This window comes from Leifsonia sp. NPDC077715 (assembly GCF_040686855.1).
Lineage (GTDB): Bacteria > Actinomycetota > Actinomycetes > Actinomycetales > Microbacteriaceae > Leifsonia.
Map to the genome: position 1 here is coordinate 703,397 of NZ_JBFBOG010000002.1, position 109,186 is coordinate 812,582.

General features: G+C 71.3%; 111 protein-coding genes and 1 pseudogene. 52 read left to right on the top strand and 60 right to left on the bottom strand.

Annotation, left to right across the window (positions count from 1 at the left end):
• Positions 1-154: 154 nt before the first annotated feature.
• From AB0P25_RS10415 to AB0P25_RS10445, 7 genes are all read left to right on the top strand, one after another.
• Entirely contained in the window at positions 155-1,663 is a 1,509-nt protein-coding gene (locus AB0P25_RS10415; RefSeq protein ID WP_363807126.1) for a sugar ABC transporter ATP-binding protein, read from the top strand.
• Between the two features lie 52 nt (positions 1,664-1,715).
• Positions 1,716-2,783 (top strand): ABC transporter permease, encoded by a 1,068-nt coding sequence (locus AB0P25_RS10420; protein WP_363807128.1) that lies wholly within the window; start codon positions 1,716-1,718, stop codon positions 2,781-2,783.
• 55 nt (positions 2,784-2,838) lie between these two features.
• A complete protein-coding gene (locus AB0P25_RS10425) occupies positions 2,839-3,828 on the top strand; it encodes a LacI family DNA-binding transcriptional regulator (RefSeq protein ID WP_363807129.1) in 990 nt (329 codons plus the stop codon).
• Positions 3,829-3,860: 32 nt separating this feature from the next.
• Positions 3,861-4,802 (top strand): aldo/keto reductase, encoded by a 942-nt coding sequence (locus tag AB0P25_RS10430; protein WP_363807130.1) that lies wholly within the window; start codon positions 3,861-3,863, stop codon positions 4,800-4,802.
• 42 nt (positions 4,803-4,844) lie between these two features.
• On the top strand, positions 4,845-6,494 hold the full coding sequence (locus AB0P25_RS10435; RefSeq protein ID WP_363807132.1) for a GMC family oxidoreductase: 1,650 nt from the start codon (positions 4,845-4,847) through the stop codon (positions 6,492-6,494).
• A 35-nt stretch (positions 6,495-6,529) separates the two neighbouring features.
• On the top strand, positions 6,530-7,246 hold the full coding sequence (locus AB0P25_RS10440; RefSeq protein ID WP_363807133.1) for a gluconate 2-dehydrogenase subunit 3 family protein: 717 nt from the start codon (positions 6,530-6,532) through the stop codon (positions 7,244-7,246).
• Positions 7,247-7,315: 69 nt separating this feature from the next.
• Complete coding sequence (locus AB0P25_RS10445) at positions 7,316-8,341, top strand: LacI family DNA-binding transcriptional regulator (protein ID WP_363807134.1); 1,026 nt, start codon at positions 7,316-7,318, stop codon at positions 8,339-8,341.
• 3 nt (positions 8,342-8,344) lie between these two features.
• On the opposite strand, the gene AB0P25_RS10450 is transcribed toward AB0P25_RS10445, so the two are convergent.
• The 3 genes from AB0P25_RS10450 to AB0P25_RS10460 all read right to left on the bottom strand — a co-directional run bounded on the left by AB0P25_RS10450 (position 8,345) and on the right by AB0P25_RS10460 (position 10,554).
• Positions 8,345-9,514, bottom strand: coding sequence for a zinc-dependent alcohol dehydrogenase (locus tag AB0P25_RS10450; RefSeq protein ID WP_363807137.1), 1,170 nt, complete (start codon positions 9,512-9,514; stop codon positions 8,345-8,347).
• Entirely contained in the window at positions 9,511-9,981 is a 471-nt protein-coding gene (locus tag AB0P25_RS10455; RefSeq protein ID WP_363807138.1) for a hypothetical protein, read from the bottom strand. Before AB0P25_RS10455 ends, AB0P25_RS10450 begins: the two co-directional genes overlap by 4 nt.
• Positions 9,982-10,104: 123 nt before the next feature.
• Complete coding sequence (locus tag AB0P25_RS10460; protein ID WP_363807140.1) at positions 10,105-10,554, bottom strand: SRPBCC domain-containing protein; 450 nt, start codon at positions 10,552-10,554, stop codon at positions 10,105-10,107.
• Between the two features lie 59 nt (positions 10,555-10,613).
• On the opposite strand from AB0P25_RS10460, the gene AB0P25_RS10465 reads away from it, so the two are divergent.
• Together AB0P25_RS10465 and AB0P25_RS10470 are read left to right on the top strand one after the other, a co-directional pair.
• Positions 10,614-11,207 (top strand): TetR/AcrR family transcriptional regulator, encoded by a 594-nt coding sequence (locus tag AB0P25_RS10465; RefSeq protein ID WP_363807141.1) that lies wholly within the window; start codon positions 10,614-10,616, stop codon positions 11,205-11,207.
• A gap of 10 nt (positions 11,208-11,217) precedes the next feature.
• Positions 11,218-11,754 carry a GNAT family protein gene (locus AB0P25_RS10470; protein ID WP_363807144.1) on the top strand — a complete coding sequence of 179 codons (537 nt, stop codon included), beginning with the start codon at positions 11,218-11,220 and terminating at the stop codon, positions 11,752-11,754.
• On the opposite strand, the gene AB0P25_RS10475 is transcribed toward AB0P25_RS10470, so the two are convergent.
• The 4 genes from AB0P25_RS10475 to AB0P25_RS10490 form a co-directional block, all read right to left on the bottom strand.
• Positions 11,751-12,107, bottom strand: coding sequence for an ATP-dependent DNA ligase (locus AB0P25_RS10475; protein ID WP_363807145.1), 357 nt, complete (start codon positions 12,105-12,107; stop codon positions 11,751-11,753). The genes AB0P25_RS10470 and AB0P25_RS10475 overlap by 4 nt on opposite strands.
• Positions 12,108-12,200: 93 nt before the next feature.
• Entirely contained in the window at positions 12,201-12,347 is a 147-nt protein-coding gene (locus AB0P25_RS10480; RefSeq protein WP_363807147.1) for a hypothetical protein, read from the bottom strand.
• Between the two features lie 68 nt (positions 12,348-12,415).
• Positions 12,416-13,510: an acyl-CoA desaturase gene (locus AB0P25_RS10485; RefSeq protein WP_363807148.1), complete on the bottom strand. Its 1,095-nt coding sequence runs from the start codon at positions 13,508-13,510 to the stop codon at positions 12,416-12,418.
• A 114-nt stretch (positions 13,511-13,624) separates the two neighbouring features.
• Positions 13,625-13,891 carry a LapA family protein gene (locus tag AB0P25_RS10490; protein WP_363807149.1) on the bottom strand — a complete coding sequence of 89 codons (267 nt, stop codon included), beginning with the start codon at positions 13,889-13,891 and terminating at the stop codon, positions 13,625-13,627.
• Between AB0P25_RS10490 and AB0P25_RS10495 the strand changes: the two genes are divergently transcribed.
• From AB0P25_RS10495 to AB0P25_RS10510, 4 genes are all read left to right on the top strand, one after another.
• On the top strand, positions 13,890-15,179 hold the full coding sequence (locus AB0P25_RS10495) for a DUF445 domain-containing protein (protein WP_363807150.1): 1,290 nt from the start codon (positions 13,890-13,892) through the stop codon (positions 15,177-15,179). The two genes, AB0P25_RS10490 and AB0P25_RS10495, sit on opposite strands and share 2 nt — an antisense overlap.
• Positions 15,180-15,252: 73 nt before the next feature.
• Positions 15,253-16,254, top strand: coding sequence for a tellurite resistance/C4-dicarboxylate transporter family protein (locus tag AB0P25_RS10500; protein ID WP_363807152.1), 1,002 nt, complete (start codon positions 15,253-15,255; stop codon positions 16,252-16,254).
• A gap of 37 nt (positions 16,255-16,291) precedes the next feature.
• Positions 16,292-16,858, top strand: coding sequence for a GNAT family N-acetyltransferase (locus AB0P25_RS10505; protein WP_363807153.1), 567 nt, complete (start codon positions 16,292-16,294; stop codon positions 16,856-16,858).
• A gap of 7 nt (positions 16,859-16,865) precedes the next feature.
• A complete protein-coding gene (locus AB0P25_RS10510; RefSeq protein WP_363807155.1) occupies positions 16,866-17,630 on the top strand; it encodes a hypothetical protein in 765 nt (254 codons plus the stop codon).
• On the opposite strand, the gene AB0P25_RS10515 is transcribed toward AB0P25_RS10510, so the two are convergent.
• The 10 genes from AB0P25_RS10515 to AB0P25_RS10560 form a co-directional block, all read right to left on the bottom strand.
• A complete protein-coding gene (locus AB0P25_RS10515; protein ID WP_363807157.1) occupies positions 17,627-18,196 on the bottom strand; it encodes a hypothetical protein in 570 nt (189 codons plus the stop codon). The two genes, AB0P25_RS10510 and AB0P25_RS10515, sit on opposite strands and share 4 nt — an antisense overlap.
• 7 nt (positions 18,197-18,203) lie before the next feature.
• The gene (locus AB0P25_RS10520) at positions 18,204-19,055 is read right to left on the bottom strand and encodes an alpha/beta hydrolase (protein WP_363807159.1); all 852 of its coding nucleotides are present in this window, start codon (positions 19,053-19,055) and stop codon (positions 18,204-18,206) included.
• A 102-nt stretch (positions 19,056-19,157) separates the two neighbouring features.
• Positions 19,158-20,429 carry an AAA family ATPase gene (locus AB0P25_RS10525; protein ID WP_363807160.1) on the bottom strand — a complete coding sequence of 424 codons (1,272 nt, stop codon included), beginning with the start codon at positions 20,427-20,429 and terminating at the stop codon, positions 19,158-19,160.
• An 85-nt stretch (positions 20,430-20,514) separates the two neighbouring features.
• On the bottom strand, positions 20,515-21,516 hold the full coding sequence (locus AB0P25_RS10530; RefSeq protein ID WP_363807162.1) for an NAD-dependent epimerase/dehydratase family protein: 1,002 nt from the start codon (positions 21,514-21,516) through the stop codon (positions 20,515-20,517).
• Positions 21,513-21,953 carry a MerR family transcriptional regulator gene (locus AB0P25_RS10535; protein WP_363807163.1) on the bottom strand — a complete coding sequence of 147 codons (441 nt, stop codon included), beginning with the start codon at positions 21,951-21,953 and terminating at the stop codon, positions 21,513-21,515. The genes AB0P25_RS10530 and AB0P25_RS10535 overlap by 4 nt, the downstream gene beginning before the upstream one ends.
• A 54-nt stretch (positions 21,954-22,007) precedes the next feature.
• Entirely contained in the window at positions 22,008-24,170 is a 2,163-nt protein-coding gene (locus tag AB0P25_RS10540) for an alpha-galactosidase (RefSeq protein WP_363807164.1), read from the bottom strand.
• Between the two features lie 76 nt (positions 24,171-24,246).
• Positions 24,247-25,578, bottom strand: a complete 1,332-nt coding sequence (locus AB0P25_RS10545; RefSeq protein WP_363807165.1) for an extracellular solute-binding protein — start codon at positions 25,576-25,578, stop codon at positions 24,247-24,249.
• A gap of 67 nt (positions 25,579-25,645) precedes the next feature.
• On the bottom strand, positions 25,646-26,578 hold the full coding sequence (locus AB0P25_RS10550; RefSeq protein WP_363807166.1) for a carbohydrate ABC transporter permease: 933 nt from the start codon (positions 26,576-26,578) through the stop codon (positions 25,646-25,648).
• Positions 26,575-27,504, bottom strand: coding sequence for a sugar ABC transporter permease (locus tag AB0P25_RS10555; protein ID WP_363807167.1), 930 nt, complete (start codon positions 27,502-27,504; stop codon positions 26,575-26,577). Before AB0P25_RS10555 ends, AB0P25_RS10550 begins: the two co-directional genes overlap by 4 nt.
• Positions 27,501-29,546: a beta-galactosidase gene (locus tag AB0P25_RS10560; protein ID WP_363807168.1), complete on the bottom strand. Its 2,046-nt coding sequence runs from the start codon at positions 29,544-29,546 to the stop codon at positions 27,501-27,503. The genes AB0P25_RS10555 and AB0P25_RS10560 overlap by 4 nt, the downstream gene beginning before the upstream one ends.
• A gap of 180 nt (positions 29,547-29,726) precedes the next feature.
• Between AB0P25_RS10560 and AB0P25_RS10565 the strand changes: the two genes are divergently transcribed.
• The 3 genes from AB0P25_RS10565 to AB0P25_RS10575 are packed head-to-tail and all read left to right on the top strand — an operon-like array spanning position 29,727 to position 32,045.
• Positions 29,727-30,737 (top strand): LacI family DNA-binding transcriptional regulator, encoded by a 1,011-nt coding sequence (locus AB0P25_RS10565; RefSeq protein WP_363807170.1) that lies wholly within the window; start codon positions 29,727-29,729, stop codon positions 30,735-30,737.
• A gap of 17 nt (positions 30,738-30,754) precedes the next feature.
• Positions 30,755-31,297: a sigma-70 family RNA polymerase sigma factor gene (locus AB0P25_RS10570; RefSeq protein WP_363807172.1), complete on the top strand. Its 543-nt coding sequence runs from the start codon at positions 30,755-30,757 to the stop codon at positions 31,295-31,297.
• Positions 31,287-32,045, top strand: coding sequence for an anti-sigma factor (locus AB0P25_RS10575; RefSeq protein ID WP_363807173.1), 759 nt, complete (start codon positions 31,287-31,289; stop codon positions 32,043-32,045). The genes AB0P25_RS10570 and AB0P25_RS10575 overlap by 11 nt, the downstream gene beginning before the upstream one ends.
• A 13-nt stretch (positions 32,046-32,058) precedes the next feature.
• Here AB0P25_RS10575 and AB0P25_RS10580 read toward each other — a convergent pair whose 3' ends face one another.
• From AB0P25_RS10580 to AB0P25_RS10590, 3 genes are all read right to left on the bottom strand, one after another.
• Positions 32,059-32,241 (bottom strand): hypothetical protein, encoded by a 183-nt coding sequence (locus AB0P25_RS10580; RefSeq protein ID WP_363807175.1) that lies wholly within the window; start codon positions 32,239-32,241, stop codon positions 32,059-32,061.
• Positions 32,222-32,662: a hypothetical protein gene (locus AB0P25_RS10585; protein WP_363807177.1), complete on the bottom strand. Its 441-nt coding sequence runs from the start codon at positions 32,660-32,662 to the stop codon at positions 32,222-32,224. Before AB0P25_RS10585 ends, AB0P25_RS10580 begins: the two co-directional genes overlap by 20 nt.
• Positions 32,663-32,727: 65 nt before the next feature.
• Positions 32,728-33,462 (bottom strand): DUF4397 domain-containing protein, encoded by a 735-nt coding sequence (locus AB0P25_RS10590; RefSeq protein ID WP_363807178.1) that lies wholly within the window; start codon positions 33,460-33,462, stop codon positions 32,728-32,730.
• Between the two features lie 161 nt (positions 33,463-33,623).
• On the opposite strand from AB0P25_RS10590, the gene AB0P25_RS10595 reads away from it, so the two are divergent.
• From AB0P25_RS10595 to AB0P25_RS10605, 3 genes are all read left to right on the top strand, one after another.
• The gene (locus AB0P25_RS10595; RefSeq protein WP_363807179.1) at positions 33,624-34,355 is read left to right on the top strand and encodes an alpha/beta hydrolase; all 732 of its coding nucleotides are present in this window, start codon (positions 33,624-33,626) and stop codon (positions 34,353-34,355) included.
• Positions 34,352-34,708, top strand: coding sequence for a cupin domain-containing protein (locus AB0P25_RS10600; protein WP_363807180.1), 357 nt, complete (start codon positions 34,352-34,354; stop codon positions 34,706-34,708). Before AB0P25_RS10595 ends, AB0P25_RS10600 begins: the two co-directional genes overlap by 4 nt.
• 204 nt (positions 34,709-34,912) lie before the next feature.
• Positions 34,913-35,209 carry a DUF2277 domain-containing protein gene (locus tag AB0P25_RS10605; RefSeq protein WP_363807182.1) on the top strand — a complete coding sequence of 99 codons (297 nt, stop codon included), beginning with the start codon at positions 34,913-34,915 and terminating at the stop codon, positions 35,207-35,209.
• A 6-nt stretch (positions 35,210-35,215) separates the two neighbouring features.
• Here the strand turns inward: AB0P25_RS10605 and AB0P25_RS10610 are convergent, their stop codons facing one another.
• Complete coding sequence (locus AB0P25_RS10610) at positions 35,216-35,659, bottom strand: MarR family transcriptional regulator (protein ID WP_363807184.1); 444 nt, start codon at positions 35,657-35,659, stop codon at positions 35,216-35,218.
• 61 nt (positions 35,660-35,720) lie between these two features.
• Here AB0P25_RS10610 and AB0P25_RS10615 point away from each other — a divergent pair, with 61 nt between their 5' ends.
• The 3 genes from AB0P25_RS10615 to AB0P25_RS10625 all read left to right on the top strand — a co-directional run bounded on the left by AB0P25_RS10615 (position 35,721) and on the right by AB0P25_RS10625 (position 37,896).
• Positions 35,721-36,089, top strand: coding sequence for a VOC family protein (locus AB0P25_RS10615; protein WP_363807185.1), 369 nt, complete (start codon positions 35,721-35,723; stop codon positions 36,087-36,089).
• A gap of 130 nt (positions 36,090-36,219) precedes the next feature.
• Positions 36,220-37,323, top strand: coding sequence for a hypothetical protein (locus AB0P25_RS10620; RefSeq protein ID WP_363807186.1), 1,104 nt, complete (start codon positions 36,220-36,222; stop codon positions 37,321-37,323).
• A gap of 81 nt (positions 37,324-37,404) precedes the next feature.
• Positions 37,405-37,896, top strand: a complete 492-nt coding sequence (locus AB0P25_RS10625) for a hypothetical protein (protein ID WP_363807187.1) — start codon at positions 37,405-37,407, stop codon at positions 37,894-37,896.
• Here AB0P25_RS10625 and AB0P25_RS10630 read toward each other — a convergent pair.
• Positions 37,884-38,327, bottom strand: a complete 444-nt coding sequence (locus tag AB0P25_RS10630; RefSeq protein WP_363807188.1) for a CGNR zinc finger domain-containing protein — start codon at positions 38,325-38,327, stop codon at positions 37,884-37,886. The two genes, AB0P25_RS10625 and AB0P25_RS10630, sit on opposite strands and share 13 nt — an antisense overlap.
• A 74-nt stretch (positions 38,328-38,401) precedes the next feature.
• On the opposite strand from AB0P25_RS10630, the gene AB0P25_RS10635 reads away from it, so the two are divergent.
• Positions 38,402-38,944 carry an NAD(P)H-dependent oxidoreductase gene (locus tag AB0P25_RS10635; protein WP_363807189.1) on the top strand — a complete coding sequence of 181 codons (543 nt, stop codon included), beginning with the start codon at positions 38,402-38,404 and terminating at the stop codon, positions 38,942-38,944.
• Complete coding sequence (locus AB0P25_RS10640; RefSeq protein WP_363807190.1) at positions 38,944-39,951, top strand: transporter; 1,008 nt, start codon at positions 38,944-38,946, stop codon at positions 39,949-39,951. Before AB0P25_RS10635 ends, AB0P25_RS10640 begins: the two co-directional genes overlap by 1 nt.
• 60 nt (positions 39,952-40,011) lie before the next feature.
• Here AB0P25_RS10640 and AB0P25_RS10645 read toward each other — a convergent pair whose 3' ends face one another.
• Genes AB0P25_RS10645 through AB0P25_RS10670 form a run of 6 tightly spaced genes read right to left on the bottom strand, consistent with a single transcriptional unit; the run spans position 40,012 to position 42,345 of the window.
• Entirely contained in the window at positions 40,012-40,185 is a 174-nt protein-coding gene (locus tag AB0P25_RS10645; protein ID WP_363807191.1) for a CsbD family protein, read from the bottom strand.
• A 40-nt stretch (positions 40,186-40,225) separates the two neighbouring features.
• Positions 40,226-40,855, bottom strand: a complete 630-nt coding sequence (locus tag AB0P25_RS10650) for a hypothetical protein (RefSeq protein WP_363807193.1) — start codon at positions 40,853-40,855, stop codon at positions 40,226-40,228.
• Entirely contained in the window at positions 40,852-41,424 is a 573-nt protein-coding gene (locus tag AB0P25_RS10655) for a DUF6286 domain-containing protein (RefSeq protein WP_363807194.1), read from the bottom strand. The genes AB0P25_RS10650 and AB0P25_RS10655 overlap by 4 nt, the downstream gene beginning before the upstream one ends.
• Positions 41,421-41,744 (bottom strand): hypothetical protein, encoded by a 324-nt coding sequence (locus AB0P25_RS10660; RefSeq protein ID WP_363807195.1) that lies wholly within the window; start codon positions 41,742-41,744, stop codon positions 41,421-41,423. Before AB0P25_RS10660 ends, AB0P25_RS10655 begins: the two co-directional genes overlap by 4 nt.
• On the bottom strand, positions 41,741-41,932 hold the full coding sequence (locus tag AB0P25_RS10665; RefSeq protein ID WP_363807198.1) for a hypothetical protein: 192 nt from the start codon (positions 41,930-41,932) through the stop codon (positions 41,741-41,743). Before AB0P25_RS10665 ends, AB0P25_RS10660 begins: the two co-directional genes overlap by 4 nt.
• Positions 41,929-42,345 (bottom strand): Asp23/Gls24 family envelope stress response protein, encoded by a 417-nt coding sequence (locus AB0P25_RS10670; protein WP_363807199.1) that lies wholly within the window; start codon positions 42,343-42,345, stop codon positions 41,929-41,931. Before AB0P25_RS10670 ends, AB0P25_RS10665 begins: the two co-directional genes overlap by 4 nt.
• Positions 42,346-42,489: 144 nt before the next feature.
• Here AB0P25_RS10670 and AB0P25_RS10675 point away from each other — a divergent pair, with 144 nt between their 5' ends.
• The 3 genes from AB0P25_RS10675 to AB0P25_RS10685 are packed head-to-tail and all read left to right on the top strand — an operon-like array spanning position 42,490 to position 43,927.
• Complete coding sequence (locus AB0P25_RS10675) at positions 42,490-43,053, top strand: RNA polymerase sigma factor (RefSeq protein ID WP_363807200.1); 564 nt, start codon at positions 42,490-42,492, stop codon at positions 43,051-43,053.
• Entirely contained in the window at positions 43,050-43,643 is a 594-nt protein-coding gene (locus AB0P25_RS10680) for an Asp23/Gls24 family envelope stress response protein (RefSeq protein WP_363807202.1), read from the top strand. The genes AB0P25_RS10675 and AB0P25_RS10680 overlap by 4 nt, the downstream gene beginning before the upstream one ends.
• A complete protein-coding gene (locus tag AB0P25_RS10685; RefSeq protein ID WP_363807203.1) occupies positions 43,640-43,927 on the top strand; it encodes a hypothetical protein in 288 nt (95 codons plus the stop codon). Before AB0P25_RS10680 ends, AB0P25_RS10685 begins: the two co-directional genes overlap by 4 nt.
• A 2-nt stretch (positions 43,928-43,929) precedes the next feature.
• Here AB0P25_RS10685 and AB0P25_RS10690 read toward each other — a convergent pair whose 3' ends face one another.
• Both AB0P25_RS10690 and AB0P25_RS10695 read right to left on the bottom strand, forming a co-directional pair.
• On the bottom strand, positions 43,930-44,376 hold the full coding sequence (locus AB0P25_RS10690) for a hypothetical protein (RefSeq protein WP_363807206.1): 447 nt from the start codon (positions 44,374-44,376) through the stop codon (positions 43,930-43,932).
• Between the two features lie 237 nt (positions 44,377-44,613).
• Positions 44,614-45,795, bottom strand: a complete 1,182-nt coding sequence (locus tag AB0P25_RS10695) for a TetR/AcrR family transcriptional regulator (RefSeq protein WP_363807207.1) — start codon at positions 45,793-45,795, stop codon at positions 44,614-44,616.
• Positions 45,796-45,919: 124 nt separating this feature from the next.
• Here AB0P25_RS10695 and AB0P25_RS10700 point away from each other — a divergent pair, with 124 nt between their 5' ends.
• Entirely contained in the window at positions 45,920-47,224 is a 1,305-nt protein-coding gene (locus AB0P25_RS10700) for an MFS transporter (protein ID WP_363807209.1), read from the top strand.
• Positions 47,221-48,993: a glycoside hydrolase family 3 N-terminal domain-containing protein gene (locus AB0P25_RS10705; RefSeq protein ID WP_363807210.1), complete on the top strand. Its 1,773-nt coding sequence runs from the start codon at positions 47,221-47,223 to the stop codon at positions 48,991-48,993. Before AB0P25_RS10700 ends, AB0P25_RS10705 begins: the two co-directional genes overlap by 4 nt.
• A gap of 16 nt (positions 48,994-49,009) precedes the next feature.
• On the opposite strand, the gene ppk2 is transcribed toward AB0P25_RS10705, so the two are convergent.
• Positions 49,010-49,918, bottom strand: coding sequence for a polyphosphate kinase 2 (gene ppk2, locus AB0P25_RS10710; protein ID WP_363807213.1), 909 nt, complete (start codon positions 49,916-49,918; stop codon positions 49,010-49,012).
• A 122-nt stretch (positions 49,919-50,040) separates the two neighbouring features.
• Between ppk2 and AB0P25_RS10715 the strand changes: the two are divergent.
• A pseudogene (locus AB0P25_RS10715) lies at positions 50,041-50,337 on the top strand (MSMEG_6728 family protein); the annotation flags it as partial.
• Positions 50,338-50,479: 142 nt separating this feature from the next.
• Positions 50,480-51,253, top strand: coding sequence for an SDR family oxidoreductase (locus tag AB0P25_RS10720; protein ID WP_363807215.1), 774 nt, complete (start codon positions 50,480-50,482; stop codon positions 51,251-51,253).
• A 3-nt stretch (positions 51,254-51,256) separates the two neighbouring features.
• Here AB0P25_RS10720 and AB0P25_RS10725 read toward each other — a convergent pair whose 3' ends face one another.
• Together AB0P25_RS10725 and AB0P25_RS10730 are read right to left on the bottom strand one after the other, a co-directional pair.
• Positions 51,257-51,769, bottom strand: coding sequence for a GNAT family N-acetyltransferase (locus tag AB0P25_RS10725; protein WP_363807217.1), 513 nt, complete (start codon positions 51,767-51,769; stop codon positions 51,257-51,259).
• A gap of 67 nt (positions 51,770-51,836) precedes the next feature.
• Positions 51,837-54,482: a lamin tail domain-containing protein gene (locus AB0P25_RS10730; protein WP_363807220.1), complete on the bottom strand. Its 2,646-nt coding sequence runs from the start codon at positions 54,480-54,482 to the stop codon at positions 51,837-51,839.
• Positions 54,483-54,671: 189 nt separating this feature from the next.
• Between AB0P25_RS10730 and AB0P25_RS10735 the strand changes: the two genes are divergently transcribed.
• Positions 54,672-55,859, top strand: coding sequence for a metallophosphoesterase (locus AB0P25_RS10735; RefSeq protein WP_363807222.1), 1,188 nt, complete (start codon positions 54,672-54,674; stop codon positions 55,857-55,859).
• A gap of 19 nt (positions 55,860-55,878) precedes the next feature.
• Positions 55,879-56,592 carry a YoaK family protein gene (locus tag AB0P25_RS10740; protein ID WP_363807223.1) on the top strand — a complete coding sequence of 238 codons (714 nt, stop codon included), beginning with the start codon at positions 55,879-55,881 and terminating at the stop codon, positions 56,590-56,592.
• Between the two features lie 3 nt (positions 56,593-56,595).
• On the opposite strand, the gene AB0P25_RS10745 is transcribed toward AB0P25_RS10740, so the two are convergent.
• Positions 56,596-57,993 (bottom strand): APC family permease, encoded by a 1,398-nt coding sequence (locus AB0P25_RS10745; protein WP_363807224.1) that lies wholly within the window; start codon positions 57,991-57,993, stop codon positions 56,596-56,598.
• 159 nt (positions 57,994-58,152) lie between these two features.
• Here AB0P25_RS10745 and AB0P25_RS10750 point away from each other — a divergent pair, with 159 nt between their 5' ends.
• Positions 58,153-59,514 carry an NAD(P)/FAD-dependent oxidoreductase gene (locus AB0P25_RS10750; protein WP_363807225.1) on the top strand — a complete coding sequence of 454 codons (1,362 nt, stop codon included), beginning with the start codon at positions 58,153-58,155 and terminating at the stop codon, positions 59,512-59,514.
• Positions 59,515-59,528: 14 nt separating this feature from the next.
• The gene (locus tag AB0P25_RS10755) at positions 59,529-59,852 is read left to right on the top strand and encodes a hypothetical protein (protein WP_363807227.1); all 324 of its coding nucleotides are present in this window, start codon (positions 59,529-59,531) and stop codon (positions 59,850-59,852) included.
• A gap of 3 nt (positions 59,853-59,855) precedes the next feature.
• Here the strand turns inward: AB0P25_RS10755 and AB0P25_RS10760 are convergent, their stop codons facing one another.
• From AB0P25_RS10760 to AB0P25_RS10785, 6 genes are all read right to left on the bottom strand, one after another.
• A complete protein-coding gene (locus AB0P25_RS10760; RefSeq protein WP_363807229.1) occupies positions 59,856-60,689 on the bottom strand; it encodes a CPBP family intramembrane glutamic endopeptidase in 834 nt (277 codons plus the stop codon).
• A 20-nt stretch (positions 60,690-60,709) separates the two neighbouring features.
• Positions 60,710-62,671, bottom strand: a complete 1,962-nt coding sequence (locus AB0P25_RS10765) for a potassium transporter Kup (protein WP_363807231.1) — start codon at positions 62,669-62,671, stop codon at positions 60,710-60,712.
• Positions 62,672-62,709: 38 nt separating this feature from the next.
• Positions 62,710-62,913 (bottom strand): cold-shock protein, encoded by a 204-nt coding sequence (locus AB0P25_RS10770; protein WP_363807233.1) that lies wholly within the window; start codon positions 62,911-62,913, stop codon positions 62,710-62,712.
• A 55-nt stretch (positions 62,914-62,968) separates the two neighbouring features.
• On the bottom strand, positions 62,969-63,856 hold the full coding sequence (locus AB0P25_RS10775; RefSeq protein ID WP_363807235.1) for an alpha/beta hydrolase: 888 nt from the start codon (positions 63,854-63,856) through the stop codon (positions 62,969-62,971).
• Positions 63,853-64,536, bottom strand: coding sequence for a TetR/AcrR family transcriptional regulator (locus tag AB0P25_RS10780; RefSeq protein ID WP_363807237.1), 684 nt, complete (start codon positions 64,534-64,536; stop codon positions 63,853-63,855). Before AB0P25_RS10780 ends, AB0P25_RS10775 begins: the two co-directional genes overlap by 4 nt.
• Positions 64,537-64,626: 90 nt before the next feature.
• Positions 64,627-65,250 (bottom strand): TetR family transcriptional regulator, encoded by a 624-nt coding sequence (locus AB0P25_RS10785; RefSeq protein WP_363807239.1) that lies wholly within the window; start codon positions 65,248-65,250, stop codon positions 64,627-64,629.
• An 85-nt stretch (positions 65,251-65,335) separates the two neighbouring features.
• Between AB0P25_RS10785 and AB0P25_RS10790 the strand changes: the two genes are divergently transcribed.
• Together AB0P25_RS10790 and AB0P25_RS10795 are read left to right on the top strand one after the other, a co-directional pair.
• On the top strand, positions 65,336-66,766 hold the full coding sequence (locus AB0P25_RS10790) for a cytosine permease (RefSeq protein ID WP_363807241.1): 1,431 nt from the start codon (positions 65,336-65,338) through the stop codon (positions 66,764-66,766).
• Positions 66,763-68,385, top strand: a complete 1,623-nt coding sequence (locus AB0P25_RS10795) for an amidohydrolase (protein ID WP_363807243.1) — start codon at positions 66,763-66,765, stop codon at positions 68,383-68,385. The genes AB0P25_RS10790 and AB0P25_RS10795 overlap by 4 nt, the downstream gene beginning before the upstream one ends.
• A gap of 6 nt (positions 68,386-68,391) precedes the next feature.
• On the opposite strand, the gene AB0P25_RS10800 is transcribed toward AB0P25_RS10795, so the two are convergent.
• From AB0P25_RS10800 to AB0P25_RS10810, 3 genes are all read right to left on the bottom strand, one after another.
• Positions 68,392-68,637, bottom strand: coding sequence for a hypothetical protein (locus tag AB0P25_RS10800; RefSeq protein WP_363807245.1), 246 nt, complete (start codon positions 68,635-68,637; stop codon positions 68,392-68,394).
• A 93-nt stretch (positions 68,638-68,730) separates the two neighbouring features.
• Entirely contained in the window at positions 68,731-69,066 is a 336-nt protein-coding gene (locus tag AB0P25_RS10805; protein WP_363807247.1) for a hypothetical protein, read from the bottom strand.
• Between the two features lie 131 nt (positions 69,067-69,197).
• Positions 69,198-70,229, bottom strand: coding sequence for a LacI family DNA-binding transcriptional regulator (locus AB0P25_RS10810; RefSeq protein ID WP_363807248.1), 1,032 nt, complete (start codon positions 70,227-70,229; stop codon positions 69,198-69,200).
• A 314-nt stretch (positions 70,230-70,543) separates the two neighbouring features.
• Between AB0P25_RS10810 and chvE the strand changes: the two genes are divergently transcribed.
• The 5 genes from chvE (at position 70,544) to AB0P25_RS10835 (ending at position 77,061) form a co-directional block, all read left to right on the top strand.
• Complete coding sequence (chvE, locus tag AB0P25_RS10815) at positions 70,544-71,665, top strand: multiple monosaccharide ABC transporter substrate-binding protein (protein ID WP_363807250.1); 1,122 nt, start codon at positions 70,544-70,546, stop codon at positions 71,663-71,665.
• Positions 71,666-71,738: 73 nt separating this feature from the next.
• A complete protein-coding gene (gene mmsA / locus AB0P25_RS10820; protein WP_363807252.1) occupies positions 71,739-73,280 on the top strand; it encodes a multiple monosaccharide ABC transporter ATP-binding protein in 1,542 nt (513 codons plus the stop codon).
• On the top strand, positions 73,277-74,452 hold the full coding sequence (gene mmsB / locus AB0P25_RS10825; protein WP_363807254.1) for a multiple monosaccharide ABC transporter permease: 1,176 nt from the start codon (positions 73,277-73,279) through the stop codon (positions 74,450-74,452). The genes mmsA and mmsB overlap by 4 nt, the downstream gene beginning before the upstream one ends.
• A 60-nt stretch (positions 74,453-74,512) precedes the next feature.
• On the top strand, positions 74,513-75,289 hold the full coding sequence (locus AB0P25_RS10830) for an isocitrate lyase/phosphoenolpyruvate mutase family protein (protein WP_363807256.1): 777 nt from the start codon (positions 74,513-74,515) through the stop codon (positions 75,287-75,289).
• Positions 75,290-75,408: 119 nt separating this feature from the next.
• Positions 75,409-77,061, top strand: coding sequence for a thiamine pyrophosphate-binding protein (locus tag AB0P25_RS10835; RefSeq protein ID WP_363807258.1), 1,653 nt, complete (start codon positions 75,409-75,411; stop codon positions 77,059-77,061).
• A 160-nt stretch (positions 77,062-77,221) separates the two neighbouring features.
• Here the strand turns inward: AB0P25_RS10835 and araA are convergent, their stop codons facing one another.
• The 5 genes from araA to AB0P25_RS10860 form a co-directional block, all read right to left on the bottom strand.
• The gene (gene araA, locus AB0P25_RS10840) at positions 77,222-78,739 is read right to left on the bottom strand and encodes an L-arabinose isomerase (protein ID WP_363807260.1); all 1,518 of its coding nucleotides are present in this window, start codon (positions 78,737-78,739) and stop codon (positions 77,222-77,224) included.
• The gene (locus AB0P25_RS10845; RefSeq protein WP_363807263.1) at positions 78,739-79,437 is read right to left on the bottom strand and encodes an L-ribulose-5-phosphate 4-epimerase; all 699 of its coding nucleotides are present in this window, start codon (positions 79,435-79,437) and stop codon (positions 78,739-78,741) included. The genes araA and AB0P25_RS10845 overlap by 1 nt, the downstream gene beginning before the upstream one ends.
• Positions 79,434-81,050 (bottom strand): FGGY-family carbohydrate kinase, encoded by a 1,617-nt coding sequence (locus AB0P25_RS10850; RefSeq protein WP_363807265.1) that lies wholly within the window; start codon positions 81,048-81,050, stop codon positions 79,434-79,436. The genes AB0P25_RS10845 and AB0P25_RS10850 overlap by 4 nt, the downstream gene beginning before the upstream one ends.
• 73 nt (positions 81,051-81,123) lie before the next feature.
• Positions 81,124-82,122, bottom strand: coding sequence for a LacI family DNA-binding transcriptional regulator (locus AB0P25_RS10855; RefSeq protein WP_363807267.1), 999 nt, complete (start codon positions 82,120-82,122; stop codon positions 81,124-81,126).
• Between the two features lie 46 nt (positions 82,123-82,168).
• Positions 82,169-82,867 (bottom strand): hemerythrin domain-containing protein, encoded by a 699-nt coding sequence (locus AB0P25_RS10860; protein WP_363807269.1) that lies wholly within the window; start codon positions 82,865-82,867, stop codon positions 82,169-82,171.
• Between the two features lie 85 nt (positions 82,868-82,952).
• Between AB0P25_RS10860 and AB0P25_RS10865 the strand changes: the two genes are divergently transcribed.
• On the top strand, positions 82,953-84,545 hold the full coding sequence (locus AB0P25_RS10865; RefSeq protein ID WP_363807271.1) for an alpha-amylase family glycosyl hydrolase: 1,593 nt from the start codon (positions 82,953-82,955) through the stop codon (positions 84,543-84,545).
• A 140-nt stretch (positions 84,546-84,685) separates the two neighbouring features.
• On the opposite strand, the gene AB0P25_RS10870 is transcribed toward AB0P25_RS10865, so the two are convergent.
• On the bottom strand, positions 84,686-85,609 hold the full coding sequence (locus AB0P25_RS10870) for an aldose 1-epimerase family protein (protein WP_363807273.1): 924 nt from the start codon (positions 85,607-85,609) through the stop codon (positions 84,686-84,688).
• A gap of 114 nt (positions 85,610-85,723) precedes the next feature.
• Positions 85,724-87,181, bottom strand: a complete 1,458-nt coding sequence (locus AB0P25_RS10875; RefSeq protein ID WP_363807275.1) for a PucR family transcriptional regulator — start codon at positions 87,179-87,181, stop codon at positions 85,724-85,726.
• 90 nt (positions 87,182-87,271) lie between these two features.
• Here AB0P25_RS10875 and gabT point away from each other — a divergent pair, with 90 nt between their 5' ends.
• Positions 87,272-88,633, top strand: coding sequence for a 4-aminobutyrate--2-oxoglutarate transaminase (gene gabT / locus AB0P25_RS10880; protein WP_363807277.1), 1,362 nt, complete (start codon positions 87,272-87,274; stop codon positions 88,631-88,633).
• Positions 88,630-90,114, top strand: a complete 1,485-nt coding sequence (locus AB0P25_RS10885) for an NAD-dependent succinate-semialdehyde dehydrogenase (protein WP_363807279.1) — start codon at positions 88,630-88,632, stop codon at positions 90,112-90,114. The genes gabT and AB0P25_RS10885 overlap by 4 nt, the downstream gene beginning before the upstream one ends.
• Before the next feature lie 30 nt (positions 90,115-90,144).
• On the opposite strand, the gene AB0P25_RS10890 is transcribed toward AB0P25_RS10885, so the two are convergent.
• On the bottom strand, positions 90,145-90,366 hold the full coding sequence (locus AB0P25_RS10890; RefSeq protein WP_363807281.1) for a three-helix bundle dimerization domain-containing protein: 222 nt from the start codon (positions 90,364-90,366) through the stop codon (positions 90,145-90,147).
• Between the two features lie 58 nt (positions 90,367-90,424).
• On the opposite strand from AB0P25_RS10890, the gene AB0P25_RS10895 reads away from it, so the two are divergent.
• Entirely contained in the window at positions 90,425-91,123 is a 699-nt protein-coding gene (locus AB0P25_RS10895; protein WP_363807283.1) for a PhzF family phenazine biosynthesis protein, read from the top strand.
• A 71-nt stretch (positions 91,124-91,194) separates the two neighbouring features.
• On the opposite strand, the gene AB0P25_RS10900 is transcribed toward AB0P25_RS10895, so the two are convergent.
• The 5 genes from AB0P25_RS10900 to AB0P25_RS10920 form a co-directional block, all read right to left on the bottom strand.
• On the bottom strand, positions 91,195-92,688 hold the full coding sequence (locus tag AB0P25_RS10900) for a catalase (RefSeq protein ID WP_363807285.1): 1,494 nt from the start codon (positions 92,686-92,688) through the stop codon (positions 91,195-91,197).
• 40 nt (positions 92,689-92,728) lie between these two features.
• Positions 92,729-93,172, bottom strand: a complete 444-nt coding sequence (locus AB0P25_RS10905; protein ID WP_363807287.1) for a Fur family transcriptional regulator — start codon at positions 93,170-93,172, stop codon at positions 92,729-92,731.
• Between the two features lie 30 nt (positions 93,173-93,202).
• Positions 93,203-93,400 carry a hypothetical protein gene (locus AB0P25_RS10910; protein ID WP_363807289.1) on the bottom strand — a complete coding sequence of 66 codons (198 nt, stop codon included), beginning with the start codon at positions 93,398-93,400 and terminating at the stop codon, positions 93,203-93,205.
• A gap of 86 nt (positions 93,401-93,486) precedes the next feature.
• On the bottom strand, positions 93,487-95,214 hold the full coding sequence (locus AB0P25_RS10915) for a sodium:proton antiporter (RefSeq protein WP_363807291.1): 1,728 nt from the start codon (positions 95,212-95,214) through the stop codon (positions 93,487-93,489).
• Positions 95,215-95,253: 39 nt separating this feature from the next.
• A complete protein-coding gene (locus tag AB0P25_RS10920) occupies positions 95,254-95,814 on the bottom strand; it encodes a helix-turn-helix domain-containing protein (RefSeq protein WP_363807293.1) in 561 nt (186 codons plus the stop codon).
• Positions 95,815-95,970: 156 nt separating this feature from the next.
• Between AB0P25_RS10920 and AB0P25_RS10925 the strand changes: the two genes are divergently transcribed.
• Entirely contained in the window at positions 95,971-97,530 is a 1,560-nt protein-coding gene (locus AB0P25_RS10925) for an MFS transporter (protein ID WP_363807295.1), read from the top strand.
• Between the two features lie 62 nt (positions 97,531-97,592).
• Here the strand turns inward: AB0P25_RS10925 and AB0P25_RS10930 are convergent, their stop codons facing one another.
• Together AB0P25_RS10930 and AB0P25_RS10935 are read right to left on the bottom strand one after the other, a co-directional pair.
• Positions 97,593-98,135, bottom strand: coding sequence for a GIY-YIG nuclease family protein (locus tag AB0P25_RS10930; RefSeq protein WP_363807297.1), 543 nt, complete (start codon positions 98,133-98,135; stop codon positions 97,593-97,595).
• 35 nt (positions 98,136-98,170) lie between these two features.
• Positions 98,171-99,163: a class I mannose-6-phosphate isomerase gene (locus AB0P25_RS10935; protein WP_363807299.1), complete on the bottom strand. Its 993-nt coding sequence runs from the start codon at positions 99,161-99,163 to the stop codon at positions 98,171-98,173.
• A gap of 79 nt (positions 99,164-99,242) precedes the next feature.
• On the opposite strand from AB0P25_RS10935, the gene AB0P25_RS10940 reads away from it, so the two are divergent.
• The 5 genes from AB0P25_RS10940 to AB0P25_RS10960 are packed head-to-tail and all read left to right on the top strand — an operon-like array spanning position 99,243 to position 106,818.
• Complete coding sequence (locus AB0P25_RS10940; RefSeq protein ID WP_363807302.1) at positions 99,243-102,287, top strand: FtsX-like permease family protein; 3,045 nt, start codon at positions 99,243-99,245, stop codon at positions 102,285-102,287.
• Positions 102,284-104,977 carry an FtsX-like permease family protein gene (locus AB0P25_RS10945; RefSeq protein ID WP_363807304.1) on the top strand — a complete coding sequence of 898 codons (2,694 nt, stop codon included), beginning with the start codon at positions 102,284-102,286 and terminating at the stop codon, positions 104,975-104,977. Before AB0P25_RS10940 ends, AB0P25_RS10945 begins: the two co-directional genes overlap by 4 nt.
• Complete coding sequence (locus AB0P25_RS10950) at positions 104,974-105,906, top strand: ABC transporter ATP-binding protein (protein WP_363807306.1); 933 nt, start codon at positions 104,974-104,976, stop codon at positions 105,904-105,906. Before AB0P25_RS10945 ends, AB0P25_RS10950 begins: the two co-directional genes overlap by 4 nt.
• Positions 105,893-106,645: an ABC transporter ATP-binding protein gene (locus tag AB0P25_RS10955; RefSeq protein ID WP_363807308.1), complete on the top strand. Its 753-nt coding sequence runs from the start codon at positions 105,893-105,895 to the stop codon at positions 106,643-106,645. Before AB0P25_RS10950 ends, AB0P25_RS10955 begins: the two co-directional genes overlap by 14 nt.
• Before the next feature lie 35 nt (positions 106,646-106,680).
• Positions 106,681-106,818: a hypothetical protein gene (locus AB0P25_RS10960; protein WP_363807310.1), complete on the top strand. Its 138-nt coding sequence runs from the start codon at positions 106,681-106,683 to the stop codon at positions 106,816-106,818.
• Between the two features lie 109 nt (positions 106,819-106,927).
• Here AB0P25_RS10960 and AB0P25_RS10965 read toward each other — a convergent pair whose 3' ends face one another.
• Both AB0P25_RS10965 and AB0P25_RS10970 read right to left on the bottom strand, forming a co-directional pair.
• Positions 106,928-108,220, bottom strand: coding sequence for an enolase C-terminal domain-like protein (locus AB0P25_RS10965; protein WP_363807311.1), 1,293 nt, complete (start codon positions 108,218-108,220; stop codon positions 106,928-106,930).
• An 88-nt stretch (positions 108,221-108,308) separates the two neighbouring features.
• Positions 108,309-109,142 (bottom strand): oxidoreductase, encoded by an 834-nt coding sequence (locus AB0P25_RS10970; RefSeq protein WP_363807313.1) that lies wholly within the window; start codon positions 109,140-109,142, stop codon positions 108,309-108,311.
• Positions 109,143-109,186: the final 44 nt, after the last annotated feature.

Sequence of the window (109,186 nt, forward strand, 5' to 3'; positions counted from 1 at the left end):
CTCCCCCCCGCTCGCTGCCTGGGGTCGCCCCCTGGTCTTCCACCCTTACATTTCCCCCGCCCCGCCCCCCCGCGGGGGGGGCCCGGCCCGCCGGGGGCCCCCCCCCCCCCCCCCCCGGCTCCACCACACACGTACGAGGAAGTGCAGAGGAAACATGGACGAGCTTCAGCTCGAGGGCATCACCAAGGGCTACCTGGGGGTCCAGGCGCTCAAGGGGGTCAGCTTCTCGGTCAAGCGCGGGAGCATCCACGCTCTCGCCGGACAGAACGGCGCCGGCAAGTCGACGCTCGTCAAGATCCTCTCCGGCGCCGAGACCCCGGACGGCGGCACCATCCGCCTGGGCGGCGAGATCATGCGGTTCAAGGAGCCGACCGACGCGCAGGCCGCCGGCATCCACACCATCTACCAGGAGCTGAGCCTCGTGCCCTCCCTGTCGGTGGCTGAGAACATCTTCCTCGGCACGCTCCCGAAGAAGCGCGGGGCCGTCGACTGGAGCGCCATGCAGGCGCAGGCGAGGGAAGCCCTCGCGCGGGTCGGCTTCGATCTCGACGTGCGTCTGCCGGTCTCCTCCTTCTCGGTGGCCGAACAGCAGGCCGTCGAGCTCGCCAAGGCGCTCCACAAGGATGCGCGCATCCTGCTGCTCGACGAGCCCACCTCCACCCTGCCCCTCCCGGATGTCGAGCGGCTGTTCACGGTGCTGCGCCGCCTCGCGGCCGAGGGCGTCACGCTCCTCTACATCTCCCACCGCATGGACGAGCTCTACAGCCTCTGCGACGCGGTCACCGTCCTGCGCGACGGCGTCACCGCGGCCAATCTGCAGACCGTCGACTCGAAACCGGCCGACGTGGTCACGGCCATGGTCGGCAAGAGCCTCGAGGGCTCGATCGCGGATGCGGCCCTGCGCGGTGAGCGCAGCCCCCGGCTCGGCGCGGGGCGGACCGAGAAGGTCCTCCTCTCGGCGCGCGGCCTCGGCGAGGACGAACGTGTCGCCGACATCGACTTCGACCTGTACCAGGGCGAGGTGCTGGGCATCGCCGGCCTCATCGGCTCCGGCCAGTCGGAGCTCGCCAGCCTGCTCGCCGGCGCCCGCAAGAAGACCGAGGGCGCCCTGCTGATGGACGACAAGCCGGTCGACTTCGCGTCGCCGCGCGACGCCATCCGCCGGGGGATCGGCCTGCTGCCGCAGGACCGCAAGGCCCAGGGATTCATCCCGGACATGGGCGTCGCGGGCAACATCACGCTCGCGAGCATGCCCATGTTCAGCCGGCTCTCCGTGATCGACGGCAAGCGCGAGAAGCGCGCGGCGCAGGACATGGTGACGAAGCTCGGGATGAAGGTCTCCAGCGTCAACCAGCCGATGAAGACCCTGAGCGGCGGGACGCAGCAGAAGGGCATCCTCGCCCGCTGGCTGGTCCGCTCCTCGCGCCTCCTCATCTGCGACGAGCCGACCCGCGGGGTCGACGTCGGCGCCAAGGAGGACATGTACGAGCTGATCCGCGACTTCGCCCGGTCGGGCGGGACCGTGGTCATCGCGAGCTCCGAGATCTCCGAGGCGATGATGTGCGACCGCGTGCTGGTCATGGCGCGCGGCCGCGTGGTCGCCGAGTTCGATCACGACGAGATCGACCCGCAGGGGCAGCGGATCCTCCAGCTTCTGGCCTGAGCCGCCTCCCTGCAGAACACCCACTGACGAAGACCCAACGACGGGAAAGACAATGTCGAACAAGACCCTCCCAGAGCCGGCGACGTCCACCGGAACGTCCCCGGCCGCCCAGCCCCGATCGACGTGGGGCGGTGTCGCCAAGCGACTCCTCCCGAAGAGCTACCTGCTGCTCGTCCTCGTCGTGATCATCGTGATCGGCTACTACGTCTCGGCCGACTTCCTGACGCTTCGGAACGCGGAGAACGTGATCGCGGCGGCCTCCATCGTGGCGGTGCTGGCGGTCGGGCAGTTCTTCGTGATCCTCACCGGCGGCATCGACCTGTCGGTCGGCTCCATCCTGGCGATGTCGACCGTGATCGTCGCCCTCACCCTCCAGGCGGGCATGCCGACGGGGATCTCGGTGGCCTTCACGCTGTTCTGCTGCGGCATCGCCGGGCTGATCAACGGCCTCCTCGTCGTGTGGCTGCGCATCCCGCCGTTCATCGCGACCCTGGCGATGATGAGCGCGGTGAAGGGCTTCAGCTACATCATCCAGTCGACCAGCCTCATCCAGATCACGGACCAGACGTTCATCGACCTGTTCGCCCGCGGGACCAGCCTCGGGCTGCAGAACCCCGTGATGATCTTCCTCGTCGTGATGATCCTCGCCGCCCTCGTGGCCAAGTTCACCACCTTCGGCCGGTCGCTGTACGCGATCGGCGGCAACCCGGAGGCCGCGCGGCTCTCCGGCCTCCCCGTCGCCCGCAACCTCATCATCACGTACACGATGTCCGGCCTCCTCGCGGGCCTGGCCGGCCTGATCGCGGCCGCCCAGCTGCGCCAGGGCAGCTCGCTCATCGGCGTCGGCTACGAGCTGGATGCGATCGCAGCGGTCGTGGTCGGCGGCGCGTCCCTCATGGGCGGCAAGGGCGACCCGATCAGCGCGGTCATCGGCGTGTTCGTGCTCGCCACGATCATCAACGTCATGAACCTCGTCGGCATCTCCTCGGAGCCGCAGCTGGTCATCAAGGGCGCCGTGATCGTCATCGCCGTCTTCCTCTCCTCCGCGGGAGGCGTCCAGAGGATCTCCGGATTCTTCCGGTCGCACTTCGGTCGCCGGACCGCGCGGGCTGCGAGCTGATCCGGTGTCGGCACCTTCGAGCAACGAGAAGCAGTCGACGACTCGCGGTGCCAGGATGATCGATGTCGCACGGCTCGCCGGGGTCTCCCAGCAGACCGTCTCCCGGGTCGTGAACGGGAGCCCCAACGTGGCACCGGACGTCCGGGACCGCGTCGAGACGGCCATCCAGCAGCTGCGCTACCGGCGCAACCCGGCCGCACGGGCCCTGGCCAACGGCCGGACCATGAACATCGGGATCGTGAGCTTCGGCCTCGCCCAGTACGGTCCGTCCGTCGCCCTCAGCGGGATCGCCGACGAGGCGAGGAAGGCCGGCTACGCCACCAACCTCGTCACCCTCGGCGACGTGGACCGGGCGGGGATGAAGGCCGCCCTCGAACATCTGGTCGAGGACTCGGTCGACGGGATCGTCGTCCTGGCTCCGGTGCAGGCGGCTCTCGAAGCCATCACCGGACTCGACGCCGGCGTGCCGCTGGTCGTGTTCGAGCCCGGAGCCGCAGAGGGCACGCGGAGCGTCGCGACCGACGAGGTCGCCGGGGCCGAGCTGGCCACCCGGCACCTGCTGGACCTCGGCCACGAGACGGTCTGGCAGGTCGCCGGCCCCAGCGGCTGGCTGGGCAGCGACGCCCGGCTCCGCGGCTGGGCGAAGACCCTGGCGGCGGCGGGCCGCGTGACCAACCGCGCTTTCACCGGCGACTGGTCGACGCGTTCGGGCTACGCCGCCGGATGCGAGATCGCCGGAAACCCGAGGATCACGGCCGTGTTCGTCGCCAACGACCAGATGGCGCTCGGCGTGGTCAAGGCGCTCGCCGACGCCGGCCTCCGGGTGCCGGAGGACGTCAGCGTCGTCGGCTTCGACGACGTCCCCGAATCCCAGTACTACCGGCCGGCCCTCACCACGGTCCGCCTCGACTTCGAAGAGGTCGGGCGCCTGGCGGTCGACCGCATCCTGCACCTGATGCGCGGCGGCGAGGCCGACCCCCTCCCGCGGGTGAGTCCGACGCTCATCGTGCGGCAGAGCACCGCGCCACCCTCACGCACCACGTGAACCACCGAACCCCCGACAGAAAGCGAAGCGCAATGACCACCAAACAACTCGGACGCACCGGGCTCACCGTCTCCGACGTCTGCGTCGGCACCAGCGCCCTCGGCAGCTTCCCGGCGCAGTACGGCTACGAAGTGGACACCGAGACGGCCGTCGCGACCATCCGTCGCGTCTTCGACGGGCCGTTCACCTTCATCGACACCTCCAATGAGTACGGAGGCGGCGACAGCGAGAAGCGCATCGGCCAGGCCATCCGCGAGAACGGCGGAGTGCCGGAGGGCTACCTGGTGGCGACCAAGGTGGACCCGATCCCGGGCACCACCGACTTCTCCGGAGACCGCGTGCGCCGCTCGGTCGAGGAGAGCCTCGAGCGCCTGGGCCTCGACCACCTCCCCCTCGTCTACCTCCACGACCCCGAGAAGATCAGCTTCGAGGAGGGTGTCGCCCCCGGCGGTCCGCTCGAGGCGCTGATCGACCTCCGGGACCAGGGCGTCATCGGGCACCTCGGCGTCGCCGGCGGCCCGATCGACCTCGAGCTGCAGTACCTGGCGACCGAGGCGTTCGACGCCGTGATCAGCCACAACCGCTTCACGCTGGTCGACCAGTCGGCCGAGCCGCTGCTCGACGACGCGCAGGCGCGCGGCGTGGCCTTCGTGAACGCCGCGCCGTTCGGCGGCGGGATGCTCGTGAAGGGCCCGGACGCCGTCCCCACCTACTGCTACGCCCCCGTCGCCGACGAGGTGCTGGACCGCGTGCGCCGGATGGAGGCGCTGTGCGCCGAGCACGGCGTCCCCCTCGCCGCAGCGGCCCTCCAGTTCTCGCTGCGCGATCCGCGCGTCACCTCCACGATCGTCGGCATGTCCGAACCGAAGAGGGTCGCCCAGACGGTGGAGCTCGCCGAGTTCGACATCCCCGAGGCGCTGTGGGACGAACTGCTCCCGATCGCGCGCCTGGGCCGTGCCGGGGTGCTCGCCTAGGCGACGCATCCCCCAACAGAACGTCACAAGGAAGGACAGACAATGACCACCCTCAAGAACCCCGAGCCGGTCGACGTCGTGATCGTCGGCGCCGGCGCCGGCGGGGCGACCGCGGCCAAGGTGCTCACCGAGGCGGGCCTCCGCGTCGTCGGCCTCGAGCGGGGCCCGTGGCTGAAGCCCGAGCATGCCTCGGGTGACGAGCTCAAGTTCCTGAACCGCAACTTCATCTGGCAGGACCCGAAGCTCAAGCCGCGCACGTACCGCCAGAACGACGGCGAGGAAGCCGTCATCACCAACTTCTCCGCGACCCCCCAGGTCGTCGGCGGCGGCACCACGCACTGGGGCGGCATGGTGCCCCGGATGACGGAGAACGACTTCCGCCTCCGCTCGCTGCACGGCGACGTCGAGGGCGCGAGCCTGGTCGACTGGCCGATCAGCTACGACGACCTCGAGCCGTACTACACGCGGGTCGAGTGGGAGTTCGGCACCTCCGGCCTCGGCGGCGCGAACCGCTGGGAGGGCCGTCGCAGCCGCGACTACCCGACCAAGCCGGCGCCGCTCAGCCAGATCGGCCGCAAGTTCGCGACCGCGATGAACAAGATGGGCCACAGCACGTTCCCGATGCCGCAGGGCATGGTGACCGAGCCCTACCGCGGCCGCAAGCCGTTCAGCGAGAACGGGTTCTGGCAGCAGTACCCGGACCCGGGCAACGGCAAGTCGTCGACGCTGATCAGCTTCATCCCGGACGCCATCAACACCGGTCTGTACGACCTGCGGTCGGACTGCTACGTCAGCGAGATCCTGGTGGACAAGACCGGCAAGGCGACCGGCGTGCGGTACCAGGACGAGAACGGCAACGAGTTCGTGCAGAACGCCAAGGCCGTCATCGTCTGCGGCGGCGGCATCGAGACCCCGCGCCTGCTCCTCATGTCCAAGTCCGCCCTGTTCCCGGACGGGCTCGGCAACGGCAGCGGCCAGGTCGGCAAGAACGCCACCTTCCACCAGTACTCGTTCTCGGTGGGGCTCTTCGACAAGGAGCTGCACGACCCGCTCTACGGCTGGTCGGGCCACTACATGAACCTGTGCTCGTTCGACTTCTACGAGACGGACGAGTCGCGAGGACACATCCTCGGCTCGCTCATCTTCCCGTCGATGCTGGGTCACCCCGTCAACTGGAGCTTCCCGGGTCGTCCGACGTGGGGACAGGCCGCCAAGGACGCCGACCGCGACCTCTTCAACTACAGCATGAAGATCGGGATCCTGCTCCACGACCTCCCCGTCGAGTCCAACCGCGTGGACCTGGACCCGACCGTGAAGGACGCCTGGGGCCTGCCCGTCGCCCGCATCACCCACACCCCGCACGCGAACGACTTCGCGCAGGAGAAGTGGCAGGTCAAGAAGAACGGCGAGATCCTGGAGGCCGCAGGCGCGTCGAAGGTCGTCCCGGTCAACATGGAGCGCATCACCGGCAACACCTCGCACGAGCTCGGCACGGCCCGCATGGGCAACGACCCGGCGACCTCGGTCGTCGACAAGTGGTGCCGTTCGCACGAGGTGCCGAACCTCTACGTGTTCGACGCCAGCTTCTTCCCGACCGCGACGGGCATCAACCCGGCGCTCACCATCATGGCGAACGCCTGGCGTTGCGCCGACCGGATCATCGCCGTGGACCGCCACGGCTGGACCGACTGACATCCACGGGACCTGCAGAGGAGACGACGAAGACAATGGGACAGGCAGAATGGGTCACCGCACCGATCTCGACGAGAGACACGGATGGGCCGCTGTTCTTCACGGAGCACGAGTGGGCGACTGTCGAGGCCGCCACTGCGCGCATCATTCCGACGGACCACCATCCGGGAGCCCGGGAGGCGGGAGTGGTCCGGTTCATCGACCGGATGCTGGCGGGGACGCAGTTCGTCTTCCCCGCGGCTGACGGCAAGGGCTTCCTCCGCATGGAGGGGCTTGAGGAGAAGGCCTGGCAGGAGCGCATCGAGAGCCGCCAGACGTTCTACCGCGAGGGGATCGTCGAGCTCGACGGGATCGCCGCCGAGAAGTTCGGCGCCGACTTCGTCGACCTGGACGACGACCAGCAGGACACGGTGCTCGAGATCATCTCGAAGAAGGAGAAGCCGGCGAAGTTCGTGTTCGCCGAGTCGGACGGCCAGGGCAGCGGAGGAGCGCCGGCGGGCAACCAGCCGGTCAACGAGGACTTCCTCGAGTTCTTCCCGCTCCTCGTGCTGAACACCCGGCAGGGCTTCTACGGCGACCCCGTCTACGGCGGGAACGACAACCGCGTCGGCTGGCGTGTGATCGGCTTCCCCGGGCCGCCATCGCTGGCCGCGACCATGGACGGCAGCTACACGACGCTCGAGTACATGATCCCGGAGGCCGAGTGGCCGTACGAGCAGCACCCCGCGGTGCTGCGCTACGGCAACCGCTGAGCCGCCGGCTCATCACGGGACCGGCCGGGCGCTGACGGGCGCCCGGCCGGTCCCGGCCATAATTGGGGGATGACGGAGACGAGAGCCGGTGCGCCGCGTGCGGCGCGCATGGTCGATGTGGCCCGGCTCGCGGGAGTGTCGCAGCAGACGGTCTCGCGTGTGGTCAACGGCCACAGCAACGTCTCTCCCGAGATCCGCGACCGGGTCGAGGCGGCCATGTCGCAGCTGCGCTACCGCCGCAACTCGGCGGCGCGGGCGCTCGCGACCAGCCGCTCGATGAACCTGGGCGTGCTGAGCTACGCGCTCTCGGTCCATGGTCCCGCGCTCGCGCTGTTCGGCATCGCCGAGGAGGCGCGCCGGAACGGCTACTCCACGAGCCTCGTCAGCGTCGCGGAGGTCGACCAGGACAGCATCCGGGCGGGGCTCGACGCGCTCGTGGACGGCGGCGTGGACGCCATCGTCGTGCTGGCGCCCATGACGGCGGCGACGGAGGTGCTGCAGCGGCTGGACGCCGACGTGCCGGTGGTGCGTTTCGAGCAGGGCTCGCCCGCCGGGCCTGCCACGATCTCCATCGACGAGACCCTGGGCGCTCAGCTCGCGACCCGGCACCTGCTCGACCTCGGGCACCGGACCGTGCACTTCGTCGGGGGCCCTGCGGGATGGATGGCCTCCGAGGCACGTCAGCGCGGGTGGCAGACGGAGCTGGCTCTCGCCGGCCGTCCCGTCCCGGCGGTGTTCGAGTCGGACGACTGGTCGCCGGAATCGGGCTACCGCGCCGGTCTCGCGATCGCCGAGGACCGATCCATCACGGCCGTGCTGGCCATCAACGACGTGATGGCGCTCGGCGTCATCAAGGCCCTGCACGACCGCGGCATCAGCGTCCCCGGCGACGTCAGCGTGGTCGGCTTCGACGACCGCGACGAGTCGGCCTACTTCCAGCCCGCGCTGACGACCGTCCGGCTCGACTTCACTGAGGTCGGGCGTCGGGCGGTGGAGAGCGTGCTCGGCGCCCTGCGCGGCGAGACGCCCGCGACCATCCCGCTCATCCAGCCGGAGCTGAAGGTGCGGGACAGCACGGGCGCCCCTGCGCGCTGATCCCTAGGGCTGGAACACCGCCCGGACGCAGCCGTCCTTCTTCTCCTTGAACATCCCGTAGCCCTCCGGGCCCTGGTCGAGCGGGAGGATGTGGGTGGCCAGGTGCTCGGTGACCAGCTCGTCGCGCGCCATCCGCTCGAGCAGCATCGGGATGTAGCGGTGTCCGTGCTGCTGCGCGGACCGCAGCGTCAGGCCCTTGTTCATGATGGGACCCAGCGGGAACTTGTCGACGAACCCGCCGAAGACGCCGAGCACGAAGACGCTCCCGCCCTTCCGTGCCGCGAAGATCGCCTCCCGGACGGCCGTGGGCCGGTCGGTCTGCAGCCGCAGCTGCTGCTTCAGCTGGTCGTAGGCGAAGTCGGGGCCGTCGTGGTGGGCCTCCATCCCGACCGCCTCGATGCAGACGTCGGGGCCGCGACCGCCGGTCAGCTCGCGCAGTTCGGGCAGCACCTCGCTCGTCTCGTAGTTCATCGTCTCGGCGCCGATCACCTGCTCGACCTGGGCCAGTCGCTCCTGGAAGCGGTCGATCACGATCACCCGCTCGGCTCCCAGGAGCAGGGAGGCGCGTGCGCCCATCTGCCCGACCCCGCCCGCGCCCCACACCGCGACCGTGTCACCGGGCTTCACGCCGCCGAGGTCGGCCCCCATCCACCCGGTGGGGGCGGCGTCGGAGGCGAACAGCGCACGCTGGTCGCTGACCCCCTCGGGGACGGAGAAGGCCCCCTGGTCGGCGTACGGCACGCGGATGTACTCGGCATGACTTCCCGCCCAGCCGCCGAGCGCGTGCGAGTAGCCGTAGCATCCGCCCGGCGCCTGCCCCCACAACATCTCGGGGATCCCCGCGTTGGGATTGCCGTTGTCGCACAGCGAGTACAGCTCGTGCCGGCAGTACCAGCACTTTCCGCAGCTGATGAACGAGCACACGACGACGCGGTCGCCGACCTTGTGCTTCGTGACGGCGGAGCCGGTCTCGACGACCTCGCCCAGGAACTCGTGGCCCAGCACATCCCCGGCCCGCATGGTCGGCACGTAGCCGCCGAGCAGGTGCAGGTCGGACCCGCAGGTCGTGGACAGCCGGACGCGCACGATGATGTCCTGCGCGTTCAGGATGGAGGGGTCGTCGACCTTCTCGACCGCGAGCTCGTTCACTCCGGTCCAGCACAGAGCCTTCACAGCACACCCTCGCCCTTCGCCTCGTCCTCGGCCTTGTCGACGGCGGCTCCGAACAGCGTCGCCTTCCGCTTGCCGTGCGGCCGCGGTGTCGCGCGCAGGATCTCGCCGGTCTCGTACAGCTGCTTCGCGTCGCGCAGCGCCGCCCGCAATGCCTGCTCCGGGTCGTCGTCGCCGATCACCGGCTTCGGGTCGGCGTCCGCCCGCAGCCGGGCGTGCACCTCGAACCCCTTGTCGCCCGGCGCCGTCGCGAGCCGCACCTCCAGCACCTCCCGCAGCCGCTCGAGCGGCGCGGGGTAGCCGCCCTGCGCGAAATCCGCCTGATCACCGAGGATGGTCACCGCCTTCCACCCCTCGGGATGGCGTCCGTCGCCGTCGTTCTCCTGCTTCTTCTTGACGAGCTCCCTCGCCACGAGCCCCGCCGCGGCCACTCCGACCACACCGGCGGCGACCGCCGTCTTCGCACCCATTTCCGCTCCTCCGATCGTGAGGACGGTCGACCCGCCCTCTCCTCCCGATCTCTGCACGGTAGAAGCGGGCGGGAAACGCTCCCAGGGGTTCACATGCGGGATCCCGAGCGGATAATGCGAGCTCTAGTGCAACGCCCGGTGGTACGACTCGAGGACGGGAGGCACGCCCTCGGTCAGCATCTTCTTGCGTACGTTGCCGAGCAGCTTCGACATCGCGTAGCCCCCGACGCCGGTGAATCCGGTGTGGTGCCAGGTGAAGCGGGTCCCCTCCGGTGTCTCTTCGAGGAGGTACGTGACGTCGGTGAGGTCGTCGGTGTCTTCGTCGCCCTTCCACGTGTAGTGCAGCGAGCGGGGCGCATCCACCGCGATCACCTCGCAGTAGACGACGCCGGCCCAGCCCATGGTCGGCTTGCCCACGAAGCGGAAGCGGGTGCCGGGCACGGCGGCGAAGCCCTCGGGCCTGCCTCCCTGGCCCGTGGTGGTCCATCGGGCGACCTGTTCGGGGTCGGTCAGCACCGCCCAGACCTCTTCGATCGGGTAGGGGTACTCGCGGACGATGGTGTATTCGGTCATGGCGGTAATCTACCTAACGGTAGGTAGTTTATCTACCCCGCGGTAGGTAGACTTGCGACATGGAGACTCGACGCCGCGGCGGACGCACCCGGGAGCTGGCGCAGCAGGTGGCTCTGCGCTTGTTCACCGAGCAGGGTTACGAAGCCACGTCGCTGCGGCAGATCGCCGACGAGCTCGGGATCAACAAGGCGTCGCTGTACTACTACTTCGACGGCAAGGAGGCGATCGTCCAATCCCTCCTCGATCAGCGCGGAGACGAGGCGGAGGAGCTGCTGGCGTGGGTCCGCGATCAGCCGGCGTCGTCCGATCTCGTCCCCGCCGCGGTCTCCCGCTGGGTGGACTCGTTCACCGCGGAGAAGTTGCAGGGCATCCGGTTCCTGGCGGCGAACCCGCTCCTGCTGGCCGGCCTGACGCGCGACGGCGAGGCGCCCCGCGTCGCCTCGGGACTGGCCCGGCTCGCGGACGAGCTGGGCGCTCTGCTGCCGTCCGGGGAGCCGGAGGACCGGGTCGTGCTCCGCATGGCCCTGCTGTCGATCAACGCCGCCGTGCAGGCTGCGGCCGCGACGACCGCGGACGACGCCGCGATCATTTCCGCGGCCCGCCGCGCCGCGCGCATCCTGACCGACGACCTGGTCGCCGCCCGGCCTCGATAGGGTTCGGTGTATGCCAGGTCCGATCGACGTCACCCTCCGGCCGCGCACCGAGGCGGACCTCGACGCGCTCTACGCGATCGCCGCCGACCTCAGCACCTGGGACGAGCGGACCCCGTCCATGCCCGCGCCGCTGACGCGCGCGGCCTACGAGGCGCGCCTCCAGCAGCTCGACGGCGGCCCCGACAAGGGCGTGAGCTTCGTGGTCGAGGTCGACGGCGAAGCGGTCGGAAGCGTCTCCCTGTTCTCGTTCGACGACCTCGCGCGTCACGCCGAGGTCGGGATCGCCCTCCTGCCCGAAGCCCGGGGGAGGGGGATCGGCACGGCCGCGATCGAGCGCATCGTCGAGTTCGCCTTCGTGCGCTGCAACCTCCGCCGCGTCCACCTGCAGGCGATCGCCTCCAATCTGGCGGCGATCCGTGCCTACGAGAAGGCCGGTTTCATCGTGGAGGGGCGCCAGCGCGAACACGCGTGGGTCCGCGGGCGGTATGAGGACATCGTGGTGATGGGTCTGCTGCGCTCGGAGTGGCGCGCGCGCAGCGCCGGCTAGGACGCCGGCTGCAAGGCGGCGATGGCGTCCTCTTCGCGGGCGACGACCAGGCCACGTGAGCTGTCCGCCGACTCGGAGAGCTGCGTCAGCCACGCGCGGTTCAGCGCCGGCGTGCGTGAGCCGTCGAAGTGGAAGACGAGGTTGCTCGTCGGGCTGATCCACACGCTGGTGCGGCCTCCGCCGACCGACGGGGTGTCCTTCCAGGACAGGGCGAAGCTCTGACCGTGGCGGAGCTTGTTGATGATGACGACGTGCAGGTGCGCGAGCGTGCGGTCGTCGATGGGGAATTCGTGGTTCTCGTAGCTGAGGAAGCCCATGATGTTGCCCTCCTGGATCGGTCCGGAAGGGGGCAAAGATCGTGCCAATCGAAGCTTCACGTCTACCGGAGGGTGTCCTTCGAGTCTGCCCGCACCCGGGTGGCTTTGTCCATTCGATGGAGGGGACTGTCAGGCGTGGAGGAGGGAGGTGTCGATCACGGTGAAGTCGGAGGCCGCCTCGGCCACCGCCTCGGCCTCGGCCAGCTCGAAGAACACGCCGACCACGACGGGCGTGATCTCGTGCGGGATCACGACGACGTAGACCGGGACATTCATCCCCTCACAGTCCTCTTCGATCGTCGGACCGCATCCGCTTGACACGCATGGAAGCCGGTGGGGGCGTCTCACGCACGGCGGAAGCGGTGCGCGGCGGGGCAGTCGAACGGGTCGCGTGCGGCGAGTCCGACCCGGTTCAGGTAGCGGATGACGATCCGGTACGAGTTCACCAGCCCGGTCTCGGTGTACGGGATGTCGTGCGCCGCGCAGTGCTCCCGCACCAGTTCTCGCGCCCGGCGGAGGGCGGGCCGGGGCATGCTCGGGAACAGGTGGTGCTCGATCTGGTGGTTCAGGCCGCCCATCAGGAGGCTCATCCCGCGTCCGCCGCGGATGTTGCGGGAGGTCAGCACCTGCTTGTTGAGGAAGTCGACGCGCGACCCGGCCGGCAGCAGCGGCATCCCCTTGTGGTTGGGCGCGAACGAGGCGCCCATGTAGACGCCGAACACGGCGAGCTGCACCCCGAGGAACGCGAACGCCATGCCGACGGGGAGCATCAGGAACACCACGGCGACGTAGACGGAGAGCCGCAGGCCGATCGCGACCAGCTCGGCGCTGCGGCGCTCGACGGTTCCCCGCGTCAGCAGCGAGCGGACGGACGTGACGTGGAGGTTGACGCCCTCGAGCAGGAGCAGCGGGAAGAAGAGGTAGCCCTGCCTCCGCGTGATGACGGCGAGGAGACCCCGCTGGCGGGCGGCGTCCTGCTCGGTGAACGAGATGGTGTCGAACGCGATGTCGGGGTCTTTGCCCTCGGTGTTGGGGTTGGCGTGGTGCCGCGTGTGCTTCGTCATCCACCACTGGTAGCTCATGCCGACCAGCCAGGTCGCGATGAGCCGCCCGGCACGGTCGTTGACGGGGCCGGAGGCGAAGACCTGCCGGTGCGACGCCTCGTGGCCGAGGAACGCGAACTGGGTGAAGATGAGGCCCAGCGCGGCGGCGATCAGCAGCTGGAACCAGGAGTCGCCCAGCAGGACGAAACCGGCGACCGCGCCGCCGAGACCTGCCGTGAGGGCGGCGAACACGCCGATGTAGAAGCCGCGACGCCGTTCGAGGAGTCCTTCGCCGCGGACGCGTCCGAGCAGTTCGTTGTACGTGCTGGTCACCGCCGGTCGATCGCCGGTGCGAGGCCTGGTCCGCAGGACGGGGCCGAGGGTGGATGCGGTCATGCCGTCCTCCGCTGGTGCGACGACTTCCCAGCCGAGGATGTGGGCGGATGCCCGAGATGACGCCAGCGTAGACGCGCTAGCTGGGTGTTCGTCGGTCCGTCCGGGTTCGCCGGATCAGCGCCGGGCCTTCCGCGCCGCGCGGTTGCGGGCCAGCACCCAGCCGGTGATCACGCCGATGGCGAAGACGATCAGGACCAGCAGCCAGGTGGGCATCTGCACCTGCGTCCACAGCACGAAGATGGTCGCCCGGTCGCCGCCGACCCCGTTCTGGATCGCCACGACGACCAGCAGCACGACCAGCACGATGGCGAGCCACTTGCGTTTCAGGAACGCGACGAACCGGTTCTCGCCGGCGGTGTCCCGGGTGCGCGTGCCGCTCATGCGGTCAGTATGGCGTACCGTGCCCACCGTGACCATCCTCCCGACCGACGCCGAACGGAAGCTCGCCCTGCGGCGGATGAAGACGCTCGCGACGAGCCTGCTGGTGGTGGCCGCCGTCGTCTTCGCCGTGTCGTTCGCGTTGCAGGACCGCTATCCCTGGTTGGGGTTCGTGCGAGCGGCGGCCGAGGGCGCCATGGTGGGCGCGCTCGCCGACTGGTTCGCCGTGACCGCGCTGTTCCGGTATCCGCTGGGGCTGCGCATCCCGCACACGGCGATCATCCCGAACCGCAAGGACGAGATCGGCGCGACGCTGGGCGCGTTCGTCGAGACGAATTTCCTCTCGGACGAGGTCGTCGCCGGCAAGCTGGGCACCATCGACCTGGCCGGCGCCGCCGCCGACTGGCTCGCCGAGCCGGGGAACGCCCGGCGGGTGGTGGCCGAGTCGTTCCACGGGGTGACCGGGCTCGCCGGCCTGGTGGACGACGAACGGATGCGCGAGGCGATGGAGGCGGTCGTCCGCAGGCACGTGGTCGCCCCGCTCTGGGGAACGCCCCTCGGCCGGCTCGGCGAGCGGGTGCTGAGTTCGGGCGGCCATCGGGAGGCGGTCGACCTCCTCCTGGACCGGCTGGACGAATGGCTCGCGGCGAATCCCGAAGCGTTCGGAGCGGTCGTGTCCCGCCGGCTGCCGTCGTGGCTGCCGTCGTTCGTGGACCGCGCGATCGACGATCGGCTCCACGCGGAGGCGCGGCGGCTGGTCCGGAGCGTGCGGGACGACCCCGATCACCGCCTCCGCCGCTCGCTCGACGAATACCTCGCCCAGCTCGCCGACCGGCTGCAGCACGACCCTGCGACCATCGAACGGCTCGAGGCGGCGAAGGGACGTGCCTTCGACGACCCGCGCATCCGCGAGCTGGCCGCCTCCACCTGGCAGGCGGCGCGCGCCGCGGCGCTCGACGCGCTCGCCGACGAGGACGGCGAGCTGCGGCGCCGCGCGGAGGCGTTCGTCGTGGACGTGGCACGCCGTATCCGGGCGGACGACGAGCTGCGGGCGTCGCTCAACGCCCGGCTGACCGGCGCAGCACTGCACCTGGTGACCAGCTACCGGAGCGACATCGCGCACGTCATCACCGAGACCGTGCAGTCGTGGGACCCGTCCGAGACGACCGAGAAGATCGAGACGCAGGTCGGCCGCGACCTGCAGTTCATCCGGATCAACGGCACGGTCGTCGGCGCGCTCGCCGGGCTCGCGATCTACAGCATGGCGACGGGCGTGTCCGCGCTGTTCTGAGCGCGCACATCGCACCAAGATGCCCGCGGTTCAAGGGATCGAGCCCGCTTCGGCACGCGGTTACACCGGGAGCATGAGCACCGTCCCGTCCCGCATCGGCAACCCCGTCCGCACGCTGCCGCCGAACGCCTTCGCCTTCGTGATGGCGACCGGGATCGTCGGCACCGCCTTCACGACGGCCGGCCTTCGAGCGGTCGGCGTGGTGATGGCGGCGGTCGGGACGGTCGGCTTCCTGATACTGGCCGTCCTGCTCATCGTGCGCGCGATCACCGCACCCGACCGGGTCGCGGCGGATCTGCGTGCACCCGCGCGCGGGTTCGGCTTCTTCACCGTCGTCGCCGCCCTCGGTGTGCTCGCGGCGCTGTTCGCGATCCTCGGCATCCCGTGGGTGGCCACCGTCGCCGCCATCGTCGCGATCCCGCTCTGGCTGCTCATCACGTACGGGATGATGCCGCTGCTCGTGCTGAGCTCGGACGCCAACGAGCCCGTGACCCGAGCGGTCGACGGGTCCTGGATGCTCTGGGTGGTCGCCACGCAGGCGCTCGCCATCATCGTGACGACGCTCGGCGCCGGGATCGTCGGCATCGCCCTCTGGGGCGCGGGCGTCGTGCTGTACCTCCTGATCGCCGGGCTGCTGACCGCCCGGCTGTTCGGGCGGCGCGGAATTGAAGCGGCGGTCGAACCGACGGCGTGGGTGGTGATGGGCGCCGCGGCGATCTCGGCGCTCGCCGCTGCGCGCCTCGGGCTCCTGCCCGAGCTGCTGGCGGTGCGGCCGTTCATCACCGGGATGGCCCTGCTGCTGTGGGGGTTCGGGACGTGGTGCGTCCCCTTCCTGGTCATCGCCGGGGTGTGGAAGCGGTTCGTGAAGCGGGAGCCGCTGCGCTACGAGGCGCCGCTCTGGGCGGTGGTGTTCCCGCTCGGGATGTACACCGTCGCCACCCAGGCGCTGGCCCGGGCGACCGCATCCCACCTTCTGAACACGATCGGGCAGGTCGCGCTGTGGGTGAGCGGGCTGGCGTGGATCGTCGTGGCCGTGCTCGGGGTGGTGGCGCTCGCGCGGCCCACCGCCCGCTGACGGGCGCGGCGTCGGCCGTCCCCGCTACGCTCGGCCCATGAGCATCGAGGTTCTGCCCGCGACGGGCCGCTTCGACGACTTCGCGACGTTCATGGTGCCGCGGAAGCCGGGCGGCGGCGGATGCGTGTGCATGTCGTATCGGGATGCACGGCTCGGCATGCCCGAGCGCGTCGCCTACATGCAGCACGAGTGCGAGACGCAGCCCGGCCCGGGCGTGCTGGTGTACGCGGACGGCGAGGTCGCCGGCTGGTGCAGCGTGGCGCCGAAGTCGACGTACCGCCGCCTCATGAACTCCCGCACCATCCCGCACGTCGACGAGGATCGCGACCCGTGGTCGATCGTCTGCTTCGTCGTGCGCGGCGGCTTCCGGAAGCGCGGGCTGATGCACGACCTCCTCGACGGCGCGGTCGAGCATGCGCGCGCGAACGGGGCGGCGCTGGTCGAGGGCTATCCCGTCGACACCGGGGGAGACCGCGTGGACGTGATCAGCGGCTACGTGGGCACTGTCGACCTGTTCGAGCGACACGGCTTCCACCGGCTGCAGGCCACCGACGCGCACTCCGGCGGCGGCGTCCGCTGGATCATGCGGCGCGAGCTGGGTTGAGGCGGGCATGATCCCTCTGCGGCAGCAGGAGTTCCTGGACCGCGTCGTGCCGCGCATCGCCGCCGAGGAGCGGGTGACCGCCGTCGCCCTCTCCGGCTCGCTCGCGCACGGCTCGCCCGACGCGTTCTCGGACGTCGACCTCGTGCTCGCCGTCCCGGACGAGCAGCACGCCGCTGTCATGGCGGACCGGCTCGCCCTCATCGCCTCGTGGACGGACCTGGCCGTCGGGTTCACCGGTGAGCATGTGGGGGAGCCGCGCCTCATCGTCACACTCGTCGGGCCGCCGGTGCTCCACGTCGACTTCACCTTCCTGCCGGAGTCGCAGTTCGCTCGGGTGGTGGGCCGTCTCCACCCGCTGTACGGAGCGGACGAGGTGCTCGCGCTTCCGCCTCCCGTGCTCGAACCGGCGTTCGACGCCCAGTGGATCGAGGACCGCTTCTGGGTGTGGGTCCACTACGGCGCGACCAAGCTGGCCCGCGGCGAGCTCTTCGAAGCGCTCGACACGCTGGCCGCGCTCCGCTCTCTGGTGCTCGGCCCGCTGGCGTCGGTGCGCGCGGGCGCCGAGCCGCGCGGCGTCCGGCGGCTGGAGTCGATCGCACCCGAGGACGCGGTGGCGCTGCGAGCGACGGTCGCCGGGTACGACAGGAGCGAGGCGGCCGAGGCGCTTCGTGCGTCCGTCGCGCTGTACCGGCGGTGGCGCCCCAGCGGGGTCACGCAGCGGGCGGAGGCGGAGGAGCTGGCGACGGCCTTCCTGCACGAGGCGATCGCCTAGATGCGCCGCTCCTCTCGGCGCTGCCGGGCGAAGGGGATCGACGCGGCGAGCATCGCGACGAGTAGAAGCGAGACGACGAGCAGAGCCGCCCAGGCGCCCTGCGGTGTCGTGAGCGGAAGGCCGCCGACGAGCGGGACCGTCAGCGCCAGGCCGACCAGCAGGAGGAGGGCCGCCACGGCGGCGAGGATCCGCAGCCACAGCCGCCGACCGCCGAGCGCGTACCCGCCCGCCAGCGCTGCCAGCGGAACGCCCAGCGCGCCGCCTCCGAGACCGGTGGTCAGGAAGGTGAGCAGCGTGCCGGGCAGCACGAACACGAAAACCGCGAACAGGAAGGGCGACGCGGCCGCCCACCGCAGAAGGGCCCGGTGGTCGGGCCCCAGCGCCGACGCGGCCCCGAGGACAGCGCCGATGAGGACGCCGGGCAGCAGCACCGAGAAGAAGGTCCCCATCCACTCGAACCGGGACGAGAATCCCGCAAGCTGCTCCATGTAGGCGCGCAGTGCACAGGCCCAGGCCAGGCCGCACACCGCTCCGATGACGGCCCGCGCCCACCACGCGCGCGGCATGGGGTCGCTAGGCGGCCGCCGCCGCGTGCCGCTGCACGAACTCCAGGGCCTCGTCGGCGACCTCGCGCCATCCCGAGTCGATGATGAGCGAGTGGCCGCGGTTCGGGATGACGACCAGCTCGGTCACGCCGGGGTTCTTCTGCTGGATGCGGTACTCGTTCTCGACGACGGACTGCGGCACCGTGTGGTCCTCGGCGCCGGCGATGAGGAGCAGCGGCCCCCGATCGTGGTTGTCGGTGACCACCTTGGTCTCGGCGAACGGGTTGAAGTTGGCCGTGGCCGCCTGGAAGATCGGCACGCCGGAGGCAGGGACGTGGAACTTCTCGTACAGCGCGCGTCCCTCCTCGTCGGAGAGGGCGTTGGTCCAGCCGTACGCGAACTGCTCGTAGGTGAGGGTGACGCCGTGCTTGGAGTGGTTGAACTTCAGCAGGGCGGGCGCACCGGCCTTGAGCGCCGACGGCGGGAGCGCTGTGACGCCCTTGAACTGCGCCGCGTCGATCGCCACGGTGACCGCGTTCTTCGACTCGCCCGCGAGCGTCTGGGCGATCAGTCCGCCGAAGCTGTGGCCGATCACGACCGGCGCCTGGTCGAGCGCGTCGATCGCCTCGGCATAGTGGTCGGTGACCTGACGGACCATCTTGCCGGCGAAGACGTCGGGGTCGGACTTGGCCTGCTCCACCGTCTCCGGGTCGTCGGGCCAGCCCGGCGCGATGGTCGCGAAGCCCTGCTCCTCGAAGAGGGAGCGCCAGGGCTGCCAGCTGCTCGACAGCAGCCACAGGCCGTGGACGAAGACCACGGGCGTCCGCCCCGTGGCGTTGGCGGCGTCGATCTCGTCGCGTTCGGCGGAGGTGAGGGGCATGGTGCGACTCCTTCGGGTGTGAGGAACCGGGTCGCTGCGCGGAGCGGCAGCGTACGCGACGAAGTCTGCTGCGCGGCGGGGGCGCCGCACAAGATCCAGCCGCTACAGTCCCTCGGCCACCGCCGCCGCCGCGTGCAGCCAGGCCCGTCGGGTGCGCGGCGCCAGTGACTCGAACGACAGACGGCCGCCGTGCATCTCCGGGTCGAACGGGATGGTGACCGCGCTGCGGGCGAGCGGTTCGAAGCCTCGGGCGACCCGGCGCACGTCGGACGCTGGCCCCGTCCGCTCGGACTGGGACACGATCACCACGGCCTCGCGCGCGAGCCGTGCCGAGTGCGCATCCCGCTGCAGCAGCGCCTCGAGGAGGAGCGCGCCGGCCTCCGCGTGCTCGCCGAGCGCGGTGGTCGCGATGACGAGCTGGTCCGTGTGGTCGATCATCCGGAGCCAGCGCTCGGCCGACTCGTCGTTGCCGCTGTCGATGATCACCAGCCGGTAGAACTTGGTGGCCACGGTGTGCAGGCGATCGAAGTCCTCGCTCGAGATCCGCTGCTCGGTGGCGAGCATCGTCGGGTTCGAGCGCAGCACGTCGTACTTGTCGGCGTTCTGGTGGTGCACGAAGTGCCCGATATCGGCGGTGCGGGCGCCGGCCGACATCAGCGAATCCGTGGCGGGGAGAAGCGACTGCACGGTCGCGTCGTGGTCGTCCTTCTCGGTGCGCCAGCCGAGCGTCCCACGGGTCTCGTTGTTGTCCCAGGCGAGGACCCCGGAGCCGCCGTTGCGCGCGAAGACGGCCGACAGGAGGGCCGTGGTCGGCGTCTTGTTCGCACCGCCCTTGCCGTTGACGATCGCGATCGTGCGGGGGCCGGCCCAGTGGCGGCTCACCGCATCCAGCTCCGCCCGCTCCCGGAGCTCGGCGGCCGAGGGGGAGAGGGGCATCCCGGCGCGGGCGAGCGCCCCGCGGAACCCCTGCTTGGCGCGGTCAGGACGCGGCCGCTCCACGTAGAGGAAGGACTCCCGCGACGGCGCCTCGCGCGTGGTCGCCTCGGTCGTGGGGATCTCGCGGGTCGTGGCCAGGCGCGAGGAGACGGGGCCGTGCTCGGCGCCGTAGGAGACGGACAGCGCCTCCTCGTCGCCGATGCTGCCGTCCGGGTGGACAGCGAGCAGCCAGTCGCCCTCCTCGTCCGAGACGGTGAGGCGGACGGGCCGGCCGGCGGAGGCGGCGATCTCGCCGACGCGGCCGAGCACCGCCTCGCGCAGGCGCTCGGTGCTCTCTGCGGCGAAGGTCTCGGGCACGCCGTCGACGATCAGCTCCCCGGTCGCGTCGGGCGAGAACCGGGCGCTGAGCTGGGGCGACGGGGACAGATCAAGGGACACGTGCTTCCTTCCGCGGGCCATGCAACGAGACGGCATAGACCGACGACAGACGGTAGACCGGTCCGGGAGGCGCGTCCAGGGATGCTCAGGGTCTTGACAGACTGGCCGTTCCGGAGAGCAGGCCGAGGTCCCGCAGGCTCTCCGCCGTCTCGACGATCGTGTCGACCGCGCGCCGCGGCCGCAGCCCGAGCTCGGCCTTCGCCTTCTCGTTGTGGATGATCAGCGCGGCCGGCTCGTCGCCGGGCAGCTCCTCCGTGGGAACCCGCGCGGCGAGCTCGCCGAGGCGTTCGCGCAGCACGTTCGCGACGTCGAGGAACGTCATGGTCGGGCCGTCGGCGAGGAGCAGGTAGCGGTTGCCGGCGGCCGCGGGCGTGGACATCGCGGCGCGGTGCGCCGTGGCGACGTCGCGCACGTCCGCCATCCCGAAGCGCTGCCGCGGAACCGCCGTCATCGTGCCGTCCAGCATCCCGGTGAAGACCGAGAGGGAGGAGCGAACGGATGCGGTGAGCGTCGGGCCCGCGATCCACGTGGGGTTGAGGGTCACGAGTTCGAGGCCCGCCCCCTCCCGCTCGACGAAGTCCCACGCGGCGCGCTCGGCCACCGCCTTCGACAGCGGGTACGCGGGCAGTCCCGGAGTGGCCGGGTCGGTCCAGTCGCTCTCGTCGTACTCGCGCACCGGCTTCGGCGAGTATCCGACGGCGGCGAACGACGAGGTCAGCACAACCCGGCGCGCACCTGCGTCGCGGGCCGCGCGGAGCACGCGCAGTGCGCCGTCGCGCGCGGGGACGACCACCTCGTCGGGGGTGGTCCCGAGGATCATCGGAGACGCGGTGTGGTGCACCTCCTCGATGCCCGCGAGCGCGTCCGCCCATCCTTCGTCGTCGGTGAGGGACGCCGCTGCGAACGACAGGGCGGCGTCATCCGCCCCGGCGCGGCGTACGGCGGCGCGGACCTCGTCGGCCCGGTCGAGCGAACGCACGGTTGTGCGGACCGCGGCGCCGCCGGCGAGCAGGTCGGCCGCGAGCCGGGTGCCGAGGTAGCCGTTGCCTCCCGTGACGAGGACGGTCGGGGTGTCGGTGGTGGTCATCGGAAGGTCTCCTCGAGTCGGGGAAGGATGGATCGGAGTTCGGCGTTCGCACGCGCCTCGGCCGCGTCATCGGCCTTGTCGCGGGCGTCCCACAACTGGGACTTCACCCGCAGGTAGTCGAGGTGGACGCGGAGCGTCGCGATCTGCTCCTCGACGCGCTCGGCATGGCGCAGGAGGATGTCCCGCTGGTCGCCCGCCGCCGCGCGACCTCGCCGGCGGTTCGCCTGGTAGGTGCGCATGTCCTCGATGCCGACGCCCATGGCGCGCAGGCAGGCGAGCACCTGCGCGGAGTCGAGGTCGCCTTCGGCGTACCGGCGGTGGCCGCTGCGCTCGTCGCGGGCGATCGGGCCGAGCAGCCCGACCTCCTCGTAGTAGCGCAGCGTCGGCTCGCTCAGCCCGCTCTGGCGGGAGACGTCCTGGATGGTCAGCGTGCTCATGTCCCCATCAGAACAGACCTCAAGCGCTTGAAGTCAAGCGGGGGAGCATCACGGTCAGTCGACCGCGGTCGCCTCCACCAGCCACACCGTGTCGGGATACGACACCGGCGACATCACGCCTGCCCGCGCGAGCGCGGCACCGGTCAGCACGACCCCGTCCGGGTCGGCGGCCCAGGCGGGCGCCGCGCCTTCCCCGCGGGGCGCGCCCAGCGGCAGGAGGCGGATGCGGTAGCGGCGGTCGGCGTCCAGCCCGCGCAGGGTGACGCGGCCGATCGGCGCCACGTCGGAGCGCGCCACGTAGGCCAGCGCGAACAGCGCGCGGCCCCGGTCGGGCGCCACGACCCCGCTGATCTGCAGAGACGGGTCGACCTCGTCCATCCGGACCAGCTCGCCGCCGTGCAGCACGTCGCGGTTAGCGGTGTGGAATGCGATCCACTCGCGCAGCTGCTCCAGCTCGGCGTCGGACGCCCCTGTCAGATCCCACTCGATCCCGAGATGGCCGAACAGCGCGCTCGCCGCTCGGAACGCGAGGGAGTGGACGCGGTGCGTGGTGTGCGAGCGGCCGGAGGCGATGTGCGCGCCGAGCAGTTCCGGCGGGAGGAGCTGCTGCGTCCAGAGCATCGTGCCCTGACGCTCCAGCGGGTCGATGCAGTCGGACACCCAGACGCGGTCGGTGCGCTCGATGACCCCGAGGTCGACGCGGGCGCCGCCGGAACTGCACGACTCGATCTCGAGGCCGGGGAAGCGCTCCTTCAGCTCGTCCATCAGCCGGTACACGGCGAGGGTCTGGGCGTGCACGCCGGGGCGGCCCGACGGGAGGCTGCCGGCGTCCACCAGATCGCGGTTGTGGTCCCACTTGATGTAGGCGATGTCGTTGTGCGACAGGATCTCGGCCATCCGGTCGTGAACGTACGCGTACGCCTCCGGGACGCCCAGGTTCAGCACCTGCTGATGCCGCGACTCCACGGGGAGCCGGCCGCCGGTCTGCATGATCCACTCGGGATGCGCGCGGGCGACGTCGGAGTCGGGGTTGACCATCTCGGGCTCGAACCAGAGGCCGAACTCCATCCCGAGGGCGCGCACGTGGTCGATCAGCGGTGTGAGGCCGTCGGGCCACACCGTCTCGTCGACGTACCAGTCGCCGAGACCGGCATGGTCGTTGCGCCGGTGCCGGAACCAGCCGTCGTCGAGCACGTACCGTTCGACGCCGAGCGCGGCGGCGCGGTCGGCGAGTGCGGTGAGCTTCGCCAGGTCGTGGTCGAAGTAGACCGCCTCCCAGACGTTGAGGGTGACGGGCCGCGGGCGACGGGGATGCTGCGGCCGCGCCCGCAGCCAGCGGTGCAGCCGGCCCGCCTGGTCGTCGAGGCCGTCGCCGTAGACGCCGTAGACCCACGGCGTGCGGTAGCTCGCGCCGGTGGCGAGCACGATCTCGCCGGGGAGCAGCAGCTCGCCGCCGCCGACCGCCTGGTCGCCGCCGGAGAGTCGTTCGGCGTAATGGCGGTGGTCGCCGCTGAAGCCGACGTGGAGGCCCCAGACCTCGCCGCGTGCGAAGCCGAAGCCGGGCTCGCCGACCGTGAGCAGCGTGGCGGCGTCCGCGCCGGTGCGTCCGCGCCGGCCCTCACGCACGTGGGCGCCGACGGTCAGCGCCGAGCGCTGCGGGGTGCGTTCCTTGCCCCAGCGGCCGGCGAAGTCGAGCAGTTCGCGGGCGCGGGCCGGGACCGGCAGCGCGAGCGCGAGGTCGTCGAGCCGGTAGGTCGCGCCGTGGTTGGTGAGCGTCGCTGCGATCCGCAGCACGCCCTGCGGCGTCAGCTCGATGTCGAAGGCGATCTCGAGAGCGGCCTCGTCATCGCGGGCGAGGATCCGCACGGCGCCGCCCGGGACGGTGACGAGGCCGTCGTGCTCCACGGCCGAGCCGGCGTCGACGGACACGACCCGGAACCAGGGCGACCACGCGCCGCCGTCGTCGCGGTTGCCGCTGAGCCCGGGGCGGCCCAGCCAGCCGGTGTGCTGCTCCGGGAGCAGCGAGAGCCGCGTCGGGATGTCCGGGGTGTTCGCCACGACCGGACGGGACCCCGCTGTCACGAGGTCGCGCGCGTCCGCCGCGTCCAGCTCGCCGAGCGCCGCGCCCCAGTGGGCGACGGCGGGCAGCCGGTCGTCGGCGACGTCGAGCAGCACGCTCACGCCGCCGGCTGTCAGGTGGATGCTCAGCACGGGCACGCGGTTCTCCTTCTCACATGCGGACGGGGCAGGCTCGGCGCCTGCCCCGTCCATCTTCGTCGCCGTCGGGCGCGGATCAGCCCTTCACGGGGATGGACTGCGCCTTCAGCGCCTTGATCGTCGACTCCTGGGCCGACTTCAGCGCGTCCGTGAGCGTGCCGCTGCCGCTGACCGCGCTCTTGAACCCGTCGGAGACATCCGCGTACGTCTGGGTCATGGTCGGACCCCAGGTGAAGTCCGGCTTCACCTGCGACGACGCCTTGGCGAACACGTCGTAGATCTTCTGGCCGCCGTAGAAGTCGACGCCCTGCTGCAGCGCGGGGAGCTCGAGTCCCTTCTTGGTCGCCGGGTACAGGTTGGCCGCCTTGTTCAGCGCGGTGAGCGCCTCATCGGAGGTGTTCAGCCAGAGGGCGAACTTGGTCGCCTCGTAGAGGTGCTTCGAGCCGGTGAACGCGACCACCGAGCTGCCGCCCCAGTTGCCGGCCGCGTCGTCGCCCGCCGACCACTGCGGCGACGGCGCGACGGCCCAGTCGCCCGCGGTGTCCGGGGCCCCGGACGAGATGGAGTTGGCTCCCCAGACGGCGGAGTTCCAGGTCCAGGCCTGGCCCGAGTTGTAGGCGTTGTTCCACTCGTCGGTCCACGCCGGGACGGTGGAGACGAGGCCGTCCTTGATCAGGCCGTTCCAGTAGTCGGCGACCTTGGTGGAGTCGCTGCTGGTCAGGTCCACCGTCCAGTCCTTGCCGTCGTTGGCGAACCACTGGCCGCCGGCCTGCCAGACGAAGCCGGCGAACTGGTTGATGTCGGTCTGCGAGAAGTTGGTGATGTACCCGCCGAGCGCGCGGATCTTCTTCGCGGCCTCCTTGTACTCGTCCCACGTCTTCGGGACGGCGATGCCGTTCTTCTCGAAGAGGTCCTTGCGGTAGAACAGCGCCATGGGGCCGGAGTCCTGCGGGATGCCGTAGACGCTCTTGTCGGAGCCCAGGGAGACCTGGTTCCAGGTCCAGTCGACGAAGTCGCTCTTCGCCTTGACGACCGCGGAGCAGGCGCTGAGGTCTTCGAGCGCGTTCTGGACCCGGAAGTTCGGGAGGGCGTCGTACTCGACCTGGCCGAGGTCGGGGGCGTTGCCCGCCTTGACCTCGTTGAAGAAGTTCTTGTAGGTGCCGTTGTTGCCGTTCGGGCCTTCCTGCACCTTGACCTGGATGTCGGGGTTCTTGTCGTTCCAGAGCTTCACGACGTCGGCCATGCCGGGCACCCAGGTGGTGAAGTCGAGCGTGACCTTGCCCTTGGTGGGGGCGCAGGCGGCCGCGGTGTCGCCGGAACCCGACGACGACGAGGAGCAGCCGGCCAGGGCGACCGTCGCGCTCACCGCGAGGGCGGCGATGGCGGCGATTCTCTTCGGGTATCGCATTGTGATCCTTCTCTCGGTGTGATCCACCCGGCTTCGATGCCGGGAGCTTGGGGTCGTCGGGCGCCGGCTACTTGAGCGAGCCGGAGCCGAGGCCGTTCCGCCAGTAGCGCTGGAGCAGGAGGAACGTGACGACGAGGGGGATGATGGACAGGAAGGCGCCGGAGAGCACGAACGTGCGGAGCTCCGGGACCTGGTTGATCTGCGTGTTCCACGTGTAGAGGCCGAAGGTGACCGGGAACAGCTCGGTGGAGCGCAGCATGATCAGCGGCAGGAAGAAGTTGTTCCAGATCGCGACGAACTGGAACAGGAACACCGTCACGAGCGCCGGCGTCATCAGCCGCACCGCGATGGTGAAGAAGGTGCGCAGCTCGCCCGAGCCGTCGAGCCTCGCGGCCTCCATCAGCTCGTCCGGCACGCTCGCCGCCGCGAAGATGCGGCTCAGGTAGACGCCGAAGGGGCTGACGATGGACGGCAGCAGCACGGCCCAGATCGTGTCGGTGAGCTGGACCTTGCTGAACAGCAGGAACAGCGGGAGGGCCAGCGCGGTCGCCGGGACCAGCACGCCGCCGAGGACGACGTTGAACAGCGTCTCGCGGCCGCGGAAGCGGTACTTCGCCAGCGCGTAGCCGCACATCCCGGCGAGCAGGGTCGCGAGGAACCCGCCGACACCGGCGTACAGGATGCTGTTGAGCATCCACCGCCCGAAGATGCCGTCCCCGTACGCGAGCATGTCGCCGATGTTCTTGAACAGGTTGAAGTCGGCGAACCACAGGCCGTTCGTGGTCAGGAGCTGCCCGCGGGACTTGGAGGACGCGACGACCAGCCACCACAGCGGGATGAGTGTGTACAGGGTGAAGACGACCATGACGGTCATCGCCACGGCGCGCGAGACCGGGCTCTGCTTCGGGCCGGTGCCGCGTCCGCTGCGACGACTGCGACGGCGCTCCTCGCGTTCGGCGCGCTCGCCGGTCGGGACGGGGATGAGGGTTTCGGCGGTCACGCGTCCTGCCCCTTTCGCTGCGTCACCTTGAGGAAGGTGAACGAGAGGATGAAGGTGGCCAGCGCCAGCACGACGCTGAACGCGGCGGCGAGGTTGTAGTTCGGGAGCGAGCTGGTCGCGTAGATCGTCATGTTCGGCGTGTAGGTGCTCGTGACGGCGGAGCTGAAGGACGCGAACACCTGCGGTTCGGCGAGCAGCTGCAGCGTGCCGATGATGGAGAACACGGCGGTCATGAGGATCGCGGGCCGCACGATCGGGATCTTGATCGACCACGCCATCCGGAACTGGCCGGCGCCGTCCAGGCGCGCCGCCTCGTAGATCTCCTGCGGCACCGCGAGCAGCGCCGAGTAGATGATGAGCATGTTGTAGCCGACGTAGACCCAGGTGACGACGTTGGCGATCGACCACAGGACGAGGTCGGCACCGAGGAACGGGACCGCCTTGGTCAGCGCCGAGAACGGCGACAGGTTCGGCGAGAACAGGAAGCCCCACATGATCGCCGCGATGACGCCCGGCACCGCGTACGGGACGAAGTAGGCGAGGCGGAAGAACCGCTTGCCCTTCACGAGCGGGGAGTCGAGCAGCAGGGCGAACACGAGCGCGAGTCCGAGCATGACCGGCACCTGCACGACGCCGAACAGGAGGACGCGGCCCACGGATCCCCAGAACGCCTGATCCTGGAACACCAGCGCGTACTGCTGCAGGCCGCCGAAGACCTCGGTCGCCGGGCCGAACGTGCCGTCGCGCTGGACGACGAGCAGCGACTCCCAGACCGCGTAGGCCACGGGCAGCGCATAGAACAGGGCGAACAGCACCAGGAACGGCGCGACCAGCGCGGTGATCGCGCGCTTGTGCGGAGTCCGGATGCGGCGGCGGGGCGGGCGCGCGGGCGCCTCGGCCCGCGCGGTGGCGGACGTCACGGTCATGACGCCTCCTCTCTGCTGATCCCGGCATCGCCGGCGGGGACGAGGACGGGCGCGGCGTCCTCGCGGATGATGCGGACGCCGCCCGCGGAGACGACGACGGACGACTCCAAGCGCTCGCCGGAGAGCAGGTCGACGCCTGTGGAGGCGAGCTCCACCTCGTGGTCGCCGTGGTTGATGGCGAACAGGAACGAGGTGCCGTCGGCGCCGACACGGCGGGTGACGTCCAACTCGGCGGCGCCGGCGGCGAGGGGGGCGACGCCGGCGCCGTCGAGGGCTTCGCGGACCAGGTCGTCGAGGTCGAGCTGGTCGAGCTCGGTGGCGACGTACCACGCGGTGCCGTCGCCGTAGGCGTTGCGGGTGATCGCGGGGCTCCCGGCGGCCGGGCCCTCGGCGAACGTGTCGACGACCGTTGCGGTGGTCGCCCGGCCGCGCTCGCTCCAGACCGCGCCGGTGCGGCCGGAGCTCAGCCGGACGCTGTCGCCCGGCACGAGCGGCGTGAACTCATCCATCCGCACGCCGAGCAGGTCGCGCAGGAGACCGGGGTAGCCGCCCGTGACGACCGCCTGCTCCTCGTCGACGAGGCCGCTGAAGAACGTGACGACGGCGTGGCCGCCCTGCTCGACGTAGCGGTGCAGCCCGGCGGCCTGGCTCTCCGTGAGCGAGTAGAGGGCGGGCACCGCCACCAGCCGGTAGCCGGTCAGGTCGGCGCCGGGAGCGACGACGTCGACGGTCACCCCGGCCGCGCGCAGAGCGCGGTAGGCCGCGTGGACCTGTTCGAGGTAGCGGACGTTCTGGCTTGGGAGGTTGTCGCCGTTCGCGGCCCACCACGACTGCCAGGAGAAGACGATCGCGACCTCGGCCCGCACGGTGGTGCCGGTGACCTCCGAGAGTGCGCCGAGTGCGCGGGCGAGCTCCTGCGCCTCACGCCAGGTCGCCGAGTCGGTGCCGGCGTGCGGCAGCAGGGCCGAGTGGAACTTCTCGGAGCCGCGCACGGACGCGCGCCACTGGAAGAAGCAGATCGCGTCGGCGCCGCGGGCGACGTGCGTGAGCGCGTTCCGGAGCAGCTGGCCGGGCGCTTTGGCCAGGTTCACCGGCTGCCAGTTGACGGCTCCGGTGGACGTTTCCATGAGCATCCACGGACGGCCCTGCGCGAGGCCGCGGGTGAGGTCGGCGGCGAAGGCGAGCTCCGTCGTCGGGTCGTCGAGGCGGTCGTCGAGGTAGTGGTCGTTCGCGATGAGGTCGAGGTCGCCCGCCCAGCTCCAGTAGTCCATGTTCTGGATGTGCGCGGCGTTCATGAGGTTCGTGGTCACCGGACGGTCGCTGTGCCGGCGGATGACCTCCTGCTCGGCGCGGAAGTGATCGAGCAGGGTGTCGGAGGAGAACCGGTGGAAGTCGACCACCTGTGCCGGATTCCGGGTGGACAGCGTGGCGCGTGGCGGCAGGACCTCGTCCCACGCCCCGTAGCGCTGGCTCCAGAACGCGGTGCCCCACGCCTCGTTGAGGCGGCCGATCGTCGCATAACGCTCGCGGAGCCAGCCGCGGAACGCCGCGGCGCTCTCGTCGCAGTAGCAGAGGGCGTTGTGGCAGCCCATCTCGTTCGAGACGTGCCACAGGGCGACCGCCGGGTGGTCGCCGTAGCGCTCGGCGATGCGCTCGACCAGCGCGAGGGCGTAGCGGCGGTAGACCGGCGAGCTCGGGCAGAAGGCCTGTCGTCCGCCGGGGAAGCGGCGGGTGCCGTCGATCGCGACCGGCAGCAGTTCGGGGTGCAGGGTCGTGAGCCAGGCCGGGGTTGAAGAGGTGGCGGTGCCGAGGTTCACCCGGATGCCCGCGTCATGGAGGAGGCCGATGATCTCGTCGAGACCCGAGAAATCCCATACGCCCTTCGCCGGGTTGACCTCCGCCCAGCCGAAGATGTTGATGGCGACGAGCCCGACGCCGAGTTCGCGCATCAGCGCGATGTCCTCGCGCCAGACGGCGCGATCCCACTGCTCGGGGTTGTAGTCGCACCCGAGGATCATGCCGTCCGCGTCGGGGATGAGCACTATGGCTCCTTTGCCAGTCTGTGAACGTGCACACATCGGCGCGTGCGCGTTGTCGTCGATCTTGTGGGAACGTGCACAGTCCGTGTCGCCTCGAACCCGACGGGACGGGACTGTGAACGTGCACAGACTAAGCAGACCGCATTCCGTCTGTCAAGCACCGGCATCCCCTAGACTGCCTCCATGACCGAACCCCGCCGCCGCGCCACCGTGATGGACGTGGCGCTCGAGGCGGGCGTCTCGCGGGGAACGGTCTCGCGCTATGTCAACGGCGGCCACTACGTGTCGAGCGAGGCGCGGCAGGCGATCGAGGCGGCGATCCGCAAGGTCGGCTACACGCCGAACACCGCGGCGCGGAGCCTGGTCCGGCAGCGCACGCAGGCGGTCGGCTTCATCGTCCACGAGCCGCACTCGGTGTTCCTGGAGGACCCGAACATCGGCGTGATCATGCTCGGTGCGAACGCCGCTCTGTCGGCCCACGACTACCAGATGGTGTGCCTGATCGTGGACTCCGAACGCGACACCGACCGCGTCTCGCGCTACCTCAGCGGCGGCTTCGTCGACGGCGCGATCGTGGTGTCGGCGCGCGACCGCGACCCGATCCTCTCGGTCATCGAGCGCCTGGGGCTGCCCGCCGCCTTCGTCGGGCATCCGCCGGGCATCACCGCGCCGTTCATCGGCATCGACAACCGGGGCGCGTCCGCCGCGATCACCCGGCGGCTGATGGAGACCGGCCGCCGCCGGATCGGGATGATCGCCGCCGCGCTCGACCGCGATTCGGGCGCCGACCGCCTGGCCGGGTTCCGCGAAGCTCTCGGCATCGCCTACGACCCCGAGCTGGTCGTGCCCGTGCCGTTGTACTCGTTCAACGACGGGGCCGACGGGATGCGGACCCTGCTCGAGCGCGCCCCCGACATCGACGGTGTGGTCGCCGCCTCCGACGCCGTCGCCGCGGGCGCGATGCAGGCCCTCCTCGAGGCCGGGCGCACCGTGCCGGGAGATGTCGGGCTCGTCGGCTTCGACGACAGCTCCTGGGCGACCCGGACCACCCCCGCACTGTCGACCGTCCACCAGCCCGCCGAGGGCCTGGGCAGCTCGGCGGCCGAGGCGGTGCTCGAACAGATCCGCACGGGCGACACGACCGCCGGCGGGCTCGTGCTCGACACGCCCATCGTGTGGCGCGAATCCGCCTGACGGGTGATGATGGCCTCGTGGATGACACCGAGCGTTCACTGATCGCCGGGCTGCAGTCCGGCGAGGTGGACGCGATCGAGCGCCTGTACCAGCGCTGGGGCCGGCTGGTCTACACGCTCGCGCTCCGCTCGCTCGGCGACGTCGCCGACGCGGAGGACGTGACCCAGCAGGTGTTCGTCGCCGCGTGGCAGAGCCGCGCCTCCTTCGATCCGGCCCGGGCGAAGCTCAGCACCTGGCTGATGGCGATCACCCGGCACAAGATCGTGGACGCGTACGAGGCGCGGGCGAAGCGGCAGCGCGAGCTGCAGGCGCTGATGGAGAGCGTCTACCTGCAATCGCTGACCTGGACGGACGAGATCGCGGACAGCGTGGAGATGAGTCAGGAACTCGGTCAACTCGACCCGGTTCCGCAGCAGATCATGCGGATGGCGTTCTACGATCGGCTGACGCACACGCAGATCGCGGCGCAGCTCGACCTGCCGCTGGGCACCGTCAAGAGTCACATCCGGCGCAGCCTGCTCCGGCTGCGAGCACGGCTGGAGGACGCGGATGACGCATAGCGATCCCGACGCCCTCGCCATGCTGGCGCTCGGCGACCCGGACGTTGACGAGGCCGACGTCGAGCACGTCATGGGCTGCGCGGAGTGCCGGTCGGAGCTCGACCGGCTGATGCGCGTCACCCGCGCCGCACGGGAGAACGGGCCGGTCGACTTCGAGCTGAGGGAGCCGTCCCCGGCGGTGTGGGAGGGCATCCGCGCCCAGCTGACGATGGAGGCGCCGACGGAGTCCGCGGCGATGGTCACCCCGGAGCCCGCGCCCTCGGAGCAGCCCGCGCACGTGGCTCCCCGGCGCCGCGAGCGGAGCACCGCATCCCGCCGCCGCTGGGTGGCCGCGCTGTCGGGCGCCGCCGTGGTCCTGATCGCCGTCGTCGTCTCGGTAGTTCTCGTGCTCCGCCCCACCGCGCAGGTCCAGGCGCACGCGACGCTCGCGGGCCTGCCCGCGTGGTCGACCTCGAGCGGCAGCGCCACGATGGAACGGCAGACCGACGGGACGACCGTGCTCCAGATCGAGCTCGACTCCCCGGCCGTCCACTCCAGCGGCGATTACCGCGAAGTCTGGCTGATGAACAGCGACCTCACGAAGTCGATCAGCGTCGGCCTGCTCGACGGCGACTCCGGCACGTTCGCCATGCCGCCCAACATCGCGGCCGCCGATTACCCCGTCGTCGACATCTCGCAGCAGCCGCTGAACGGCGACCCCGCGCACTCCGGGGACAGCATTGTCCGGGGGACGCTCGCCTCCGGGTGACGCCCGCGTCGCCTCAGCCCGCGAAGAGCCCGCGCTCGCCCTCCGCCAGCCGCTCGAAGAAGAGCGCCACCACGGCCCGCTCGCGCCGGCTCAGGCCGGCCAGCAGCGGGGCGATCTGCTCGGGCGTCGGCTCGCCGGGCAGGCTGCCCGCCAGTTCGGCGACCGCCCGTGCCAGGTCATCGGCTGTCTTCGACATGGTCCATCCCATCCTCTCGATCGGGGTCGGCTGTGGTCGCGGCGAAGACCGCGCGGGTGCGTCCGCCGTCGCTCTGCACGAAGCAGAGCCGCCCGGCGATGCACGAGATCAGGGCGCCCTCGGGGCTCTGAAGCACCCGGTGCAGGGCCGAGGGCAGGTCGGTGACCTCGTCCTCGAGCAGTCCGTCCTTGACGAGCACGCACTGCTCGGGCGCTCCACGGGCGCGGAGCAGGGCGAGCACGTCGCCCTCGGACATCCGCTCGGCCCCGGTCGCGTCGCATCCGGCCCTCAGCTCGACCGGGCCGGACAGGCGGCGGCGGAACTCCCTCCGCCCGGCGCGGGTGGCCCGTGCCGAGAGGAGGACCACCCACGTCGGGCCGAGGAAGGCGTGCACGGCAGCGCCCACGTGCTGCTCGACCATCCGCCTCCGCGGCGCGGGCGCGCCCGGCCGGCGGGTGGGTGCTGTGCCCGCCGGCCGGGTGGTTCTCAGTGCCGGGTCATCCATGGGAAGGACAGCAGGCTCCCTTGTCTCAGTGTCTGGACGGCGACCGTCAGGTTCCCGGCGGACGCGCTGCCCCAGGCGTAGACGATCGTGTTCTGCCGGGAGTCGACCGGCACCGCCGCCGGACCGATCACGGGGGCCGTCGTCCCGGCCAGGGCGACCGACGCGTTCACCATCCCCGCCGGCAGCACGAGCGCTGCCTGGTTCGGGTTGGTGAGCGACCGGATGACCGGTGTGCCGCCTGCGAGGACGTCGACGGCGGGCGCGGCGGCGGTGTGCCGCACGACCAGCCGACCCTGGCCGTACGGCGTCTTCGAGAGGTCGTTGGTGAACACGGTCGCGGTCGGCGCGCCCGCGGCCGTCAGGTGCGCGGCGACCGTGTAGCTGGTGTTCCGAGCGAAGCTGACGGTGACCGGACCGATGACCGGGCTGCTGTCGTTCCTCGCGTCGGCCGCGGTGATCGCCAGCCGGTAGGTGCCGGACGGCAGCAGGTACGGGCCGGCGAACGTCCCGGGCTGGAAGTCGTTCAGCACCCGGATGTGGTTCACGTACACGTCCACGGGCGTCGCCGGGACGCCGTGGAAGACCGAGACCTGCGAGATCCCGAACGACCTCCAGGCCTGCTGGGGCGCCGCGTTCGCGGGTGCCGCCGACACCCCGATCAGCGCGAGCGCCGCGGCGGAGATCACCCCGATCCGCCACCACCGCTTCCTCATCATGATGAACCCCTTCGTGTCATCGGGTCTCCGGCGGAGCCCCTCGTGAAGTCATTCCCCGGGACCGGGTCGATCGGATGCGCAGACCACGAATTCTTCTAGCCGAGCGAGGGAAAACCGCCCTACTCTGTGCGCATCGTCGGGGTGATCGAAGGGGAGGAACCATGTCGGATACTCGGGAGGTCGACGTCACCGTCGTCCTGGTCCACGGCGCATTCGCCGATGGCGCGAGCTGGGCGGGCGTCACGCAGCTGCTTCAGGAGGCGGGGGTCCCCGTCCTCGTCCCGGCGATCGCCTTGCGAGGGATCGCGGTCGATTCGGCGTACCTGCGGAGTGTGGTCGAGCAGCTGGACGGTCCCGTCCTCCTGGTCGGCCACTCCTATGGCGGCGCGATCATCAGCAACGCCGGCACCGGGCTGGACGCGGTGAAGGGTCTGGTCTTCGTCTCCGGTTTCGCGCCGGACGAGGGTCAGGTGCTCGGCGAGATCGAGGGGACCTCCCGCGACAGCGCCCTCGGGCCGGCGCTGGTGCAGAAGAACTTCCCCGGCCCCGACGGGCAGCCGGCGGTCGAGCTCTTCGTTGCGGAGAACGAGTTCCCGCGCGTCTTCGCCGGCGACCTCCCGCCCGAAGTGGGAGCGGTGCTCGCCGCCTCCCAGCGTCCGGTCGCCGCGTCCGCGTTCGAGGAGAAGAACGGAGCCCCGGCCTGGAAGCAGGTGCCCTCGTGGGCCGTGGTCGCGACCGGCGACAAGGCGGCCGGGTCGGACGTCCTGCTCGCGATGGCGAAGGCCGCGGGTGCGGAGCTCACCACGATGGAGGGCTCGCACCTCATCATGGTCTCCCAGCCGCGCGCCGTGGCGGACGTCATCCTGCGCGCAAGCGAGGCGGTCGGCCGATGACCGACGGCGCGCGCGACGACCTCGCCGGGCGGCTGAAGCGCACCGAGGTGCAGCGCGCGTCGTCCTCCATCCCGGGCCGGATCATCGTGCAGGTGCTCACCGAGATACCGGAGGGCGTCGAGTCCGGCTGGCACACGCACCCGGGGGAGGAGGTCGGCTACATCCTCGCCGGGACGGTGGAGATGCGCATCCACGACGCCGAGACGCTGCACCTCGAGGCGGGGAGCGGCTTCCTCATCCCGCCGGGGACGCCGCACAACGCCCGCGACCTCGGGCCGGGGACCGGCCGGATGCTGTCGACGTACCTCGTGGAGCCCGACCAGGCGCTGGCGACGTTCGTCGATCCCGGGTGACGCGCCGGGCGTCCTCTGCGATCTCCCAGCCGGGAGGGCGCAGGATGTTCCGGTTGTCTTCTGTACGTAAGGAACACCATGAGCTCGCTTCGCGATCACATCGAGCGCACCCTCGTCGAGTCCGACTCCGCCCTGTCGGCGGACCCGGGTGCGATGACCGGTTCGATCACCCTGCCGCCGCACGAGTAGGCGTATCGTCGGCACATGTGCCGCAACATCCGCTGCCTTCACAACTTCGAGCCGGCGACGACGGACGATGAGGTGCGGGAGGCCGCGCTGCAGTTCGTCCGCAAGGTGAGCGGGTCCACGCGTCCCTCCCGCGCCAACGCGGCCGCCTTCGACCAGGCCATCGACGAGATCGCCGCGGCGACGCGCAGGATGCTCGACCAGCTGGTCACCACGGCGCCGCCGAAGAGCCGGGAGCTCGAGGCGATCAAGGGGCGCGAGCGGCACGAGAAGCGGATGGAGCGCGAGGTGCGCATCCGCACGGCGTCTGTCTGACGCCGGTCAGCCCCGGAGCGACGTCACCATCCCGCGCAGGATACGGAACGCGGCCGCCTGCTCGTCCTCGGTCAGGCCGGTGAGCATCCTGACCTCGACCTCGCGCACCGCCGCGGTGGCCGACTCCAGTCTGCGTCGGCCCTTCTCGGTGAGCCGCGTCGGGAGCGCCTTGCCGACCGGAGCCTCGGTGGCCCGCGCGACCTCGCCGTCCCGTTCCAGTGTCTGCAGGAGGACGTTCATGGTCTGCCGCGTCACGAACGTGCCGCGTGCGAGCTCGGAGTTGGAGAGACCCGGCCGCTGGGCCAGCAGCTCGAGGCACGAGTAGTGCGTGATGCTCATGCCGAGCGGGCGGAGCACGTCCTCCATGGCGAGGCGGAGGGCGCTGGACGCCTCCTTCAGGAGGTAGCCGAGGGAGGTGTCGAGGTCGATGCCGGCGCGGTCTTGACGCATGTCAGTATTCTGACATAGCCTTTGTGTGTCAGAAAACTGACACGTAACGAAGGAGAACGCCATGCCCGCCATCGGACCCGACTTCATCTCGCTGCAGGTGCGAGACCTCGACGCCTCTCAAGCGTTCTATGAGCGGTACCTCGGGCTGGTGCGCTCGCCCGCCGGGCCGCCTCACGCCGTCGTCTTCGACACCGCGCCGATCGCTTTCGCGCTCCGCGACCCGCTGCCCGGCACCGACCTCGCCGCGGTCGCGCAGCCCGGGATCGGCGTCGCCCTCTGGCTGAAGGCGACCGACGTGCAGGCGATCCACGACGCGCTCGAAGAGGGCGGCCACACCATCGTCTCCGGGCCGATCGACGGCCCGTTCGGCCGGACCTTCACGTTCGCCGACCCGGACGGGTACCACGTGACGCTGCACGACGGCGACTGAGCGCCGCCGGGACCAGAGCCGGATCGATCGCTCGGTCCGGCTCTGGCACTGTTCCCCATACCCGTAGCTACGGGGAGCCCCAGGATAGCGCTTCACCGCGGTGTCACCTGCAGTGGGTAGCATCCGTCCCATGGCCGATGGGGAAGCGGGGCTGTTCCGCCCGGGAGCGCTGCAGCCGTACTGGGGGAAGACCGGGCACTACACGATCGCGTCGTTCGCGTGCGAGCACGTGCCGGAGGGTCCGCTGCGGACGCTGCTGACGGCGAACGCCGACCGGATCAGCGTGCGCATCGGACCGCAGGGGCGGGAGGTGTCGGCTGAGCTGCGCGCCGTGAACGCGCAGAAGGGATTCGTCCCGCTGGCCGATGTCCCGGACCTGATCTGGAAGAACCTCCCCTCCGCGGTTCCGGGCGGTCGCGACACCGCCTTCCGCTCCGGACCGGAGCACCCGAACCACTACGCCGACATCGACCAGCCGCTCGACGGGACCACTCTGCGGCAGCGCTGCGTCGCCGATCCCAGCCAGGTCGCGGTCCCGGTGTGGCAGGACTACTACACGCGGCTCGGGAAGACCGCCCCGGACGACCGCGGGCTGCTGCCGTTCCGGGTGCAGCAGTTCTTCGGCGAGCTGGTCGCTGCGGCGCAGGCGGGAGACGCGGTGCGGTTCGTCGCGGCGGCAGGACTCGTCGCGCACTACGTCGGGGACGCGTGCCAGCCGCTCCACGGGTCGTATCTGGCCGACGGGCTCCCGGACGGCACGGGGATGGGCGTGCACTCGGCGTACGAGACGACGATGGTCGACCGCCACGAGGGCGAGCTCGTGGCGGGGATCGCGGCAGCGCTGCCGAAGGCGACGTGGCCGGCGGCGCTCGGCTCCGCGGCGGATGCCGCCGTCGCCGTCGTCGCGCTGATGGACCGCTCGGCCCGGGCCGTCGACCCGCGCGCGCTGGTCGACGCGTACGCCGCGGTCGCGAGCAAGCCCGATGACGCCTCGGTAATGGTGACCGACGCGCTGTGGAGCGACTTCGGCGCGCAGACCGCGGGGTTGATGGTGGACGGCGCTGTCACGCTGGCCGGGCTGTGGCACAGCGCGTGGACACTGGGCGGCGGCGACGACACCGTGGGCGCCGCGCGGCTGGTGGCGATCGACCCCGCCGGCCTCCAGCGCCTCTACGAGCAGCCGACGTTCGTGCCGTCGCTCACGCTGGATGAGATCGGGCCGGTTCTGGGCTGACGCCGTCGACCCACGATCCGCACGTCGGCGAGCGCGCAGGTCTGGCACCGGCAGGCGTCACGGGAGTATCGTGCCCGCCCGATGGCGCATTCGATCCTGATCCTCCTGCACGCGGGGCTGGCCGTGGCCTCGTTCGTGCTCGGGTGCCTGCTCCTGGCGGCAGTGCCGGATTCGGCGCGCTCCGGCCGGTTCGCCGCCTTCTTCTGGTGCACGGCCGCGGCGATGACGTGCCTGATCGTCGTAGTGCTGATCGACTGGCCCGGTCTGCCCGTGACGAAGCGCATCGCGTTCGCGGTCCTGGCCGTGCTGGCCGTCTACCTGATCGTCCGGGCGGTGCAGGCGTGGCGCACGCTGGTCCGCATGCCGGACCGGTGGCGGAGGTCCTTCATCGGCCATGTCGGCTTCGTGCTGATCTCGCTCTTCGACGGCTTCTGCATCGTCGCGGCCATCGACCTCGGGATGCCGCCCCCGGTCACGATCACGGTCGCCGTCCTCGGCGTGGTGGTCGGCGTCCTCCTCCTCCGGGCGCTGGTGCGACGGGACGCCGCCCGGCATCCGGTTCAGGCGTTCTGAGCGGAGCGGCGGGCGTAGTGGCGGCGGGCCTTCATCCGGTTGCCGCACGTCGCCATGGAGCACCAGCGTGCGGTGTTCGGCTTGCTGTGGTCGATCAGGAACTTGGTGCACTCGGGGTTCGCGCACGGACGGAGCCGCCCGGGCAGTTCCTCCTGGAGGCGCGCCCACTCGAGGACGAGGCCCGCGTACTCCGCGCCGTCGGCCGGCGCCTCGAGCTCCCACGTAATCCCGCGGGGAGTCAGGGTCGGGCGCCGCTTCACGCCATTCACATAGGGCGTGAGCGTCTCCACGTCCGCATCGCCGCGGATCACGGCCTGCAGGCGATCGCGCACCCGGATCATCCGCGGGTCGTCGAGGGTCTCGACCACATGGCCGTCCACCACCGGCGCGCTGTTCAGCACCGCCAGCAGGCGTTCCTCGTTCTCGATCATCTAACCACTATAACAGGCTTGACAGGTTAGAACAGAACGCGCTACCCTCCTTCTCCTATGAAAGGAAACACCCCGTGAGCACCGCTCTCATCGTCGGTCACCCCGACCTCTCCGCCTCGCGCGTCAGCGCCGCACTCGCCGCAGAGGCTCGGCGGGTGCCCGGTGTCGACGTCCGCATCCTCACCGAGCTCTATCCGGAGGGCGCACCGGATGCGACCGCCGAGCAGTCCGCCCTCTCCGCGGCCGACGACATCGTGCTGCTCTATCCGACCTACTGGTACTCGACGCCGGCGCCGCTGAAGCGCTGGCTCGACGATGTGCTCGTGCGGGGCTGGGCCTACGGGACCGGAGGCGCCGGCGCGCTCGCGGGCAAGACCCTCCGTGTCGTCACGACCACCGGCGGAGCCGAAGCCGCCTATCGGCCGGGCGAACTCCACAGCTTCGAGTACGACGCGATCCTGGCGCCGCTCAAGGCGACGGCCCATCGACTGGGCATGCGCTGGAGGCCGCCGCTCGTGGTGCACGGCGTCCGCGACCTCGACGACGCGGGGCTCCGCGAGCTGGCGGACGCCTTCCGCGAACTCCTCGCCGCGGAACCGGTGCAGGAGGCGGCGTGATGACCCCGCGCAGTCGCACCGCCAAGCGCATCCCGCTCAACACCCTCGCCATCGCCTTCGGGCTCGCCGGTCTCGCCGGGGTGTGGACGACCGCCGGGCGCCTGCTCGGCGTGCCCGAGGTCGTCGGTCAGGTGCTGTGGGGCGTCGTGGTGGTCGCCTGGGTCTGGCTCATCGTCGCCCACCTGCGGCGCGGCGCCAGGAGCTCCGAGTCGCTGGGTTCGCAGCTGCGGCACCCCGCGCAGGGACCGATCGCCGCGCTCGTCCCCGTTGTCGGGATGCTAATCGGAGCGGACCTCTACCGCTTCGTGCCGTGGGCCGGCGCGGTGCTGGTGATCGCGTCCCTCATCGTGGCCGCGGCGTTCGCCGGATGGATCCTGGCGTTCTGGCACGCGGGGAGCCTCCCGCCGGAGGCGTTCCACGGCGGCTACCTGCTGCCGACGGTCGCCGCCGGACTCATCGCCGCCACGACCTCGTTCCGGATCGGCCTGCCGGGGCTCGCGATCGGCGCCTTCGCGGTCGGGGTGTTCTTCTGGATCGTCATCTCGACCGTCCTCCTGGCGCGGCTCGCGTTCTTCCCGCCGCTGCCCGCCGCCCTGACCCCGACCTGCGCGATCCTGCTGGCGCCGCCGGCGGTCGCCGGGACCGCGTGGTTCACGATCAACGGGGAGCGCGCCGACCTCGTATCGACGGCGCTGCTCGGCCTCCTGGTGCTGATGGCGCTCCAGCAGCTGGCGCTCATCCCGCGCTACCGGGTGCTGCCGTTCACTCTGGGGTTCTGGTCGTTCACCTTCCCGCTCGCTGCGGCGGGCGGCTACGGGATGCAGTGGCTGTCGGTTGCGGGCTTCCCGGGCTGGCAGGTCGTCGCCTGGGCGCTCGTGGTGCTGGTGACGGTGGTCGTTCTCCTGGTCGCCGGCCGCTCGCTGGTGCTCGTCACGTCGGTCCGGCGCGGCGCGCGGCGCGCCGAGAACGTGCTGCGGCGCGCGGACGATGCGGTGGAGACCCGCTGAGGTCGGACACGACGACGGCGGATGCCGCGCGCGCAGCATCCGCCGTCATCGACCCGAAGGCTACTTCTTGAAGGCGTCCTTGACGTCCTCGCCGAGGTTCTTGGCCTTCGCGGCCGTCTGGTCGGCCTTGCCCTCGGCGACCTTCGCGTCGTCGCCGGTCAGCTTGCCGATGGCCTCCTCGGCCTTGCCCTTCAGGTTCTGGGCGGCGTTCTTGATCTTGTCGTCAGCGCTCATGGCTGTCTCCTTCCAGTTGGGGTGTGGGTGTTACCGGGAGTCACGAGGACCGGACGGTGCTCGTGGACGTGTCGACGCGGACGGCCGGTGCCAGGCGGGCCCGGAAGCCGCCGACCAGTTGCGCGAACACGGGAACGGGGGCGCCCAGCGCCGCCTGCATCCGGACGACGGCGTCGTCCAGCGCGTCGACGACGATCCGGGCCGAGGCGCCGCGGCGACAGCGCACGGTGACCTTCAGTACGGGCTGGGTGCGGACGCGGTAAGCGCTCACGCTCACGCCAGCAACGCCGGGAACGCCGGACAGGCGGTCGTCGAGCAACGCGGACGGGACGGCCGCGTCGACCTCGACGGTGCCGTCCTCGCCCTGGAGCGTGAGGACGGTCGAGGTGCCGCCGCGACCCCGGCGCAGGATGAACGCGACCAGCAGCAGGACGAACACCAGCGCGAGCGCGAGGCCGATCGCCGCGGCGAGGCTGACGGTCGTCCCCGCCCGGAGCGGCGTTCCGAACAGCGTGTCCGCGGTGCGGACGGTCTCACGTCCGCCCGCCGTCCACCCGGCGGCGAAGCCGGGCGCGACGAGCAGCGCGACCGCGGCAGCCGATGCAGCGAGGGCGGCGACACCCACGATGGCCAGCAGGATGCGGTTCAGCGCACGATTGCTGTTGTTCACGATCCGACCCTTCCTGTCGAAGCGACGAGCACGGAGACCTTCAGCGGATGCCCGGCGCCCGACTCGGCGAACTCCTCCGAGACCGCACGCCGGACCTCGTCGCGGTCGACGCGCATCCCGGTCACCGGGACGAGGCGGACGGCGGCGCTCCGCCGTCCGAGCGACACGCGGACGGCGTCGGGGGAGACGCCGGCGGTGCGAGCGGCACGACGCGCCAAGCCGGAGGCCAGCATCTCGTCGTCCGCGACCACCGCGACGGTCTCCGCCTGGAGGCGGCGCCGGGGCCGGCGGCCGGGCAGGATGGCGAGCGCCACCAGCCAGAGGCCGATCAGCCCCGACGCCAGCGCCGCGACGATCAGCACCGGGGCCCCGGCGGAGGGGGTGGCCGGAACGGCCTCGGCGATCGTGCGCGGCGCCACCAGCAGCGGGCGCAGGCCCAGCAGCTGGAGCACGGATTCCGTGGCCAGGTACACCGTGGCCACGATCAGGAGGAGCGCCACGACGACCGCCGCAGTGGTACGCGGGGAGTGCGTCTCGCGGCGCACGATGCGCGCGTCGAGCCGGTTCATCGGACCCTCCTCTCTCTGATATCGGCGGTGGTGGCGCGGATGTCGACCCGCGCCACCTCCAGGCCGGTCAGCTCCCCGAGGCGCGCTCGGATGAAACCTCCGGCCTCGGTGAGTGCGGCGGTGACGGGCATCCGGTCGTCGCCGCCCGCAGCGAGCGACGGGGTCGGGACGGGTGAGGCGACCCGCACCGCGAGAGCGCCCCGCGCATCCCGGACCCGGACGCGGACCTCCCGGAGCGCGACGCCGAGCTCGTCGGCGGCGACGGCTCGGGCGAGGTGCTCGAGCGCCACCGCCGCGAAGCGGTCCCGTCCGGCCGTCATGACGACGAGCGCCGTCCGCGCAGGGCGTCGAGGACGCGGGCGAGGTCGAGGTCGCCGCCCACGACGCGTGCGATCAGGTAGCCGATCAGCATGGCCACGGCCGTGCCGACGAAGACCCAGAAGCCGAACGCGGCCCAGACGACGGCGAGTGCGCCGCCGATCAGGGCGCCGAACATGGGCCGGGTCACTGGACTCGCGCCTCCTGCTCGTCCTCGTCGCCGGGCACGTGGACGTCGTTGACGGTCACATTCACCTCGGTGACCTCGAGACCGACGATGCGCTCGATGGCCTGCACGATCGCGGCGCGCACGTCGGACGCGACCTTCTGGAGGGCGACCGGGTACTCCGCGACGATCGTCACGTCGGCGGCCACCTGCTTCTCGCCGACCTCGACGCTGATGCCCTGGCCGAGGTCCGTGGCGTTCATGGCGTCGCGGAGGGCGCCGAGCGCCCGGGCCGCTCCACCGCCCAGCGCGTAGACGCCGGGGACCTCGCGGGCGGCGATGCCGGCGACCTTCGCGACGACGGCGTCGTTGATGACCGTCTTGCCGAGGACCGCGTCGGTGGTCGGGGTGGTGGTGCCGGTGGTCGTGGTGGCCATGTCGTTTCCTTCCGTTCGGTGACTCACGGCTCTCTGACGAGCCGGGGCGCCGGTTCGTCACGCCTCGCACCTGTGAGATCGCTCAAAAACCTAGATCGGCTAGTTACTATCCGTTCTAACAGAACGACGGGTAGTGTCACAGGGGTGACCCGGCCCGAAATCCACGCCCTGTCGCAGGCGAGCGATGAGATCCTCGCCGGGCGCGCGGCAGACGGGGACACCGTCGCCTTCGAGGTCATCGTGCGGCGCCATTCCCCGCTCATGGGCGCCTACGCGGCACGGATGCTCGGGTCGACCTACGAGTCCGACGACGTGGTGCAGGAGACCTTCGTCACGGCCTGGAAGCGGCTCGGGGAGCTTCAGGAGGGGGCGGCGGTGAAGGCGTGGCTGATGCGCATCCTCAGCCGCCGCTGCATCGACCGCATCCGTGCGCGACACGATCACGACGATGTGACCGAGGTGGATGCCGCCGCCCCGGCCGACCAGCGTCCCGACCACCTCGCCGAGGCGCGGACCGCGAACGAGGCGCTCGGGCGGGCGCTCGACGAGCTGCCCGCGCTGCAGAGGAGGTGCTGGGTGCTGCGCGAAGTCGGGCAGTACAGTTACGAGGAGATCGCGCAGGAGCTGGACCTCCCGGTGTCGACGGTGCGCGGCCAGCTGGCGCGCGGACGGCGGCGGCTGCTCGAGGCGATGGAGGGATGGCGATGACCGATCCGCTCCTCCCCGGCGACGACATGATCGACGGCCACACCCTCGACGAGCTGAGCGACTACCTCGCGCGCGGCCGCACCCCGGCCGACCCGGCGATCGAGGGGTCCGCCGAGTGCCGCGCGGCGCTCGAAGCCCTGGATCGGCTCAGCCGCACCACTCGCACGATGCTGGAGGCCGACGCCGCGAACCGGCCGGCCGACGATGGCTGGGTGGCCCGCATCCTCGACGGCATCCGGCTGGACGTGCAGGCCGGCCGGCGCATCCCGGTCGCCCACCCCGATCCCACGGCCGACCTCGCGCTCACGGAGGGCGCGGTGCGTGCGCTGATCCGCGGCGTCGGCGACGGCATCGACGGCGTGATCGTCGGACGCACGCGGATCGACGGAGACGTCGAGACGCTGGGGGCGCCGGTCGACGTGCACGTGGAGATCTCGGTGCGCTACGGCGAGCCGTTCGCAGAGCTCGCCCGGAGGATGCGGGAGGCGGTCGTCGCCGAACTCGCCCGCCACGCCGAGCTGACGGTCGCAACGGTGGATGTCACGGTGACGGACGTGCGGGACCGCGAGCCGGAGGAGGAGCGCCCATGAGCGACGGGGACGTGCGGACCGGGACGACGCTGGCGGCGGCGGTCGCCGCGGTGCCCGGCGTCGCCCGGCTGTATCCGGCCGCCTCCCTGATCGGGAGGGTGGCCGGCGCGGGCGAGGACGTGGCGATCGCCGGCGACCGGATCCGCATCCGCCTCGGCGTCACCTCCGACGACGCAGCAGCGCAGGTCTGCCGCAGCGTCTACGAGGTCGCCCGGGCGTGGGCACGCGACGCCGGGATGCCCGACGCCGTGATCGAAGTGACCGCGGCGGGCATCGACGCCTGATCTCAGGCGGCCAGCTCGTGCGCCAGGCGGAACAGGGGCGCCGGGATGTGCTCGCCCTCGCCGATGCAGACGAAGAAGGCGAAGTCGGCCTCCGACTCCACCGTGATGACGGCTGCGACGCCCGACCACGGGTCCTCGGGCAGCTCGACCAGCCGCCCCATCTCCAGCGCGCGGCGCTCGGCGTCGCGGGCGGAGCCCTGGAAGGCGAAGAAGGCGTCCAGGCTCTCGTCGTCGGAGGCGTCGGCCAGCCAGCCGACCAGCGGCACGGTCGAACGGTCGCTGACCGGGACCACCTCGAAGAGGGCCTCGGCCACCGCCTCGACGGAGGCTGCGCTCTCCACGATGTGGGGCTGCGGCGCGATGCTCCGCGAGGTGACGGCGATCCAGCTTCCCGCGGGAGCGGCGCCGAGCACCGTCAAGGGTCGACCGGACAGGACAGGGTTGAGCATACGGAACATGGAAGTCGGGCACTTTCCACGAGGCGTCCGCGCGCGCGTCAGCATAGCGTTCCCCCAACGCGCCACCGAACGCGACCAATAACGGGCGGGTCAGTCGCCCGGGCGAGCGACTTCGGCAGTGGCATACCGTCCGGAGTTTCGGGTTCCGGAGGGTGTTGTCGAGTCTAGGGCTGTGTCCACTGAAGTGGGGACACCCATTCGGGGGTGATTTTGGGGGTCGGCGGCGCGTCAGGCCGGCAGCACATCCACGAGGTGTGTACGCAGCGCCCCCGCCACATCCACCGCCCCGTTGTCGTACAGCCACAGGTACTGCAGCCCGTCCCACAGCGCGAGCACCCACAGCGCCTCGTGCGCCGGGTCGCGGTGCGCGGGCAGGTCGCCGGAGTCCTGTGCGGCCCGGAACATGGCGTTGAAGCCGTCGAGGGCCTGCACGAAGCGGTGCTCGAAGTACGCATGCGCGGGATGGTCGACGACCGTCGCCTCGGAGGAGATGACGGCGTAGAGCTCGATCAGGCCCGGCTGGTCCCGCTCGTTGGCTGCGGCGGCGTCCGCGAATCCGCGGAGGACATCGGCTGCGCTGCGGGCGGCGGAGCCGGCCACTGTGTCGTCGATGCGGTGGTCGCGCTCCCGGAGCACCGCGAGCAGCAGCGCGTCCTTCGACGGGAAGTGGTGGTACAGCGCCGACTTGGAGACGCCCACGCGGGTTGCGATGTCCTGGAGGCTGGTGTCGCCGTAGCCCTCTCGGGCGAAGAGCGTCATCGCGTCGTCGACGATCGCCGCGCGCCGGGCGCGGCCGGTGCGGTAGCCGGCGGGAGGCTCGGGCTCGTCCTCCATCAGCGGGGGCAGGGGCGGCCCGGGCCGCGCCGTGGCGTCGGAGCGCTCATCTCCGGGCGCGCGCCAGCCGGCGGAATGCGCGATCAGCTGTTCGTGCGCGTCGAGGGCCGCGCCGACGTCCACCCGGTCCGGCAGGTAGCGGTGCAGCATCCGGAGCCCGGAGCGCGCGGCGACCAGGCGGGTGGCCTCGCCCTCGGGGTCGCGCCCGTCGCCGAGGTCGCCCTCCGCCAGCTCGCGCGCGCGGTCGGCGACCGCGGCGGCCAGACGGTCGCGCATCCACCCGTGCAGGGGATGCAGCGGAGCGGACGCCTCGCCCGTCAGGGCGGCGAAGAACGGGTCGCAGCCGTCCGCCGCGGGCGTGCGGTCGTACCGCTTCGCGACCTCGGCCAGGAGCTCGTCCTTGTCGGCGAAGTGCTTGAGCAGCGCGGGGTGCGAGATGCCCGCGCGGACGGCGATCTCGCGGAGGGAGACGAATCGGTAGCCCTGCCGGCCGAACAGTTCCGCGGCGGCGGTGATGATGGCCTGCCGGGTGGCCGCGGCGCGCGCGAACCGCGTCCCATCGACGACCGATGTCATGGCGCACCTCCCTCGGCACCATCGTAGCCAGGTTACCGTTCAGTCGGATTTCGGTTACCACGCGGTCGCTTTTATGTGTATGCTGGCGCCCATCGTCAAAGCGGACGACACGAAAGGACCGATGATGACAGAGCTGTCTCCCGCGGCGACCGCGGCCTACACGGGAACCACGGGCATCAAGGCGCCCGGCACCACCCCACCCCGCACACCGCGCGGGTACACGCCGGGGCTCGCCGCCGTGAACTTCGGCGTGCTGCTCGCCCTGCTCACCCCTGTGCTCGTCTCGATGGCGTTCAAGGTGCAGCACCTGACCTCCTCGACCGGCGAGGCGACCGGACAGCTCGGTCTCATCCTCGGCGTCGGCGCCCTCTTCGCGCTGGTCGCCAACCCGCTCGCCGGGCGGCTCTCCGACCGCACCACCTCCCGCTTCGGGATGCGGCGCCCGTGGATCCTCGGCGGCAGCATCGTCGGCCTCGGCGCGTTCGCGCTGATCGGCGTCGCCTCCTCGCTGTGGGTCGTGCTCATCGGCTGGTGCCTCGCGCAGGCGGCCTTCAACGCGGTGCTGGCGGCAGCCAACGCCACCCTGCCCGACCAGGTGCCCGGCCCGAGCCGCGGCAAGGTCTCCGGCATCGTCGGCGCCACCACACCGCTCGCGATCCTCGGCGGCAGCTTCCTCATCACCTTCATCAGCGACGACGTGCTGCGCTTCGTCGTGCCCGCGCTGCTGGCGCTCGCGCTCTGCGTCGTCTTCATCCTCGTGCTGAAGGACCGTCGCCTCGCTGAGAAGCCGCGCCAGCGCTTCACCGTGGGCCAGTTCTTCGGATCGTTCGTCTTCAACCCGGTCAAGCACCGCGACTTCGGCTGGACCTGGCTCACCAAGTTCTTCGTGATGTTCGGCTACGCCGGCATCGCGACCTTCCTGCCCTTCTTCCTCACCGAGAAGTTCAAGCTGGACGAGCAGGGCGCGATCACGACCATCCTGCTCGCCAACCTCGCCTCGACGGTCGCGATGGTGATCTCGAGCCCCCTCGGCGGCTTCCTCTCCGACCGCCTCGGCAAGCGCCGCCCGTTCGTCGCGGCCGCCGGACTCATCATGGTAGTCGGCCTGGTCGTGCTCGCCTTCGCGCCGAGCATCGGCGTCGTGATCGCCGCGCAGGCGATCATCGGTCTCGGCGCCGGCTCGTTCTTCTCCGTCGACCTCGCCCTCGCCACCCAGGTGCTGCCGAGCCCGGACGACGTCGCGAAGGACCTCGGCGTGCTCAACATCGCCAACGCCCTGCCGCAGTCGATCGCCCCCGCGATCGCGCCCGGGATCATCGCCCTCGGCGCCACGACGGCCATCGGCGGCTACTCGGTGTGGTACCTCTTCGGCGCCTTCATCGCCCTGCTGGGCGCCGTGCTCGTCTACCGGATCAAGGGAGTGAAATGACCATCGCAGAGACCACCGCCGCCCGTCCCTGGCTCGACCCCGAGCGGCCCGTCGCGGAGCGCGTCGAGCTGCTGCTGAACGAGATGACGCTGGCCGAGAAGGCGGGTCTCTTCTTCCACACGATGATCGGGATGGGCGAGCTCACCGAACCGAACCCGGTCTTCTCGACGCCCTCGGCGGTCGACTATGTGGAGCAGCGGCACCTCACCCACTTCAACCTGATCGGCGGCGCGCAGACCGCCCGGGAGATCGCGGAGTGGCACAACGCCCTGCAGCGGCTGGCCGCATCCACTCGCCTGGGCATCCCGGTGACGCTGTCGACCGACCCGCGCCACTCGTTCACCGAGAACGTGGGCACCGCCTTCCTCTCCGGACCGTTCTCGCAGTGGCCGGAGCCGCTGGGTCTCGCCGCGATCCGTGACGAGGGCGTCGTGGAGCGCTTCGGGGACATCGCCCGGCAGGAGTACGTCGCCGTCGGCATCCGCGTCGCCCTGCACCCGCAGGTCGACCTCGCCACCGAGCCGCGGTGGGCGCGCCAGGTGGCGACGTTCGGCGAGGACGCGGAGCTGACCGGCCGGCTCGGTGCGGCGTACGTCCGCGGCTTCCAGGGCGCGGCCTTCGGCCCGGGGTCCGTGTCCACCATGACCAAGCACTTCCCGGGCGGAGGGCCGCAGAAGGACGGGGAGGACCCGCACTTCGCGCACGGCCGCGAGCAGGTGTACCCGGGCGACGCGTTCGAGCTGCACCTGAAGCCGTTCGCGGAGCTTCTGGCGGCCGGGACCCGGCAGATCATGCCGTATTACGGCATGCCCGTCGGCACCGCGTACGAGGAGGTGGGCTTCGGCTTCAACAAGTCGGTTCTCACCGGGCTGCTGCGGGAGCGCTTCGGGTTCGACGGCGTGGTGTGCACGGACTGGGGCCTCATCACGGATGCGGAGATCTTCGGACAGCCGTTCCCGGCCCGCGCCTGGGGCGTCGAGCACCTGACGCCGCTCCAGCGCATGAAGAAGATCCTCGACGCGGGCGCCGATCAGTTCGGCGGAGAGGCGTGCCCCGAACTGCTCATCGAGCTGGTCGAGTCCGGCGAGGTGACGGAGGATCGGCTCGACGAGTCCGCGCGCCGCATCCTCCGCGAGAAGTTCGAGCTCGGGCTGTTCGAGTCCGCGCTCGTGGAGGTGGACGCGGCGGATGCCGTGGTCGGCCGCGACGAGTTCCGCGAGGCGGGGGAGTGGGCGCAGCGCGCGTCCATCACCCTGCTCAGCAACGGCACGGCCGGCGCCCCGCTGCTGCCGCTCGCCGCCGGAACCCGCCTGTACGTCGAGGGCATCGACCCCGCGGTCGCCGCCGCCTACGGCGAGGTGGTCGCGTCGCCCGCCGAGGCGGGCGTCATCGCCGTGCGCCTGCAGGCGCCGTTCGAGGAGCGGCCGACCGTGTTCGAGAGCCTGTTCCACGCCGGGTCGCTGGACTTCCCCGAGGAGACGATCGCGCACGTCCGCGAGCTCGCCGCGCACGCCCCGACGATCGTCGATGTCTACGCCGACCGGCCCGCCATCCTGGAGCCGATCGCGGAGGCGGCCGCCGCCCTCACGGTCAACTGGGGTGCGAGCGGCGAGGCGCTGCTCGACGTGCTCACCGGGCGGTTCGCGCCGCAGGGCCGCCTGCCGTTCGACCTGCCGCGGTCGATGGCCGCTGTGGAGGCGTCGCGTCCGGACGTGCCGTTCGACACCGCGGAGCCGTTGTTCCGCTTCGGCGACGGACTGGGCTACTGAAGCCCGCCCGGTCCGCTCACTCGTCCGCGTCGAGGCTCTTGCCGCGCATGACGATGAGCGGATCGGGCTTCTTCGCCACCGACGGATCCTTGCCGTCGTAGTCGAACTGGCTGAGGAAGTAGCGCATCGCGTTGACGCGGGCGCGCTTCTTGTCGTTGGAGCGCACGATGGTCCACGGCGCGTGCCGCTTGTCCGTGCGGCGGAACATCTCCTCCTTCGCCGCGGTGTACTCGTCCCACTTGTCGAGCGAGGCGATGTCCATCGGCGACAGCTTCCACCGGCGCACCGGGTCCAGCTGGCGCATCGCGAACCGGGTGCGCTGCTCTGTGCGCGACACCGAGAACCAGAATTTGGTGAGGTGGATGCCGGAGTCGACGAGCATCTTCTCGAACGCCGGCGCCTGCGCCATGAACTGCTCGTACTCCTCGTCGGTCGCGAACCCCATCACCCGCTCGACGCCCGCGCGGTTGTACCAGGACCGGTCGAACATCACGATCTCGCCCGCGGTCGGCAGGTGCTCGATGTAGCGCTGGAAGTACCACTGCCCCTTCTCGCGGCTGTTCGGCTTCGAGAGGGCCACGACTCGGGACGTCCGCGGGTTCAGGTGCTCGGTGAACCGCTTGATCGTGCCGCCCTTGCCTGCCGCATCCCGTCCCTCGAAGAGGATGACGGCGCGGCGGTCGTTGTCCTCGAGCCAGTACTGGAACTTCAGCAGCTCGACCTGGAGCTGGTACTTCTCGAGCTCGTACTCCTCGCGCGACATCCGCTCGGAGTAGGGATAGCCCTCCTGCCACGTGTATACCGGGTTACCCTCCGGGTCGATCAGGTCGGGGTCGGGCGTGTGGCCGCCCTCGACCGTGTACCCCTCCGAGCGCAGGTGCTCGATGTACTCCCGCAGGTCGCTGGTGGGCAGCTCGTCGGCCATGGTTCCTCCCGGTCGCCGGTGTCGATGCCCGGAGTGTACGCGGCGGGGATGAACGGCCGGGGCGCGCGGGTACGTTGGGGGGCGTGCAGACGTTCCTGCCCTTCCCCTCCTTCGCGGAGAGCGTGCGCCTGCTCGACCGCGCGCGGATGGGGAAGCAGCGCGTGGAGGCGCTGCAGGTGCTCCGAGCGATCACCGTTCCCGGCTACGGCTGGCGCAACCATCCGGTGGCGAAGATGTGGCGGGGATACCTGCCGGCGCTGACGAAGTACGCGGTGGAGTCCGCGGACGCGTGGATCGAGCTGGGCCACGCGGACACCGTCCGGCCGCAGGTGCTGGCGTTCGCGCCGGAGGTCGAGACTCTGAGCCAGGACGACCTGGACCTCCCGCCGTGGATCGGGGACCCCGAGTTCCACCGGAGCCACCAGTCCAACCTGGTGCGCAAGGACCCGGAGTTCTACGGACCGCTGTTCCCGGCGTCCCGGACGACCTCCCGTACGTGTGGCCGGGACCGACCCGGGACTGACCCTAGCCACGCGGTGCCCCATCCCCTAGCCTCCGGCTGTGGATCTCCAGCTCTCGGGTACGAACGCCGTCGTCACCGGCGCGAGCCGCGGCATCGGCCTCGCCATCGTCCGCGCCCTCCTCCGGGAGGGCGTCTCCGTCGTCGGGATCGCGCGAAGGGGGACGCCGGAGACGGCGGCCGCCGAGGCCGACGGCGACTTCCGGCTCGTCGAGGCCGACCTCGGGGGAGAGGACGGCATCCTCGCCGCCGCCGCGCAGCTCGACGGCCCGGTCGACCTCCTGGTCAACAACGTGGGCTCGGCGCCGCCGCGGCCCGGCGGGTTCCCGAGCATCACCGACGAGCAGTGGACGGGCACCTACGCCCTCAACGCGCTCGCCGCCGTGCGGACCACGCGAGCCCTGTTCGACCGCATCCCGGACGGCGGATCCGTGGTGAACATCGTGTCCGAGAACGCGATCCTCGCCGACCCGCTCGTCATGGACTACAGCGCGGCGAAGGCGGCGCTGCTCAGCTTCACGAAGTCCCTGTCCAAGGAGCTCGGGCCGCGCGGTATCCGGGTGAACTCCATCAGCCCCGGTCCCGTCGCCACCGACCTCTGGCTGGGCGACGGCGGCGTCGCACGGACCGTCGCCGCCGCCACGGGCGGAGACCCGGACGCCGTCAAGCACGGCGCGGAGGCGTCGATGCCCACCGGGCGCTTCACCACGCCGGACGAGGTCGCCGCGCTCACCGTGATGCTGGCGAGCCCGCTCCTCGGCAACCTGACGGGCGCCGACGTCGTGATCGACGGCGGCCTGCGCCAGACGATGTGACGGCTACGCCGCCAGGTCGAGCACGAACGTCAGCAGTTCGAGGCGGCGGCCGTCCGGCAGCTCGATCACGCGCTCGCGCTCGCCGCGGCGGCTGAAGCCGAGCTTGCGGTAGAGGGCGTGCGCGCCGAGCATGTCCGGCCCGCTGTTGAGGACGACCGCGCGAGCCCCGCGCGCCTGCGCCTGTTCGACCGCGAACTCGGTGAGCGCGATGCCGACGCCGCGCCCGCGCGCCGTCGGGCTGGTCGCCAGGAGCCGGAAGTACAGCTCGTCCGGGGCGATGTCGCCGTGCATGTCGAAGCCCGGACGGAGCAGCGCGACGGTGCCGATCAGCTCGCCGGTGGCGGTGTCCTCGGCGACGAAGAACTCGAACTCGCCGGTCAGCGCCTCCGGGTGCTTCAGCTCCTCACGGTAGTTCGCCGGGAGGTCGTCGTAGTCGTGCGTGTAGGCGGCGTGCGTGAGCGCGCCGATGGCCGCGTACTCGTCGTCGCCCGCTGCCCTGATCCGGATGCCGTTCATCGTGTTCACCGTAACGGACAAGCGCGGAGGGGGCCGGGGCATTCCCCGGCCCCCTCCGACGGGTGCGCTATTCGGCGCGCGTCCGGCGACGCACAGCGAACAGGGCGCCACCTCCGACGAGCAGTGCGAGGGCGATGCCGATCGGCGCGAACGGGACGGTCGAGCCGGTGGACGCCAGGGCGTCCGGGTCTCCGGATGCGGTCGACCCGGCCGTCGTCGTCGCCGCGGCTACGACCGTGATCGCGGCCGAAGCGACGACGGTGCCGCCGACGGACGCCGTGACCGTGTGCGCGCCCGCCGGCACGCTCGGCACCGCGAACGCGAAGGCCACCGTCCCGTCCGGTGCCGCCGTCGCGGCGCCGAGCGCGACCGGGGTCGAGTTGAACACGAACGACACCTGTGCGCCCGGGGTGAAGTGGCTGCCCGTGACCGTGATCCGGTCGCCGACCTGGGCGGAGCCGAGCGACAGGGTCAGAGCGGCGGCCGGGGTGGCTGGATTCGAGACGCCCTGACCGCCCAGCTGCAGGTCGCAGGAGATGCGGCCGCTGTAGAGGGCGTGGCCCTCGGTCGCGCTGCCGGGCCCGGCCCCGTACACGCCGTCGTCCGACCACAGCACCTCCTTCGTGCCGCCCACGCAGGTCGAATTCGGTGCCAGCGCGAAGCCCTCGAGGTTGTTGACCGGCAGGCCCGCGGGCTTGCCGTAGACGACCTGCGGCACGATCGCGCCGGTGCCGTCGACCTTCAGGACCGTGGATGCGACCCCGCAGGTGTTGTCGCAGAGCGCCCAGATGCGCTGGGTGTCCGCGTCGAACTGCACGTCCATGACGTGGCCCATCTTCGTGTCCACCACGGCGACGCGGTGGAAGCTGTGGTCGCTGTTGAGCGCGTAGGCGTAGAGCTTGCCGTCGTTCTCGAGCGCCGCGAAGTACAGGCCGGTGCCATGAAGCGGATAGTCCGACGGCTTATAGGTCGCGCCCGTCGACTGGTCCACGAAGCCGTTCGCGGTCAGGTAGCCGTCCGGCACGAACGTGACGCCCTCGAACCCGAGGTTCGCCTCCGTCTTGTTGCCCGCGTGCAGCTCCGGGAACTCCGCGGTGAGGTTCCACTGGTCGGTGGCGACGAGCTGCGTCGCCGACGACGTAGGGTCGATGCGCAGGATGGAGTTCAGCGGGATGGTGTTCGCCGCATTGTTCCGCTCGGTCGTGACGTAGAGCGCTCCGTCCGGGCCGACGGTCAGGCCCTCGGAGTCGGGCTGGTTCGTCGCGGTGTCGGTGCTGCCCGGGAAGAAGATCTGCTTGCCCGCGCCCCAGCCGTTCGCCGTGTCGGCGACCCACAAGTCGCCCTGCTTGATCATCCGGAACACCCAGCTCTTGTTCTTCACGCTGTAGAGGACGTTCGGGTTCGTCGGGTCGAAGACGAGGCCGCTGACGTCACGGCCCTCCGGACCGGTCGCGGTCTCCCACGCGCACTGGTCGTCGGCGACCGCGACGGTGCCGCTGCCCGGCCAGGCGACCGGGGCCTGCGCGCCGGCGGGAAGGGTCCCGGTGCCGGACGGCGCCTCGGGCTGGCAGGTGAGCGTCTGGCCGCCGCCGCCGTTGCCGCCGTCCGCCGGGTTGGTCAGCACGTTCTGGCAGGCTGTCGCGTTGGATGCGCCGAAGCTCTTGGCGGCGACCGAGGCGAAGGCGCCGGTGCCGTCGGGGCACCGGGCGTACGCGCCTGCGCCGAACCCGTTCGTCTCGTCGGTGCCCGCCTCCCCCGCGGTGTAGTCGACCGAGTCGACCAGGGTGGTGCCGTCCGCAAGGTACAGCCGCACGCCGTCCCCGCCGCTGCCGAGCCCCTTGTTGGAGGAGAAGTAGACGTAGCCGTGGGCCGGGACGACGGTCGTCGCCGTGCCGTCGGCCAGCTTCGCGGAGAAGGCGGCGGGAGCGGAGGCGCTGCTGTCGATCTGCAGCCAGCCCGTGATGTCCACATCCGTCGCCCCGCTGTTGAACAGCTCGACCGCATCCTGGACCGGCGTCGCCGTGTTGTCGGACGACACCTCGTTGATGTGGACGCTCGTCCACGCGGGCGGGGATGCGGGAGCGAAGCGGCTGGTCCCCGGCGATCCGATGTCGCCCGAGACCGATGTCCACGACTGCTCGGAGTCGCCCGCGGCGGAGAGCTGCCACTGCGACGCGTCGTTCGCGCCGAGCGCGGCCGCGGTGGTCGGGACGCCCGACTTCCCCTGCGTGCGCGGTCCCTTGGCGGTGCCGGTGCCCTGGTCGTTGTACGCGAGCCGGTCGACGAGGTTCGCGACCGCGTCCGGTCCGTCGAACAGGTTGATCTCGTCCGCGCGCCCCAGTCCCGTCGTGTTTCCGGGGAGGATCTTCACCTGCGACCCGAGGCTCCACTCCGCCCGGAAGTCCGCGTCGCCCGACTCGGTGATGATCGCCGACTCGCCGGGTGCCAGCGTCCCGAGGCTGCCGAGCGGAACGGTTCCCGGCGTCTCGCTGTCGTCGTCGAACGACCAGCCGGTGAGGTCGACCGGCGTCGACCCGAGGTTGGTGAACTCGACGAACTCGCCGCCGGTGGTGCCGGGGCTGTACATCCACTCGGTGATGCGCACGTCGGGGGTCGCGACGGCCTGGGCGGCCGTCGGGAGGGCGAACGCCAGCGTGCCAGCGGTCGCGGTGGCGGCCAGGGCCGCCACGGCTCGGGTTCTGAGAAGTCGCATAGAAATCGAACGTAATGACGCGGGCGGTACTACCGGCGACGCGGAGGTGAACGGTCGGCGAACGCCGGTCCTGAGAGGGCTCGCAGGAGCCGTTCACCGTGATGTCGTGCGTGGTTCACCAGGCCGTCGCCGGGCGCTTCCAGCCTGTCGCGCGGGGTGGTCGTTCCACCCCCGAACGAGGAGGATCGGATGCGCACTCGAACCCGCAGGCTCTCGCTGATCGCCGCCGCGGTGGTCGCGGCGTCGATCCTGGGAACAGCGGCCGCTGTGGCCGCGCCAGGCATCGGCGGCGGCTGGCCGTACGAGACGAAGGCCCACGGCCCGGACTCCAAGGATTACACCCTTGCGGCGGTCGGTGACATCGCGTGCGAGCCCGACGATCCGGACAACGCAGCGACCCCGTCCTCGCTGAAGTGCGGCAGCCCCAGCCTCGGCGGCTACGACGCCGAGTTCGCGACGGCGAAGCAGGCCGACGCCATGAAGCCGGACGCGGTCGCCCTCCTCGGGGACGAGCAGTACGAGGTCGGCAAGCTGAGCGACTTCGAGGGCTCCTTCGAGCAGGCGTGGGGCGGCCTGAAGTTCCTGGAGCACCCGGCGCCCGGCAACCACGAGTACTACGCGTACACGAAGAAGGGCGACAACGAGGCCGGGCAGAACGGCGCCGGCTACTTCGCCTACTTCAACGGCCACGACCAGGCCGGCACGCCGAACTCCGCGGGTCAGGCGGGCGACGACACGACGGAGAACCAGGGCTGGTACTCCTACGACCTCGGCAACTGGCACATCATCTCGCTGAACGTCGAATGCAACTCCCCGGCGTTCGCGAACGACTGCTCCACCACCGACCAGGGCCTGCTCGCGCAGGAGACCAAGTGGCTGGCCCAGGACCTGAAGAGCAACCAGCAGCAGTGCACCCTGGCGTACTGGCACCAGCCCACGTTCAGCGCGACCACGGCCTCCACTGCGACGGTCCCGGCGTCCGCGCCCGGAGCCGGCGGCCAGGAGGGACAGGTCGCCGACGCGTGGTGGAAGCTGCTCTACGCGAACCACGCCACGCTCGTCCTCAACGGCCACGAGCACGCGTACGCGCGGCTCAAGCCGCTCGACCCGAACGGCGTCCCGGATGCGAAGAACGGCATCCCGGAGTTCATCATCGGCACCGGCGGCGAAGCGCTCGACACCCTCGCGAAGAACGCCGACGGCACCTTCGCGAACCCGAACGTGGTCACCGGCTACGACCAGGGCTACGGCACGATGAAGTTCACACTGAAGCCGAACGGATACGCGTACTCGTACTCGCCGGCGCTGCAGGGAGCGGGTCTCCCGGCGTCGGCGCTGAACTACGCGGACGCGGGATCGGGGAGCTGCCGGCGCTGACCCGTGCGAACCTGGAGGCATGACCTCCCCCACCACCGCCCGCCAGCAGGACCTCACCCTCCTCCTGATGCTCGCCCTCACCTTCTCGACCGGCATCGTGGATGCGGTCGGCTACCTCGGCCTCGACAAGGTCTTCGCGGGCAACATGACCGGCAACGTGGTCATCCTCGGCATGGCCCTGGTCGGCGCCGAAGGGCTGCCGTGGGTGGGGCCGCTGATCGCGCTGTTCGCGTTCATGGCCGGCGCCGTGATCGGCGGGAGGACGCTGCGCCGCGAATCCACGGGGTGGAACACGCGGACGAGCTGGTCGTTCACCGCGACGGCCGTGGCGCTCGCCGTGCTGACGGTAATCCTCCTGATCACCGGCGGGGTGCCGCCGAAGCCGTGGGAGCTGGCGATCACGACGCTCCTGGCCGCGACCATGGGCTTCCAGGCGGCGGTCGCGCGGCACCTCGCCGTCAAGGATGTGACCACGGTCGTGGTCACGTCGACGATCACCGGCCTGGCTGCCGACTCGCGGCTCGCCGGCGGATCGGGTCAGCCGTGGCGCCGGCGTGCGGCCGCGGTCGTGCTGATCGCCCTCGGCGCGCTGGTCGGCGCGGCGCTGCTGCGGGTCCACATCGCGGTGCCGCTCGGCCTCGCCGCCGTGATCAGTGGTGCGGCCGCCGTGCTGGGACATCTCGCCGCGCACGAGGGCCGCGGCGAGCCCGCGCCCGCCGCGGCGAACGGCTGACCGTCAGCGCACCTCCGACGGGGCGCCCTCGCGGGTGATGATCGCGGCGTCGCCGTCCTCGTCCAGCTTCATCCGGAGCGGCTTGCGGAAGGCGCGCGTCACGACCAGCAGCGTGATGATGCCGATCGTCAGCCAGACCAGGCCGTAGGTGAGGGCGTCCAGGTGCAGGTTCGCCCAGAGGACGCCGGTGAGCAGCATCCCGATCCCGGGCAGGACGATGTTGCGCACGATGTTCCTGCCGCCGCGGAACTCCTTGCGGCGCAGCGCGAAGTGGATGATGACCGTCGCGTTGACGACGGTGAAGGCGATGAGCGCGCCGAAGTTGATCATCGACGAGACGAATTCCAGCGTGAAGGCTGCAGCCAGCAGGGACACGACACCGACCAGCAGCACGGCGGTCGCCGGCGTGCGGAAGCGCGGGTGGATGTACGAGAGGGTCCGCGAGACACGGCCGCTGCCGTTGCGTGCCATGACGTAGATCATGCGGGACACGCTGGCGTGCGACGCCAGGCTGGACGCGACCGCTGCGGCGACGGCGGCCGAGACGAACAGGATCTGGAACAGCATCCCGCCGGTCTTCATGGCGATCTCGGGCAGGGTGTCGTCCGTGAAGTGGAAGCCCGCCATCGTCGGGAACCGCGACTGCGCGAACCAGGCCGCGATGAAGAAGATGGCGCCGCCGATCATCAGCGCCAGCACGATGGCCCTCGGGACCGTCTTGGTGTCCTTCGCCTCCTCGGTGTACATCGTGATCGCGTCGAACCCGATGAAGGAGAAGCACACCACGGTCGCCCCGCCGATCACCGCGGCCAGATGCACGCCCGAATGGAACAGCGGCGCGAGGCTGAAGGCGGTGCCGTTCCCCGCGCCCCCGCTCAGCGCCGTCCAGGTGAGCGCCACGAACACGGCGATCAGCACGATCTGGAAGACGACCAGGATGCCGTTCACCCGCGAGGTCGACGACATGCTGAACAGGTTCATCGCGGTGATGACGGCGACGTAGCCGACCACCCAGATCCATCCGGGGACCTGCGGGAAGAACGACTCGAGGTACAGCCGCACGATGAGCGCGTTGACCAGCGGCAGCAGCAGGTAGTCGAGCAGCGACGACCAGCCGACGAGGAAGCCGACGTTCGGGTGGATGGTCTCCGACGCGTAGGTGTACGCCGATCCCGCCGACGGGTAGACCCGCGTCATCCGGCCGTAGCTGATCGCGGTGAACACCATCGCGATGAGCGCGAAGAGGTAGGCGGACGGCACGACGCCGTTCGTCTCGCCGGTGACGATGCCGAAGGTGTCGAACACGGTCATGGGCGTCATGTAGCCGAGGCCGAGTCCGACGATCGCCCAGAGGCCGAGGGATCGCCGCAGTTTCGCGGGTGCGGGTGCAGTGGTGGACACGCGAGCTCCTTCGCTCTTGTTCGGGGTCGGGCCATCGTAAACCCGTCGGCTACGAAATCCGAATCGAGAGCAGAGGATAACGAGGGTGAAAACGAAGATTCGCTATCGATTCAGTCGCGAAAATGGATTTCTACTGTCGATTCCGCTAATGTGCCCGGCATGACCACCATCGAACGGGACGTCGTCGTCATCGGCGCAGGAGCCTCCGGACTCACCGCCGCCACCGAACTCGTCAAGGCCGGCCTCACGGTCGCCGTGCTCGAGGCGCGCGACCGCGTCGGCGGCCGGCTCTGGACCGACGACATCGACGGCGCGACCCTCGAGATCGGCGGCCAGTGGGTGTCGCCCGACCAGGACGCGCTGATCGGCACGCTCGAGGAGCTGGGGCTCGAGACGTACTCGCGCTACCGCGAGGGCATCAACATCTACCTCGGCGAGAACGGCGAGCGCCGCACCTTCGAGGGCGAGATCTTCCCGGTCGCTCCGGCCACCGAGAAGGAGATCGTCGGCCTGATCGACCGTCTGGACGCGCTCGTCGCCGAGATCGACCCGGACCGTCCGTGGGCGCACCCGCGGGCGAAGGAGCTGGACGAGATCTCGTTCCGTCGCTGGCTCGAGACTCAGACGGACGACGAGGAGGCGCGGCGCAACATCGGCATGTTCATCGCCGGCGCCATGCTCACCAAGCCGGCCCACGCCTTCTCCGCCCTGCAGGCCCTGCTCATGGCGGCCAGCGCCGGAAGCTTCTCGAACCTGGTGGATGCGGACTTCATCCTGGACAAGCGGGTCAAGGGCGGCCTGCAGCAGGTTCCGCTGCTCCTCGCCGAGCGTCTTGGCGACGACGTGCACCTGAACGCCCCGGTGCGGACCCTGCGCTGGGACGAGACCGGCGTCACCGCGATCGCCGACGGCGTGGAGGTGCGCGCCCGGTTCGCGATCCTCGCCGTGCCGCCGGTGCTGATCAGCCGCATCTCGTACGAGCCGCCGCTGCCGCGCCGCCAGCAGCAGCTGCACCAGCACCTGTCGATGGGCTTCGTCATCAAGGTGCACGCGGTCTACGAGACGCCGTTCTGGCGCGACCTCGGCTACAGCGGCACCGCGTTCAGCCCGTACGAGCTCGTCCACGAGGCGTACGACAACAGCTACGACGGCGACCCGCGCGGCACGCTGGTCGGCTTCGTCTCCGACGAGGCGGCCGACGACGTGTTCCGGCTCACCCCGGAGGAGCGCAAGGCCCGCATCCTCGAGTCGCTGTCGCACTACTACGGCGAGCAGGCGCTCAACCCGGTCGTGTACTACGAGAGCGACTGGGGCAGCGAGGAATGGACGCGCGGCGCCTATGCCGCGAGCTTCGACATGGGCGGCCTGGCGCGCTACGGCGCCGACCTGCGCACGCCGGTCGGCCCCATCCACTTCTCGTGCAGCGACATGGCGGGCAAGGGCTACCAGCACGTCGATGGCGCGATCCGCGTCGGCCGCGAGACCGCAGCGGCGATCATCGGGGCGCTGCTGCCGGCGTAGCGGAGAATCGGGGGATGGAGCCCCGCTACTGTCCCAGCCGCCGCGGCGGGCGGCCGTGCACGCGGCCGCTCGGCCATCCCGGCCTGCACCGGTACCAGGGCGCGATGTGGTCGGATGCGGGCGCCGATCCCGCGCGCTGCCCCGGCTCCGGCGAGCCGGGCGAACCCGCGGTGGCCCTCGGCGACGGGTGGCCCGATGGACGCGCGGCGTGCCCGCACTGCCAGCGCTTCGTCCCGCTGACCGAGGGGCGCCTGGTGGCGCACGACACGACCGACCCGGAGGAGTCCGACGACGAGATCGCCCACCGCCGCGCCTGGTTCAACGCGCACGGCTGGTGAGGGTCAGGCGACCCGGTTCTCCCGCACGCGCCCGCGGATGAAGATGATCGCGAGCAGTCCCGCGACGACGAACAGGATGTTGAACGGGCCGGCGAGGGCGAGCAGCGGGTTCTGCGTCCCGCCGGTCGCGACGTCGATGCCCCCCGAGGCGAGGAACGTCGTCGGGTCGGTGAGGGCATGGATGAGCATCGGCCAGACGAGGTTGCCGGTGACGCGCAGGACCAGGTACATCATCATCCCGAACCCGAAGGCGAACACGACGGTCAGGAGGACCGTGAGCGGCGGCTGACCCGTCAGCACGTTGACCGAGTGGAGCAGTGCGAACAGCGCCGACGAGATGACGGCGACGACGACCTCGCGAAAGCCCGCGTCGCGCAGGATCTTCACCGCGATACCGCGTGTGAGCAGCTCCTCGGTGAAGCCGATGAACAGACCGGAGAGGAACGTCAGCGCCACCACGCCGGGAGGGAATCGGCCGTAGTCGATGCCGGCGAGCCGCAGTGCGATCGGGACGACCGTGAGCACGACCGCGATCCACATCCACCACCGGCCGCGGATGGGCTGCGGCCCGAACAGCGGACGGAACCACCGGACGGAGGCGACGAACGCGAGCAGCACGACCGCGCCGATGACGAGCGGCAGCAGCAGCCCGATGAGCACGCTCCGCGCATCCGCGAACAGGTCAGCGCTGACCCCCGCGCCCCAGAGGACGCCGACGAGGAGGGAGGCTGCTTCGTAGAGGACCAGGTAGGCGACGGCGGCGAGCAGGGCTTTCCACCACCGGCCGCGGTCCCAGAATCGACGCCAACCGTTCACGCTTCCGCCCCGGGTCCCCATGGGTCGAGGCTAGCAGTCGGTCAGATCTCGACGTCGCTGCCCATCGTCACCGTGCGCAGCGGCGGCAGGTTGAAGCGCGCGGCCGGGTCGGCCGCGTTGTGCGCCAGCCCGACGAACAGCGATCGGCGCCAGCGCACCATCCCGTGCGCTCGGGTGGTGCGGATCGCGCCGCGCGAGATGAAGTACGACGCCGACATGAAGTCGCCCGCGTCGAGCGGGAGCACCCCCAGCCGGCAGGCCTGGCGGAGGGCCCGCGGGATGTCCTGCTCGTCCGAGAAGCCGAAGCGGATGCTCAGGTGCTCGATCCCGTCGTCCACATAACCGAGGTCGTCGTAGTCGAAGGCGTCCGCCGGCGGCACGTGCGGTACCTGCGCCGTCGTGATCGACACGATGATGACGTGCTCGTGGAGAATGTGGTTGTGCTTGACGTTGGCCCGCAGCGCCAGCGGGGTGGTGTCCTTGTTCGGGTGCGGGAAGATCCCGATCCCAGGCACGCGCGGCAGGTTCTGGTCGCGCACCTGCTCGATGAACTCGACCAGCGACCCCTCCTTGCGCTTCCGGTCCTCCTGCACCAGCTGCCGGCCGCGCCGCCAGGTCGTCATGATGAGGATGACCGCGGCCGCGATGAGCAACGGCACCCAGCCGCCGTTGACGATCTTCGACAGGTTGCCGGCGAGGAAGGCCAGCTCCAGGCCGCCGAACGCCACCGCGGCCAGGATGATCTTCCACGGCGCCCAGTGCCACAGCGGCCGGGCGACGATGAGGAGGAGGATCGTGTCCACGACCAGCGCACCCGTGACCGAGATGCCGTAGGCGGTCGACAGTCGGTCGGACGACCCGAAGGCGAGCATCACGGCCATGACGCCGATGAACAGCAGGATGTTGATCGCCGGCAGATAGATCTGGCCGCCCTCGTGCTTCGACGTCTGCCGGATGGTGAGGGGCGGGAGCAGGCCGAGCTGCACGGCCTGCCGCGACAGCGAGAAAGCACCGGAGATCACGGCCTGGCTGGCGATCACGGTCGCCGCTGTCGCGAGGATGACGACGGGGAGGCGGCCCCACTCCGGGATCAGCAGGAAGAAGGGGTTCGCCCGCGCCGCCGGGTCGTGCAGGATGAGCGACGCCTGCCCGAGGTAGTTGAGCGTCAGCGCCGGGAACACCAGGAAGAACCAGGCCCGGCGGATGGGCGAGCGCCCGAAGTGGCCCATGTCGGCATACAGCGCCTCCGCGCCGGTGATGACCAGCACGACCGCTCCGAGCGCGATGAACGAGATGACCGGATGCGCGACGATGAAGACGACGGCGTAGGTCGGCGACAGCCCGAGCAGCACCGACGGGTGCGGGATGACCTGCGCGAGACCGGCGACGGCCAGCACGGTGAACCACAGCACCATAACGGGGCCGAAGAGGACGCCCACCTTTGCCGTCCCGAACCGCTGCACGGCGAACAGCGCCACGAGGATGACCGCGGCGATCGGGATGACCATCTGCGAGATGGCCGGGAGGGTGACGTGCAGACCTTCGACGGCGGAGAGGACGCTGATGGCCGGCGTGATGATCGAGTCGCCGTAGAACAGCGAGACGCCGACGATGCCGACGACCAGGAGCATCCCGGCCTTGGACGCCTTGCCGGCGTAGAGGCGCTTCGCGAGCGCGGCCAGCGCCATGACGCCGCCCTCGCCGTCGTTGTCCGCGCGCATCAGGATCGTGACGTATTTGATCGACACGATGATCGTGATGCTCCAGAACATCAGCGAGATCACGCCGTACACGTCGCCCTGGTCGGGGCGCACAGCGCCGCCGTCCAGGAGGAACACCGTTTTGAGCGCGTAGAGCGGACTCGTTCCGATGTCGCCGAAGACGACGCCCAGCGCCGCCAGTGCGGCGCCGAGCATCAGCTTCCGGCCGGGACCACCGGCGCGGTTCATCCCGCTGCCGGCTCCCGTCGGGGCTTTCGCCCCGTGTATACGCAGATCACCCACGAGCGACACCGTACGCCGGTGTCGCCGTGGGCGGACTGTCAGAGGGGGCGGATGTTCGCAGCCTGGGGACCCTTGGGGCCCTGAGCCAGGTCGTACTCGACCTTCTGGTTCTCTTCGAGGTTGCGGAAGCCATTGCCGGAGATCTCGCTGTAGTGGGCGAAGACGTCGGCGCTGCCGTCATCCGGGGCGATGAAGCCGTACCCCTTCTCCGAGTTGAACCACTTGACGGTGCCTTGTGCCATCGTTCTTTCGTCCTTTCATGCCCGATGCAGAAGCTCTTTCAGGCGCCGGACGCTCTCATCGTACACGGGCGCGCGCAGCCAGTGTCCGTATGACGTCGGCCACCTCGTCGGGGCGCTCCTCCGCCATGTAGTGCCCGGCGGTGGTCGGCTGGTACGTGAGGTCGTCGGACCAGGCGCCCCAGATGGCCGTCGGGTCGAAGCCGAGCTGCGCTCCCCAGTCCTGCGAGAGGACGCCCAGCGGCATCTCCAGACGGCGTCCGGCCTCCCGGTCCGCGCGGTCCAGCTCGAGGTCGACGCCGGAGCTGGCCCGGAAGTCCGCGACGATCGACGGGACGGCGGCGACCGAGCTCTCGATGTAGTGGCGCCGCAGCTCCGGCGTGAAGGTGTTGCCGTCGGAGTCCCACGCGTCGAGGAAGGAGGCGACGAAGTCCTCGGCGACCGCGGCGATCATCCGCTCGGGCAGGCCCTTCGGCTGCGCCATGAGATAGAGGTGCCAGGCGACTTTCGCGTCCACGCCGTGGAGCACGCCCCAGGTGTCGAGGGTCGGCAGCACATCGAGGATGCCGAGGTACTGCACCGCCTCCGGGTGGTCGAGGGCGGCGCGCACGCCCACGAGGGCGCCGCGGTCGTGACCGACCAGGCCGAACCGATCGTGGCCCAGCGCGGTCGCGACCGCCACCACGTCGTCGCCCATCGTCCGCTTGGAGTAGGTCTCGGGGCCGTCCTCCTCCGGCTTCCCGCTCCGGCCGTAACCGCGCAGATCGGGCACGATCACGGTGTGGTCGTCGGCGAGCCGCCGGGCGACCTCGCTCCACATGACGTGGGTCTGCGGGAAGCCGTGCAGCAGTATCACGGCGGGGCCGTGGCCGCCGTGGGCGACGTTGAGCGGCACGCCGCCGCTGCCGGGGATGGTGCGGTAGTCGAAGCCGTCGATGGTGGTCATCGGGGGAGTCCTTCCGGATCGGGGTCGGTGGGTTCGGCGGGGGCGGGATGGCCCGAGAAGATGCCGAGCGGGAGCGCGCCGGCGCGGCCGGCGGTCGCGCGGAGTGCGGGGATCAGGATGGTGTCGACCAGTGCCTCCAGGTACGCGTCGGTGGTCTCCAGGCCGTTGAGCCGGCGGAGCAGCAGGAGGCTGCCGGTGATCTCCTCGAAGGGGAACGGGTCGACGCCCCCTGGCAGCTCGCCGCGCGCCGCCGCGGCCGCGATCACGGAGGCGGGGAGCCGTCCGCCGGTCGGGCCGACGCTGTGCTCGATCGCGTCGCCGAGCTCCGGATCCTCGAACCCGGCCTGCAGCAGAGCGAGCGCCGTGTGGCCGTCGGTCGACTGCATGGTGGTGAGGAGCCGGTTGCAGAGGGCGAGCAGGTCGCCGCGCAGAGATCCGGTGTCGATCTCATCCGGACCCTCGCGGCGGGCGGGACCCGCTTTGAGAGCGGCGACGACCATGTCCCGCTTGGTCTTCCAGCGGCGGTACAGCGTCGGCTTGGAGGCGCCGGCGCGCCGGGCCACCTCCTCGAACGTCACGCCGTCGTAGCCGCGCTCGGTGAGCAGCGCGTTGACGGCGGCGAGGATCGCCGCCTCCCGCTCCGCATCCCGCGGCCGGCCGGCACTCTTTGAATACGACACGTTCCGTATCGTAACACGTGGCGCGCCCGGCCTCATCTACTGGTCGCAACACGCCGTTATGGCACTGGCCGTAACGGCGTGTTGCGACCACTAGATGCTGGCGGCGAGGGTCCCGGGTGGGAGGCCGAGCGTCCACTCGGCGACGTCGGAGACGAAACGCACGTGGGCGGGGTGGGTGAGGTCGCCGGTGCTGTTCACGTACGAGCCGCCGCCGTCGACGGCCATCAGGATGCGGATGCTCGCGGCCTCCGGGTCCACGGCTGCGAAGTCGCCGGACTGGATGCCGTCCTCGATGATGGCGCGCAGGCGCGCGCGGTCGAGCTGGTCCTGCTCGGTGAGGGTCGCGTCAAGCGACGGGGTGAAGCGGGAGAGGTGGCGGGCGTTCAGCCACAGGCGGGCCAGGGGGAGGGAGGCGCCGGTCTGGATGTGGCCGATGAAGTGCGCCAGCCGCTCGACCGGGGTGCCCTCGGTCGGGAAGAACCGCTCGCGCTCGATGGTCGCCGCGCGCGCGAAGGCCTCATCGACGAGGTCTTCCGCGGCGGGGAAGTAGTGCGAGATCAGGCCGGGCCGCACGCCGAGCCGGGTGGCCACCGCGCGCAGCGTGATCCGCTCGAGGCCTTCATCGAGCGCGATGGACGCGGCGGCCGAGAGGATCTCCTCCCGGCGCTCCTCCGGCTGTTTGCGGACCCGGGGTGAAGGCGCTCTTGACTCCATGGGACCCCATGCTATTGAATAAGCGACCAACAACCTATTGGGCATATGACCAACAGCGATGGAGCTGCTGGCAGGAGAGGAACCCATGTCCGAAGCCCGGACCGGCACCGACCACTTCGTGGATGCCTCCACCCAGCCCGAGACCCGAGGGATCGAGGTCATCGGCGACAGCGAGCGGCACGGCCGCGCACGGGATCTGTTCTTCGTCTGGGCCGCGCCCGGCGTCAGCATCCTGAACTTCACCATCGGCGCGACGCTCATCCTGCTCGGGCTCGAGATCTGGCAGGCGTTCCTGGTGATCGTCGCCGCGTCGCTGCTGTGGATCTTCCCCGGCCTGATCGCGGGGAGCGGCCCGGCCGCCGGCACGTCCGGGTCGGTCGTGACGCGGGCGATGTACGGCATCGTCGGCAACAAGCTCTTCGTCGCCTTCGTCGGCTGGTTCATCGGCGCCGTGTTCCTGTCGCTGACCTGGCTGGCGTCGAGCTTCATGGGCGCCGACCTGCTGCGACGCATGGGTCTCGACGACCCGGTATGGGTGCCGATCGGCGTCACCATCGTCGTCTCGGCGGTCACCATCGTGGTCGCGATCTTCGGGCACGGGCTGATCCTGCGGATCTACCCGGCGATGGCGATCGTGCTGTTCGCGATCTTCCTGTTGGTTTCGGCGTTCATCCTGCCGACGGTGGACTGGGGTTACCGCGCACCGGATCCGCTGGGCGGCGTGCCCCTGTGGTCGGCGATCACGGTCGGCTTCACGATCCTCGCCTCCACGCCGCTGTCGTTCATCAACAGCCCGGACATCGCCCGCTACCTGCCGCGGTCGACCAAGCCGTCGCACATCACGGCCGCGACAGCGCTCGGCGGGGCCGTGCCGTTCATCGTGTTCACGGCCATGGGCGTGCTCCTCGCCACCGGTCTGAAGGCGAGCGCGTTCGACGCGGGGATCGACGTGGCGCTGTTCGACCTGCTGCCCGGTTGGGTCGGACCCCTGCTGGTGATCGGCGTGATCGTGAACACGATCGCGCTCAACGCGATGACGGCGTACTCGTCGAGCATGTCGCTGCAGGCAATCGGCCTGCGGCTGAAGCGCATCCCGGCCGCGATCATCGTCGGGCTGGTAGGCACCGCGCTCACCATCTACCTCGTGCTGTCGTCGAGCCTGCTCGAGGCGGCGAACCTGCTGCTGCAGTTCCTGGTCATCGTCTCGGGGCCGGCCATGGCGATCTACGTCGTCGACGTACTGCGCCGCAGGTACGTCTACGACGGCGCCGACCTCTTCGACGACCGCCGTGGCGGGCGGTTCTGGTACGCCGGCGGCTGGAGCATCCCGGGCATCTCCGCCCTGCTGCTGGGCGGCCTGGCGACCGCGCTCTGCCTGTCCACCGACGTGTGGACCGGGGCCATCGGCCAGGCGCTCGGCCACGTCGACCTCTCGGTGCCGGTCGGGATGATCGTCGCCGCCCTCGTCTACGCACTGCTGAGCCGCACACGGCTCGGGAAGGAGGGACGGCTGTGACCGACCCCATCACCCTGTACCGCGGCGGCCGCGTCTTCACCGCCGACGCCGATCCCGAGCGTGCGTGGGCCACGGCGTTCGCCGTGTCGGGCGACCGGATCGTCTGGGTCGGCCGTGACGGCGACGAGCCGCCCGCCGCCGACCGCGTCGTCGACCTCGAGGGCAGGCTCGTGCTGCCCGGCTTCACGGATGCCCACACGCACCTGCTGATGATGGGCGCGGCGCTGGGCCAGGTCTACTTGACGGAGGCGCGCAGCCTCGACGACATCCAGCGGATGCTGCGGGAGGCGCGCGCGGACGACCCGTCGGCGACGGTCCTGCGCGGCCGCGGGTGGTTGTTCGACGCGGTTCCTGGAGGTGTCCCGACCGCGGCGATGATCGACGCCGCGGTCGGGGACATCCCGGTGTACCTGGACGCGAACGACTACCACTCCTGCTGGGTCAACACGGCGGCGCTGGCGGAGCTCGGGATCACCCGCGACACCCCCGACCCGATCGGCGGAGAGATCGTGAAGGACGCCGACGGCGAGCCCACCGGCCTACTGCTGGAGACCGCGGCGACCCAGTACGCGTGGGCGCAGCGCGACGAGGCGACGACCGACGACGACCGCGACGCGGACATCGAGCGCACGCTCGCCGCCTATGCCGCCACCGGCGTCACCGGTGCGGTCGACATGGCGTTCGACGAGTACGGGCTCGCTGCCCTCCAACGGGCGCAGGAGCGTCGCGGGGGAGAGCTGCCACTCCGCGTCGCCGCGCACTGGCTGATCACGAACACCGGCGACGACGAGGCGAACCTCGCCCAGGTGGCCGAGGCTGTGCGCCGCGCGGCGGAGCCGTCGAGCCCCTGGCTGCGGGTGGTCGGCATCAAGCTCATCCTGGACGGCGTCATCGACGCCTGCACCGCGGCGATGCGGCACCCGTACGCGAACGGAACGAACGCCGCTCCGATCTGGCCCCTCGAGCGGCTGCAGCCGGTGGTGGCCGCCGCCGACGCGGCCGGTCTGCAGATCGCGATGCACGCTATCGGCGACTACGCGAGCCAGCTCGCGCTCGACGCGATCGAGCACGCCGTCGCCGAGAACGGCGACCACCCTCGTCGCCACCGGATCGAACACCTCGAATACGCGGCGCCGGGCACGGCCGAGCGGATGGCGCGGCTCGGCGTGACCGCGTCCATGCAGCCCGTGCACTCCGACCCGGCGATCTTCGACAACTGGGTCGCGATGCTCGGAGACGACCGCGTGGACCGTGCCTTCCCGTGGCCCGAATACGAGGACGCCGGAGCGCTGCTCGCCTTCTCCACCGACTCGCCGACGGCACCGCACCACGCGCTGGCGAACATGTACGTCGCCTCCACGCGCGCCTCCGCGCTCGACCCGTCGGTGCCCGCGGTGCAGCCCTGGTTCGCGCTGCCGCTCGACCGCGCGATCGGGCACGCGACCCGGGATGCGGCGGCATCGGTCGGCGACGGCGACTGGCGCGGACGGATCGCGCCAGGTTTCGCCGCCGACGTGGCGGTGCTCGACGCGGACGTGTTCGCGGCGGAGCCGTCGGCGCTGCTGCGGGCGACGGTGGTGGAGACCATCGTCGCCGGGCGGACGACCTACCGGGGCTGAGACAGATCAGCGCATGGCAAGGAACCAGCTGCCGTCGTATTCGCGGTCGACGGTCTGCTGGGACTCCACGACGACCCCGCTACTGGCCACGTCGATCGGGGAGAAGCCGACCTCCCTCAACACGTCGCGAACGCCCTCAGGGAGGGCGGGGTCAGCTCGCAGGTCATCGCGTTCCGCGTCCGTGGTCGTGCACAGCCACACCGCCACACCGGGGAGGTCCGGAAACGCACCGACGAAGCGGATGGCGGCCACGCCGCGCGATGCGAATCGAGCCCTCACAGCCGGCTCGGCACGATCGACTAGCTTCCGTCGCCGGTCACCTGCTACAGACAAGGACCGTCTCTCCTAGCCGGCCGCCGGCCGGGCGGTGGCGGCGCCCGGCTGCGGGCCGGCCGGCGTGACGGTGGTCTGCGCGGTCGCCGCATCCATGTCGAGGGAGTACTCGGGCGGGATGTGGTCGTGCAGGTCGCCGACGATCGTCTGCGTATAGGTGAACGTCGACGCGGCGGGCCACGGCTCGGAATCGCTCAACAGGTAGACGTCGAAGGCCGGCATGCCGGCCAGCGAGCTCGGCCGTCGGATGCTGGCCGGCGGGAACTCGCGCGGGTCGAAGTGGTGCTCGAAGTCGCGCCACGGGTGCTGCGGGTGCACGAACGCGGCGCGCCAGGGTGTGTCGCTCATCGGGTTCCTCGGGATAGGGCAGAGCGTTTCGGGGTAGGCGATAACGGTTGTACCACGAAGTCAGCCCGCGGTATGCGAGGGTGACGGGTCGTGCCGCGGGCCGTATTCGCTCGGCGAAACGAGGACACCCCTCACCCCGCCACCCGCGGCGGCCCCGTGCTCTTCCGCACCACCAGCTGCGGCACCGGGAACTCCGGCGCCGGCCCGTCCGCGTCTCCTTCGATCTGCGCCAGCAGCACGTCGATCGCGCGCGCGCCGAGCCAGCTGAAGTCCTGGCGGATCGTGGTGAGGGGCGGGTCGTAGTGCTTGGCCTCCGGGATGTCGTCGAAGCCGACGATGCTGACGTCCTCCGGCACCGACAGCCCCAGATCCGCCGCCGCATGCAGCAGGCCCAGCGCCATCTGGTCGTTGGAGGCGAAGACCGCCGTGACGTCCGGGTGGTCGAGGATCTTGAGGCCGATCTCGTAGCCGAGGTCGGCCGTCCAGTCGCCCAGCATCGGCGCCGTCACCGGCAGGTCGTGCTCGTCGAGGGACGCCAGGAAGCCGCGCATGCGGTCCTCCGCCTCGCTCCAGTCCTGCGGGCCCGCGAGGTGCACGATCCGGGTGTGCCCGAGCTCGATCAGGTGCTGCGTCGCCAGGCGCGCTCCCGCCTCCTGGTCGAAGGCCGCGACCCGGCCGTCGCCCGGGTCCCTCCAGTGGAGGCTGACGAACGGGATGCGCACCGCCACCCGCTGCAGCGCCTCGTGCGCCCGCTGCTGGGGTGCGATCACGACGACGCCTTCGACCCCTTGGGCGGCGAAGGCGTCCAGGGCCTCGGACATCGTCCCGTCGTCCTCGCGGGCGAGCGTCGCCGACAGGATGGCGTACCCGCGCGCCCGGGCCGCCTCGTCGATCGCCGCGGCGGCGCTGAACGGCCCGTAGTGGGAGCGGCCGGAGACGAGCACGCCGATGGTCTTCGACCGCGCGGTCGCCAGGGCGCGCGCCGCGCTGTTCGGCCGCCAGCCGTGCTCGTCGATGACCTTGCGGACCTGCGCCTCGGTGGACGGCTTGATGTAGCGCTCGCCGTTGAGCACGCGCGACACCGTCTGCCGGGACACCCCGGCCAGCCGTGCGATGTCCCGGATCGAGAGCGCGCGCTCTGCCTCGGGTCCGTGCTCGTCCATGGATCCTGTCTCGTCGGGCGGGAGCGGCACCGATGCCGCTCGCGAACGTGCTCATCATATTTTTCCGCGAATGACTTGACTGGCCACCGCTTCGGGTCATAGCGTCTAACCCGTTCTGGGACCGGTCACATATATCGCGTACGGACCAGCATACGACGAGGGAGTCGCCACATGACAACAGCCGGATCGCACGGTCGCGACGGCTGCTGCACTGTCCCGTCGCAGGCTGATCGCGCAGCGCGTGCCAGTTCCGAGCCCGGCGAGCCCGTGCGCATCGGGCGCACCGGTCGCCTCACCGCTCGAAGGGAATCACAGTGAAGATCAGGAAAGTCGGACTCGCCGCCGTCGCACTCGGCGTCGCCGTCGCACTGGCCGCATGCTCGGGAGGCCGCGGAGGCGGTTCGGACTCGAGCTCGGACAACAAGGGCGCCCTCGTCGGCGTCGCCATGCCGACCAAGGTGTCGGAGCGCTGGATCGCGGACGGCAACGCCGTCAAGTCGGACCTCCAGAAGAACGGCTACAAGGTCGACCTCGAGTACGCCAACAACGACATCCCCACCCAGGTCCAGCAGGTCAACACGATGATCACCAAGGGCGCCAAGGTCCTGATCATCGCGTCGATCGACGGCGGCTCGCTCACCGACCAGCTCGACGCCGCTGCGAAGGCCGGCATCAAGGTCATCTCGTACGACCGGCTCCTCACCGGCGACAAGAACGTCGACTACTACGTCTCGTTCGACAACTACAAGGTCGGGGTCTACCAGGCCAACTCGCTGCTCACCGGCCTCGGCGTCCTCGACGCGGATGGCAAGAAGACCGGCAAGAAGGGCCCGTTCAACATCGAGGTGTTCGCCGGCAGCCCCGACGACAACAACGCGACGTTCTTCTACAACGGCGCGATGGACACGCTGAAGCCGTACATCTCCGACGGGACGCTGGTCGTCAAGAGCGGCCAAACCAACTTCAACCAGGTCGCCATCCTGCGCTGGGACCCGGCGACCGCGAAGGCTCGCATGCAGGACCTCGTCGCCAAGTCGTACTCGACCGGCGCCACCGTGCAGGGCGTCCTCTCGCCCTACGACGGGCTCTCCGACGGCATCCTGAGCGCTCTCGAGGGCGCCGGCTACGGCCAGGGCGGCAAGCAGCTCCCGATCATCACCGGTCAGGACGCCGAGGTCGCCAGCGTGAAGCAGATCATCGCGGGCACGCAGTACTCCACCATCTACAAGGACACCCGCAAGCTCGCGAACGAGGCCGCCAAGATGGCGAACGACCTGCTCTCCGGCAAGAAGCCCGAGGTGAACGACACCAAGAGCTACGACAACAAGGTCAAGGTCGTCCCGAGCTACCTGTTCCAGCCGGTGGTCGTGACCAAGGACAACTACAAGGAGATCCTGGTCGACAGCGGCTACTACAAGGAATCCGACCTGCAGTAAGGCCGGCCGACGGTCCGGGCGGGCGCGCTGCGGCGCGTCCGCCCGGACCTCGCACGATCAGGCAAGGGAGACCATGGCCAACACGATTCTCGAGATGCGCAACATCTCGAAGTCCTTCCCCGGAGTCAAAGCGCTCCAGGATGTGTCGATCAGCGTCGAGGAGGGTTCCGTCCACGCGATCTGCGGGGAGAACGGCGCCGGCAAGTCCACGCTGATGAAGGTGCTGTCGGGGGTGTACCCCCACGGCACCTTCGAGGGCGAGATCGTCATGAACGGCGAGCCCGTCGAGTTCCGGTCGATCAACGACTCGGAGGCGGCCGGCATCGGCATCATCCACCAGGAGCTGGCGCTGTCGCCGTACCTGTCGATCGCCGAGAACATCTACCTCGGCAACGAGCGTCAGAAGCGCGGTTTCATCGACTGGAACGAGACCAACCTGGACGCCGCGAAGCTGCTCGCCCGCGTCGGCCTGCACGAGAACCCGATCACCAAGATCAAGGACATCGGGGTCGGCAAGCAGCAGCTCGTGGAGATCGCGAAGGCGCTGTCGAAGTCGGTGAAGATCCTCATCCTCGACGAGCCCACGGCGGCGCTCAACGACGACGACTCCGCGCACCTGCTGGAGCTCATCCGTCAGCTGCAGTCCCACGGTATGACGGCGATCATCATCAGCCACAAGCTCAACGAGATCAAGGCGATCGCCGACCGGGTGACCATCATCCGCGACGGCCGCACGATCGAGACGCTGGAGATGGGGAAGGACGCCAGCGAGGAGCGCATCATCAAGGGCATGGTCGGCCGGGATGTGGCCAGCCGCTTCCCGGACCACGTGCCGCACATCGGCGAGGAGCTGCTGCGCGTCGAGAACTGGACCGTGCACCATCCCCTCGACCGCACGCGCAAGGTGGTCGACGACGTGAGCTTCACCGTCCGCGCGGGCGAGATCGTCGGCATCGCCGGGCTCATGGGCGCCGGGCGCACGGAGCTCGCCATGAGCATCTTCGGCCGCAGCTACGGCGTCGGGATCAGCGGGCAGGTCTACAAGCGCGGCAAGCCGATCTCGGTGAGCACGGTGTCGAAGGCGATCGAGAACGGCATCGCCTACTCGACCGAGGATCGCAAGCGCTTCGGCCTGAACCTGATCGACAACATCCAGCGCAACATCTCGATCGCGGCGCTCGACAAGCTCGTCAACTGGTTCAAGTTCGTCAACGAGCAGCGCGAGTCGCTGGTCGCGGAGGAGTACCGCCGCTCGATGAACATCAAGACGCCGAACGTCCTGGCGCTGACCGGCAAGCTCTCCGGCGGCAACCAGCAGAAGGTCGTGCTGTCGAAGTGGATGTACTCCGACCCGGAGGTGCTGATCCTCGACGAGCCCACCCGCGGCATCGACGTGGGGGCGAAGTACGAGATCTACACGATCATCGACCGGCTCGCCGACCAGGGGAAGGGCATCGTCGTCATCTCCTCCGAGCTGCCGGAACTGCTCGGCATCTGCGACCGCATCTACACGCTCAGCGAGGGCCGGATCACCGCCGACGTGCCGCGCGAGAAGGCGACGGCCGAATACCTCATGCAATTCATGACCAAGGAACGCGAGAAGAACAACGCATGAAACCGCTCACCAAAGCACTCAACTACCTGGCCGGGCAGCTGCGTCAGATCGGGCTGTTCATCACGCTGATCGCGATCGTGGTCTTCTTCCAGATCGCGACGAGCGGGATCACGCTGGCGCCGATCAACGTGTCGAACCTGATCGTGCAGAACAGCTACATCCTGATCCTGGCGATCGGCATGGTCATGGTGATCATCGCGGGCCACATCGACCTGTCGGTGGGCAGCGTGGTCGCCTTCATCGGGGCGATGGCCGGCGTGTTCATCTCGAACTGGCACCTGCCGTGGCCGCTCGCTGTGTTCTTCTGCCTCGTGCTCGGCGCCCTGGTCGGCGCCTGGCAGGGGTTCTGGATCGCGTACTTCGGCATCCCGGCGTTCATCGTGACGCTGGCGGGCATGCTCGCGTTCCGCGGCGCGGCCCAGATCGCGCTGGGCAACCAGCAGATCTCCTTCTTCCCGAAGGAGTTCCGAGCGATCGGCTCGGGCTTCCTGCCGGCCTTCGGGACGACCGGGTACGAACCGCTGACGATGATCCTCGGCCTGCTGGCCAGCGCTGCGATCCTGTACACATCCATCCGTCAGCGCGCCGTGCGCCGCAAGTACGACCTCGAGGACGAGCCGCTGTGGTGGTTCATCGTGAAGCTCGTCTTCCTCGTGGCGCTGGTGCTCGTGATGACGCTGCTGCTCGCGAGCTACAACGGCACACCGATCGTGCTGATCATCCTCGCCGTGCTGGTGGTGGCGTACTCGGCGGTGATGAACAGGTCGGTGTTCGGCCGTCACATCTACGCGATCGGCGGCAACCTGCAGGCGGCAGCGCTGTCGGGCGTCAAGACCAAGCGCGTGACGTTCCTGCTGTTCGTCAACATGGGCGTGCTCTCGGCGGTCGCGGGACTCGTCTTCACCGCAGGCCTCAACCTCGCCAGTCCGAGCGCGGGAAACGGCTTCGAGCTGGATGCGATCTCCGCGGTGTTCATCGGAGGCGCGGCGGTCACGGGCGGCATCGGCACGGTGACCGGCGCGATCATCGGTGGTCTGATCATCGGCGTGCTCAACAACGGCATGTCGATCCTCGGCATCGACAGCGACTACCAGCTGCTCATCAAGGGCCTGGTGCTGCTGGCGGCCGTGGCGTTCGACGTCTACAACAAGCGGCGGTCGGTCGGGAACTGACCCGATCGGGGTGGCCCCGGCGATCCTGCCGGGGCTACTCTCCGATCGGAAGGGGGCGCCATGACGTTCCGCGAGCTGCACTTCGCCGACGAGCCGCTGCTGCTGCCCAACGCCTGGGATGTCGGGTCGGCGCTCGCCTTCGCCGCAGCGGGGTTCCCCGCGATCGGGACGACGAGCTTCGGCGTCAACGCGTCCGGTGGGCGTCCGGACGCCGAGGGCGCGAGCCGGGATGCGACGGTCGCGCTGGTGCGGGCGATCGCCCCGCTCCCGGCGTACATCACCGCCGACATCGAGGACGGCTTCAGCGACGACCCGGCCGAAGTCGCCGACCTCGTCGCATCCCTCGGCGCCGACGGCGTCAATCTCGAGGACTCGGCGGGAGGCCGTCTGGTCGATCCCGCCATCCCGGCGGCCAAGATCGCGGCCATCCGTGCGGCCGCACCCGACGTGTTCGTCAACGCGCGCGCGGACGCGTACTGGTTCCACGAGGACGACACCGTGGATGCCGTCGTCGAGCGCGCGAAGCGGTACGCGGACGCCGGCGCCGACGGCATCTTCGTGCCGGGAGTGACCGATCCGTCGACGATCGCGGACCTCGCCGCCGCCATCCCGCTTCCGTTGAACGTGCTCGTCGTGCCGGGACTCAGCCTCGATGATCTCCAAAGTCTCGGTGTGCGACGGGTCAGCACCGGGTCGCTGCCGTATCGGGTGGCCATCGACGCGGCGGTGGACGTGGCCGAGGCGCTGCGCGAGCGGCGGGAGGTGCCGTCGGCGACCTCCTATGCGGTGGCCCAGCAGCGTCTGCTGGACTTCGCCCGGTCGACTCCGCGCGGATAATATGGTCGCGTCCGGCGCCTGATCGCCGGTGCTCGAAAAATGGGCACGAAGCACCCGCTGAGCCGCGGTGGCGAGACATATACGGAAGTCGTCCCTCCGTCGTCTCGAAAGGCTCCGCCATGCCCTCCGTCTCCGCCCACGTCGCCGCCACCCTCGCCCGTCACGTCGACCACGTCTTCGGTGTGATGGGCAACGGCAACGCCCACTTCCTGGATGCACTGGAGCGACAGCGCGGCGGCGAGTACTGCGCCATGCGCCACGAGGCCGGCGCGGTCGTCGCCGCGGACGCGTACTTCCGCGCCTCCGGCCGCCTCGCCGCGGCGACCGCGACCTACGGCGCGGGCTTCACCAACACGCTGACGGCGCTCGCCGAGGCGGTGCAGGCGCACATCCCGCTCATCCTCGTCGTGGGCGACGAGCCCACCTCGGGGCCACGGCCGTGGGACGTCGACCAGATCGCGCTCGCGGCCGCGGTCGGCGCGCGCACGTACACCGTCGGGCGTGCGGACGCCGCGGCGACGACGGCCATCGCCGTCGAGCATGCGCTGACCTATCGGGTGCCGACCGTGCTGGCGATCCCGTACGACGTCGCGACCCGGGATGCCGGGCCGATCCCGGAGGCGCCGGAGCCCGTGCTGCCCGGGCCGAGCGCGCCCGGCGACGCCTTCGCCCAGGCCGCCGTCGCAGACGCTGCGGCCGCGCTCGCCGGGGCATCCCGTCCGCTGCTCCTCGCTGGGCGCGGGGCATGGCTCGCGGGCGCCGGCCCCGCGCTCGGCGCGCTCGCGGACGCGACCGGCGCGCTCACCGCGTCCACCGCGCTCGGGCGAGGCGTGTTCCCCGATGAGCGGTACGACCTCGGTGTGACCGGCGGATTCGGCGCCGAGAGCGCGATGGACCTGATCCGGTCCGCCGACGTGGCGGTCGTCTTCGGGGCATCGCTCAACCAGTTCACGATGCGGTTCGGCGAGCTGTTCGCGCCGGGAACGCGCGTCATCCAGGTCGACACGCGGCAGGCGGCGACCCATCCGCACGTCGGCTCCTATCTGCGCGGGGATGCGCGGCTCATCGCGGAGGCGCTGGTGTCGTCGCTCGCGGACGCTGGCGCGCAGCCATCGGGGTGGCGGGAGTCGGTGGACGTGACGGCCGCCCGGCAGTATCACGTCGGCGACGGACTCGCGGCCGACGGCCGGCTGGACCCGCGCACGGCGGCCGCCCGCATCGGCGAGCTGCTGCCCGAAGACCGCGTGGTCGTCTCCGACGGCGGGCACTTCATCGGCTGGGCGAACATGTACTGGCCGGTGGCGTCCCCGGACCGCATGATCATGGTCGGCACGGCGTACCAGTCGATCGGGCTCGGCTGGCCCAGCGTCCCGGGCGCCGCGCTCGCGCATCCCGAGTCGACCATCGTGCTGACGACCGGCGACGGCGGCGGCCTGATGGCGCTGGCCGACCTGGAGTCGGCGGTCCGGGTCGCGGGGGGACGCGGCCTCGCCGTCGTCTGGAACGACGCGGCCTACGGCGCCGAGGTGAACCTGTACGGGCTGAAGGGACTGGCGCAGGGTCCGATGCGGATCCCCGAGGTCGACTTCGCGGCGCTCGGCCGGTCGGTCGGCGCCGACGGGGTCGTCGTCCGCACCCCCGACGACCTCGAGGTGCTGGCCGACTGGGCATCACGCCCCGTCGCCGAGCGCCCCTTCCTCGTCCTGGACCTGCGCATCTCGGGAGACGTGATCGCCCCCTACCAGCACGAGATCATCCGCGTGAACTCCTGACCTGGCTCGCGCTCCGCCGTCGCCGAGCGATGAGTGGTGAGTCGTGGCTCCCATTCGGCCCGAGTGGCGACATCTGCTCACCACTCGCCGGCGCAGCGGGCGGTGAGGGATGGGTTCCTGGCCGCCGATACCGATGACAACCGGCGGCCAGGAGGCTGGGTCAGATCCCGCGGGCGAGGCGGTAGTAGGCGGCGTTCCAGTCGAGCTCGCGGGCGAAGTCGCGGAGCGTGGTGGAGTCGTCGATGACCAGGAGCTCAGTGCGGGCGAGGCGGGCGAAGTCCGCGAACGCCTCCACGCCGACGGCGGTGCTCATCACGGTGTGGTGCGCCGCGCCGGCCTCCAGCCACGCGGTCGCGGAGGTCGTGAAGTCCGGCGCCGGCTTCCACACCGCGCGGCCGACCGGGAGCTTCGGCAGGGGAGCGGTCGGCTCGACCACCTCCACGACGTTCGCGACCAGGCGGAACCGGTCGCGCATGTCCGACAGGGCGACGACGACCGCGGGACCCGGGTCGGCGGTGAAGACCAGACGCACCGGGTCGTCCTTTCCGCCGATCCCGAGCGGGTGCACCTCCAGCGTCGGCCGGGCGCTCGTGAGCGACGGCGAGACCTCCAGCATGTGGGCGCCCAGGATGCGCTCGTCGCCCGGCGTGAGGTCGTAGGTGTAGTCCTCCATGAGGGAGGCGCCGCCCGGCAGCCCGGCACCCATCACGTTGGCCGCGCGCACCAGGATCGCGGTCTTCCAGTCGCCCTCGGCGCCGAAGCCGTAGCCCTCGGCCATGAGCCGCTGCACCGCGAGACCGGGCAGCTGCTTCAGCGCGCCGAGGTCTTCGAAGCTGGTCGTGAAGGCTCCGAAGCCGCCCTCCTCCAGGAACGACCGCAGGCCCAGCTCGATCGCGGCGCCGTCCCGCAGCGACTGGTGGCGCTCGCCGCCGCGGCGCAGCTCCGGCACCACGTCGTACAGCTCCTCGTACTCGGCGATCAGCGCGTCCACGTCCGAGTCGGACGCGGAGGCGACCGCCTCGGCGAGGTCGTTGACGCCCCAGGTGTTCACCTGCACGCCGAAGACGAGCTCCGCCTCCGTCTTGTCGCCTTCCGTGACCGCGACGAACCGCATGTTGTCGCCGAAGCGCGCCAGCTTCAGGGAGCGGGTGGCCGCCCAGCCGGCCGCAGCGCGCATCCACGTGCCGATGCGGGCGGTCACCGTCGGGTTCGACACGTGGCCGACGACGGTCGTGCGCGGCACGGCGAGCCGGGTCTGGATGTAGCCGAACTCGCGGTCGCCGTGCGCCGCCTGGTTGAGGTTCATGAAGTCGAAGTCGATCTCGCCCCACGGCAGCTCGACGTTCGCCTGGGTGTGGAAGTGGAGGAGCGGCTTCTGCAGCGCGTCGAGGCCCGCGATCCACATCTTCGCGGGGCTGAAGGTGTGCATCCAGGCGACCAGGCCGATCACGGCGTCGTCGGCGTTGGCCTCCAGCATCGTGCGGCGGATCGCGTCGGAGTCGGTCAGCACCGGCTTCCAGACCACGCGCACCGGCACGTCGGCGGCGGCGCCGAGCTGGTCGGCGATGGCACGCGACTGGTCGGCGACCTGCGCGAGCGTTTCCGGCCCGTACAGGTGCTGGCTGCCGGTGAGGAACCAGACTTCGTAACCGTCGAGGGAGGTGGTGAGCTTCGGCATCAGGAGAGGGATCCTTCCGGGGACTGTCCGTAGACGTTCTGGTAGCGGTCGAAGAGTCGGTCGATCGACTCCTGCGGGATGGCGACGAGCGGACCGCCCTGGCGGGCGAGGTGGACGGTGCGGGCGACGTCCTCGGCCATGACGGCGGCCTTGACGGCGTCGCGCGCATCCCGGCCGATGGTGAACACGCCATGGTTCTGCATCAGCACCGCGCGGCTGCGGTGGCCGGTGAGGGTCTGCACGATGCCGCGGCCGATGGAGTCGTCGCCGATGATCGCGAACGGACCGACGGGGATGTCGCCGCCGAACTCGTCCGCCATCGCGGTGATCACGCACGGGATGGGCTCCGCACGGGCCGCCCACGCCGTGGCGTAGGTGGAGTGGGTGTGGACGACGCCGCCGACCTCGGGCATGTTGCGGTAGACGTAGGCGTGCGCCGCGGTGTCCGACGAAGGCGAGCGGTCGCTGCCGAGCGAGCCCGGGACCACCTCGCCGTCGAGCGTGCAGAGGATCATGTTCTCCGGCGTCAGGTGGTCGTAGTCGACCCCGCTCGGCTTGATGACGAACAGGTCCTCGCCCGGGACGCGGCCGGACACGTTGCCGCCCGTCCAGACGACGAGGCCGTAGCGGACGAGTTCGGCGTGCAGCGCGGCCACCTGCTCGCGAGTGGTGCGGACGGCGGTGTCGAAGGCGGTCATGCGGAGGCTCCTTCCACGGGCAGGGCGTCGATCGCGGTGCGCTCGACGGCCAGGCCCGCCTGGTAGCGGTCGAGGTACCGGGCGAACCCGGAGACATCGTCGGGATGCGGGTTGGTCGTCTCGAAGGCGAAGCCGCCGAAGACGCGGTGCTGGAGGTACGCGTCCAGCGCGGTCCCGTCGGCCGCGGCGGGGAGGTAGGCGGCGAGGACTGCGATGCCCCAGGCGCCGCCCTCGGACGCGGTGTCGGCGACGGACACGGGCGCGTCGAGCGCGCCGGCGAGGAACCGCTGCGCGACACCGGCGGTGCGGAACATGCCGCCGTGGGCGAACATCCGGTCGAGCGCCACGCCCTCCTCGTGGAGGACGCGCATCCCGAGCGCCAGCGTGCCGAACACGCTGTAGAGCTGGACGCGCGCGAAGTTCGCGAGGGTGAGCCGGCTGTCCGGGGTACGCACGACCAGCGGACGCCCTTCGGCGAGCCCGGCGATCGGCTCGCCGGCGAGGTGGTTGTAGGCGAGGAGGCCGCCGCCGTCGGCGTCGCCGCCCAGCGCCTCGCGGAACAGCGTCTCGTAGACGGCGTCCGTCGACACCGGGGCGCCGGAGGCCTCGGCGAATCGCCCGAAGAGGCCCGCCCATCCCGCCAGCTCGCTCGCTCCGTTGTTGCAGTGCACCATCGCGACGAGGTCGCCGGCGGGCGTGGTGACGAGGTCGAGCTCGTGGTGGACGGCGGCGAGCGGCTGCTCGAGCACCACCATCGCGAAGATGCTGGTGCCGGCGGAGACGTTGCCGGTGCGGGGTGCGACCGATGCGGTCGCGACCATCCCGGTGCCCGCGTCGCCCTCCGGCGGGCAGAACGGGATGCCCGGCTGCAGCGCGCCGGACGGGTCGAGCAGGGTCGCGCCCTCCGCGGTGAGCTCGCCCGCCGGCTGCCCGGCGACCAGCACATCGGGGAGCAGAGCAGGGAGGTCGAGGCCGGTGCCGAGGTCGGCGTAGCGGCGCAGCAGCTCGGTGTCGTACGTGTGCGTGGCCGGGTCGATCGGGAACATCCCCGATGCGTCGCCGACGCCGAGGACGCGACGCCCGGTCAGCCGCCAGTGCACGTAACCGGCGAGGGTGGTGAACGACGCGAGCTGCGGGATGTGCGGCTCGGCATCCCGCACCGCCTGGTGCAGGTGGGCGATCGACCAGCGCAGCGGGATGTTGACCCCGAACGCCTCGGTCAGCTCCGCCGCCGCCGGGCCGGTGTTGGTGTTGCGCCAGGTGCGGAACGGGACGAGCAGTTCGCCCGACTCGTCGAAGGCGAGGTAGCCGTGCATCATCGCCGAGACGCCGATGGCGCCGACGGTCGCGGGGCGGACGCCGTGGCGGCGCTCGGCGTCGGCGAGGAGGTCGGCGTAGGCGGTCTGGAGTCCGGACCAGACCTCGTCGAGATCGTAGGTCCAGAGGCGGTCGCGGTAGGTGTTCTCCCACTCGTGGGAGCCGACGGCGAGCACGGTCGCGGGGTCGTCGGCGTCGACCAGGCAGGCCTTGATGCGGGTCGAGCCGAACTCGATGCCGAGGGCGGTGCGTCCGGCGGCGATGGCGTCGCGCTGGCGCGGATCCGGCGTGGTCATGGTGCTCCTCACGTCGTTGTGACCGGTCACATTGGATCATACGCGACCTCGGCCGCAGGCTGTCAAGCCAGGATCAGGCGGACGCGCGGCGCACGAGCGCGGGCGCGACGGGCGCGTCGAAGTCGAGCGTCCGTCCCTCGATCTCGGCGACCAGCCGGGCGACGGCGCGGCGGCCGAGCTCGCCGAAGTCCTGCCGGACGGTCGTCAGCGGCGGCGCGAGGAAGGCCGCCTCCGGGATGTCGTCGAACCCGACCACCGCGAGGTCGTCGGGGAGCCTCCGCCCAGCCGCGCGCGCGGCGTGCATCGCGCCGATCGCCATCTGGTCGTTGGACGAGAACACCGCGGTGACCGCCGCATCCGCCAGCAGCTCGGCCCCGATCTCGGCCCCGGAGGCCGCGGTCCAGTCGCCCTCGCGCGAGACCACCGGGTCGGCGCCCGCCGCCTCCATCTCCAGCAGGAAGCCCTCGCGCCGCGCCCGGGCCTCCGACCAGTCGCCAGGTCCGCTCAGGTGCGCGATCCGCGTGTGGCCCAGGTCGAGCAGGTACCGGGTGGCCAGCCGCGCCCCCTCCCGCTGATCGACGAACACGCCGTGGTCGCCGGCGGTGCCCGCACCGTGCAGGGTGATCGACGGGACGCGCAGGGCCACCGCGTCCATCGCGTCCTGGATGCGCTGCTGCGGCGCGACCACGACGACGCCCTCGACGGCCTGGGCGCTCAGCTGCTCCAGTGCCGCCTCAACGGCCGCGGTGTCGAGCGAGACGGCGTGCGCCACCGTCACGAAGTACCCCGCGTCGCGCGCCGCCCTCTCGATCGCGTCGATGCTGGACGCCGGGCCGAACAGCGACGACGGCGACGCGACCAGCACCCCGAGCGTCTGCGAACGGGCCGTCGTCAGCATCCGCGCCGCGCGGTTGGGCCGGAAGCTCAGCTGCTCCATCGCCGCGAGCACCCGCTCCCGGGTCTCCGGCCGGATGCTCGGGTGGTCGTTGAGGACGCGGGAGACGGTCTGGCGCGAGACCCCGGCCGCAGCGGCCACCTCGCGCACCCCCGGCGCCCGCCCCTGCTCGTCCACATCCACACCCTAGGGGATGCGCACCGGCGGCCTCAGCACAGCCGGCCTACCGCGCGCGGCCCTCCACCTGCGCCCGGAACCGCTGGTACTTCGGCGCCCCGACCCAGCGCCACATCACCTGCACCGGCCCGGGCAGGTTCTTCTTCAGCCAGTCGCCGCCGCCGTCGGGCTGCGAGGCGAGGATGGCGCCCAGCATGTACCAGGTCTGCCCCTTCGGGGTCGACTTCCGGCCGTGCTCGGCGAACCACTCGACCTCCTGCTTCGTGATGGTGTGCTCCATCAGCGGGACGATGTTCGCCTCCTCGTCGGGCAGGTGCTCGGTGAGCGCGGCGCGGATGCCGGCCAGCGCCGACTGCACCGGTGCTGCCGTCACCGTGGAGGGATGCTCGCGCCAGGCGGGGAGGGCGGCGTCGAGCGCGTTCAGCTGCACGAGCATCGCGGCGTGCTGCTCCCGCATCCGCTCGACGTGCAGGGCGCACGACGGCGCGCGCTCGTCCAGCACCGGCCACAGCCGGGCGTCCTCGCCTTCGTGGTGCCCGTGCAGTGCCGTGGACAGCATGGCGAGCTGTGAGGCGACGGCCGCGGCGTGCGCGGTGTCGCCCTCGGCAACGCCGTCGACCAGCGCCGGTGCCTCATCGAAGGAGTGCCGGAACAGGCGGTGGATCTCGATCATGCCGCTGGCGTCGCAGGTCTTCGGCCCGTCGAGCGGCGACCGGCCGGAGGAGGGGAGTGGGGTCGCGGACATGGCGGCACCCTACTGCGGCCGCAGCCTCACGGCACCCCCTGATTCCACCCCTGGCGGACCTCGGCCGACGGCGTATGTGTGGGTCATGGCGGAGGTGACCGAGCGCGTACGGGGATGGGAGAACGGCTGGGCGGGCGACCCGGGGGAGCTGGTGTACGGGCTGGACCTGTCGCGGTTCGCGGACGGCGACGGCGACGGCTTCGGCGACTTCGCGGGCGCCATCGAGCGCCTGGACTATGTCGCGTCGCTCGGCGTGACCTGGATCTGGCTGCTGCCGTTCTACGCCAGCGCCCGCCGGGACAACGGCTACGACGTGGACGACCACCTCGCCATCGATGCGCGGTTCGGCGACCTGGACGGGTTCCGCGAGTTCCTGGCGCGTGCGCACGAGTTGGGGATGCGCGTGCTGATCGACGCCGTGCTGCACCACACCTCCGACCGGCACGTGTGGTTCGAGGCCGCGCGGGACGACCCCGACGGGGCCGTCGGCCAGTTCTTCGTGTGGAGCGACGACGACCGGATCGAGCGCGGCGACAAGCCCGTGTTCCCCGGCGAGGAGGACGGGGTCTGGACGTACGACGAACGGGCCCGCCGCTATTATCACCACCAGTTCTATGCGTTCCAGCCGGACCTCAATCCCAGCAACCCGGATGTGTTCGAGGAGATGGTCCGCGTGCTCTCGTTCTGGCTGGACGTCGGCGTCGACGGGTTCCGCATCGATGCGGCTCTCCTAATCGTCGAGCGCAAGGGACGCCCCGGGACGGAGGTGGAGGACGCTGGCTTCTTCGATGAGCTGCGCGCCCGTCTGCGCGAGGTGCGCCACGATGTCGCCCTCCTCGCGGAGGCGGACGAGCCCCCGGAGCTCATGGCGTCGCTCGTCGACGGCGGCCGGTTCGAGGCGGTCATCGACTTCACACTGAACAACGCCCTCGTGCTGGCCCTCTCGCGTGGCGAGGCCGGTCCGATCCTGGACTCGCTGCGCCGGCTGGACGCGACCATCCCCCCGATGGCGCGGCTCAACTTCCTGCACAACGCCGACGAGCTCAACCTGCAGCAGCTCACAGAGGAGGAGCGGCGGGAGGCGTTCGAGCACTTCGCCCCCGAGCCGTCGATGATGCTCTACGGCCGGGGGATCCGGCGCGGTTGGGCGCCGATGGTCCACCCGACCGAGCGGGTGCGGCTGTCCCTCAGCCTGCTTCACGCGCTGCCCGGCGTGCCGATGCTCCTCGCGGGGCAGGAGTTGGGTGTCGGGGACGACCTCAGCGTCGACGGACGGGACGCGGCGCGCATCACGATGCAGTGGGACGACTCGACGTGGGGCGGGTTCACCACGGCGCAGTCGTCACCGCTGACGCTTCCCGCCCAGTGCGACGGACCCTACGGCGTCGGCGCGGTGAACGTTCGGCATCAGGAGGCCGACGCGGGATCCACGCTCGCGCTCGTGCGGCGCATCGCACGCATCCGGCGGGAGACGAACGCTGTCGCCGGCGGCTGGACGGCGGTGGACGTCGGCTGCCCCGCCGTCCTGGCGCTCCGTCGGGATGGGCTGATCACCCTCCACAACCTGTCCGGCGAACGCGTCGAGGTGCGGCTCGACGGCGAGTTCGAGTGGGCGCTCGCCGAGGGGTGGGACGGCCGGGCGCTCGCGCCGTACGGCTTCGCCTGGCTGCACGCGTAGCGCAACGACGGCGCGTCGACCCGGTGGCCGGTTCTTCGACAGCCTGTACAGGATGCGGGGTGCGCGCGTCCCCGTAGCATCGGCATGCGCGCGGCCCGTCGTGGAAGGCCGCGCGCATCTTCTTTTTCGCGGCAGCCCTGCTAGACGGCCCGGATGGTCCAGGACGCCGACGCCGACTCCCCGGGCTCGAGCACGATCAGGTCGGTGCCCGAGTTGTAGGCGTCCGGCGGGCAGGTCATCGGCTCGACGGCCAGGCCGAGGCGATCGAGCTCCGCGACCGGCTGGTCCGCCGTGTGGACCTGCACCCAGGGGCAGTCCTCGCCCCAGACCAGCTCGACACCGGTGCCCGTCGGGGCGGTGACGCGCACGGTCGCCAGGCCGTCGGCGGTGCGCGACAGGCCGGTGAAGGCGTGGTCGATGAAGGTGTCGCCGATGCGGCGTGCCGTGCGGAAGTCCCAGACGCCGCTCTCGGCGGTCGCGACCTCCTCGAGCCCGGTCGGGATGAGCCGGTCCTCGGTGACGGCCAGCACCTCGTCCGCGGGCAGGGTCAGCGTCCAGTCGTCGACCCGGCCCTCGCCGGCCACGAGGTACGGGTGCGGACCGGTGCCCCACGGCGCACGGCTCGTGCCCGTGTTGGTGCCGGTCACGGTCGTGTGCAGGCCCTCCTCGTCGAGCGAGAAGGCCACGCTCACCTCCACCCGGTGGGGATAGCCGGCCTGCGCCTGGATGGTCGTGGCGAAGGTGACGCTATCGGCGGCGCGGTCGACCGGCTCGAAGTCGAGCCACGCGGCGAGACCGTGCAGCGCGTGGCCGCGGTTCGGCTCCGTCAGGGCCAGCTGCTGCTCCACGCCGTCGAAGGTGTAGCGCCCGTCGACGACGCGGTTCGGCCAGGGTGCGAGCGTCGCGCCGCGGAACGCGGGCCGCACCTCGTCGGCGTCGAACGGGACGATCAGCGGCCGCCCGTCGAACTCCAGCGTGCGCAGGGTCGCGCCGACGGAGGCGATCGTCGCGTGATAGTCGCCCGCGCTCAGCCCGAAATGTGTCCCCGAAATCGGTGTGCTCATCCGCCTATTCTTGCCAACTGCACCCCTCACCGTCGACCGCCCCCATCGAGTCCGCGAAGAGTGCACGCGACACGCCGTGCGGGCGGGCACTCTTTGCGGACTCGATGGAGGGGGTCAGGCGGTGGCTCGGAGGGCGGCGTAGAGGTCGGCGCGGGCGGCGAAGGAGTTGAGGTCGCGGCCGAGCAGGCGCTCGGCGTCGGCGACCCGGGCGCGGAGCGTGTGGCGGTGCATCCCCAGCTGCCGGGCGGCCACGTCGTAGACGCCGTCGGCGTCGAGCCAGGTGCGAAGTACGCCGGGGAGGGACGGGTCCGCCGCGACCAGCGGACGCAGTGCGGTCTCGGCCACCGCCCGCGCGTCGGGCGTGTGCAGGAGGGCGAGCATCCCTGCCGCCGCCACGTCGTCGAACGACGCTACCGGGTCGTCCCCCGTAGACCGGTTTCCCGCGGTCTGCGCCTGGGCGACGGCCGCGGGCAGCGCGTCCAGCCCGGTCGCCGAGGACTGGCCGCCGCGCAGCTCGAAGCGGGAGGCGAGCGTGACGGCCGACTCGTCGTCGGCGTCGCCGATCAGCACCAGCTCCTGGCCGTCCCGGGCGAAGAAGCCCTCGGCGTTGGTCTCCAGCCAATCCGCCGCTCCCGCGATCCCGGCGCCGTGCAGTACGGCCACGCGCACCGGGGGCTCCGGCAGCGGCCCGAGCACCGGCTCCGCGATGGAGGCGGCCACCGCGGACTCGCCGGCCAGCAGTGCGCGCCAGACCGCGGTCCGCAGCCGCGCGCGAGCCGCATCCGCCGCCCGGGACTGCTCGAGGGCGAGCCCGGCCAGGGCGACGACGCCCGTGACGACCTGTTGAGCCGCCGCGTCGAGGCCTTCCGAGCCGACGGCGAGCACGCCGCGGAGGCGTCCGGCCGCGCCGAGTGTCTGCAGCGCGAACGGCCCGACCTCCGTCTCGACCGTCCCCGCCGCCCGGCGCCCGCTGCGCAGCAACGGCTCGGCCGCGACGGCCAGCGCCCGCCGGGCCTGCGCGTCGAGTGCGCCGGACGGGTGGCTGCGGGCCACGGCGCCGTCCGCGCCCACCAGGGCGACCGGCCGCTCGATCTGGCGCGAGAGCTCGGAGAGGATCGCGCCGAGCGCGTCCGGGCGCAGCGCGGCGAGCGAGATGGCCCGCGAGGCGCGCAGGGCCCAGGTGCTACGCGCGTAGGCGTCGGCCGCGACGCGGTCGGCGACGAAGCGGGCGACGGCGATGAACGGCGTCCGGTAGGGCACCTCGAACAGCGGGAGGCCGTGCGCGGCGCACGCCTCGATGAGCGGCGCGGGCGTCCCGTCCCGCACCACCTCCGTGCCGAAGCCGACCGCCGCGATGCCGCGCTCCACGAGGCGAAGCACGTAGGGATCGGCATCCTCGGGCGGCTGGGTTACGAGCAGCACCTGCCCGGCCGCGAGGAACGGGGTGGGGTCGGGCAGGTCTGAGCTGTGCGCCCAGGCGAGCGGCGCGTCCAGATCGCCGACACTCGGCGGGGTCAGCAGGCGCAGACCCAACTCCGGCCGGGCCAGGAGCTGGGTGAGGGTGGCGGGCATGTCACTCCATCTGCCAGGGTGTCGATCCCCGGCGGAGCGATTGTACGTGCTGTCGACTCCCGCTGTCGCATCGCGACCTACGCTACGACCATGACCATCCTCGACACCGCCATCGACACTCCCGTCGGCGGACCCTCGCTCCCGCAGGAGCGCCGGCTCGTCACCCCGATCCCCGGCCCCGAGTCGCGCAAGCGTCAGGAGCGCAAGTCCCAGGCCGTCGCCGCCGGCGTCGGCACCACCATCCCCGTGTACACGGTCGCGGCGGGCGGAGGCGTCCTGGTGGACGTGGACGGCAACTCCCTCATCGACTTCGGCTCGGGCATCGCCGTGACCGGCGTCGGCAACGCCGCGCCGCGCGTGGTGGACGCCGTGACCGCGCAGGTCGCCGCCTTCACCCACACCTGCTTCACCGTCGCTCCGTACGACTCCTACGTCGACGTCGCCGAGGCGCTGAACCGCCTCACCCCCGGCGACTTCGCCAAGCGCAGCGCCCTGTTCAACTCCGGCGCCGAGGCCGTCGAGAACGCGGTCAAGATCGCCCGCCACTACACGGGCAAGCAGGCCGTCGTCGCGTTCGACCACGCCTACCACGGCCGCACGAACCTCACGATGGGCCTCACCGCCAAGAACCAGCCCTACAAGAACGGCTTCGGCCCGTTCGCCCCGGAGATCTACCGCGCGCCGCTCAGCTACCCGCTGCGCGACGGCGGCCTGACCGGCGCCGAGGCGGCCAAGCGCGCGATCACCATGATCGAGAAGCAGATCGGCGCGGCCAACCTGGCGGCCCTCATCATCGAGCCGATCCAGGGCGAGGGCGGCTTCATCGTCCCCGCCGACGGCTTCCTTCCTGCCCTGCAAGCCTGGGCGAACGCGAACGGCGTCGTCTTCATCGCCGACGAGGTGCAGACCGGGTTCGCCCGCACCGGCACCATGTTCGCCTCCGAGCAGTTCGGCATCACGCCGGACCTGATCGTCACCGCGAAGGGCATCGCCGGCGGCCTCCCGCTCTCGGCGGTCACCGGTCGCGCCGAGATCATGGACGCCCCGCAGGTCGGCGGCCTCGGCGGCACCTACGGTGGCAACCCGCTCGCCTGCGTGGCCGCACTCGCCGCGATCGAGACCTACGAGACCGAGGACCTGGACGCGCGCGCCCGCCAGATCGGCGACATCCTGTTCGAGAAGCTGGGCGCCCTCCGCGACGCCGACCCGCGCGTCGCCGAGGTGCGCGGCCGCGGTGCGATGGTCGCGATCGAGCTCGTCGACCCGGAGACCGGCGAGCCGGACGCCGCGCTGACCGCGAAGGTCGCCGCCGCGTCGCACGCCGCCGGTGTCGTCCTGCTCACCTGCGGCACCTACGGGAACGTGATCCGCTTCCTCCCGCCGCTCAGCATCCCGGACCACCTCCTCATCGAGGGGCTGGACGTCGTCGCGGAGGCGGTGGCGGGCGCATGACCATCGTCGACACCACCACCGAGCTCGCCCCGAACGAGGCGGAGCTCCTCGCCCGCGTCCCCGACGGCCTGTTCATCGGCGGACGCTGGGAGGCCGGCACCCGCGAGCAGATCGAGGTGCAGGACCCGGCCACCGGCCGCGTGATCAAGCGCATCGCCAACGCGACCCCCGAGGACGGCATCCGGGCCCTGGATGCGGCGGTCGCAGCCGCCGATGCCTGGGCAGCCACCGCGCCCCGCGTCCGCGCCGAGATCCTGCGCCGCGCGTTCGACCTGCTGCAGGAGCGCCGCGCCGACTTCGCGCTGCTCATGACGCTCGAGATGGGCAAGCCGCTCGCCGAGGCGAACGGCGAGGTCACCTACGGCGGCGAGTTCCTGCGCTGGTTCTCCGAGGAGGCGGTGCGCATCTCCGGCCGCTTCGGACAGAACCCGGAGGGGACGGGCACCATGGTCGTCTCGCAGCGTCCGGTCGGACCGTGCTACCTGATCACGCCGTGGAACTTCCCGCTCGCGATGGCGACCCGCAAGATCGCTCCGGCGCTCGCCGCGGGCTGCACGGTCGTCGTGAAGCCGGCCGAGCTGACGCCGCTGACGACGCTGTTCTTCGCGCAGCTGCTCGCCGACGCCGGCGTCCCGGACGGTGTCGTGAACATCATCCCGACCAGCACCGCACGGACGGTGTCCGAGCCGATCATCGCCGACCCGCGCCTGCGCAAGCTGTCGTTCACCGGGTCGACCCCGGTCGGCCGCTCGCTGCTCGCCCAGGCCGGCCAGAACGTCCTCCGCACCTCGATGGAGCTCGGCGGGAACGCGCCGTTCGTCGTGTTCGACGACGCCGACCTCGACAAGGCGGTGGAGGGCGCCATGCTCGCCAAGTTCCGCAACATCGGGCAGGCGTGCACCGCGGCCAACCGGTTCATCGTGCACGAGTCGGTCGCCGAGGAGTTCGCGCGCCGCGTCACCGAGAGGGTCGAGTCGTTCCGCGTCGGCCGCGGCACGGATGACGGCGTGACCATCGGGCCGCTGATCGACGACCGTGCCGTCGCCTCCATGACGGCGCTCGTCGAGGACGCCGTTTCGCGCGGCGCCCGCGTGCTCACGGGCGGCAGCGCCCCCGAGGGCGACGGCTTCTTCTTCGAGCCGACCGTCATCGTGGATGTGCAGCCCGGCAGCGAGCTGCTGCGCGAGGAGATCTTCGGCCCGATCCTCGCGATCACCACGTTCTCGACCGAGGACGAGGCCGTCGCGGCAGCGAACTCCACCGAGTACGGGCTGGTCGGCTACGTCTTCACGCAGGACCTCGCCCGTGGTCAGCGGATGATCGACCGCGTGGACACCGGCATGATGGGCCTCAACACCGGCCTCGTCTCCAACGCGGCCGCTCCGTTCGGCGGCGTGAAGCAGTCGGGCCTCGGCCGCGAGGGCGGCCTGGAGGGCATCCACGAGTACCTGAGCACCAAGTACACGCTCATCCCGGCCTGACCGGGAGGGACGAGAGGAGCGCGCCGACGGTCAGTCGGCGCGCTCTTCCGCGTTCAGCTCCTGCTTGACGTCGTGCTCGATCAGCACGGGGACGAAGTCGCGCACGGGGGCGCCGTCGAACGCCTCGTGGTGCTTCTCGACCAGCTCGTCGATGCGCTCGCGCGGGACCTGCGGGTACCGGTCGGCCAGCCGCTCGGCGGCGTGCTCCACGGCGATGTCCTCTTCGCTGGCGTTCCTCGTATCGTCGATCATGGCGCGATTATGCACCCCGAGGGTTAACGGCGGCGATGCCGTCTGCCAGGCTGAGGGCATGGACGAGACCATCGAAGTAGTCGTCGTGCGCGTGTTCACGAACGAGAGCGGCCGGAATGGGAACGAACTGGGCATCGTGCAGAGCTCCGACGTCACCGCCCACCGCGAGCAGGACATCGCCGCAGCCCTCGGGTTCAGTGAGACCGTGTTCGTCGACGCGATCGACGAGGCGGCACGCACGGCGACCATCCGGATCTTCACCCCGGCGAAGGAGCTGCCGTTCGCGGGGCACCCGAGCGTCGGTACCGCCTGGTGGCTGGCCGACCGCCGCACGCCGGTCGACGTGCTCCGGGAGCCGGCGGGCGACGTGGAGGTGTCGGTGGACCTGGACGATGACAGCGCCTGGATCACCGCGCGCCCGGAGTGGACGCCCGAGTTCGAGTGGCTGCAGCTGCAGTCGCCGGAGGATGTGGAGGCGCTGGACCCGTTCGCGTTCCCGTCTGGACAGCACTACGCCTACGCGTGGATCGACGAGGACGCGGGCAGCATCCGCGCCCGGATGTTCGCCCCCGAGATGGGGATCATCGAGGACGAGGCGACCGGCGCCGCCGCGGTGGCCCTCACCGCGCGTCTCGGCCGCCCGCTCGCCATCCTCCAGGGCGAGGGCTCGGACCTGCTCACCGAGCCGCTGGGCGACGGTCGCATCCGCGTCGGCGGCACCACGGTCTACGACCGCACGATCGAGGCGACGCTCTAGGTCACGAGTGGTGAGCAGAGGTCTCCATCCGACTCGGATTCGAGCATCTGCTCACCACTCGATCAGCCGGGCTACTCGGCGACGCCGACGTACTCGGCGGACTCGTTCGGGGTCTCGCCGCCCGAGGAGAGGCGGTCGCGCAGCAGGCGGCCGAGCGTCGCGTCGACGTTCGTCCAGTACTGGATGGCGCGCTCTCGGATGTCCTCGCGCTTCACGCCGCTGATCGCGCCCGAGATGGTGTCGAGGAAGCGCTCCTTGGCGGCGTCGTCGTACACCTCGCGGTAGAGGGTGCCGGCCTGGCCGAAGTCGTCGTCCTCGGCGTGCAGGGTCGCGGCCGAGCGCACGAGCGCGCCGTCCGACTCCCACGAACCGTCGCCCGCGCGCTCCGGCTGGGCCGCCGGGCCGCCGAAGGAGTTCGGGGCGTAGACCGGAGCGTCGGCCGGCTTGAAGCCGTGACGCAGCGATCCGTCCTGCGAGTAGTTGTGCACCGGTGCGACCGGGCGGTTGACCGGCAGCTCGTTGTAGTTGGTGCCGACGCGGTAGCGCTGGGCGTCCGGGTAGGAGAACACGCGCGCCATGAGCATCTTGTCGGGGCTGATGTCGATGCCCGGCACGGTGTTCGCGGGGGAGAACGCGGCCTGCTCGATCTCGGCGAAGAAGTTCTGCGGGTTCTCGTTGAGCGTGTGGACGCCGACCTCGATCAGCGGGTAGTCGCTGTGCGGCCACACCTTGGTGAGGTCGAACGGGTTGAAGCGGTAGGTCTTGGCGTCCTCGTAGGGCATGACCTGTACCGAGACCCGCCAGGCCGGGAAGTCGCCGCGCTCGATCGCCTCGTAGAGGTCGCGGCGGTAGTAGTCGGCGTCGGCGCCGGCCAGCTGCTCGGCCTCGACACCCGTGATCTCCTCGTTGCCCTGCAGCGAATGGAAGTGGTACTTGACCCAGAAGCGCTCGCCGGCGGCGTTGATCCACTGGTAGGTGTGCGAGCCGTAGCCGGGCATGGTGCGCCACGAGCGCGGCAGGCCGCGGTCGCCCATGAGGTAGGTGACCTGGTGGGCGGACTCGGGGGACAGGGTCCAGAAGTCCCACTGCATGTCGGCGTCGCGCAGCCCCGAGCCCGGGAGGCGCTTCTGCGAGTGGATGAAGTCGGGGAACTTGATCCCGTCGCGGATGAAGAACACCGGGGTGTTGTTGCCGACGATGTCGTAGTTGCCCTCGGTCGTGTAGAACTTCACCGAGAAGCCGCGCACGTCGCGCCAGGTGTCGGGGGAGCCCTGCTCGCCGGCGACCGACGAGAAGCGGTGCAGGGTGCGCGTGCTGGTGCCGGGCTGGAAGACCGCGGCCTTCGTGTACGCGGTGACGTCGCCGGTGACGACGAACTCGCCGAACGCCCCGCCGCCCTTCGCGTGGACGATCCGCTCCGGGATGCGCTCGCGGTTGAACTGTGCGAGCTTCTCGACGAGATAGCGGTCGTGCAGCGCGGTGACGCCGTCGCGCCCTGCCGTCAGCGAGTGCGCGTCGCTGGCGACCGGCGTGCCGGTCTGGGTGGTGGTGTAGTCGTCCGACATGGTTCTCCCTCTGTGGTGACGTACGCTCGCGGACGAGCGCCTAGTGGTGCGGAGCGGGCGCGGCGGCGCGCTCCTGGCAGGACGGGCACAGGCCCCAGAACGTGACCTCGGCCGTGTCGATCGCGTAGCCGCCCGCTTCGGACGGGTGCAGACACGGTGCATGCCCGACGACGCAGTCGACGTCGGCGACGGCTCCGCACGAGGTGCAGACCACGTGGTGGTGGTTGTCGCCGATCCGGCGCTCGTACCGCGCGGCGGAGCCGGCCGGTTCGATACGCCGGAGCAGTCCGGCGGCGGTCAGATCGCCGAGCACGTTGTGCACGTTCTGGATGGAGGTGCCCGGCAGGGTGCGCAGCACCGCACCGAAGACGGTCTCGGCATCGGCGTGCGGCCGCTGGGCCAGCGCTTCCAGCACTGCCAGTCGCCCGCGCGTCACCTTGAGACCGGCCCCGCGCAGCGTGTGCTCGAGCCCCGCCGTGTCCATGCTTCGACCCTAGCGGGATGTTTTGAATAACTAAAAATACGACGAAAGCCGGGCGTGGCGTTCCGCCGCGACCGCGCTCCTCCGGCCGCGCACCAGCTCCTGCTCGCGTGCGAGCGACACCGGGCCGATCGCGTTCTGGATGGTGCGCAGCGCATCGCCTTCGTTGCTCGCCTCCACGGCAACGACCATGCGTCGCTGGTCGCCTTGACGGATCACTGTGAGCTCCATGATTCCCTCGTCTCCGGCACTCCCTAGCGTGCCTTCACCCTTCAAGACGAGGGAGGGGTGCGGGTCATGACGGTAGAACGCGAAGTTCACCGCGCGCGGGACCGCAGGCGCGTCTCCTCGATGTCGAGGAGCGACTGCGCCTCCGTCAGAACGCGCGACGGGTACGACCCGCGGGCGCGCTCCAGGAGCAGGCGCGTTCGCTCCGCATCCACCACCGCGAGCCGCAGCGTCCGGTACACGTGGTGCGGCCGGTTCTCGGGCGTCGGGTCGCTGACCAGCGTGCGCTCCCACGCGGATTCGGCGCGCAGGTAGGAGGACTGCCGCACACGCTCCACCACTTCGGGATCGATGGGCGCGGTCGTCCCCGCGGCGGTCTCCGGGTCGTCGAGCACCGCGAGCCCGGCCTCGCTCAGGTCGTCGAGCAGCTGGGCCAGCAGGCGGCGGTCCTCGCCGACGTCGGCGCCCTGCAGGCCCAGCGCGCGGATCAGCCAGGGAAGGGTCCCGCCTTGCAGCACGAGGCTGACGAACGCGACTGTGAAGGCGATGAGGATGAGCTGCGGGCGGTACGGGATGCTGCTCGGCAGCGACTGCGCGGCCGCGAGCGTCACCACGCCGCGCATCCCGGCCCAGCCGAGCACGACGCCGCCGCGCCAGTCGATCGCCTCCTGCCGGTACTCCTCCAGGTCGCTGCGGTGGCGCTCGTAGCGCTGCTCGGCCCGCTGCTTGCGCAGCGCCTGCCACCGGTAGCGCACCGGATGGTCGCGGAAGTAGCTGATCATCAGCCATTCCCTGAGCACGGAGCGCTCGGCGCGCTCCGCCCGTCTTCGGAGGCTGAGGATGAGCGGGACGATCAGAATGAAGCGGATCACGATCAGCGACAGCAGGGCGATGAGGCCGAGGCCGACCGCGTCCCAGACGCTCAGCACCTCGGGGTTCTCGACGTCGGCGACCAGCGTGCGGAGCTCCAGGCCGATGAGCAGGAAGACGCCGTTCTCGAGCAGGAATTGGATGGTCCGCCAGTTGATCGCGTCGCTGATGCGCGCCTGGGCGCTGAACTGCTGCGGCGCCGCGTGGCCGGTGTACAGGCCGGTGATGACGACCGCCAGCACGCCCGACCCGTGCAGCGCCTCCGTCGGCGCGAAGGCGGCGAACGGCACGACGACCGACAGCGCCGTGTCGAGCACCGGGTCGCTGAGCTTCGAGCGCACCCAGACCGAGACGAAGCCGACGACGAGTCCGATGACCGCGGCGATGACGACCGCGCTCAGGAAGTCGAGCACGCCGGCCCACGGCGTGGTCAGGGCGCCGAGCGCCGCCGCGAGAGCGGTGCGCAGCAGCACCAGGGCGGTCGCGTCGTTGACCAGCCCTTCGCCTTCGAGCACGGTCAGGAGGCGCGGCGGGAGACCGAGCTTGCGTCCGATGGAGGTGGCGGCCACGGCGTCCGGTGGGCTGATGATCGCACCGAGCGCGACCGCCGCCGCCAGGCTGAGGTCCGGCAGCATCGTGAACAGGACGAAGCCGGACGCGAACGCCGTGATGATCACGAGCACGATCGAGAGGCCCGCGATCGGCGCGAGATTGCGCCGGAAGTCGGTGAGCGGGACGCTGATCGCCGCCGCGTAGAGGATGGGCGGGAGGAGGCCGTCGAGGATGATCTCCGGCGGCACCTCGATCTCGGGAACGCCCGGCAGGAACGACAGCACGACGCCGACGACGACGAGGATGATGGGCGCGGCGACGCCCAGCTTGCGGGCGAACGCGGCCACGCCGACGATGACCGCGACGGCGATCACCGCATAGACGCCCAGCTCCATCTCCTCAGCGTACGGGAGCGGGGTACTGCGCGGCGCGGTTCAGCGGGCGCGGAGGCCGTCGACCGCCATGGCGATCACGCGGTCGCGCTGCGCGTCGTCCTCGAAGGCGACGCCGGCGATCCCGGACACCATGCGGATGACGTCGCCGATCGTGGCGTCGTCGCGCAGTTCGCCCGCCTCCTGTGCCCGCCGCACCAGCGGCTCGCCCGCGTCGTAGAGGGAGGTGCGGCAGCTCATCAGCACCTCGCTGTCCTTGTTGAGTCCTTCGATGAGCGCGCGCTTGGTGCCGACGTAGGTCACGAAGCGGCGCAGCCAGGCCTCGACCGCCTCCCAGGGCTCCAGCGAGCCGGCCTCCTCGGCCGCGCGGACGACGGCGGCGACCTCGTCGATGTAGACCGCCTCCACGAGAGCGTCGCGGGTGGGGAAGTTGCGGTAGAGCGTGCCGATGCCGACACCCGCACGGCGGGCGATGTCCTCGAGGGGGGCGCCCGGTCCCTGCGCCGCGAACGCCTCGCGCGCAGCGGTGAGCAGCGCGTCGAAGTTGCGGCGGGCGTCGGCCCGCTGCGGGCGGGCGACGGTGGGGGTCTCGGTGCCGGTCACGGCGGGGTCCTCTCGGGTCGACGGAAAACGGGGCTTGCAAACCGGAGGCATCCTCCGGTACTGTGGAACCAGTAACCGGAGGAACCCTCCGAACGGAGCCTCCCTCCAATTGTACGCCTTTTCGGCATCTCCTCGAGAAACGGAAACCACCGGATAATGTCTCGATCCCACCCGGGCCTGACCTTCGCCATCCTGGCGCTCAGCGTCGGCTCCTTCGCGACGCTCCAGTCGCTCGTCGTCCCCGTCCTCCCCATCATCCAGTCCGACCTGCACACCACCACCGCGGGCGTCACCTGGACGATGACCGCCTGGCTCATCGCCGCCGCGGTCGCCACCCCGCTGCTCGGGCGGGTCGGCGACCTGGTAGGCAAGCGCCGCATCCTCGTCCTCGCCCTCCTCGCCGTCGCGCTCGGCAGCGTGGTGGCCGCGGTCGCGCCCACCATCGGTGTCGTGATCGCCGGCCGCGTCATCCAGGGCCTCGGCGGCGCCATGTTCCCGCTCGCCTTCGGCATCATCCGTGACGAGTTCCCCGCCCGCCGCCTGCCCTCGGCCATCGGCGCGATCGCCTCCATCATCGCCATCGGCAGCGGTCTCGGGACGGTGCTCGCCGGTCCGCTCGCCGCAGCCCTCAGCTGGCGGGGACTGTTCCTGCTCCCCGTCGTGCTGACCGTCACCGCAGCCGTGCTCGCCCTCATCTTCATCCCCGAGTCGCCGACCCGCGCGACCGGCGGCGTGAACCCGTGGGCGGCGGTCCTGCTGTCCGGTTGGCTCGTCGCCCTGCTGCTCCCGCTCAGCACGGGCGCGCAGTGGGGATGGTCGTCGCCGGGCGTCATCGCCCTGTTCGCCGCTGCGGCCGTGCTCCTCGCGGCCTGGGTCGTGGTCGAGCTGCGCTCGCGGCACCCGCTGGTCGACATGCGGCTGATGCGGGAGCCGGGCGTCTGGTCGATGAACGCCGCCGCGATCTTCATCGGCGCCTCCATGTTCGCCGTGTTCGCCTTCTTCCCGCGCTTCGTGCAGACCCCGGTCTCGACCGGCTACGGCCTGGGCGCCTCGGTGGCGGAGTCCGGGATGCTGATGCTCCCGATGCTCGTGACCATGGCCGTGACCGGCTTCATCAGCGGACCGCTCGCCCGGTTCGTCGGCTTCCGCTCGCAGATCGTGCTGTCGGCCGTCGTCATGGGGGCCGCCAGCCTGTCCCTCGCGTTCCTGCACGGCTCGCTCGTCGCGGTCGCCGCCGCCTCCGGCCTCTTCGGCGTCGGCCTCGGACTGATCTACGCGGCCATCACGAGCGTCGTGGTGCAGAGCGTCCCGCCGACCCAGACCGGCATCGCGAGCGGGATGAACGCCAACCTGCGTACGGTCGGCTCGGCCGTCGGCGCGGCGGTGATGACCGCGCTGGTGACCGGCACGATCGCCCCGGACGGCCTGCCCGCCGAGAGCGGCTACACCGAGGGCTTCGCGACCGCCGGCGTGCTGGCACTCGCCGCGGGTGCGGTGACCGTCGTCGCCGTCTTCATCATGCGTGCCCGTAGCGCGGCCGTGGCGGAACCGGTCGCGGTCGACCCGGCCACCGCCGATGTCGAGGCCGCCGGAGAGCTGGCGCTGCTCGCGGACCCGTCGCTGGCGGAAGCGGCCGACATGGCCCGCCTGGCCGCCAAGGTCGACGCCGACTCCGGTCGGGCGGACACCCGCCGGGAGACGCTCGAGGTCGCCTGACACCTCCGATCGCACGACAGGGCCGCGGATCCGCTCCGCGGCCCTGTCGCGCATCCACGGCCTCAGCCGTGGAGAGCGGCCGCCTCGCTGCGCCAGCGCGCGAGCAGCGCCCACGGGTCGGGTGCGCCCTGCCGCATCCGCTCGACGTGGGCCAGGAGCGCCGCGTCGGTCTCGAACCACTCGGTGCCCGGGATGCGCAGGGACGCGTACTCGGCGTGCCTCCGCTGTTCGAGCATCCGGTCGCCGCGCTCGAACGCCAGCACCTCGTCGTGGGGGAGGGCGGCGAACCGCTGAGCCGGGTTCGCGGTGGTGCCGATCTTGATCCGGTCCCGGTAGCGGAGGTAGTAGACCACGTCGACCCGGGACGCCGAGCCGGAGTCGGGCGGCGGCTCGCCCAGCCGCCACTCGCACACGGCGCAGAGCCATCCCGAGGGATAGCGGACCCCGAGCCGCGAGCCGCAGAAGGCGCACGGCGAGGGCAGGACGTCCGTCACACCGAGGTCGGCATCCACCCAGTCGTGCGCTTCGAGCAGGTGGGCGAGGCACAACGCCAGCGGCGCGCCGGGGTGCGCAGGCCGGCCGCAGAGCGCGCAGGGCGTGTCCATGCCGCGAGGCTAGCCCCGGCCGCCGACAGCGCCGGTCAGCGCGGCGGCAGGCAGCGGATGAGGTCCAGGTCGCCGCTCAGCGCGACCGGCCCGTCGCCGTATGCGGTGAGGACCGTCGCGCCGCGCTGCAGCGGGAGGGAGGAGTCGGCCGTCTCGAGCGTGCCCGAGCCGTCGAGCACGACCAGCACGGAGAAGGAGGCGTCGAGCTCCCGGTGCCCGGCGACGTGGATGCGCTGGGCGCCGAAGAACGGGTCCGCGTCGGCGGGGAACAGCGTTTCGGCACCGCGACCCTGACGCAGGTGCTGGATGCGTTCGGCGGGCGTGATGTCGCGCACCAGGCCGTCGATGGCGGTGTCGAGGTCGAGTCCGAGCAGCGCCTCCCGTTCGGTCAGCGTGCGCCGCTCGAGCAGGACCGACAGGTCGGTCGGCTGCTGCAGCTCGACGAGGGTGACGCCGGGTCCGATCGCGTGCGCGAGTCCCGCGGGGACCAGGAGGGTGTCGCCGGCCGACAGCGGGACGCGGTTCATCGCGTCCACCATGGCGTCCGCGTCCTGCCCGTCCCACCAGCCGCGCACCTCGGCGTCGGTGACCGCGCGCCGGAAGCCGAGCCCGGCGTACGCGTCGGGGGCGGCCTCGATGATCGCCCACGCCTCCGTCTTGCCCAGCGGGCTGTTCAGGTGCGCGGCGGCGAACGCGTCGTCCGGGTGGTAGTGCACGAACAGCCGCTCGGCGGTGTCGAGCAGCTTCACCAGCAGCATCGTCCGCGGCCCGTAATGACGCACGTGCTCCTCGCCGAGGAAGCGCAGGGGATCGGCGGCGACGGTCTCGCGCAGGGTGGTCCCGTCCGGCAGCACCGTCAGCCCGACGCCGCCGCCCGCGAACACCTCCGTGGTCGAACCGACGAAATCCTCCGGCGTGAACGGGGTCGGCTGCTCGGTGCCGCGGAACCGGGCGATACCCGCACCTCCGCGGTAGGGGCGGTCGAGCGGTTGGTTCGGGCCGAGGAGGAGGGGTGTCGCGGTGCTCACCGTCAGCAATCTAGTCCTCCGCCGGACACGGGTGGCGCACACCGCCATCCCGGGCGCGGAGGCACGCTACGTTGAGGGAATGCGTGCGGGGGACGGTCGATCGGGTCGCGCCCGGTCGTTCTGGCCCCAGCGCAGCAGGGCTCAGGCGGGTGCGCTGGCCGCGACCGGCCTCGTGGTGGTCGTGGTGGCCTTCCTCGCCTCCGTCATGACCGGCCTCGCACTGCGCTCGCCGGACACCGCGGTGCGCGCGACGGTCACAGAGGAGCCCGCCGCCGTCACCTCGCTGGCGCTGCAGGCGACGCGCTCGACGGATGCGGTGACCCAGGACGAGGCCGTCCGTCGCGTGATCCACGAGCAGTTCCGGGGCGCATCGGTTCGGGTGGCGGCGACCGCTTTCGTCCCGTCGGCCGCGGTGACCGGCGGAGGGTCGGCACTGCTCCTGGTCGCCTCCGACGCCCTGCGCGCCGAGGTCGAGCCGACCGAGGGCCGGTGGCCGTCGGCGGAGACGGACGTCGCCGTCGACACCGCCTTCGCCCGCGCCCACGGGGTCTCGGTCGGCGATGCGCTGGTCTTCGCGGGCCCGGACACTGCGGTCCCCGTCACGGTGACCGCGCTCTGGCGCCCCGCGGACCCGGGGGCGCCGGCCTGGCTGGGGCTGGGCGACGGCGCTGAAGGGACGGACGGCCGCGTGATCGTGTCCGACGCGGTCGCGCAGGCCTCGGGCGACGGGACCTCGGCGCAGTGGGTGCTCACTCCCGACGCCGCGAAGGTCACATCCGCGCAGCTGCCGCGCCTGCGTTCCGGTTTCGACGGCGTCGCCGACGCGCTGAGCGAGGAGCCGACGGCGGCGGCCAGCCCCTTCTCGTCGAGCGGGCAGGGCGCGGCGACGGTCGCGGCGATGCAGCGGTCGGTGGTCGCGCTGCAGGCGGTCATCCCCGTGCCGCTGACGGTGCTCGCGGTCTGCTCGATCATCGCGCTCGTCCTGCTCGGGCAGCTGCTCGCCGGCGCTCGCCGGGTGGAGACGCGCCTGCTGCGGTCACGCGGGATGACGGTCCGGGCGCTCGCCGTCGCGTCCGCTCTCGAAGCCGCCGTCATCGCCGTGGTCGGCGTGGCGTTCGGCGCCGCGGTCGCTCAGGTCGTCCTGCTTCCGCTGGTCGGTGGCCCGGCGCCGGGTGCCTCCGGTGTCGTGGATGTCGCGGTGCCCGCTCTCGCGGCGCTGCTGACCGCTGTGCTCGCGGCCGTCGTCACCATGGTCGTATCGGTGCGGTCGCTCACCGACGCTCCGGGAGCGGTGGAGGCGGGACGCTCGCGCACCGCGGTGTCCGCCGGGCTCGCCGTGCTCGCGGTGATCGCCGCCGCGGTGACACTGTGGCGATTCGTCGCGTTCAGTTCGTCCGGCTCCCTCGCCGACGGGACGGCGGGGGTGGACCCCGCGGGCGTCGTGGCGCCGGCGGCGGTGCTGTGCGCCATCGCGCTGGTGGGCCTCTCGCTGTTCGGGCCGGCCGCCGCGGCCGTCGAACGGATCGCCGGGCGCGGGCGGGGTGTCGCCCGGGTGCTCCCCGCGCGGCAGGTCGGGCGCGGGATCGCGCTGTTCGCCGGTCCAGTCGCGCTCATCGTCCTCGCGGTGGGCTCCCTGAGCTTCGCTGCGGGATACGCCGGGACGTTCGCCGGCTTCCTCCGCGACTCGACGCTGCTCGTCCAGGGAGCCCCGGTGCGTGCCGATCTCGGTGCGAGCGGGAGCCCGCGCTCGTCCTCCGACCTGTCGCCGGCGGCCGCGCTCCAACGTCCGGGCATCACGGCCTCGCCCGCGATCGTGGACGACGCGACGGTGGGCGACACGGACGCGGCGCTGGTGGTCGCCGACACCGGCGTTCTCCCCGCGCTCACGCCGGTCGGGGCGTATCTGTTCGACGGGAGAGCGGCGGCGTCCGCGTTGAATGCCTCACGCGGCATACCGGGCGCCGACCTGTCGTCCGGCACCTCCGCGCTGCGCCTCCGGGTAGCCGCGACCGCCGGATCCGGCACGGTGAGGGCGACGGCGGTCACGGCCTGGCTCGCCAGCGACGCCGGCGAGGTCGTTCCCGTCACGGCATCCGTCGCGCCCGACGGGATCGCATCCCTCGCCGTCCCGTCGAGTCGCGCCGACCGCCTGGTCGCGCTCGACGTCGCCGTCGCGCCCGTCGGCGCCGTAGAGGTGAAGGTCGCGGTGACCGGCCTGCCGCACGCGTCCTCCGCCTGGACACTCGCGCCCGAAGCGTTCGGTTCATCGACGCCCTTCCACCCGGCAGGCGTCGCCTCCGCCTCCGCCGCCGCGCTCGACGCGCCCGCCTCGGTGCGGTTCGTGGCGGGCGATTCGGCCCCGCTGCGGTTCGCGGTGACGATGGCGCTGGCCGCCGACGACGACCTCGCCGTCGGCCGCCGGATCGAGGTGCGTTCGCCGGCGGGGGACCTGACCGGCACGGTGGCCCGCATCGTCGCCGCCGTTCCCGGTACGGCGTCGGAGCGGGCCGTCCTCGCCGACTACGCCGCCGTCTCCGCGCACCTGCTGCGCACCACTCCCTCGGCGACCCGCGCCTCCTCCGTCTGGGCGTCGGGCGGCGACACGTCGGCGGTGGCGACCGCCCTGTCCCGGGCCGCCGGGCCTGAGGCGGTCGTCACCACCGCCGACGGCGGGTTCGTCTCGCGCTTCCTCGGCGGCGCCGTCCTCAGCACCTGGCTGGGAGCGGCGGGATGCGCGGTGCTGGCACTCGCCGCCGTCGCCGCGGCCGTCTCGTCCGCGCTCCGCCGCCGCCGCGGCGAGGTCGTCGTGCTGCGCGCCGTGGGACTGTCCGGCAGGCAGCAGGCATGGACGCGACGCCTGGAGGTCATCGGCGTGAGCGTCGCCGCCGGGGTCTTCGGCCTCCTCGGCGGCGTCGCCGTCGTCCTCCTCGTGGGCAACACGCTCGCGCGGCTCTCGGTGGCGACCGCGCCGTCCACCCTCTCGGTGCAGGGACGAGTGGATCCGGTCGGCCTCGGACTCGGGCTGCTCGCCCTCGCCGCCGCACTCGCCGCCGCCGTGTGGGCATACGGATCAGCGGTCCGGCGACAGGCCGCCGACACCGGCTACCGGGAGGAGACCCGATGAGCCGGGAGGTGAGCGACGCGCGGCTGTTCCTGCGCTCGCTGCGCGCGCACGCCGGGGGACTCGCGCTGCTCGCCGCGGTCGCCCTGGTCGCCGCGGCCGCGCTGGCCGCGTGGCCGCGGGCGGTGAGCGGCATCCTCGGCGCGGAGCTGCGGCACGACCTCCAGCAGTCCGGGGCCGGCGGCCGTGACCTCAGCGCCCCCATCCGCACCGGCTTCCTGTCGGCCGGGCCGATGGTCGATCCGGCGCCGCTCTGGGAGCAGCTGCCGGCGATCGGCGCGTCCGTGCGCAGCGCGATGAGCCCGGCGCTCCGCGCGGTCACGACGACCGCCGACTCCGCGGCCCGCAGCGATGAACTGCCGACGGCATCTCCCGCCGACGCGCGTCCCCTCGACCACTACGGCGTCTCGCTGGAGGCGTACCGGGCGCTGCGGCAGCAGGCGCGGCTCGAGCAGGGCGCGTGGCCGTCGGCGGCGGCGGCGGGCGCACCGGTCCCGGTCGTGGTCACCACGGCGACCGCCAAGCTGCTCCAGTGGAAGGTCGGCGAGACCCGCGAAGCGTCGGGCGGGCACGACGGAACGCTGATCCTGCGCCTCGCTGGAACGATCGCGCCGAGGGACACCGCCGCCGACTTCTGGGACCTCGACCCGGTCCGCGACCTCGGCCACGTCTCCGGCGGCGGCGACAGCCCGAAGAGCTTCGTCGGCGTCGCCTGGGTGGCGCCCTCCGCGTGGCCGGACCTGGCACCGCGCTTCGACGCCACCACGGCCGCGATCTGGTATCCCGTCGTCCCCGACCGCTTCACCGCCGAGACGCTGCCGGCCGTGCGGAGCGCGCTGGGCGGCTTCCTCGCCTCGCCTCCCGTCACCGGCGCCGGCGGGGCGAGCGTGCGGCTCCCCTTCGCGACCGCCGTGCAGCAACCCCTCGACGACTTCGTCGCGCGAGCGCAGCCGGCGCAGACGCTGTTCGCCATCCTCCTCAGCGGGCCGCTCGTGGTCGCCCTGGCCGTGCTCGCCCAGGGGGCGCGCCTCGTCGCCGAGCGCCGGAGACCCGCCCTGGCTCTCGCCATCGCGCGCGGAGCGTCCCCGGGGCGGCTGCGCGCCGAGCTCGCCGCGCAGGGCGCCCTCGTCTCGGTCCCGGCGGCGGCGGTCGGCTTCGTGATCGCGCTGCTGGCCACCCCCGGCGCGCAACCCCTCGCGGTGCCGCTGGCGCTGGCCGCCGTGGCCGCGTTCCTCCCGCCGATCGCGCTGGTCCTCGCCGCGGGTCCGCTGGATCCCGCGGTGCGGGCGACGCGCCGCCGCCCCCGCTGGACCTGGGTCGCCGAGGTCGTCGCCGTCGGCCTCGCGGTGCTCAGCGTGGTGCTCGTGTCGCGTCGTGGACTGTCGTCGACCGGGGCCGGCCTGACGGTCGATCCACTCGCCGCACTGACTCCGGTGCTGGTGGCGATCGCAGCGTGCGTCCTCGTGGTGCGGCTCACCCGCCTCCCGCTCGACGGGCTGGCTCGCGCCCTGCACCGCGGTCGCGGTCCCGTCGCCTTCGTCGGCGCGTCCGGGACGCGCGGGGCGGGCTCCGGTGTGCTCTGGCCCGTCTTCACCCTGGTCGCCGGGGTCAGCATCGCCCTGTTCTCGGTCAGCATGCTGGCGACGGCCGGCGCGGGGCTCGCCGAGGGCGCGCGCATCCGGGTCGGCTCCGACCTCTCGCTGACCGCCGCGTCGTCGCTCAGCGAAGCCCAGGTGGATGCGGTGAAGCGCCTCGACGGCGTCGAGCGGACGGCGACGGTCGACTGGGCCGGGGGTGTGCGCATCTTCGCCGGCGGGGTGACGTCGGACGTCTCCGGGTACCTCGTCGACCCCCGGGAACTGGATGCGGTCCAGTCGGGTCTGCCGCCGGACGCGCGTCTCTCGGCCGCGCTCACCGGCGGCATCAGGGGTCGCACCGGTGCCGCGCTGGGCGGTTGGGCCAGCCAGCTGCCGATCACCAGCGCCCTCATCGTCACCGGCGGCACCAACGTCCATCTCGCCGTGACCGAGCTCGATCACCTGCCGGGCGTGTACGTGCGCGACGGCGAGTGGGTCTTCCTCGACCTGACCACGCTGCCCGCGACGAGTGGCGTCACCGGCGAGCCGCAGACCGTCCTGGTGAAGCTGGCGCCCGGCGCCGACGCCGCCCGCGTCCACGCCGAGCTGCAGCGGATCGGCGGGTCTGGCGCGCTCGTCGGAGATGCGATCGCGGAGCGCGACAGCCTCCGGGACGCGCCGCTCGTCTCCGGGACCGAGCAGGTCGCGCTGCTGTCGATCGCCTTGACCGTGCTGCTGTGCATCGCCGCGCTGCTGCTGACGCTCGTGCTCAACACGTCGGCGCGCATCCGGCTGGTGGCGACCCTGCGGACCATCGGGTACAGCTCGCGCCAGACCGCCGGCGTGCTGGCCTGGGAGCTCGGGCCCGTGCTGGTGATCGGCCTGGCGGCCGGAGCCGTCGTCGGGCTGCTGCTGCCCGCCGTCGTGCTCGACCCGCTCGACCTGCGCGGCTTCACGGGCAGCCCCGTCCAGCCGCCGGTCGTGCAGGATCCGCTGCTCGTCGCGGCCGCGCTCGCCGGGTTCGCCGTCGTCGCGGCCGTGGCCACCATCGTCGTGCTCGCCGGAGCGCGCCGACGCTCGCCGGCGACCGTGCTGAGGAACGCAGGAGGAGAATGACCACCGTGACCCCTGACCGTGTCGACTCGGCCGCCCGCGCCGACTCGGCCATCCGCTGCGCCGACCTGGTCCGCATCTTCACCGCCGACGGCGTCGAGGTCCAGGCGCTCCAGGGACTGACCCTGCGCGTGGACAGCGGCGAGCTCGTCGCCATCGTCGGCGCCTCCGGCTCCGGCAAGTCGACGCTGCTCGGCATCCTGTCGGGGCTCGACAAGCCGACCGCCGGTTCCGTTACCGTCGCCGGACGCGACCTGCTCGCGCTCGGCAGCAGGGAGCGCATCGACTACCGGCGCCGTACCGTCGGCTTCGTCTGGCAGCAGACCTCGCGCAACCTGCTCGGCTACCTCACCGCGCGCGAGAACCTGGCGCTGGCGATGTCCGTCGCGCGCACCCCCGACCGTGAGCGCCGCGCCACCGCGCTGCTCGACCTGCTGGAGGTGTCGCACTGTGCCGACCGGCGGCCGACCGAGATGTCGGGCGGCGAGCAGCAGCGCGTCGCGATCGCGGTGGGCCTCGCCAACGAGCCCGCCGTCCTGCTCGCCGACGAGCCGACGGGCGAGCTCGACGAGGCGACGAGCGCCGACGTGCTGGAGGCGATGCGCGGCGTGAACCGCGAGCTCGGCGTCACGACCCTGATCGTGACGCACGACCCCACCGTCTCCGAGCACGTCGCCCGGACCGTCCAGATCCGCGACGGCCGCACGGCGACCGAGGTGCTGCGGCGCACCGGCGTCAACGAGCACGGCGACGAGCACACGGTGGCCGAGGAGTTCGCGGTGCTCGACCGCGTCGGCCGGCTGCAGCTGCCGCAGGAGTACCTGACGACGCTCGGGATGCGCGAGCGCGTCCGCCTGGCGCTGGAGCAGGACCATGTCGGCGTCTGGCCGCACGCCGATGGGGCAGGGGAGGACGACCATGACCGACGCTGACGACCGCGAGCCGCTGCTCGTCGCCGAGGGCGTCTCGCGCAGCTTCGAGACGGCGGCGGGCACCGCGACGGCGCTCGTGGACGCGAGCGTGACCGTTCATCCCGGCGAGCTCGTCGTCGTGAAGGGGCCGTCCGGCTCGGGCAAGACGACCCTCCTCAACGTGCTGAGCGGCCTCGACCGGCCGACCGGCGGCACGGTCCGCCTCGACGACGTGGAGCTGACCACCGCGTCCGAGGCGCAACTCGTGGACCTGCGGCGCCGGAGCACCGGATTCGTCTTCCAGTCGTTCGGCCTCGTCCCCGTGCTCTCGGCGGCGGAGAACGTCGAGCTGCCGCTCCGCCTGCTCGGGGTCGCCGCGGACGAGCGGGACGCGCGCGTCGCCGCGCTCCTCGACAGCGTCGGCCTCGCCCAGCACGCCAGGCAGCGCCCGACGGAGCTCTCCGGCGGCCAGCAGCAGCGCGTCGGCATCGCGCGGGCCCTGGCCGCGGACCCCCGCATCCTCTTCGCCGACGAGCCGACCGGCCAGCTCGACAGCATGACCGGGCGCGCCGTCATGGACCTCCTGGTCGACCTCGTCCACGGCCAGGGCATCGCGGCCGTCGTCACCACGCACGACCCGCTGCTCATGGCCCGCGCCGACCGCGTCCTGGAGCTGCACGACGGGCGCCTCGGCGGCGGGGCGCGGCGTCGCGGCCGGCATGCGCTCGAGCTGGATGCCGTGGCGGCCGTCAGCGGTTAGCATCGCGGCAGGACGACAAGGTAAGGGGACACGAGATGCGTCACGAACGACGGGAACGCGAGGCGGCCGCAGCGGCCGAAGCCGAGGCCGAGCAGGCGGTCGCCGCCACCGAGACCGACGACGCGTTCGTGGATGCGGACGAGTCGCTCGAGGAGGACGAGGAGCGCCCCTGACGCGCGCGAGCCGCGGCATCGGGGGACCGGGGGCGAGCGGATGCCGTCGTTCGCGCATGAAGGCGGCATCCGCCCGCTCCCGGCGCCCCGTGCCGGGACCGGGCCGACGTCAGGTGAGCAGGGCCGCGTCCACGGTGTGGTCGCGGAGGGACGACGCCAGCATCTCCATCCCGGTTCCGGGAGCGAGCGGCGCCTGATAGCGGCCCCGCTCGAGCAGCACCGGCGTCACGAAGTGCTCGTGCAGGTGCGCGGTGTACTCGATCATCCGGCCCTCCTGGCTGCCGGAGACGGCGACGAAGTCGAACATCGAGAAGTGCTGCACCGCCTCGCACAGCCCGACTCCGCCCGCGTGCGGGCAGACCGGGACGCCGAACTTCGCGGCGAGCAGCAGGATGGCGACGTTCTCGTTCACGCCGGCCACCCGGGTGGAGTCGATCTGCACGATCGCGGCCGCCTCCGCCTGCAGCAGCTGCTTGAACAGCACGCGGCTCATCCCGTGCTCGCCGGTCGCGATCGGCACCGGCGCCACGGCGCGCGCGATCGCAGCGTGAGCCAGCACGTCGTCCGGGCTGGTCGGCTCCTCGACCCAGGCGAGGTCGAACGGCTCAAGGGCGCGGATCCACTCGATCGCCTGGTCGCGGTCCCAGCGCTGGTTCGCGTCGATGGCGATCCGGACGCCCGGGCCGACCTCGTCGCGGGCGATCCCGAGGCGACGGATGTCGTCCTCGAGCCGGTCCCCGACCTTGAGCTTGATCTGCGTGAAGCCCTCGTCGACGGCCTCGCGGGCGAGCCGGCGCAGCTTCTCGTCGGAGTAGCCGAGCCAGCCCGGCGTCGTCGTGTAACCGGGGTAGCCGGTGGCCAGGAGCTCAGCCTCGCGCGCCGCCCGCCCGGGCTCGGCAGCGCGGAGCAGGTCCAGCGCCTCCGCCGGCGTCAGCGCGTCGGTGAGGTAGCGGAAGTCGACCAGGTCCACCAGCTCCTCCGCCGTCATCCGGGCCAGGAGCTGCCAGAGGGGGAGTCCGGCGCGCTTGGCCTTGAGGTCCCAGAACGCGTTCACGACGGCGCCGATCGCCATGTGCATGACGCCCTTCTCGGGCCCGAGCCAGCGCAGCTGCGAGTCGTGGACGAACTCCCGCCAGAAGCCGCCGAGGTCGTCGAGGATCGCTTCGACGTCCCGGCCGACGACGCGGTGCGCGACGGCGTCGATGGCGGCGACCTGGACGTCGTTGCCGCGCCCGATGGTGAAGACGAACGCGTGACCCTCGTGGCCGTCGCCGGCGTCGGTGGTGACGCGCAGGTAGGCGGCGGAGTAGTCCGGGTCCGGGTTCATGGCGTCCGAGCCGTCGAGCATCGCCGACGTCTCGAATCGCACGTCCAGTGTCTCGAAGCCGGTGACGATGCTCACTCCGTTGTCCTTCCGATCGACTGACCAATATCCTATTGGATATAGTGCTCCTCGTGGCAACAGCAGATCGGCCGGCTGCAGCTCCCGGTCAGTTGCGGGGCATCCCGACCGCGCGGCGGATGAGCGTGTCGAACGCGCGATCCCCGAGAATGCGGCGCGCGGCGATGAGCGGCTTGGCGCCGAAGCCGACGGCGTAGCGCGTCTTCGGTCTCGAAGCGCCGACCGCCGTGCTGATGGCATCCGAGATGACAGAGGGCGGAGAGTTGCGGGTGGTGTTCGATTCGGACCGCAGGGATTTCGCGACGGCAGCGGCCTGGGCGGCGTACGGGCCGGAGGCGGATGATCTCTCGAGACCGTCGGCGGCGATACCGCCCCATTCGGTGGCGATGCCGCCCGGCTCGATCACGACGACGTCGATACCGAACGGCGCGACCTCCAGGCGCAGGCAGTCGCTCAGGGCCTCGAGGGCGAACTTCGTACCGTGATACCACCCGCCGAGGGGCGTGTAGATCTTCCCGCCCATCGAGGAGATGTTGACGATGGTTCCGCTGTGCTGTGCGCGCATGTGCGGCAGCACGAGTTGGGCGAGGCGCATCGCGCCGAAGACGTTGACCTCGAACTGCCGGCGGGCCTCCTCCATCGGGACGTCCTCGATCGCGCCGTACGAGCCGTAGCCGGCGTTGTTGACGAGGACGTCGATCCGCCCCGTCTCGGCGATGATCGTGGCCACGCCGCCGGCCATCGAGTCCTCGTCGGTGACGTCCATCGCGAGCGGGCGGATGCCGACGGAGCTGAGTCCCTGGAGGCGGTCGGCGCGCCGGGCGGCGCCGTAGACGGTGTAGCCCAGACTCTGGAGCTTCCGGGCGGTGGCTTCGCCGATGCCCGATGAGGCGCCGGTGACAAGGGCGGTCTTGGTGGTCATGTGCTGCTCCTGCGGTAAAGTGAATGGTGGTTCACAATTATCAT

What these genes read in the sequence shown, in the direction of transcription:
- AB0P25_RS10700 (WP_363807209.1), top strand. Translation starts at nt 45,920, where the DNA reads ATGACAGAGCTGTCTCCCGCGGCGACCGCGGCCTACACGGGAACCACG.
- mmsA (WP_363807252.1), top strand. Translation starts at nt 71,739, where the DNA reads ATGGCCAACACGATTCTCGAGATGCGCAACATCTCGAAGTCCTTCCCC.
- AB0P25_RS10440 (WP_363807133.1), top strand. Translation starts at nt 6,530, where the DNA reads ATGGGACAGGCAGAATGGGTCACCGCACCGATCTCGACGAGAGACACG.
- AB0P25_RS10600 (WP_363807180.1), top strand. Translation starts at nt 34,352, where the DNA reads ATGACCGACGGCGCGCGCGACGACCTCGCCGGGCGGCTGAAGCGCACC.
- AB0P25_RS10420 (WP_363807128.1), top strand. Translation starts at nt 1,716, where the DNA reads ATGTCGAACAAGACCCTCCCAGAGCCGGCGACGTCCACCGGAACGTCC.
- AB0P25_RS10595 (WP_363807179.1), top strand. Translation starts at nt 33,624, where the DNA reads ATGTCGGATACTCGGGAGGTCGACGTCACCGTCGTCCTGGTCCACGGC.
- AB0P25_RS10690 (WP_363807206.1), bottom strand. Translation starts at nt 44,376, where the DNA reads ATGCTCAACCCTGTCCTGTCCGGTCGACCCTTGACGGTGCTCGGCGCC.
- AB0P25_RS10470 (WP_363807144.1), top strand. Translation starts at nt 11,218, where the DNA reads ATGCCAGGTCCGATCGACGTCACCCTCCGGCCGCGCACCGAGGCGGAC.
- AB0P25_RS10850 (WP_363807265.1), bottom strand. Translation starts at nt 81,050, where the DNA reads ATGACCACGCCGGATCCGCGCCAGCGCGACGCCATCGCCGCCGGACGC.
- AB0P25_RS10530 (WP_363807162.1), bottom strand. Translation starts at nt 21,516, where the DNA reads ATGACCACCACCGACACCCCGACCGTCCTCGTCACGGGAGGCAACGGC.
- AB0P25_RS10445 (WP_363807134.1), top strand. Translation starts at nt 7,316, where the DNA reads ATGACGGAGACGAGAGCCGGTGCGCCGCGTGCGGCGCGCATGGTCGAT.
- AB0P25_RS10430 (WP_363807130.1), top strand. Translation starts at nt 3,861, where the DNA reads ATGACCACCAAACAACTCGGACGCACCGGGCTCACCGTCTCCGACGTC.
- AB0P25_RS10625 (WP_363807187.1), top strand. Translation starts at nt 37,405, where the DNA reads ATGGCGCATTCGATCCTGATCCTCCTGCACGCGGGGCTGGCCGTGGCC.
- AB0P25_RS10455 (WP_363807138.1), bottom strand. Translation starts at nt 9,981, where the DNA reads ATGGGTGCGAAGACGGCGGTCGCCGCCGGTGTGGTCGGAGTGGCCGCG.
- AB0P25_RS10865 (WP_363807271.1), top strand. Translation starts at nt 82,953, where the DNA reads ATGGCGGAGGTGACCGAGCGCGTACGGGGATGGGAGAACGGCTGGGCG.
- AB0P25_RS10580 (WP_363807175.1), bottom strand. Translation starts at nt 32,241, where the DNA reads ATGTCGAAGACAGCCGATGACCTGGCACGGGCGGTCGCCGAACTGGCG.
- AB0P25_RS10960 (WP_363807310.1), top strand. Translation starts at nt 106,681, where the DNA reads ATGCGTCACGAACGACGGGAACGCGAGGCGGCCGCAGCGGCCGAAGCC.
- AB0P25_RS10620 (WP_363807186.1), top strand. Translation starts at nt 36,220, where the DNA reads ATGGCCGATGGGGAAGCGGGGCTGTTCCGCCCGGGAGCGCTGCAGCCG.
- AB0P25_RS10480 (WP_363807147.1), bottom strand. Translation starts at nt 12,347, where the DNA reads ATGAATGTCCCGGTCTACGTCGTCGTGATCCCGCACGAGATCACGCCC.
- AB0P25_RS10735 (WP_363807222.1), top strand. Translation starts at nt 54,672, where the DNA reads ATGCGCACTCGAACCCGCAGGCTCTCGCTGATCGCCGCCGCGGTGGTC.
- AB0P25_RS10895 (WP_363807283.1), top strand. Translation starts at nt 90,425, where the DNA reads ATGGACGAGACCATCGAAGTAGTCGTCGTGCGCGTGTTCACGAACGAG.
- AB0P25_RS10925 (WP_363807295.1), top strand. Translation starts at nt 95,971, where the DNA reads ATGTCTCGATCCCACCCGGGCCTGACCTTCGCCATCCTGGCGCTCAGC.
- AB0P25_RS10685 (WP_363807203.1), top strand. Translation starts at nt 43,640, where the DNA reads ATGAGCGACGGGGACGTGCGGACCGGGACGACGCTGGCGGCGGCGGTC.
- AB0P25_RS10565 (WP_363807170.1), top strand. Translation starts at nt 29,727, where the DNA reads ATGACCGAACCCCGCCGCCGCGCCACCGTGATGGACGTGGCGCTCGAG.
- AB0P25_RS10680 (WP_363807202.1), top strand. Translation starts at nt 43,050, where the DNA reads ATGACCGATCCGCTCCTCCCCGGCGACGACATGATCGACGGCCACACC.
- AB0P25_RS10810 (WP_363807248.1), bottom strand. Translation starts at nt 70,229, where the DNA reads ATGGACGAGCACGGACCCGAGGCAGAGCGCGCGCTCTCGATCCGGGAC.
- AB0P25_RS10760 (WP_363807229.1), bottom strand. Translation starts at nt 60,689, where the DNA reads ATGGGGACCCGGGGCGGAAGCGTGAACGGTTGGCGTCGATTCTGGGAC.
- AB0P25_RS10520 (WP_363807159.1), bottom strand. Translation starts at nt 19,055, where the DNA reads ATGCCCCTCACCTCCGCCGAACGCGACGAGATCGACGCCGCCAACGCC.
- AB0P25_RS10555 (WP_363807167.1), bottom strand. Translation starts at nt 27,504, where the DNA reads ATGACCGTGACGTCCGCCACCGCGCGGGCCGAGGCGCCCGCGCGCCCG.
- AB0P25_RS10740 (WP_363807223.1), top strand. Translation starts at nt 55,879, where the DNA reads ATGACCTCCCCCACCACCGCCCGCCAGCAGGACCTCACCCTCCTCCTG.
- AB0P25_RS10485 (WP_363807148.1), bottom strand. Translation starts at nt 13,510, where the DNA reads ATGACCGCATCCACCCTCGGCCCCGTCCTGCGGACCAGGCCTCGCACC.
- AB0P25_RS10705 (WP_363807210.1), top strand. Translation starts at nt 47,221, where the DNA reads ATGACCATCGCAGAGACCACCGCCGCCCGTCCCTGGCTCGACCCCGAG.
- AB0P25_RS10610 (WP_363807184.1), bottom strand. Translation starts at nt 35,659, where the DNA reads ATGCGTCAAGACCGCGCCGGCATCGACCTCGACACCTCCCTCGGCTAC.
- AB0P25_RS10640 (WP_363807190.1), top strand. Translation starts at nt 38,944, where the DNA reads ATGACCCCGCGCAGTCGCACCGCCAAGCGCATCCCGCTCAACACCCTC.
- AB0P25_RS10905 (WP_363807287.1), bottom strand. Translation starts at nt 93,172, where the DNA reads ATGGACACGGCGGGGCTCGAGCACACGCTGCGCGGGGCCGGTCTCAAG.
- AB0P25_RS10830 (WP_363807256.1), top strand. Translation starts at nt 74,513, where the DNA reads ATGACGTTCCGCGAGCTGCACTTCGCCGACGAGCCGCTGCTGCTGCCC.
- AB0P25_RS10915 (WP_363807291.1), bottom strand. Translation starts at nt 95,214, where the DNA reads ATGGAGCTGGGCGTCTATGCGGTGATCGCCGTCGCGGTCATCGTCGGC.
- AB0P25_RS10900 (WP_363807285.1), bottom strand. Translation starts at nt 92,688, where the DNA reads ATGTCGGACGACTACACCACCACCCAGACCGGCACGCCGGTCGCCAGC.
- AB0P25_RS10775 (WP_363807235.1), bottom strand. Translation starts at nt 63,856, where the DNA reads ATGACCACCATCGACGGCTTCGACTACCGCACCATCCCCGGCAGCGGC.
- ppk2 (WP_363807213.1), bottom strand. Translation starts at nt 49,918, where the DNA reads ATGGCCGACGAGCTGCCCACCAGCGACCTGCGGGAGTACATCGAGCAC.
- AB0P25_RS10790 (WP_363807241.1), top strand. Translation starts at nt 65,336, where the DNA reads ATGTCCGAAGCCCGGACCGGCACCGACCACTTCGTGGATGCCTCCACC.
- gabT (WP_363807277.1), top strand. Translation starts at nt 87,272, where the DNA reads ATGACCATCCTCGACACCGCCATCGACACTCCCGTCGGCGGACCCTCG.
- AB0P25_RS10535 (WP_363807163.1), bottom strand. Translation starts at nt 21,953, where the DNA reads ATGAGCACGCTGACCATCCAGGACGTCTCCCGCCAGAGCGGGCTGAGC.
- AB0P25_RS10755 (WP_363807227.1), top strand. Translation starts at nt 59,529, where the DNA reads ATGGAGCCCCGCTACTGTCCCAGCCGCCGCGGCGGGCGGCCGTGCACG.
- AB0P25_RS10435 (WP_363807132.1), top strand. Translation starts at nt 4,845, where the DNA reads ATGACCACCCTCAAGAACCCCGAGCCGGTCGACGTCGTGATCGTCGGC.
- AB0P25_RS10860 (WP_363807269.1), bottom strand. Translation starts at nt 82,867, where the DNA reads ATGTCCGCGACCCCACTCCCCTCCTCCGGCCGGTCGCCGCTCGACGGG.
- AB0P25_RS10660 (WP_363807195.1), bottom strand. Translation starts at nt 41,744, where the DNA reads ATGACGGCCGGACGGGACCGCTTCGCGGCGGTGGCGCTCGAGCACCTC.
- AB0P25_RS10785 (WP_363807239.1), bottom strand. Translation starts at nt 65,250, where the DNA reads ATGGAGTCAAGAGCGCCTTCACCCCGGGTCCGCAAACAGCCGGAGGAG.
- AB0P25_RS10670 (WP_363807199.1), bottom strand. Translation starts at nt 42,345, where the DNA reads ATGGCCACCACGACCACCGGCACCACCACCCCGACCACCGACGCGGTC.
- AB0P25_RS10585 (WP_363807177.1), bottom strand. Translation starts at nt 32,662, where the DNA reads ATGGTCGAGCAGCACGTGGGCGCTGCCGTGCACGCCTTCCTCGGCCCG.
- AB0P25_RS10940 (WP_363807302.1), top strand. Translation starts at nt 99,243, where the DNA reads ATGCGTGCGGGGGACGGTCGATCGGGTCGCGCCCGGTCGTTCTGGCCC.
- AB0P25_RS10945 (WP_363807304.1), top strand. Translation starts at nt 102,284, where the DNA reads ATGAGCCGGGAGGTGAGCGACGCGCGGCTGTTCCTGCGCTCGCTGCGC.
- AB0P25_RS10835 (WP_363807258.1), top strand. Translation starts at nt 75,409, where the DNA reads ATGCCCTCCGTCTCCGCCCACGTCGCCGCCACCCTCGCCCGTCACGTC.
- AB0P25_RS10695 (WP_363807207.1), bottom strand. Translation starts at nt 45,795, where the DNA reads ATGACATCGGTCGTCGATGGGACGCGGTTCGCGCGCGCCGCGGCCACC.
- AB0P25_RS10875 (WP_363807275.1), bottom strand. Translation starts at nt 87,181, where the DNA reads ATGCCCGCCACCCTCACCCAGCTCCTGGCCCGGCCGGAGTTGGGTCTG.
- AB0P25_RS10645 (WP_363807191.1), bottom strand. Translation starts at nt 40,185, where the DNA reads ATGAGCGCTGACGACAAGATCAAGAACGCCGCCCAGAACCTGAAGGGC.
- araA (WP_363807260.1), bottom strand. Translation starts at nt 78,739, where the DNA reads ATGCCGAAGCTCACCACCTCCCTCGACGGTTACGAAGTCTGGTTCCTC.
- AB0P25_RS10515 (WP_363807157.1), bottom strand. Translation starts at nt 18,196, where the DNA reads ATGCCGCGCGCGTGGTGGGCGCGGGCCGTCATCGGAGCGGTGTGCGGC.
- AB0P25_RS10415 (WP_363807126.1), top strand. Translation starts at nt 155, where the DNA reads ATGGACGAGCTTCAGCTCGAGGGCATCACCAAGGGCTACCTGGGGGTC.
- AB0P25_RS10490 (WP_363807149.1), bottom strand. Translation starts at nt 13,891, where the DNA reads ATGAGCGGCACGCGCACCCGGGACACCGCCGGCGAGAACCGGTTCGTC.
- AB0P25_RS10870 (WP_363807273.1), bottom strand. Translation starts at nt 85,609, where the DNA reads ATGAGCACACCGATTTCGGGGACACATTTCGGGCTGAGCGCGGGCGAC.
- AB0P25_RS10930 (WP_363807297.1), bottom strand. Translation starts at nt 98,135, where the DNA reads ATGGACACGCCCTGCGCGCTCTGCGGCCGGCCTGCGCACCCCGGCGCG.
- AB0P25_RS10590 (WP_363807178.1), bottom strand. Translation starts at nt 33,462, where the DNA reads ATGATGAGGAAGCGGTGGTGGCGGATCGGGGTGATCTCCGCCGCGGCG.
- AB0P25_RS10750 (WP_363807225.1), top strand. Translation starts at nt 58,153, where the DNA reads ATGACCACCATCGAACGGGACGTCGTCGTCATCGGCGCAGGAGCCTCC.
- AB0P25_RS10955 (WP_363807308.1), top strand. Translation starts at nt 105,893, where the DNA reads ATGACCGACGCTGACGACCGCGAGCCGCTGCTCGTCGCCGAGGGCGTC.
- AB0P25_RS10805 (WP_363807247.1), bottom strand. Translation starts at nt 69,066, where the DNA reads ATGAGCGACACACCCTGGCGCGCCGCGTTCGTGCACCCGCAGCACCCG.
- AB0P25_RS10605 (WP_363807182.1), top strand. Translation starts at nt 34,913, where the DNA reads ATGTGCCGCAACATCCGCTGCCTTCACAACTTCGAGCCGGCGACGACG.
- AB0P25_RS10885 (WP_363807279.1), top strand. Translation starts at nt 88,630, where the DNA reads ATGACCATCGTCGACACCACCACCGAGCTCGCCCCGAACGAGGCGGAG.
- AB0P25_RS10845 (WP_363807263.1), bottom strand. Translation starts at nt 79,437, where the DNA reads ATGACCGCCTTCGACACCGCCGTCCGCACCACTCGCGAGCAGGTGGCC.
- AB0P25_RS10510 (WP_363807155.1), top strand. Translation starts at nt 16,866, where the DNA reads ATGATCCCTCTGCGGCAGCAGGAGTTCCTGGACCGCGTCGTGCCGCGC.
- AB0P25_RS10465 (WP_363807141.1), top strand. Translation starts at nt 10,614, where the DNA reads ATGGAGACTCGACGCCGCGGCGGACGCACCCGGGAGCTGGCGCAGCAG.
- AB0P25_RS10910 (WP_363807289.1), bottom strand. Translation starts at nt 93,400, where the DNA reads ATGGAGCTCACAGTGATCCGTCAAGGCGACCAGCGACGCATGGTCGTT.
- AB0P25_RS10460 (WP_363807140.1), bottom strand. Translation starts at nt 10,554, where the DNA reads ATGACCGAATACACCATCGTCCGCGAGTACCCCTACCCGATCGAAGAG.
- AB0P25_RS10575 (WP_363807173.1), top strand. Translation starts at nt 31,287, where the DNA reads ATGACGCATAGCGATCCCGACGCCCTCGCCATGCTGGCGCTCGGCGAC.
- AB0P25_RS10655 (WP_363807194.1), bottom strand. Translation starts at nt 41,424, where the DNA reads ATGAACCGGCTCGACGCGCGCATCGTGCGCCGCGAGACGCACTCCCCG.
- AB0P25_RS10425 (WP_363807129.1), top strand. Translation starts at nt 2,839, where the DNA reads ATGATCGATGTCGCACGGCTCGCCGGGGTCTCCCAGCAGACCGTCTCC.
- AB0P25_RS10545 (WP_363807165.1), bottom strand. Translation starts at nt 25,578, where the DNA reads ATGCGATACCCGAAGAGAATCGCCGCCATCGCCGCCCTCGCGGTGAGC.
- AB0P25_RS10500 (WP_363807152.1), top strand. Translation starts at nt 15,253, where the DNA reads ATGAGCACCGTCCCGTCCCGCATCGGCAACCCCGTCCGCACGCTGCCG.
- AB0P25_RS10725 (WP_363807217.1), bottom strand. Translation starts at nt 51,769, where the DNA reads ATGAACGGCATCCGGATCAGGGCAGCGGGCGACGACGAGTACGCGGCC.
- AB0P25_RS10730 (WP_363807220.1), bottom strand. Translation starts at nt 54,482, where the DNA reads ATGCGACTTCTCAGAACCCGAGCCGTGGCGGCCCTGGCCGCCACCGCG.
- AB0P25_RS10770 (WP_363807233.1), bottom strand. Translation starts at nt 62,913, where the DNA reads ATGGCACAAGGCACCGTCAAGTGGTTCAACTCGGAGAAGGGGTACGGC.
- AB0P25_RS10615 (WP_363807185.1), top strand. Translation starts at nt 35,721, where the DNA reads ATGCCCGCCATCGGACCCGACTTCATCTCGCTGCAGGTGCGAGACCTC.
- AB0P25_RS10630 (WP_363807188.1), bottom strand. Translation starts at nt 38,327, where the DNA reads ATGATCGAGAACGAGGAACGCCTGCTGGCGGTGCTGAACAGCGCGCCG.
- AB0P25_RS10495 (WP_363807150.1), top strand. Translation starts at nt 13,890, where the DNA reads ATGCGGTCAGTATGGCGTACCGTGCCCACCGTGACCATCCTCCCGACC.
- mmsB (WP_363807254.1), top strand. Translation starts at nt 73,277, where the DNA reads ATGAAACCGCTCACCAAAGCACTCAACTACCTGGCCGGGCAGCTGCGT.
- AB0P25_RS10950 (WP_363807306.1), top strand. Translation starts at nt 104,974, where the DNA reads ATGACCACCGTGACCCCTGACCGTGTCGACTCGGCCGCCCGCGCCGAC.
- AB0P25_RS10890 (WP_363807281.1), bottom strand. Translation starts at nt 90,366, where the DNA reads ATGATCGACGATACGAGGAACGCCAGCGAAGAGGACATCGCCGTGGAG.
- AB0P25_RS10505 (WP_363807153.1), top strand. Translation starts at nt 16,292, where the DNA reads ATGAGCATCGAGGTTCTGCCCGCGACGGGCCGCTTCGACGACTTCGCG.
- AB0P25_RS10970 (WP_363807313.1), bottom strand. Translation starts at nt 109,142, where the DNA reads ATGACCACCAAGACCGCCCTTGTCACCGGCGCCTCATCGGGCATCGGC.